The organism is Pseudomonadota bacterium (genome assembly GCA_039028155.1).
In the GTDB taxonomy this organism is placed as follows: domain Bacteria; phylum Pseudomonadota; class Alphaproteobacteria; order SP197; family SP197; genus JANQGO01.
The window spans coordinates 1-86,700 of sequence record JBCCIS010000018.1; the positions used below are offsets into that span (position 1 = coordinate 1).

Annotated in this window: 85 protein-coding genes and 1 riboswitch; of the genes, 43 read left to right on the top strand and 42 right to left on the bottom strand. The window is 62.8% G+C overall.

The features are described 5' to 3' along the window. On the bottom strand, positions 1 to 893 hold an 893-nt coding region (locus tag AAF563_11415; GenBank protein MEM7121878.1), incomplete at its 3' end, for a GMC family oxidoreductase N-terminal domain-containing protein. A gap of 134 nt (positions 894 to 1,027) precedes the next feature. Between AAF563_11415 and AAF563_11420 the strand changes: the two genes are divergently transcribed. From AAF563_11420 to AAF563_11435, 4 genes are all read left to right on the top strand, one after another. Then, positions 1,028 to 1,366 carry a cupin domain-containing protein gene (locus AAF563_11420; GenBank protein MEM7121879.1) on the top strand — a complete coding sequence of 113 codons (339 nt, stop codon included), beginning with the start codon at positions 1,028 to 1,030 and terminating at the stop codon, positions 1,364 to 1,366. Between the two features lie 3 nt (positions 1,367 to 1,369). Further along, positions 1,370 to 2,197, top strand: a complete 828-nt coding sequence (locus AAF563_11425; GenBank protein ID MEM7121880.1) for a phytanoyl-CoA dioxygenase family protein — start codon at positions 1,370 to 1,372, stop codon at positions 2,195 to 2,197. A gap of 85 nt (positions 2,198 to 2,282) precedes the next feature. Further along, positions 2,283 to 4,520, top strand: a complete 2,238-nt coding sequence (locus AAF563_11430; GenBank protein ID MEM7121881.1) for a cation:dicarboxylase symporter family transporter — start codon at positions 2,283 to 2,285, stop codon at positions 4,518 to 4,520. 26 nt (positions 4,521 to 4,546) lie between these two features. Next, the gene (locus AAF563_11435; protein MEM7121882.1) at positions 4,547 to 5,617 is read left to right on the top strand and encodes an alcohol dehydrogenase family protein; all 1,071 of its coding nucleotides are present in this window, start codon (positions 4,547 to 4,549) and stop codon (positions 5,615 to 5,617) included. 10 nt (positions 5,618 to 5,627) lie between these two features. On the opposite strand, the gene AAF563_11440 is transcribed toward AAF563_11435, so the two are convergent. From AAF563_11440 to AAF563_11450, 3 genes are all read right to left on the bottom strand, one after another. Next, complete coding sequence (locus tag AAF563_11440; GenBank protein MEM7121883.1) at positions 5,628 to 6,224, bottom strand: hypothetical protein; 597 nt, start codon at positions 6,222 to 6,224, stop codon at positions 5,628 to 5,630. Positions 6,225 to 6,292: 68 nt separating this feature from the next. Next, positions 6,293 to 6,868 (bottom strand): hypothetical protein, encoded by a 576-nt coding sequence (locus AAF563_11445; GenBank protein MEM7121884.1) that lies wholly within the window; start codon positions 6,866 to 6,868, stop codon positions 6,293 to 6,295. Positions 6,869 to 7,029: 161 nt separating this feature from the next. Continuing rightward, positions 7,030 to 8,283, bottom strand: a complete 1,254-nt coding sequence (locus tag AAF563_11450) for a sodium:proton antiporter (GenBank protein ID MEM7121885.1) — start codon at positions 8,281 to 8,283, stop codon at positions 7,030 to 7,032. A 225-nt stretch (positions 8,284 to 8,508) separates the two neighbouring features. On the opposite strand from AAF563_11450, the gene AAF563_11455 reads away from it, so the two are divergent. Beyond that, positions 8,509 to 9,630, top strand: a complete 1,122-nt coding sequence (locus tag AAF563_11455) for an aromatic ring-hydroxylating dioxygenase subunit alpha (protein ID MEM7121886.1) — start codon at positions 8,509 to 8,511, stop codon at positions 9,628 to 9,630. An 83-nt stretch (positions 9,631 to 9,713) separates the two neighbouring features. Here AAF563_11455 and AAF563_11460 read toward each other — a convergent pair whose 3' ends face one another. Then, a complete protein-coding gene (locus AAF563_11460; GenBank protein MEM7121887.1) occupies positions 9,714 to 10,580 on the bottom strand; it encodes a LysR family transcriptional regulator in 867 nt (288 codons plus the stop codon). 77 nt (positions 10,581 to 10,657) lie between these two features. Here AAF563_11460 and AAF563_11465 point away from each other — a divergent pair, with 77 nt between their 5' ends. Continuing rightward, on the top strand, positions 10,658 to 11,419 hold the full coding sequence (locus AAF563_11465) for a sulfite exporter TauE/SafE family protein (GenBank protein MEM7121888.1): 762 nt from the start codon (positions 10,658 to 10,660) through the stop codon (positions 11,417 to 11,419). Between the two features lie 18 nt (positions 11,420 to 11,437). Here AAF563_11465 and AAF563_11470 read toward each other — a convergent pair whose 3' ends face one another. Further along, positions 11,438 to 12,655, bottom strand: coding sequence for a Xaa-Pro peptidase family protein (locus tag AAF563_11470; GenBank protein ID MEM7121889.1), 1,218 nt, complete (start codon positions 12,653 to 12,655; stop codon positions 11,438 to 11,440). Positions 12,656 to 12,802: 147 nt separating this feature from the next. Here AAF563_11470 and AAF563_11475 point away from each other — a divergent pair, with 147 nt between their 5' ends. Together AAF563_11475 and AAF563_11480 are read left to right on the top strand one after the other, a co-directional pair. Further along, positions 12,803 to 13,180, top strand: a complete 378-nt coding sequence (locus tag AAF563_11475; protein ID MEM7121890.1) for a hypothetical protein — start codon at positions 12,803 to 12,805, stop codon at positions 13,178 to 13,180. A gap of 27 nt (positions 13,181 to 13,207) precedes the next feature. Next, positions 13,208 to 13,438, top strand: a complete 231-nt coding sequence (locus tag AAF563_11480; protein ID MEM7121891.1) for a YMGG-like glycine zipper-containing protein — start codon at positions 13,208 to 13,210, stop codon at positions 13,436 to 13,438. A gap of 107 nt (positions 13,439 to 13,545) precedes the next feature. On the opposite strand, the gene AAF563_11485 is transcribed toward AAF563_11480, so the two are convergent. Both AAF563_11485 and AAF563_11490 read right to left on the bottom strand, forming a co-directional pair. Beyond that, positions 13,546 to 14,688 carry an extracellular solute-binding protein gene (locus AAF563_11485; GenBank protein ID MEM7121892.1) on the bottom strand — a complete coding sequence of 381 codons (1,143 nt, stop codon included), beginning with the start codon at positions 14,686 to 14,688 and terminating at the stop codon, positions 13,546 to 13,548. Between the two features lie 155 nt (positions 14,689 to 14,843). Further along, positions 14,844 to 16,052 carry an amidohydrolase family protein gene (locus AAF563_11490; GenBank protein MEM7121893.1) on the bottom strand — a complete coding sequence of 403 codons (1,209 nt, stop codon included), beginning with the start codon at positions 16,050 to 16,052 and terminating at the stop codon, positions 14,844 to 14,846. Between the two features lie 259 nt (positions 16,053 to 16,311). Here AAF563_11490 and AAF563_11495 point away from each other — a divergent pair, with 259 nt between their 5' ends. After that, the gene (locus tag AAF563_11495; protein ID MEM7121894.1) at positions 16,312 to 17,094 is read left to right on the top strand and encodes a methyltransferase domain-containing protein; all 783 of its coding nucleotides are present in this window, start codon (positions 16,312 to 16,314) and stop codon (positions 17,092 to 17,094) included. Positions 17,095 to 17,116: 22 nt separating this feature from the next. Next, positions 17,117 to 17,458, top strand: coding sequence for a hypothetical protein (locus AAF563_11500; protein MEM7121895.1), 342 nt, complete (start codon positions 17,117 to 17,119; stop codon positions 17,456 to 17,458). A 39-nt stretch (positions 17,459 to 17,497) separates the two neighbouring features. Here the strand turns inward: AAF563_11500 and AAF563_11505 are convergent, their stop codons facing one another. The 4 genes from AAF563_11505 to AAF563_11520 all read right to left on the bottom strand — a co-directional run bounded on the left by AAF563_11505 (position 17,498) and on the right by AAF563_11520 (position 21,616). Further along, positions 17,498 to 17,881, bottom strand: coding sequence for a Rid family hydrolase (locus AAF563_11505; GenBank protein ID MEM7121896.1), 384 nt, complete (start codon positions 17,879 to 17,881; stop codon positions 17,498 to 17,500). A gap of 33 nt (positions 17,882 to 17,914) precedes the next feature. Beyond that, positions 17,915 to 18,922, bottom strand: a complete 1,008-nt coding sequence (locus AAF563_11510; protein MEM7121897.1) for a 2OG-Fe(II) oxygenase family protein — start codon at positions 18,920 to 18,922, stop codon at positions 17,915 to 17,917. A 160-nt stretch (positions 18,923 to 19,082) separates the two neighbouring features. Continuing rightward, positions 19,083 to 20,852 (bottom strand): hydantoinase B/oxoprolinase family protein, encoded by a 1,770-nt coding sequence (locus tag AAF563_11515; protein ID MEM7121898.1) that lies wholly within the window; start codon positions 20,850 to 20,852, stop codon positions 19,083 to 19,085. 41 nt (positions 20,853 to 20,893) lie between these two features. Continuing rightward, complete coding sequence (locus AAF563_11520) at positions 20,894 to 21,616, bottom strand: YafY family protein (GenBank protein MEM7121899.1); 723 nt, start codon at positions 21,614 to 21,616, stop codon at positions 20,894 to 20,896. A 97-nt stretch (positions 21,617 to 21,713) separates the two neighbouring features. Here AAF563_11520 and AAF563_11525 point away from each other — a divergent pair, with 97 nt between their 5' ends. Then, positions 21,714 to 22,535, top strand: coding sequence for a phytanoyl-CoA dioxygenase family protein (locus AAF563_11525; GenBank protein ID MEM7121900.1), 822 nt, complete (start codon positions 21,714 to 21,716; stop codon positions 22,533 to 22,535). Positions 22,536 to 22,580: 45 nt separating this feature from the next. On the opposite strand, the gene AAF563_11530 is transcribed toward AAF563_11525, so the two are convergent. The 5 genes from AAF563_11530 to AAF563_11550 all read right to left on the bottom strand — a co-directional run bounded on the left by AAF563_11530 (position 22,581) and on the right by AAF563_11550 (position 27,731). Further along, on the bottom strand, positions 22,581 to 23,189 hold the full coding sequence (locus AAF563_11530) for a glutathione S-transferase family protein (GenBank protein ID MEM7121901.1): 609 nt from the start codon (positions 23,187 to 23,189) through the stop codon (positions 22,581 to 22,583). Between the two features lie 160 nt (positions 23,190 to 23,349). Beyond that, complete coding sequence (locus tag AAF563_11535) at positions 23,350 to 23,916, bottom strand: hypothetical protein (protein MEM7121902.1); 567 nt, start codon at positions 23,914 to 23,916, stop codon at positions 23,350 to 23,352. A gap of 12 nt (positions 23,917 to 23,928) precedes the next feature. Next, on the bottom strand, positions 23,929 to 24,693 hold the full coding sequence (locus AAF563_11540) for a hypothetical protein (GenBank protein MEM7121903.1): 765 nt from the start codon (positions 24,691 to 24,693) through the stop codon (positions 23,929 to 23,931). A gap of 202 nt (positions 24,694 to 24,895) precedes the next feature. After that, positions 24,896 to 25,597, bottom strand: coding sequence for an alpha/beta hydrolase (locus tag AAF563_11545; protein ID MEM7121904.1), 702 nt, complete (start codon positions 25,595 to 25,597; stop codon positions 24,896 to 24,898). 64 nt (positions 25,598 to 25,661) lie between these two features. Beyond that, positions 25,662 to 27,731, bottom strand: coding sequence for a hydantoinase/oxoprolinase family protein (locus AAF563_11550; GenBank protein ID MEM7121905.1), 2,070 nt, complete (start codon positions 27,729 to 27,731; stop codon positions 25,662 to 25,664). A gap of 142 nt (positions 27,732 to 27,873) precedes the next feature. On the opposite strand from AAF563_11550, the gene AAF563_11555 reads away from it, so the two are divergent. Beyond that, positions 27,874 to 28,449 carry a DNA polymerase III subunit epsilon gene (locus AAF563_11555; GenBank protein MEM7121906.1) on the top strand — a complete coding sequence of 192 codons (576 nt, stop codon included), beginning with the start codon at positions 27,874 to 27,876 and terminating at the stop codon, positions 28,447 to 28,449. Positions 28,450 to 28,471: 22 nt separating this feature from the next. Here the strand turns inward: AAF563_11555 and AAF563_11560 are convergent, their stop codons facing one another. From AAF563_11560 to AAF563_11575, 4 genes are all read right to left on the bottom strand, one after another. Then, on the bottom strand, positions 28,472 to 28,960 hold the full coding sequence (locus AAF563_11560) for a DUF2569 domain-containing protein (GenBank protein MEM7121907.1): 489 nt from the start codon (positions 28,958 to 28,960) through the stop codon (positions 28,472 to 28,474). A 334-nt stretch (positions 28,961 to 29,294) separates the two neighbouring features. Further along, positions 29,295 to 30,182, bottom strand: coding sequence for a hypothetical protein (locus AAF563_11565; protein MEM7121908.1), 888 nt, complete (start codon positions 30,180 to 30,182; stop codon positions 29,295 to 29,297). 152 nt (positions 30,183 to 30,334) lie between these two features. Then, entirely contained in the window at positions 30,335 to 30,733 is a 399-nt protein-coding gene (locus AAF563_11570) for a DUF6362 family protein (GenBank protein ID MEM7121909.1), read from the bottom strand. Between the two features lie 98 nt (positions 30,734 to 30,831). After that, entirely contained in the window at positions 30,832 to 31,539 is a 708-nt protein-coding gene (locus tag AAF563_11575; protein ID MEM7121910.1) for a S24 family peptidase, read from the bottom strand. Positions 31,540 to 31,623: 84 nt separating this feature from the next. Between AAF563_11575 and AAF563_11580 the strand changes: the two genes are divergently transcribed. From AAF563_11580 to AAF563_11640, 13 genes are all read left to right on the top strand, one after another. Further along, the gene (locus tag AAF563_11580) at positions 31,624 to 32,034 is read left to right on the top strand and encodes a hypothetical protein (GenBank protein MEM7121911.1); all 411 of its coding nucleotides are present in this window, start codon (positions 31,624 to 31,626) and stop codon (positions 32,032 to 32,034) included. Between the two features lie 146 nt (positions 32,035 to 32,180). Then, the gene (locus tag AAF563_11585) at positions 32,181 to 32,486 is read left to right on the top strand and encodes a helix-turn-helix domain-containing protein (protein ID MEM7121912.1); all 306 of its coding nucleotides are present in this window, start codon (positions 32,181 to 32,183) and stop codon (positions 32,484 to 32,486) included. Beyond that, positions 32,483 to 33,433, top strand: coding sequence for a hypothetical protein (locus AAF563_11590; protein ID MEM7121913.1), 951 nt, complete (start codon positions 32,483 to 32,485; stop codon positions 33,431 to 33,433). The genes AAF563_11585 and AAF563_11590 overlap by 4 nt, the downstream gene beginning before the upstream one ends. Further along, on the top strand, positions 33,430 to 33,828 hold the full coding sequence (locus AAF563_11595; GenBank protein MEM7121914.1) for a DUF6362 family protein: 399 nt from the start codon (positions 33,430 to 33,432) through the stop codon (positions 33,826 to 33,828). Before AAF563_11590 ends, AAF563_11595 begins: the two co-directional genes overlap by 4 nt. A gap of 89 nt (positions 33,829 to 33,917) precedes the next feature. Continuing rightward, a complete protein-coding gene (locus AAF563_11600) occupies positions 33,918 to 35,036 on the top strand; it encodes a TQO small subunit DoxD (protein MEM7121915.1) in 1,119 nt (372 codons plus the stop codon). A 24-nt stretch (positions 35,037 to 35,060) separates the two neighbouring features. After that, positions 35,061 to 36,017: a hypothetical protein gene (locus AAF563_11605; protein MEM7121916.1), complete on the top strand. Its 957-nt coding sequence runs from the start codon at positions 35,061 to 35,063 to the stop codon at positions 36,015 to 36,017. Between the two features lie 242 nt (positions 36,018 to 36,259). Continuing rightward, positions 36,260 to 37,996: a hypothetical protein gene (locus AAF563_11610; protein ID MEM7121917.1), complete on the top strand. Its 1,737-nt coding sequence runs from the start codon at positions 36,260 to 36,262 to the stop codon at positions 37,994 to 37,996. 174 nt (positions 37,997 to 38,170) lie between these two features. Next, positions 38,171 to 39,115, top strand: a complete 945-nt coding sequence (locus AAF563_11615; protein ID MEM7121918.1) for a N(4)-(beta-N-acetylglucosaminyl)-L-asparaginase — start codon at positions 38,171 to 38,173, stop codon at positions 39,113 to 39,115. 173 nt (positions 39,116 to 39,288) lie between these two features. Next, a complete protein-coding gene (locus AAF563_11620) occupies positions 39,289 to 41,079 on the top strand; it encodes a hypothetical protein (protein MEM7121919.1) in 1,791 nt (596 codons plus the stop codon). Then, positions 41,076 to 41,864: a dienelactone hydrolase family protein gene (locus AAF563_11625; GenBank protein ID MEM7121920.1), complete on the top strand. Its 789-nt coding sequence runs from the start codon at positions 41,076 to 41,078 to the stop codon at positions 41,862 to 41,864. The genes AAF563_11620 and AAF563_11625 overlap by 4 nt, the downstream gene beginning before the upstream one ends. After that, positions 41,861 to 42,652: a dienelactone hydrolase family protein gene (locus AAF563_11630; protein ID MEM7121921.1), complete on the top strand. Its 792-nt coding sequence runs from the start codon at positions 41,861 to 41,863 to the stop codon at positions 42,650 to 42,652. The genes AAF563_11625 and AAF563_11630 overlap by 4 nt, the downstream gene beginning before the upstream one ends. A 77-nt stretch (positions 42,653 to 42,729) precedes the next feature. Beyond that, positions 42,730 to 43,062 carry a hypothetical protein gene (locus AAF563_11635; GenBank protein MEM7121922.1) on the top strand — a complete coding sequence of 111 codons (333 nt, stop codon included), beginning with the start codon at positions 42,730 to 42,732 and terminating at the stop codon, positions 43,060 to 43,062. A 119-nt stretch (positions 43,063 to 43,181) separates the two neighbouring features. Further along, complete coding sequence (locus AAF563_11640) at positions 43,182 to 43,556, top strand: hypothetical protein (GenBank protein MEM7121923.1); 375 nt, start codon at positions 43,182 to 43,184, stop codon at positions 43,554 to 43,556. Between the two features lie 39 nt (positions 43,557 to 43,595). On the opposite strand, the gene AAF563_11645 is transcribed toward AAF563_11640, so the two are convergent. After that, complete coding sequence (locus AAF563_11645; protein MEM7121924.1) at positions 43,596 to 44,153, bottom strand: cysteine hydrolase family protein; 558 nt, start codon at positions 44,151 to 44,153, stop codon at positions 43,596 to 43,598. Positions 44,154 to 44,268: 115 nt separating this feature from the next. Here AAF563_11645 and AAF563_11650 point away from each other — a divergent pair, with 115 nt between their 5' ends. Both AAF563_11650 and AAF563_11655 read left to right on the top strand, forming a co-directional pair. Further along, a complete protein-coding gene (locus AAF563_11650) occupies positions 44,269 to 45,249 on the top strand; it encodes a GlxA family transcriptional regulator (GenBank protein ID MEM7121925.1) in 981 nt (326 codons plus the stop codon). A gap of 227 nt (positions 45,250 to 45,476) precedes the next feature. Beyond that, entirely contained in the window at positions 45,477 to 47,237 is a 1,761-nt protein-coding gene (locus tag AAF563_11655) for a serine hydrolase domain-containing protein (protein MEM7121926.1), read from the top strand. A gap of 30 nt (positions 47,238 to 47,267) precedes the next feature. Here the strand turns inward: AAF563_11655 and AAF563_11660 are convergent, their stop codons facing one another. Next, positions 47,268 to 49,013: an adenylate/guanylate cyclase domain-containing protein gene (locus AAF563_11660; GenBank protein MEM7121927.1), complete on the bottom strand. Its 1,746-nt coding sequence runs from the start codon at positions 49,011 to 49,013 to the stop codon at positions 47,268 to 47,270. Between the two features lie 233 nt (positions 49,014 to 49,246). Here AAF563_11660 and AAF563_11665 point away from each other — a divergent pair, with 233 nt between their 5' ends. Further along, positions 49,247 to 49,930, top strand: a complete 684-nt coding sequence (locus AAF563_11665) for a tetratricopeptide repeat protein (protein ID MEM7121928.1) — start codon at positions 49,247 to 49,249, stop codon at positions 49,928 to 49,930. Between the two features lie 172 nt (positions 49,931 to 50,102). Continuing rightward, on the top strand, positions 50,103 to 51,350 hold the full coding sequence (locus AAF563_11670) for a multidrug effflux MFS transporter (protein ID MEM7121929.1): 1,248 nt from the start codon (positions 50,103 to 50,105) through the stop codon (positions 51,348 to 51,350). Positions 51,351 to 51,370: 20 nt separating this feature from the next. On the opposite strand, the gene AAF563_11675 is transcribed toward AAF563_11670, so the two are convergent. Continuing rightward, a complete protein-coding gene (locus tag AAF563_11675; protein MEM7121930.1) occupies positions 51,371 to 52,543 on the bottom strand; it encodes an aromatic ring-hydroxylating dioxygenase subunit alpha in 1,173 nt (390 codons plus the stop codon). 131 nt (positions 52,544 to 52,674) lie between these two features. On the opposite strand from AAF563_11675, the gene AAF563_11680 reads away from it, so the two are divergent. Both AAF563_11680 and AAF563_11685 read left to right on the top strand, forming a co-directional pair. Continuing rightward, positions 52,675 to 53,304 carry a TetR family transcriptional regulator C-terminal domain-containing protein gene (locus AAF563_11680; protein MEM7121931.1) on the top strand — a complete coding sequence of 210 codons (630 nt, stop codon included), beginning with the start codon at positions 52,675 to 52,677 and terminating at the stop codon, positions 53,302 to 53,304. 231 nt (positions 53,305 to 53,535) lie between these two features. Next, positions 53,536 to 54,726, top strand: coding sequence for a multidrug effflux MFS transporter (locus AAF563_11685; protein MEM7121932.1), 1,191 nt, complete (start codon positions 53,536 to 53,538; stop codon positions 54,724 to 54,726). On the opposite strand, the gene AAF563_11690 is transcribed toward AAF563_11685, so the two are convergent. The 5 genes from AAF563_11690 to AAF563_11710 form a co-directional block, all read right to left on the bottom strand. Then, on the bottom strand, positions 54,723 to 55,547 hold the full coding sequence (locus AAF563_11690; protein MEM7121933.1) for a ParA family protein: 825 nt from the start codon (positions 55,545 to 55,547) through the stop codon (positions 54,723 to 54,725). The two genes, AAF563_11685 and AAF563_11690, sit on opposite strands and share 4 nt — an antisense overlap. Before the next feature lie 125 nt (positions 55,548 to 55,672). Beyond that, positions 55,673 to 55,765, bottom strand: a riboswitch (cyclic di-GMP riboswitch). Between the two features lie 169 nt (positions 55,766 to 55,934). Beyond that, positions 55,935 to 56,822, bottom strand: a complete 888-nt coding sequence (locus AAF563_11695) for an AEC family transporter (protein MEM7121934.1) — start codon at positions 56,820 to 56,822, stop codon at positions 55,935 to 55,937. Positions 56,823 to 56,897: 75 nt separating this feature from the next. Beyond that, positions 56,898 to 57,167, bottom strand: coding sequence for a hypothetical protein (locus AAF563_11700; protein MEM7121935.1), 270 nt, complete (start codon positions 57,165 to 57,167; stop codon positions 56,898 to 56,900). Between the two features lie 132 nt (positions 57,168 to 57,299). Continuing rightward, positions 57,300 to 57,455, bottom strand: a complete 156-nt coding sequence (locus AAF563_11705; protein ID MEM7121936.1) for a hypothetical protein — start codon at positions 57,453 to 57,455, stop codon at positions 57,300 to 57,302. A gap of 184 nt (positions 57,456 to 57,639) precedes the next feature. Continuing rightward, positions 57,640 to 57,810, bottom strand: coding sequence for a hypothetical protein (locus tag AAF563_11710; protein MEM7121937.1), 171 nt, complete (start codon positions 57,808 to 57,810; stop codon positions 57,640 to 57,642). A 226-nt stretch (positions 57,811 to 58,036) separates the two neighbouring features. On the opposite strand from AAF563_11710, the gene AAF563_11715 reads away from it, so the two are divergent. Continuing rightward, a complete protein-coding gene (locus tag AAF563_11715) occupies positions 58,037 to 58,675 on the top strand; it encodes a LysE family translocator (GenBank protein ID MEM7121938.1) in 639 nt (212 codons plus the stop codon). Between the two features lie 7 nt (positions 58,676 to 58,682). Here AAF563_11715 and AAF563_11720 read toward each other — a convergent pair whose 3' ends face one another. After that, positions 58,683 to 59,438, bottom strand: coding sequence for a class I SAM-dependent methyltransferase (locus tag AAF563_11720; GenBank protein ID MEM7121939.1), 756 nt, complete (start codon positions 59,436 to 59,438; stop codon positions 58,683 to 58,685). 644 nt (positions 59,439 to 60,082) lie between these two features. Here AAF563_11720 and AAF563_11725 point away from each other — a divergent pair. The 3 genes from AAF563_11725 to AAF563_11735 all read left to right on the top strand — a co-directional run bounded on the left by AAF563_11725 (position 60,083) and on the right by AAF563_11735 (position 64,395). Continuing rightward, positions 60,083 to 60,625, top strand: a complete 543-nt coding sequence (locus AAF563_11725) for a hypothetical protein (GenBank protein ID MEM7121940.1) — start codon at positions 60,083 to 60,085, stop codon at positions 60,623 to 60,625. Positions 60,626 to 60,768: 143 nt separating this feature from the next. Further along, a complete protein-coding gene (locus AAF563_11730) occupies positions 60,769 to 61,734 on the top strand; it encodes a hypothetical protein (GenBank protein MEM7121941.1) in 966 nt (321 codons plus the stop codon). A 69-nt stretch (positions 61,735 to 61,803) separates the two neighbouring features. Further along, entirely contained in the window at positions 61,804 to 64,395 is a 2,592-nt protein-coding gene (locus AAF563_11735) for a TcfC E-set like domain-containing protein (GenBank protein ID MEM7121942.1), read from the top strand. Positions 64,396 to 64,428: 33 nt separating this feature from the next. Here AAF563_11735 and AAF563_11740 read toward each other — a convergent pair whose 3' ends face one another. Genes AAF563_11740 through AAF563_11755 form a run of 4 tightly spaced genes read right to left on the bottom strand, consistent with a single transcriptional unit; the run spans position 64,429 to position 69,289 of the window. After that, entirely contained in the window at positions 64,429 to 64,905 is a 477-nt protein-coding gene (locus AAF563_11740) for a GFA family protein (GenBank protein ID MEM7121943.1), read from the bottom strand. Positions 64,906 to 64,951: 46 nt separating this feature from the next. Continuing rightward, complete coding sequence (locus AAF563_11745; GenBank protein MEM7121944.1) at positions 64,952 to 66,037, bottom strand: hypothetical protein; 1,086 nt, start codon at positions 66,035 to 66,037, stop codon at positions 64,952 to 64,954. 19 nt (positions 66,038 to 66,056) lie between these two features. Further along, the gene (locus AAF563_11750) at positions 66,057 to 66,578 is read right to left on the bottom strand and encodes a 2Fe-2S iron-sulfur cluster-binding protein (GenBank protein ID MEM7121945.1); all 522 of its coding nucleotides are present in this window, start codon (positions 66,576 to 66,578) and stop codon (positions 66,057 to 66,059) included. Then, positions 66,578 to 69,289: a molybdopterin cofactor-binding domain-containing protein gene (locus tag AAF563_11755; protein MEM7121946.1), complete on the bottom strand. Its 2,712-nt coding sequence runs from the start codon at positions 69,287 to 69,289 to the stop codon at positions 66,578 to 66,580. Before AAF563_11755 ends, AAF563_11750 begins: the two co-directional genes overlap by 1 nt. 179 nt (positions 69,290 to 69,468) lie before the next feature. Between AAF563_11755 and AAF563_11760 the strand changes: the two genes are divergently transcribed. Beyond that, positions 69,469 to 70,923, top strand: a complete 1,455-nt coding sequence (locus tag AAF563_11760; GenBank protein ID MEM7121947.1) for a carbohydrate porin — start codon at positions 69,469 to 69,471, stop codon at positions 70,921 to 70,923. A gap of 121 nt (positions 70,924 to 71,044) precedes the next feature. Here the strand turns inward: AAF563_11760 and AAF563_11765 are convergent, their stop codons facing one another. From AAF563_11765 to AAF563_11775, 3 genes are all read right to left on the bottom strand, one after another. Then, positions 71,045 to 71,263, bottom strand: a complete 219-nt coding sequence (locus AAF563_11765) for a DUF6434 domain-containing protein (protein ID MEM7121948.1) — start codon at positions 71,261 to 71,263, stop codon at positions 71,045 to 71,047. Beyond that, positions 71,260 to 71,973 carry a fimbria/pilus periplasmic chaperone gene (locus AAF563_11770; GenBank protein ID MEM7121949.1) on the bottom strand — a complete coding sequence of 238 codons (714 nt, stop codon included), beginning with the start codon at positions 71,971 to 71,973 and terminating at the stop codon, positions 71,260 to 71,262. Before AAF563_11770 ends, AAF563_11765 begins: the two co-directional genes overlap by 4 nt. A gap of 249 nt (positions 71,974 to 72,222) precedes the next feature. Then, positions 72,223 to 73,239, bottom strand: a complete 1,017-nt coding sequence (locus tag AAF563_11775; protein ID MEM7121950.1) for a patatin-like phospholipase family protein — start codon at positions 73,237 to 73,239, stop codon at positions 72,223 to 72,225. A 200-nt stretch (positions 73,240 to 73,439) separates the two neighbouring features. On the opposite strand from AAF563_11775, the gene AAF563_11780 reads away from it, so the two are divergent. Genes AAF563_11780 through AAF563_11790 form a run of 3 tightly spaced genes read left to right on the top strand, consistent with a single transcriptional unit; the run spans position 73,440 to position 76,484 of the window. Then, complete coding sequence (locus AAF563_11780; GenBank protein MEM7121951.1) at positions 73,440 to 74,213, top strand: hypothetical protein; 774 nt, start codon at positions 73,440 to 73,442, stop codon at positions 74,211 to 74,213. Positions 74,214 to 74,237: 24 nt separating this feature from the next. Further along, positions 74,238 to 75,347: a hypothetical protein gene (locus tag AAF563_11785; GenBank protein MEM7121952.1), complete on the top strand. Its 1,110-nt coding sequence runs from the start codon at positions 74,238 to 74,240 to the stop codon at positions 75,345 to 75,347. Positions 75,348 to 75,380: 33 nt separating this feature from the next. Beyond that, the gene (locus AAF563_11790; GenBank protein ID MEM7121953.1) at positions 75,381 to 76,484 is read left to right on the top strand and encodes a hypothetical protein; all 1,104 of its coding nucleotides are present in this window, start codon (positions 75,381 to 75,383) and stop codon (positions 76,482 to 76,484) included. Between the two features lie 35 nt (positions 76,485 to 76,519). Here AAF563_11790 and AAF563_11795 read toward each other — a convergent pair whose 3' ends face one another. Further along, a complete protein-coding gene (locus AAF563_11795) occupies positions 76,520 to 77,068 on the bottom strand; it encodes a hypothetical protein (GenBank protein MEM7121954.1) in 549 nt (182 codons plus the stop codon). Positions 77,069 to 77,657: 589 nt separating this feature from the next. On the opposite strand from AAF563_11795, the gene AAF563_11800 reads away from it, so the two are divergent. The 3 genes from AAF563_11800 to AAF563_11810 all read left to right on the top strand — a co-directional run bounded on the left by AAF563_11800 (position 77,658) and on the right by AAF563_11810 (position 79,736). Beyond that, positions 77,658 to 78,254, top strand: a complete 597-nt coding sequence (locus AAF563_11800) for a hypothetical protein (protein MEM7121955.1) — start codon at positions 77,658 to 77,660, stop codon at positions 78,252 to 78,254. A 73-nt stretch (positions 78,255 to 78,327) separates the two neighbouring features. Further along, positions 78,328 to 79,251 carry a phage tail protein gene (locus AAF563_11805; protein MEM7121956.1) on the top strand — a complete coding sequence of 308 codons (924 nt, stop codon included), beginning with the start codon at positions 78,328 to 78,330 and terminating at the stop codon, positions 79,249 to 79,251. 32 nt (positions 79,252 to 79,283) lie between these two features. Continuing rightward, entirely contained in the window at positions 79,284 to 79,736 is a 453-nt protein-coding gene (locus AAF563_11810) for a phage tail protein (protein ID MEM7121957.1), read from the top strand. A gap of 23 nt (positions 79,737 to 79,759) precedes the next feature. On the opposite strand, the gene AAF563_11815 is transcribed toward AAF563_11810, so the two are convergent. The 4 genes from AAF563_11815 to AAF563_11830 all read right to left on the bottom strand — a co-directional run bounded on the left by AAF563_11815 (position 79,760) and on the right by AAF563_11830 (position 85,917). Continuing rightward, a complete protein-coding gene (locus AAF563_11815) occupies positions 79,760 to 82,693 on the bottom strand; it encodes an adenylate/guanylate cyclase domain-containing protein (protein ID MEM7121958.1) in 2,934 nt (977 codons plus the stop codon). Continuing rightward, a complete protein-coding gene (locus AAF563_11820) occupies positions 82,686 to 83,846 on the bottom strand; it encodes an ABC transporter substrate-binding protein (protein ID MEM7121959.1) in 1,161 nt (386 codons plus the stop codon). The genes AAF563_11815 and AAF563_11820 overlap by 8 nt, the downstream gene beginning before the upstream one ends. Positions 83,847 to 83,985: 139 nt before the next feature. Further along, entirely contained in the window at positions 83,986 to 84,969 is a 984-nt protein-coding gene (locus tag AAF563_11825; protein MEM7121960.1) for an LLM class flavin-dependent oxidoreductase, read from the bottom strand. A 126-nt stretch (positions 84,970 to 85,095) separates the two neighbouring features. Then, on the bottom strand, positions 85,096 to 85,917 hold the full coding sequence (locus tag AAF563_11830) for a TIGR00730 family Rossman fold protein (GenBank protein ID MEM7121961.1): 822 nt from the start codon (positions 85,915 to 85,917) through the stop codon (positions 85,096 to 85,098). Positions 85,918 to 86,046: 129 nt separating this feature from the next. On the opposite strand from AAF563_11830, the gene AAF563_11835 reads away from it, so the two are divergent. Then, the coding region (locus AAF563_11835) for an FAD-dependent oxidoreductase (GenBank protein ID MEM7121962.1) at positions 86,047 to 86,700 on the top strand (654 nt) is incomplete at its 3' end.

Sequence of the window (86,700 nt, forward strand, 5' to 3'; positions counted from 1 at the left end):
ATCAGGTGGTCTTCCAGATGGCGGCCGACCGCTGGCACCGCGGCGTTGACGGCGATGCCGTGCTCGGACAGATGGGCGGGATCGCCGACGCCCGACAGCAGAAGAAGCTGGGGCGAGTTGATGGCGCCACCGGCCAGGATGACCTCGCGTTCGGCATCATAGCGTTCGACGTTGCCACCACGCTCGACGTCGACACCGACGGCGCGTTTGCCGTCGAAGACGACGCGGTGGGCGAGCGCCTGGGACAGCAGCGTCAGGTTGGCGCGCTGCAAGGCCGGGCGCAGGTAACCGTCGGCGGTGCTCCAGCGCTTGCCGTTGCGCGTGAAGCTCTGGGCGACGTGGAACCCTTCGTGGTGTTCGCCGTTCTGATCCTCGGTATAGGCGTAGCCGGCCTCGCGTCCGGCGGCGAGAAACGCCTGGTCCAGCGGGTGTTGGGCCGGACAGGACTCGATGTGTTGGGGACCGTCGCCGCCGCGCCAGTCGTCGGCGCCACGATCGAAGGTCTCCATCTTCTTGAAGTAGGGCAGGCAGTGGGCATAGGACCACGCATTCAGGCCGCCGGCGGCCCAGCCATCGTAGTCGCGGGGGTTGCCCCGGTTGGCGACCATGCCGTTGATCGACGACGAACCGCCCAGCACGCGACCGCGCGCTTCAAGAATGCCGCGTCCATTCAGGTGCGGCTCCGGCTCGCCAACGTAGTCCCAACCAAACCGTGTATCGCGTGCGGCCATGGCGGCGGCGGCCGGCATCTGGATCAGCAGGTTCTTGTCGCTGCCGCCAGCTTCGACCAGCAGCACGCTGGCGCCGGCGTCCTCGCTCAACCGGTTGGCCAGCACGCAACCGGCGGAGCCTGCGCCGACGATGATGTAGTCGTAGCGTTTCGTCTGAGCCATGCGTGCAATCTGGAAGATTGGGCGTCGCAGTGCAACCAAGGACTCCGGAGGCACGGCGGGGGTGAGGGAAAACTATCCGACGGCCCACGCATCGCTCTATGATGTCTTGAGCCGGCGCCGCGCGACAGGAGGTCATGATGGAAGCCCTGAAGGACGCCAGTCATCTTTTCGAAGTCGATCGCTATGACGTGCACGCCGAACGCCCGGGGTTTCGTATCGCCGAATACGATATCTCCGCGACGCAGCGGGTGCCTTGGCATTACCACAACCACATCGCCGATACGTTCTATGTGCTGGAGGGCCGGTTGCGGATTTATCTGCAGAACCCGAAGGAATCGGTTGATCTGGCGCCGGGCGAAACCTTCACTGTCGTGCCGAAGCGCCCGCACATGACGGCCAACGCGCTAGAGACAACAACGACCTTTCTGGTGCTCCAGGGTATCGGCGACTACGATTACGTGCCCTTGGTCTAGGCGATGGTTCACCGTATTCGCTCGCAGGATATCCTGAGAGACGGTTTTACGGTCATCCCCGATGTTGTTCCACGATCCCTGATCGAGCCTGCCATCGATGCCATATGCGCGTGGGGTAACTTCGACCTCGACGATCCGAATACATGGTACAGCAACGCGCCAGAGAACACCGGCATTGTACCGTTGCATCATGGGCAGGCGCTCTGGGATATCCGCCAGTGCCCATCGCTATATGAGGCGTTTGTCGAGATCTGGGGCGATCGCAGCCTTCGCGTCAGCATGGACCGTTGTTGTTTTCGCCCGCCCTGGCGCTCCGGTGAGGCAGGCGTCGGTCAAGGCAACATTCACTGGGACGCCGATCCCTTGGGCGGTGACCCGGGATGGGTACAGGGCACCGTCTATCTGACCGATGTCGGCCCGGACGCCGGCGGGTTTCAGTGTGCGCCGCCGGTGTTCCGCGACCTCGACGCCTGGCTGAACGACCACGGCGATACGCTCGACCGCGATCAGCCGCCGATCGGTAACGAGGACATCGTGCAGGTCGAAGGCAAGGCCGGAGACGTTGTCGTCTGGCATCCCCTGTTGCCGCACGGTCCGGCGCCCAACCATACAGCGCGACCACGGCTGTCGTTCTTCGTGAAGATGGACCCGATGCCGAGTGATCGGACTGAGGTCGAGGACCGATACGAGGACGCGGTGTCATGGTGGCGAGAGAAACGGGCGCCGCCCTGGTGGCGTGACCTGCCAGGGCAACAGGACCCTGAACCGGGCCCGGTGGCCGATCTGAGCCCCCTGGGACGCAAGCTGATCGGACTGGATGACTGGGGTTGAGCCATCGTTCGGGCGCCGCCCTATGCAAGCGCTCGACGTAACCGGGGTCGCTGGTTAGTCTCTGCCGGCATAGCAAGGGGCGGGTGTGACGACGGATTCATCAGGTTACGCGAAGCGGCTGCCGCTGTGGGTGGTGATTGGCGCGGTGGCCGGTATCGCGGTCGGCGTTTTCTTTGGCGATCGCGTCGAGATGCTGAACCCCATCGGCGAGACCTATGTCCGGCTGATGGAGATTGTCGTCTTTCCCTACATCATCTGCTCGCTGCTGCACGGTTTGGGCAGACTGGCGCCGGATACCGCGTGGCGGCTGTTCCGCTGTGGTTGGCATGTCTTTGTCCTGGTGTGGGGCAGCACCTTCTTGTTGATCTTCGTGCTGTCCTTCGCGATTCCCGAGGTGCCGCCGGCCAACTTCATCGATGCCAGCCAGCCGCAGCAAAGCCTGGGCCTGCTGGAGCAACTGATCCCGGCCAATCCGTTCCTGGCCCTGGTGCGCAACTACGTGCCGGCGATTGTCGTGTTCTCTGTCATCTACGGCATCGCCATCCAGCGCGTCGACAACAAGGACTCGTTCCTGCAGATCCTGGATCTGATCCGCAACGCCAGCGTAACGATCTGGGGTTGGGTGGTGTTGCTGGCGCCGTTCGGTGTGTTCGCGCTGTTCGCCAAGGCGGCGGGCACGCTGGATACGACCTCGCTCAGCGACTTGTCGCTCTATCTGATCATCATGATCGCCGGCACCGTGCTGCTGGCCTTTTGGGTGCTGCCGTCGCTGATGGTGGCGCTGTGTCCTATAAGGTCACGCTCGGTCATTCGCGATCTGCAGAACGGCCTGCTGATCGCGGTGGTCACCAGTCTGTCGGTGGCGGCGCTGCCATTTATCCAGCAGGCGGCGGAGAAGATGTGCGACCGCCACGAGATCAAGGACAAGAACCGCGGCGAAATCATCAAGACAACGCTGGCCATCAGCTACCCGCTGGCACAACTGGGTAACTTCTTCATCTGGCTGTTCATTCTGTTCAGCGCCTACTATTACCGCATACCGCTGACCGAGGGTAAGGAGATCGCCTTACCCTTCATCACCTTCCTGTCGGGCTTCGGCTCACCGACGACCTCTGTTGATTCGGTCGACTTCCTGGCCAGTTGGGTGCGGTTCCCGACCGAGGCGACGGAACTCTATGTCAGCATGATGACGATCACGCGCTACGGACAGGTCGTCGCGTCGGTCATGGGCTTCGCCTTCGTCACCTTCCTGGTGACGTTGAGCTATTACGGCATGCTGAAGCTTAGGCTGAGCCGCCTGATCTGGTCGCTCACCATCACAGTCGGCGTGCTTGCCGTCATCGTCGCGGGCGGGCGCTATATCCAAGACAACCTGGTTGGTCAGGAGACGCCATCCTATCTGGGCTACACGCTTGATTCATCGTTGACCGCCGGCGTAACGGTGCTCAACGAGTCGGAGAGTGCATCAAGCGATGAGCCCGGGGACAGCGATCAGGCGGACAGTGACCAGGCGGACAGCGACCAGGCGGACAGTGACCAGGCGGACGGCACGACCGCTCTGAGCCGTATTCAGAAGAGCGGCGTCATGACGGTCGGTTACAATTCCAACATCATCCCATTCAGCTACCGCAACAGCAGCGGCGATCTGGTTGGCTTTGATATCGCCTATGTCTACCGGCTGGCCCAGGACCTGAACGTCAAGCTGAAGCTGGTACCGTTCGAATGGCAGAAGCTGGCCGATGATCTGGAAAACAACAGGTTCGATCTTGCGGTATCCGGTATCTACGTCAACGACGACCGCCTGCAGCGTTTTTCGGTGACCGAGCCCTATATGCAGAGCCCCGTCGCCTTGATCGTGAAATCCGATCAGGTCGACAACTTCCTGACGCGCGATTCCATACGCGCGCAGGATAATCTGGTGATAGGCGTGTTTGACGATCCGATCCTGATCCCACTCGCCAGGCGCTTGTTCCCCAATGCGCAGGTCAAGGTCGTCAGCGATTATGACGAGCTGCCCAAACATCCGGAGATCGGCGCGGCGATCTGGACGTTGGAACAGGCCAAGGCCTGGACGGCGCACCGGAACGATTACACCGCCGTCGTACCGGACAACGTCGGCAGTCCGTTCCTGATCGCCTATCTATTGCCGGCAAACTCCTCGGAGCTGACCCAGTTCTTGAACTATTGGATGCGCCTGCAGCGCGCCAGCGGCTTCCACGACCGCATGGTCCATCACTGGATCGAAGGCAAGCCCGATGTTTCCCAGGAATCGCGTTGGAACATCCTGGACGACGTGCTGGGCTGGGGCGATGAGAGGCGGTGACAGACAAACCTGACATACCTGAGACCATGGCTGCCGTCTTGCTGATGGGTCACGGCGGTTTTGACATGCTGGACTATCGCACGGACGTGCCGGTGCCGAAGCCCGGCGACGGCGAGGTGCTGATCCGGGTTCGCGCCGCCGGCATCAACAACACCGACATCAACACGCGAACCGCCTGGTACTCGAAGGCCGTCACGACCGACACCAATGCCGGCGGCGCGGCCGGTTTCTCGGCGGCGTCGGACGATGACGGCAGTTGGGCCGGTGTGCCCCTGACGTTCCCGCGCATCCAGGGCGCCGATTGCTGTGGCACCATCGCCGCGGTCGGCACGGGTGTCGACGCCGCGCGGCTTGGCGAACGGGTCATCGTGCGCAACATGCTGCGCACGCCGGTCGAATACCGCCCGTTCGAATGCTGGACCTTCGGCTCGGAGTGCGACGGTGGCTTTGCGCAATTCGCGGTGGCGCCGTCGGGCGAGAGCCATCGGGTCGACTGCGATTGGTCGGACGCGGAGCTGGCTTCGATTCCATGCGCCTATTCAACCGCCGAAGGCATGTTGCACCGCACAGGGGTCAAGGACGAACAGGTGTTGATCACCGGCGCGTCCGGCGGCGTCGGCTCGGCGGCGGTGCAGCTTTGCAAGCGCCGTGGCGCGGAGGTCTGGGCTGTCTGCGGCGGCGCCAAGGCGGACGAGGTGAGGGCCCTGGGCGCCGACCACATCGTCGAGCGCGGATCGGATCTGGTCGCGGCGCTGGGCCGGGAGTCCGTCGACGTGGTGGTCGACCTGGTCGCCGGCGGCGACTGGCCGAGCCTGCTGGACGTGTTGCGGCGCGGCGGACGTTACACGACGGCGGGCGCCATCGCGGGCCCGATTGTCGAACTGGACGTGCGCACGCTCTATCTGAAGGACCTCAGCTTCTTCGGCTGCACCTTTCAGGACGATGTCGTGTTCGAGAACCTCGTCGGCTACATCGAACGCGGTGAGATTCGGCCGGTGGTCGCCAAGACATATCCGCTTGAAGACATCGTCGAGGCGCAACGCGACTTCCTGGATAAGAGACACACGGGCAAGCTGGTCCTGATCCCGCCCGCGTAGCGGTCTGTCGCTATTGGTTATAGAGGCCGCCGCAGGCCACCTTGTTGCCGGCGCCGTTGCCGGTGGAGATACAGGTCGTCGCCTGACCGCCGCACGCAGCATCGTTGCCCGGCCCATTGCCGGTGATGACGCATTGGGTCGACATGCCACCGCAGGCCGCCGCGTTGCCAGCGCCATTGCCGGTGGTCACGCATTGTGTCGCCTTGCCGCCACATGCCGCCGCGTTGCCGGATCCTGTTCCCGTCGTTTCGCAGCGTGTCGCCTCGCCACCGCAGGCCGCCGCATTCCCGGGGCCGATGCCGGTGGTCTCGCAGCGCGATGCCTTACCGCCGCACGCCGCGTCGTTGCCCGGGCCAATCCCCGTGGTGATGCAGCTCGTCGCATCGTCGCCGCACGAGGCAACGTTGCCCGGTCCCATGCCCGTGGTGATGCAACTGCTGGAAACTGCCTGTAGACTTTGCAGCGGTGCGTCATGCGACAGCGCCGTCGACGGTTCCTGCCAGGGCGTGGCGAGGGTCGACGATGCAGAGGCGAAGACCAGGAAGTAGGCGGTGCCGGCGCAGCGTACGGCACACCGCCGCCAGGTCTTCCACGTGCTTGCGATCATTCCCGCGAATCTCCGATCCGTATTGTGCGCGCGAGGCGCGATGGTCTTCGACTAACGACGGGCGACGCTTATGCCTCACCACGCTGGATCTTGGTCATGAGGTCGTAAACCTTCTCGCCGTCTGTGAGGTAACGAAAGCCGACACCAACATAGCCGCGTCCCTGCGTCGTGCCGCTGGTTTCCGTGATGCTCTCGCGGCGCTGGGCAAAGTTGATGGTGGCGAGCTCGCCGCGCCGGTAGTCGATCTCCGTCTGGCTGTTGATCGCGTAACTCTTGACGCGGTGGCCCGAACCGCCACGGGCGATCAGCGCGCGTTCGTTGGTGAGCGCGTAGCGTGTGCGCGATCGCGTGACGGAATCGGAGATGATCGGCACGGCAAGCCACAGGACGCCAAGCACGATGACGGCAACGCCGGCGCCTTGGGGAAAGCCGCTGGTTGAGGGCGTGCCGGTGATATGCTCACCGAAGATCAGGTAGACAAAGATGGCGATGAACAGGATGCCAAACGCCAGTCGGCGCCGAAGACGACCGTCCAGGCGAATGCCGGATGCGGGCCGACCTTGCCATAGGAGGCGCTCGCCATCGTTGAGATAGGGTTGCCACAAAGCGGCATCCGCTGAATCGCCGGCCGTGTCCTTTGCCATACCGTGCCTCTACCAAACGCCAAGCCGAGCGGAGTCATACACGACTATAGGGCGATGGGGCTATGGCCTTGTGTCGTGCGGCGTGTGCGCCGTGATCGGCATGGGTTCGAGCGAAGCGTCGACGACATTCGTAATCTGTGAGGCCGACTTCTGGACATGGATCAGGGGTCTCGGGGGGCAAGAGGACTGTCGGATTTGTCCATAGCCTGCGTTTCAGCGCAGGGGCCCATGGCTGCAATGACCTTGGCGTAGCGTTTTGCCGCGGGCATGGCGGAAAGACCGTGCAGCAGTGCGCTGATCCACACAGCGTTGATCGCAAGCGCCAAGACGGGTGCGGAGAGCGCATCGGTAATCTGCTCCAGGATGAGGAGCGCGAAAAGTGCCGTCGCCAAGCCGCGCGGACCGAACCAGCCGAAGAAGAGACGGGTGACGGGTGCGGCATCGGTGCCGATCAGCGAGAGCCAGATCGCCAGGGGTCGCACGATGAATAGGCTGATCAGGATGATCGCGAGGCTCGACCAGGTGAGCTGCTGGATCGCGTCGGGCACCAGCGCCAAGCCGAGCAGGAAGAACGCGGCCCAGGCCAGCATCTGGCCTTCGCTCTCGGTGAACTCGTAGACGAACTTGCAACGGCCCTGGACGATCGCGCCGAAGGTCAGGCCGCCGGTAAAGGCGGCGATGAACCCGTTGCCGCCAATCGCATTGGCGGCGAGGTAGCAGGCGAAGGCGAGCGCCAGTGCGGCGATGCCTTCGTAGATGGTCGAGGTCAGATTGCGGTCCTTCGCCAAAAGCAGCAGCTTGGCGCCCGTAAGGCCGATAACCAGACCGGCGACGGGGCCGAGGATCAGTTGTTTGGCGGCGAAGACCAGCCAGCTTGTTTGTTCGCTGTCCATGGCTTCGGCAGCGAGGCTCGCGAACAGAAGGACGGCGGGCAGCGCGAGGCCGTCGTTGAGGCCGCTCTCGACGGTCAGCGCGCGCCGAACCCGTTCGGGCACCAGGGGATTGGTGACGACGGCCTGGCCGAGCGCTGCATCGGTCGGCGCCAGGATCGCGGCGACCAGCGCCACGCCGACCAGAGGCCAGCCGTCGAGGAAGGGAAATGCCGCGAGCGTACCCAGCGCGATGGTGAGCGGCAGGCCGATCGCCAGCATGCGCACGGGCCAGACGTGTCGCTTGCGAAACGCCATGACGTCCATCTGGGCGGCGTCCAGGAACAGCAGCACGACAAGGGCGATCTCGGCCACCAGATGCAGGGCATGCACGATTTCCTCGTGCGGCAGTAGACCCGTCAGCGAGGCCAGATAGCCCAGCGCCAGAAACACCATGGGCGCGGTAATCACCGTCGTCGACAGCCGCTTGGCCACCAGGGCGAAGACAGCGGTCACCAGCATTACCACAAGCAGACCGACCGTCATGCGATCACATGTCCCCCAAAGCACGGCCAGCCGGCCAGATCTCAACTGGTGACGCCGATGGCCAGCCGACGGCGGTCAACGGCAATGCACCGAGGTTTGATTAAGCCATTGTGCGCGAAATCTCACCAACTGTCTGTCGAAGCACCTTGCCCCGTTTGCCGTGACGCAGGCAGCAAGGCGTTGAAGACCGTGATTGCGGCGCGCAATGCGTGGTAGGTTTGCTCCATGGCAATCGATGACACGTTGAGCGCATGGGCCACGGCGCGCCGCGAGAAAGGCGACCGGGTTGCCCTGCCGCCGGAAGCCTACACCACCGAGGCGATGGCCATGCGGGAACGCGAGACAGTGTTCGCCAGCGGCTGGGTCGTTGTCGGCCATGTATCGCAACTGGAGAAACCCGGCGACTATCTGACCTTCGATCTGGCCGGACATCCGGTGCTGGTCGCGCGCGGCCGCGACGATGAGATGCGGGCCTTCTCGAATGTCTGTGCCCACCGCTCGGCGGTCATCGCGTCGGGCTCCGGCAACACGACGGTGTTCTCGTGCCCCTATCACGCCTGGACTTATGATTTGTCCGGCAAGCTGATGGGCGCGCCGCACATGGACCGCGCCGCGTTGGGCAATCTTGGCCTGAAGGGCTTACGTCTGGAGATCTGGCAGGGCCTGATCTTCGTCAATCTGGACGACAACGCCGAACCACTGGCGCCGGCGCTGGCCAGTCTCAACGATCGGATCGCGCCGCTCGCGCTCGACAAGCACGTTGTCGTGCTGTGCGAGGACATGACGTTCGACTGCAATTGGAAGGTCCTGGTCGAGAACTTCTGCGAAAGCTACCACGTCTTTTGCGTGCACAAGGCGACGCTGGAGGACACGACCCCGACGGTGACGATCGAGAACCTGAAGGGCGGTCCCGGTTTCAACCACCACCTGATGCGCACCAACGCCGACTATGCGATCGAACCGGCGCGTCGGCGCGGCGTTCCCGAGGCCGACGTGACGGCGGGCCACTTGGTTTGCATTTATCCGGCACTGGCCCTGGCCATCGACGGCGGTTCGGCGCTGTGGCTTTCGGTCATGCCGGATGGACCTGAGAGCTTGCGCGTGCGCATGTGGCAGGCGCTCTATCCGGAAGGCAACGAGCCGATCGATGCCCGCCACATTGCCGAAGCCAACGACGCCGTGCATGCCTTCATGGCCGAGGACAAGGACGTTATCGAAGGCGTCCAGCGTGGCCTGGCGGCCGGCACCGGCAATCGCGCGCCACTGCACCCGTGGGAGGCGACCAACTGGGAGTTCGCCTGCCACCTGTTGGAACGCATGGGAATCGAGGCGCCTGACGTCCGCTAGAGCTGATCGTGGTTTGACGGGACCGCGTCGGGACTCCTTAGTCGCGATTTAGTCGCGATTCCGTCAAGGCAGGTAAGACCGCTCTAGGTGCCGTGGCTTTGCGCCTTGCGAATGGCATTCGACATGGCCGCGACAAGCCTCTCCGGCGCAGCGCGGCTGACGAGAAACGCGCGATGGATCATCGGCAACGTCGGGAAACCGTCTGACTGGGACAGCACCTTCATCGCATCGTCGACCGCGCTTAGCGGTGTGACGCCAACCGCCAGGCCCGCGCGCATGGCGGCCTGGGCGCTTGCGAAGTTCTCCGAGACATAGGCGCGGCGCCACGGTCGTTTGATCGCGTCCAACGCGTTGGCCGGCAGATCACGCCACCAGCAGTTCCGGTCCAAGATGACCAGCGGCACCACGTCGTCGGCCGCGCCATCAAAGTCCAGACCGGCGGCCCACACGACGGGTTCGCTGTGAAACGCGTCCTTCGCTGACGCGCTGTTGTCGGAGCTGACCGCGAGATCGAGGTCGTTGCGCGCGATCGCCTCGGGGAAACCGGCGGTGCAGCCGGATCGGGCGAAGACTTCGACACCAGGATGCTGTCGCCCGAAATCGGCCAGGGCGCGTTCAAGAATCATGTCGTTGTAATCGTCGGGTATGCCGACACGAATACGGCCGCTTAGGGGTTCGGCGAACAGAGCGCCGACCTTGCCAAGTTCCGACACGGCCCGGCTCGCGGCCGGCAGCAGGGTGCGGCCATGTTCGGTCAACGTCATGCCGCGTGCCTGGCGATCGAACAAACGCACGGCAAGCGCCTCCTCGAGCTTGCGCATCTGGACGCTGACCGCCGACTGTGTGCGGCCCAGCCGATCGGCCGCGTGTGTGATGTTCTGCACCTCCGCCACAACGAGAAAGCTGTGCAGGAGGTCGCTGTTGACGCGATTGCGTTCAATTTCGTTCATGATAGATATCATAACGTTTCGTTTCTCTAATGCCAAAGCGATTCCTACCTTGGCCGCCCAACCCAGAAAGGCCAGGCATGGGCATCGATACGGTAGCCTTCTTGATCGCAATTGGATTGTTCGGCGGCATATGGAACGCGGTTGCCGGCGGCGCGACGCTGTTCACGTTTCCCGCCTTGATGGCGGCAGGACTGCCCCCGGTCGTCGCCAACGCGACGAACTATTTGGCGCTTCTGCCATCCAATGCCGCGGCATTGCCGGCTTACCGCAAAGAGCTGAAGACCGTCGGCGCCGCGCTGTGGCCGCTTGTGATCGTGTCCGGCGCCGGTGCGATGGTGGGCGCTGGTTTGCTTGTGGTATCGGACGAAGCGTTCTTCGTCTTCGTCGTGCCCTATCTCATCTTGGCGGCGACGTTTTTCTTCGCGTTCGGCGAACGGATCCGGCATGTCATCGTCGAGCGCGGCGGTGAACGCAAGGCAAGCGTGGGTCTTTATGGCGCGCTCTTCGTGTTCTCAATCTACGGTGGTTACTTTGGCGCGGGCCTCGGCATTATCTTGCTGGCCATCGCGCAGGTGATGGGATTCAGATCGTTCCACGTGGCCAATGCGATCAAGAACCTGTTGGCGACAAGCTTTACCGTTCTGAGCATCGCCATATTCGGCGTGGGCGGTCTGATCGCCTGGCACGAAGCCATCCTGGTGATGATCGGAAGCACCGCCGGTGGCTATCTCGGCGGTCGCTACGCGCGCCTCGTCAACGAACGTTATCTTCGTTTCGCCGTGATCGCCTTCGGCCTTGTTCTGGCGGGCGTCTATTTCGTCAGGAGCCTGGGGGCGTAGAGCACGCCGGCCCTACCGCTAAGCCTCGTAACCGAAGGGATCGTCGACCGAGTGGCTGGGCTGGGTGAACCAGCGGGGGCCGTCGGTAGTCATGTGGAAGTGGTCTTCGAGCCGGATGCCGAACTCGCCATAGAGGCAGATCATCGGTTCGTTGGAAAAGCACATGCCCGGTTCCAGCGGCGTTTGGTTGTCCTTGACGAGGTAGGTCCATTCGTGGACGTCGAGCCCGATGCCGTGGCCGGTGCGGTGGGGTAGGCCGGGGAGCGCATAGCCGGGGCCGAAGCCGGCCGCCTCGATGACGCGGCGCGCGGCATCGTCGACCGAGCCGCAGGGCGCGCCGATTTGGGCGGCGTCGAAGGCGGCGGCCTGGGCGGCCTTCTCGATTTCCCAGACCTCGCGCTGGCGCGGTGAGGGTTCGCCGTAGACATAGGAGCGCGTGATGTCGGAGTTGTAGCCTTCGACCGTGGCGCCGATATCGATCAGCACCATGTCGCCTTCCTTCAAGGTCTGCGGGTAAGGGACGCCGTGGGGATAGGCGGTGGCTTCGCCGAACAGGACGATGTTGAACGTGGTCGGCCCGTCGACGCCAACCTTGCGGTGCGCGTCCTCGATAAATCCTTGGACCTCGGTGGTGGTGATGCCCTCGCGCAGGAACCGCGCGGCGGCCTTGTGGACCTCAAGCGTCATATCCTTGGCGCGCTGCATCAACGCGATCTCGGCCTCGGACTTGATCATGCGGCAGGCCGCGGTGATCGAACCGGCGTTGACGAAGTCGAACGCATTGCCGGCGCGGCGCAGGCCGTCAAAGGTGAAGAATGGCGTCGTCTCGTCGACGGCGAGCGTGCCATTCGCCGCGCCCATGGAACGCACGGTGTCGATGACCAGCGCGGTCGGATCCTCGTGTTCCTGCCAGCCGCGGATGTCGCCGGCCGAAGGCAGCATCGCCAGGATCGCCGCCTCCTCGAACGCGGGCACGACGAAGGCGATGTCGCCGGTGGCCGGCAGCACGGCGCCGGTAAGCCGTTCGCTGCCATGAACGTGCAAGCCGGTGAAGTAGAAGAGGCTGGTCGAGGCGTCGAGGTAGAGCGCGTCAATGCCAGCTTCGCTCATCAGTCTTTGAGCCTTGGCGATCCGCGCGGCGCGTTCCGCGTCCGTGATCGGGGCGATCCCGTCGCGCATCGAGGTGAGGTTGGCGAGTTCGGTTTCCGCCGCCGATCCGCCGACGCCTATGGTCATGCTGCAGCCTCCGTCTTGCCGAGGCACTGTGTCATGCCGGTATCTTCTTTCCAACACGCAGTGGATACCGTCTTGTGGCGCGTGTTAGAGTTCGCATCAACCGGGCGTTGTGGGCCCAGGAAAGATGATCAGATTGGGGGACATTTGATGAGAGTGCTGAAACGACTTGGCCTTGCTGCGGCTTTCGTGGCGGGACTGGCCCTGGCGGGCATGCCGTCGTATGAGACGCGCGCCCAGGAGTTCATGGTGCTGGATGGCACGCACTGGCAAGAGATGGATGAGGGTCAGCGCATCGCCTTCGTATCCGGTGTCATGCACGTCCTGGAGTTCGAGCGCCAACTGAAAGGCGACACCATGATGGCGGAGGAGCGCAGCTTCGTGCCGCACATGATCGCCGCCGTGAAGGGCAGGACGATCGGCGAGGTCTCGGTTGACGTCACTGACTATTACATTGGCAACCCGGACGATCTGGGCCGCCCGGTCATCTCGACCATCGTGCGTGTCTATACCGTTCAGCCGCTTTAAACCGGCGCCAGACAAGAGGATCGAAACATGAAGAAGCTCTGTGTTGCCGCGGTCGCGGTGGTTTTCCTCGGATCGGCCGGCTGCTCGGATCTGACGCAGCAGGAGAAGCAGGCGCTGACCGGCGGCGCTGTCGGCGCGGTCGGCGGTACCATCGTCGGCGCCATGGCCGGCAGCCCGGCGGTCGGTGCCGCGATCGGCGGCGCGGCAGGTGCCGCGACCGGCGCGCTGTGGGACGACATTTCGAAGCGTCTGGAGTAGCCGACGTTCCAAACGGCGCTCGCGGCTCTCGCCAAGCGCACTGCGCAAAACAAAACCGCCGGCGCCTTTTTGGGCGCCGGCGGTTGTCGTTGTAAGGGGAAGCGGGTTTAGAAGCCGGCCTTTACCTCGTCGAACTTGATGATCATCTTCTCGCGGATGTCGGGCGGGATTTCGTCATAGAAATTGCCCTGGGCCATCAGCGCGACCGGATCGACGATGCCCAGGCTCTCCAGGATCTCCTCGTCGACCAGCTCATAGGTCTTCTCGTTGGAATGACCGTAGCCATAGGCCTCGATCAGGTACTGACCGGCGCGCGGCTCCATGGTCGCGTTCAGGTAGTCATAGATCAGATCGTCGGCCGAGTCGCCGGAAGTCATCACGGTGAAGCCGCAGATCCAGGTCATGATGCCCTCTTTGGGGTTCATGAACTTGACGTCGATGCCCTGGTTCTTCAGTTCGATGATCGAGCTGTTCCACGACCACGCGGCGACAACCTCGCCGGCCGCCATGGACTGCTCGAACTCCGTCGGCGAGGCCCAGTAGTAGCGGACGTTGCCATGGAGCTGACGCACGATCTGGGTCGCGGCCTCGATCTCCTCGTCGGTCATCGCGAAGATGTCGTCAGCGCCTGCCAGCAGACCGCCGACGGCGAAGGTGGAGTCGACCGAATCGAACATCGCGATTTTACCCTGCAGCTCGGGCCGCAGGAGGACGTCATAGGACTCTTCTTCCGGCGTCAGCGGCAGCAGGTCAGGGCGGTAGAGGATCGAGCTGTTCCCCCAGTCCCACGGCATGAAGTAGTACTCGCCGTCGATCTGGACGCCACGGATCTCCTTGGTGGTCGGGAAGATATCGTCCCAGGCGTCGATCTTGGAGATATCAATCGGACGGATGGCGCCGGAGTCATTCCAGCGCGCGACCGAGCCGCTGCACGGATGCGAGATGTCGGTCGGGAAGCCGGAGCGCAACTTCTGCAGCGCTTCTTCTTCCTCGGCGAACAGCGAGAAGGTGGGCTCGGTGCCGAACTTCTCGACATAGGCCGGGAAGAACTCAGGCAGTTCATAACCCGCCCATTCGAAGACGACGAGGTCGGCGGGGTTGGTGTTCTGGGCGAACGCGGAACCGGCCATGGTCGTGGTGCCGGCGAGCGCCAGGCCAGCGGCGCCCAGTGTCTTGTGGAAATCACGGCGCGAGATATCGCCGCTGATAAGGTCGTCTACCAGACGTGTTGCTTTTGACTTTCTGTACATACGAAACCTCCTGAGCCGGCCGTAGCCGGGGGTGTTGTTATGGCGCCGCGGACGGCGCTGTTTGGGTTGTCTTCTGTTAGACGTTACGGGTTTGTGTCGTTCTCCTTCGGGATAAAGTGTGTCGAAACGAGGGCCGCCGCGATCGCACAGCGATGTCAGTGAAGGTGCCGGGTGACGTCGTCGCGCGTCGCCGCGAGTTTCTTCAGGTTAAAGCCATAGAGGCGCGCGGCATTGCCGCACAGCACGTCATGCGCCTGTTTTTTGGTCAGTTTGGCGCGGATCTCCGAGATCGGACGTTTCCCGTGCGGGAAGATCCCTTCGTCGTGGGGATAATCGTTGCCCCAGAGCAGGCAGTCGGTGCCGGTGAACGAGATATTGTTCAGGGCGACCGGATCGTCGGTGATGGAGACGGCGCCTTGACGGAAAAAGTACTCGCTGGGCCGCAACTTCAGTTTGAGCATGCCGAGATAGCGGCGCTCCTGCATCTGGTCGAGCGCGTGCAACACCCAGGCCAGCCAACCGCATTCCGATTCGGTGATGACGAACTTCAGATCGGGATGGCGTTCCAGCACGCCGGAGCCGCATAGCTCAGCGATCGGCGACATGCCCGCCGCCATGCCGACGACCGAGATGCCGACGATCTCCGGCGCGTCCGCTTTCTCCTCTTTTTCGCTCAGCTCGCGCGCCTTGCGGTAACGGCTGGGGCTGAGGTCCGAGACACTGGCGAAATCGCCTTGCAGCGCCAGGTTACCTGAGAAGATGTGGAAGTTGACGGGAACCTTCGCCTCTGACGCCAGGCGCCAAAGGGGGTCATAGACCTTCAGGCGATAGGGTTGCCACGGCACGACCGCCGGCAGAAACAGCGACGCAAAGCCTAGTTTCAGGCAACGCCTGGCTTCCGCCAGCATGCGCTTGGGATCGTCGACCGCGAGCATGGCCGCCGGCTTGAAGCGGTCATGATGGGGACCGAAGACATCCCAGACGAAGTCGTTATAGGCGCGCGCCCAGGCGTGATAGTAGCCGGGCGTGTCGTTGCCCATGGAACAGGCCAGCCCGATGTTGGGAAAGATGACCTGGCCGTCGACGCCTTCCAGCGCCATGTCGTGCAGGCGCCGGTCGAGATCGGTGCCCTGCGAGGGGTCGGTACGAAACTCGCGCAGCAAATCCTCAGGCGTCGGCTTGCGCCGCCGGCGCCGGACCAGCGGTTTCTCGCCCTTCATGCGAATGTCCAGATTGCCGTTCTTGTCGACGTCGAAAATGGGCAGCCGGTCGCGATAATGCCTGGGCAGGCGCCGCCGCAATGCCTCGGGTTCGCCGACATGGGCATCGGCGGTAATCACAACATCAGACGTCGTCGAACCCATGCACCTGCCTTGCGTGGTGTTCGGAAGATCTCCGATTTTACACCGTAGAGGGCATCGCAAAAGAACGAATTGATGCTTTTGTCGAACAAGTGCGTGAGCAGTGAGGCCGACCATCGCGCGTACAATCGAAGCGAACATTGCACGCACGTTCAATGTCGCGTTGAATTACGACCAACAAGAAGCGCGGTGCCCTCGACTGGGGGTTGAGAGAGAAGCGATACCGCCGCCGCGTGCGGCTCGCACCTTCAGAGAGGCAATCATGAGCAGTGAACACGAGATCGAGTACACCGAAGGCTTCATGGATGTGATGGAGATGGTGTGGGGCGACGGTTTTCTGTCACCTGGTGGCAAAGAAGAAATCGCCCTCTTTCTGGACGGCCTCGATATCAACGGCAAGGACGTCCTGGACATCGGCTCCGGCTGTGGCGGCTGCGATGTCGTTCTGGTGAAGGACTACGGCGCCGGCAGTGTGCTGGGCATCGATATCGAGCAACCGCTGATGAACCGCAGCATTGCGCGCGCGGAACGCGAGGGGCTTTCGGACAGGATCAGCTACAAGCTCGTCGAGCCCGGACCGTTCCCGCTGGCCGACGAGAGCTTTGACGTCGTGTTCAGCAAGGACGCGATGATCCATATCGAGGACAAGCACGCCTTGTTCGCCGATGTCTACCGCGTGCTGCGCCCGGGCGGCGTTTTTGTCGCCAGCGACTGGACGCGCCGCGACGAAAATGATCCGGGACCGGAAATGCAAGGGTGGCTGGACGCCGTCGGCCTGACGTTCGGCATGCATTCGATGCCGTTCTACATCGATGCTCTAGAGAAGGCGGGTTTCCAAGATGTCTCAACGCGCGACCGCAACGATTTCCTGGTCGATGTCTTGACGGCCGACTACCAGATTTTCACAGACAGCGGTCGCAGCGAACTGGAAAAGCGCGCCGGGGGCGACGCCGAGTACTATATCACCATGTGGGGCGCTGCGAAGGCCGCCGCAGAGGTTGGTGAGCTTCGGCCCGCCCATATGCGTGGCTTCAAGCCGTCGTAACGTTTGGGATGTGGAGGCAGGAATGATCTACGAAGTCCGCGACTATCACATCCGGCCGGATATCTACGTGGCCTACAAGAAGTGGGGCGAGGAGGCGGTGCCAGTCTTGCGCGAGATGTTCGATGTCGTCGGTTTTTGGATCGAGGCGGGCCACGCCGAACCGGAGATCGACGGCACCCATCCCATCGGCGCGCCAATCGGCGAGGCGAATGTCACCTGGATTATCCGCTGGCCGGACAAGGCAACGCGCGACAGGGAAATCGAAAGCGCGTTCGCCAGCGATGTTTGGAAGGACGTCTGGTCGCGCCATCCCGATCCCGACGGCTATCTGCAGGCAAGCTCGCGGTTCATGACCGAGATCTAGCGCTGTGCCGCCAAGCGGTTCCACGAACCATGATCCGCTCTAGGGTCCGAGATAGGCGACGGACGCGACTTCGACCAGGAACTCGTCGCGCACGAGATCGGCAATGATGCAGTAACGCGCCGGCGGGTTGTCGCCGAAGAACTCGGAGTAGACCGCGTTGAACGCGGCGTAGTCCGCCTTGTTCTTCAGGAAGATCATGTTGTAGGCGATGTCGGCGCGGGTGCCGCCGGCGGCCTCGACGACGGCGATGATCTGTTCGATGACATGGCGGGTCTGCGCTTCGATATCGTCGCCGTGCAGACTGTTGCCATAGGCGTCGATCGGCAGCGTGCCGGAGACATAGAGGGTGTCGCCAGTCTTCGCGCCATGCACATAGGGCGCAATGGGTTTGGATGCGCCGTCGGGAATGATCGGCAAAAACATGGGCTGTCCTTTCCGTCGCCTGCGGGATCTCCCTTAGGACGGCCAGGGTACCAGATGTTTATAGGGCGGGTAGTTGTGCAGGCGCCGCAAGAGGTGCCAGCCATAGGTGCCGCGCCCCAGAAGGGGATCGCCGGCGGCTTCGTCAGACTCGATCGGTGAGAGCGGGGCCGACAGCGCGGGTTCCAGGAAGTAGCCGACGGACTGGCGCGCGGTGCCCAGGTTGACGACCCGGTGCGGCGTCGCGGGCACCTCGCCATCGGTCATAGTCTCCAGCACATCGCCCAAGTGAACGGAGATGCAGTTTTCGATACGCGGCACGTCGCGCCATCGGCCGTCCGGCGCCTGGGCCTGGAGGCCCGGCTGGCGCTGCCATAGAAGCGAAACGCCGGCGCCGTCCGTATGCCGGCCCGAGGCCAGCGGTGTGCCGTCGCCATCAGGATGGCGATCGTCGGGCATCTCATCGACGACCACGGTGTCGATCGGCAGTTCGGGATAATTCAGAAGCCTGAGCGTCGAGTTGCCGCCGTCAAAACGCGACAAGAGGTCATCGTCGCTGAAGCCGGCAGCCCGGCCGACCGATAGCATGACCTCCATGGCGATGTCGTCCATGTGTTGGTAGTAGGCCCGCATGGTCGCTGACCAGCCGGAGACAGGCTCGACGGCGGGCCAGATGTTCTGTTCGGCCAGGATCGCCATGCCCGGTATCGGCGGACCGTCGACGGGGTCGTCCGGTCCGATGTCGTAGATCTCGTGCTGGGTCTCGTTGACGGCGCCGAGTGTTGCCATATAGCCGCGATAGATCCACGCGTTGTCGGGCGCCATGACACGCGAGGCGACCGAGCGCTTGTGGTCGTCGGCGAGATCGAAGAACGACAGCATGGTCTCCGCGCGCGCATCGACCTTGTCGGCGTCGGGGTAGTTGGCGATGACAAAGCCGCCTGTATCGAAGACGGCGTCGCGGATGCGCCGGTCCGTCTCCTGGCGTTTGGCATCGTCGTTCCCGAACAACGGTTCGATATCGATCAGCGAAAGCTCAGCCATGGCACCTATCCGGTCGTCATTAACAAACACGGCGCGATAGACGTCGCGCTCACGTTGGCCCTGATAGGAATGCCAAGTGCCAGTTGGCTTGAGAAAACCGTGCACCCGTCTGCGCGCGCCTGTCAACGCCGTGACCACCGCGTGGCGGCTCGGCGTTCGGTCAGGTGTCGCGCAGCTTCTGGGTCGCCTTGGCGTAGAGACGGCCGGTTTCGTCGGTGGCGACCTTGTAGATTTCCTGGGCGCGGTCGCGGCTGATGAGGCCCGCCATGACATCGTCGGCGACCGCCTCCGCGTCGCGTTTCTCGGGCGGGCCGTAACCGCCGCCGCCGCAGGAGATGCCGGTGACGGTGTCGCCGGGTTCGAGCACGACCTGGGCCCAGCCGTCGGCTTCCTCGTGACTGCCGTCGGCGCGGGTGATGTAGTTGCGCGCCGCGCCGCCGGGCCCACCGCCACGCGCGCCTTGGGGCGGATGGCGCGTTCCGTCGCTTTGATAGAGCACCTCCATCGGCGCCAGGCGCGGACCGAGCTCGACCAGGGAGGCGGGCGCGCCGCGATGGCGGCCGGGGCCTTCGGTGTCGGGCACCAGGCGGCGCTGATGCACCAGGATCGGATGGCGCAGCTCGTCGACCTCGATGCTGTCATAGAACGACATGCCGGCGGTGCCGGTGGTGATCATGGCGAGCCAGCCGTCGGCCTCGGGCCCGGCGGCGCCCAGCGTGTCGCCCAGAATGAGCTGGTCGACATAGGGCCGGTTGCGGTGCGCGGGGTCGAGGCCGGAGACGACCGCCTGGGAGGCGGTCTGCACCGCGCCGGTCTCGGCCAGGCCGAAACCCTCGCCCAGCTTGGCGAAGGCAAGCTGCACGGCGCTGGTCAGACGGTCGGCGACGTTCTGGGTCGCGACCGAGCAGCTTGTCGGGTGGCGCGGGATGCCGACCACGCAATTCTCACGCAGGTGGACACGCAACCGCCGGAAGCTGCCGGCATTGGTCGGTACGTCGAGGCCAAGGCTGTTAAAGGTGCCGACCATGGCGGCGGTACGGGCGCACGCTTCGCTCAAGTTGAGACCATTGGGCAGGCAGTCGATGTTGTCGGTCAGGTCGATCTCGATCAGCTCGTTGGCCGGGTCGACGGCAATCTCCGCCTTGATCGGGATGCCGTTGGGACCGGTGCCGGGAAACGCATCGTGGCTGGTGGTGCCGGTAGCGGTGCCCGCGGGCAGGCGCGCGATCGCCTGGCCCATGACCTGTTCGCTATAGGTGAACCATCCGGTGATCAGCGCTTCGAAACGTTCCCATCCGAGCTCGTCGACGAGCGCTTGAAGCTCGCGTTCGCCGACCCGCGCCGCGCCGAGGCTGGCCAGATAATCGCCGCGCCATTGTTCGGGCACGCGGATGCGCATCTCGCACAGGCGGATGATGTCGGGGATGTCGCGGAAGTCCGATTGCACCTGGGTGGCGGGGAAGATCAGCGCGCCTTCCTCGTACACGTCGCGCGCGGCGGCGTGATAGGTGGTCGGGATCGCGTTGCCGATATCGGCCTGATGCGCCTTGGCCAGCACCGTGAAGCGGTGGGTGCCGTCGCGGTCGAACACGGGCACGAGGACGGAGAGATCGGCGGCGTGGGAACAGCCGTGATAGGGCGAGTTGTGCAGGAAGGCATCGCCCGGGCGGATGCCGGGATGTAGGTCCAGCATGGACTGCGCCATCTGATCCGGCCCCGCCATGACATGGATCGGCAGGCTTTCGGCGACGGAGAGCAGCTCGCAGCCAGCGGTCAAGATGCAGCAGGAAAAGTCGCGGCCGGTGTTGATGACGCCGGACCGCGCGGTCCTGAGCAGCGTGTTCTGCATCTTGCGCGTGATGCCCTCGATGCGCCGGTGAAACAGCGCCAAGTCGACGCCGGTGATGGTCGTGCTGTCGTCTGAAGTCATGGATCGGAGGGTACGCGACGCGTCGGTTCACAGCAACGCGCTCACGGGGATGGATCGTCGTCGGCGGCCGCCTTCTTGGCTTGCCGCTCCATCTCATGCTTCATGCAGGCCGCGCGCAGGTCTTCAATACGGCCGGGATAGGTCTCGTCCAGGAACTCAGCCGCGGTGATACGGTCGGTGCGGAAGTTGCGGAAGTCCTCGCGCAGTTCGCACCAGGAGGCGATCAGGCGCACGGTTTCGAAATAGACCAGGCCGACCGGCCAGATCACGCGTTCGGTTTCGTCGCCACTGCCGTTGCGGTAGCGGATCCGGATCTTGCCCTTGGTGCGCATGTAGGTGCGCAGGCGGTCCATATCGAGCGCGTCGGGCTCGGGCGATCGGGTTGCCGGCGCAGTCACGATCGAATCGACCAGCATGGGGCGCAGGTGATCGGGCACGACATCGCTGATCTTTGCGATCAGATCGCGCGCGGCCCGCGCAAGCGTGGGGTCGCCATGCTCCTCGACCCACTGGGCGCCGAGCACGGCGGCTTCGATCTCGTCGGGCCTCAGCATCAAAGGCGGCATGTCGTACCCTGGCTCCAGCACATAGCCGACACCAGCTTCGCCCCGGATCGGCACGCGCTGGGCGAGCAGGTCGGCGACGTCGCGGTAGACCGTGCGCAGCGACGTCTCCAGCTCCTCGGCAAGCTCGCGTCCGGTCAGCGGCCCGCTGGCGCTTCTCAGGATCTGGATAAGCTGAAACAGCCGGTCAGCGCGGCGCACGGTGTTTTCTCCTTTTCATGGGTGTGCGGCCTCGGTTGCGCGGCTCCATGGCCTTCATCATACTTCAAGCCCGTCAGCGTAATCGGAGGAAAGCGCCATGACGAAAGGCCTGGAACGGGTCGAGGGTTCGATCGAGGCCGCCGACCTCGCCAAGATCCTGTTGCGCGACGGCGCGGTGATCGTGAAGGACGCGCTTACGCCTAAGCAGCTCGCCGGGCTGAACGGCGATCTGGACGACGCGATCGCGGCGACGGCGCCCGGTCTGCGCAACCCGACCGAAGATTTCTATGTGGAGTTTTACGGCAGCCAGACAATCCGGCTGGACGGTCTGCCCGCGCGTTCGACGACGTTTGTCGAGTTGATGGAGTCGCGGTTGATGACGGGCGTCGCCGACATCCTTCTGCTGCCGAATTGCCAGGACTATGTGCTGAACACCGCGCAGCTCATCCAGATCGGCCCGGGTCAAACCGCGCAGATGCTGCATCGCGACGAGGACGCCTGGAAGGAACTCACCGGCCCGAAACCGCTGCTGCAGGTCGAGGCGATGTTCGCGCTGACCGACTTCACGATCGAAAACGGCGCGACCCAGGTGGTGCCCGGCAGCCATTTATGGCCGCCTGAGCGCGAGGCCGAGCCGCATGAGATCCAACGCGCGGAAATGGATGCGGGCTCGGCGCTGTTCTATCTGGGCAGCGCGGTGCATGGCGGCGGCGCGAATACGACAAGTGACAAATGGCGGCGTGGCATGTTCTTCGGCTATGTCGTCGGCTGGCTGCGCACCGAGGAAAACACGTTCCTGACCGTGCCGATCGAGAGGGTGCGCGACATGCCGGAACGGGTCCAGGAACTGCTGGGTTACAAGGCGCATGGCGGTATCGGCGTCGTCGATGTCGGTAGCCCCATGGCGCTGTTGCAGTAGAGGGCAGGCAGACCGGACGGGATTGCCGCCCGGTCCTGCCATCCATCATCCCCGCGGCATAGATTTCTGGAAGCCCGGCAACGCGCTGACACGGTCGTACCACGGCCCCAGTTGCGGTTCGTCCGGCACCGCCTCGGCGAAGCCGAGCTGGGTGACGTTGGAGGCGACGGACAGGTCGGCGATGGTCGGCCGGTCGCCGGCCAGAAAGTCGTGGCCTTTCAAGCCGGCGTTCAGAATCGCGCCCAGTTCCGGCAACGCTTTTTCGCCGCGCGCAATCGCCGCCTTGTCACCCTGATCGCCCATGAAAACCTTGTTCAACACGACATCGATCACCCGTGGCGACAGGCGGCTCTGATTCCAGTCGAGCCACTGGTCGATCGAGGCACGGGTCGCCGGGTCATCCGGGTACCACTCGGCGAGGCCGTGTTTGGCGCAGAGGTATCGAAGGATCGCGTTGGATTCGAAGAGCGTGACGTCGCCGTCGATCAGCGCGGGCACCTGGTGATTGGGATTGATGGCGGTGAAGGCGTCGCCAAAGTGCTCGCCTTTGTCGAGGGCGACGTGGACAAGGTCATAGTCGATGCCGGCTTCTTCCATCAGCGCGACCACGCGGCGGCAATGCTGGGAATAGGGATTGTGATAAAGCGTCACCATGGCTGCTTCCTCTGTCTGGTGTGGTGGGGAGCGCCGGGATAACAGCACCCTGCTGCCACCTTGCTGGCAGCAACCTGCAAGTCATTGACATAAATAAGGGAAACAGGATCACAACACGCCGCCGCCATGATCTGACTTTCGTTCATGAGGGGCTATGTCGTCAGAAGACGTTCACGATCGGGTAGACGTAGACGAGATAGAGATAGAAGAACGCCAGCGAGATGGTCAGCACGATGACGCCCAGCACGGGCGACTTGACCTTGAACTCGCTCAGCGAAAAGACGAACTCCGTCGCCTCCTGCTCCTCCTTCGCGCCGGTCTTTTCCTGGCGTCTCAGGCCGACGTGGAACTGAATGGCGGCGAAATAAATGCCGGCGAAAACCAGGATGATCACGACAACGAAGATGATCTTCGACGAGATGTCCTGCCACGTGAAGACACCGAGCCGGTGCGTGTAACCGGCTTCGCGATAGGCGTAATAGGCCTGCAGCGCGCTTTGATAGGCAGCGTCCGTTTCCGGGGACGCGAAACCGGCCGCCGGCGGGTCGGGCAGCGCGAGGTCTTCGCTCGTATCGCCCTGGCCACCGACCTGGCCCAGCCGTTCCATACGCTCTTCGAGAGACGGAAGGCTGCTGTCCTCCGTCTCTGGTTCTTGGGCCGGTGCCGACCCGGCGACGCCGATGACGATCAGCGCCGCGGCGATGGTGGAGATAGTTCGTCTCAACATCTGCGGCCCGGCCTAGGGACTGACGAGCAGGTTGATCGTGTCGATGTGCCTGTCGATTTTTTCATAAGCCGACGACCCGGCGCTTTCGTTGGCCAGGTAGTTGTTCACCGAAGCTTCATCATCGCCGACCAGGGTCGAGATGATGATCAACAGGCTCTCGTTTTGCTGAGACAGCCAATCCGCATGGGCGGTGTCGGGTGGCGTGCTTGGCGGCGTCGCTCCCTGGACATCCTGGAACAGCATGATCTGTTCCTGGCCGTCGGGGGTTATGATGGTGAATCCACCCGCATAGTCCAGGCGAATGGTGCCGTCGGGAAAGCGCGACTCGACCTTGCCGTCGGGCAGGACCCGCCGCACGATGACGGCGCCGCCTGTTTCGTCGTCACCGCCGAGCGTTTCAAACACGACGGCACGTTCGTCACACGCGGGAAGTGCATTCTGCCAGGATTGGCCATGCTGGATCTGCCGCTGAAAGCAGGCAACGGTCCATGTCGCATCGGTGGATTGTTCGCACAGATCGATAGCGTTTTGCCACATCCACCTGACGCCGCCGCCATGGTTCACGCCGCCATGCATGACGCGCAGGAAACACATGGCGGGTTCGATGGATTCGGCCCCGTGACAAAGCCGCCGAACATTGTCCGGCGCCCATGACGTTCGGCCGTCATAGTCCCAGGCGATCCGGCCCTGGACCGCTTCGGCACACTCTTCTGCCGCGCTCGAGGTAGCAAACATCACCAACATCGCAAGAGCCAAGCTTGCGCGGATTGCCCACATGGCCAATCTCCCCGTTCGATCAGTTGCGCTCGGCTTTCTCCATTAAGGTGTTCGGACTTCAGGTTACGGCAACTTCGTTCGCTTGACCAATGTCTATGAACTCTGCCGCTACGAGGCCTAATCGAATACGACGATCAGGCAACTGGACTGAGCGCGTTGGGAGCAGGCTTATGCGTTAGCTCTTGCGCCTTGCTTGCAGACGTCATGTGTGCGCTTCAATTACGTTGCGCAGGATTGCTCTTAGCGCATCCGGCCGCTCAAGGGGCACGTAGTGTCCGCATGAGGGAATGACATGCAGGCGGCCGCGCTTAGCAGAGGCAGCGAGTTCTGCACTTGCTTTTGGGCCGGGGGCAACATCGTCTTCGCCGGATATGAACGTTATGTCGCTCATGCACTCTGATACAAACCGACCGCGGCTTGGTCGACTATGAAAAGCCGTAACACCGCTCGCGATGTCGCTGGGCGACTGGCTAAGCGCGGAGGCCCGTGCGGCCTCAATGATCGTCGAGTCCGCAGAGCTTGAGAACAAGGGCCTCCAATAGAGCTCCCAAGCGCGGCCAACGCCGTCTTTCTCGATCAGATCGAGCGCTGAAGCGTGTAGATCTGGATCGGGGTTGTGCATCGCCTTGGTGCCAATAAGGACCAGTGCAGCTATTCGTTCGGGAGCAGCGGCTGCCACTTCAAGGGCGCACGATCCTCCGACCGAGCATCCAACGACAATCAACCGATCGCTCATAGGCTGACGGAGAACCGCGGTCGTCCATTCTTCGACGGTGTTGCCCAAACTGTACAGCGTCGGTGCGTAGGATGAATCGGGAAGCAGATCCAGTTGATGTGACCACATGGAGCCGTCAAGCGGCAGAGCGTGGAGGAAGAGCATTCCGAGGTTGGTGGAATGGGACATAAGGCCGTGTCGAGCAACCTTTGGGCAACGGGCGGTTTATGCGTGCGCGCCGGGTTCGACGCGCCTAATCGATCACGACGACCAGGCTGCCGGACTGGGCGCGCTGGAAGCGGGTGCCGGGGTCGATGACGATGGTGGTGTAGGGTGTCTCGACGATGGCGGGACCGTCGTGGATGGCATCGACCACCAGGCCCTCGAAGCGGTGGATCGGCACGGTCAGCACGTCGGGGCCGGGAAAGACGACCGTCCGTTCGTGGATGGCGCTCTGGCCGCTCGCCGTGTCGTTGAGTTGGCCGATGGGGTTTTCTCTGAGGTCGCAGGAGACGGTGGCGCGCCAGTTGATGAATTCGATTTCGCCCAGCGGATCGTCGAACGCGAAGATCTCGCGATGCAGCCGGTGGAAGGCGCGGCACAGGTCGTCGACGTCTTCGTCGGACGAGAAGGTCGCTGAAGGCAGCGGCAGCTTGATCTCCCAGATCTGCTGGGCGTAGCGCGCTTCGACGCTGTAGTCGATTTGCGGGTTGGCGTTGGCGCCGGCCTTCGCCGCAAAACCCTCCGCCAGGGTGGTGAGACGTTTGAGGCCGGCGTTGACGCTCGTCCTGTCGAAGGTCGACGAGCGCGCCGGAAAGAAGGTCGAGAAGTCGTCGCTGAGCGGCGACAGAAGACCGCCGGTGGCGCTGAGCGCCGCACCCGTATCGGGAAAGATGACGCAGCGGCAGCCGAGCCGGCGCGCGATGGCGACGCTGTTGAGGCCGGCCGCGCCGCCGCCGCCGATCAAGACGGCGTCGCGCGGGTCGACGCCCTGGTTGACGGTGATGTCCTCGATGGCGCCGGCCATGGTTTCGTTGACCAGCGCGAAGATGGCGAGCGCCGCCTCGTCGACCGGCATACCGAGCGGCCCGGCGACGCGGTGCTTGACCGCGTGGCGCGCCTGGGCGGTGTCGAGCGTGATGCTGCCACCTAAGAAAAACTCGGGATCGATCAGGCCCAGCACGACGGCGGCGTCGGTCACCGTCGCTTCCTTGCCGCCGAGGTCATAACAGGCGGGGCCGGGGTCGGCGCCGGCGCTCAGCGGGCCGACGTGGAGCAGGCCGCCGCCGTCGACCCAGGCGATCGAACCGCCGCCGGCGCCGACACTGCGGATATCGATGGAGGGAAAGCCCGTCATGTGGCCGAGATAGGGCTGGCCGATCCAGGTCTCGCGGGTCTCCGGGATCAGACCGTCGCGCACCAGGGCGACGTCATAGGTGGTGCCGCCGGTATCGGCGACGATGGCCATCGGCGCGTTGCCGTCGAGCGTCGCGTAGTGGCGGCCCGATACAGGCGCCATGGCGGGCCCGGACTTTACCGTGTGGATCGGGTTCGCCGCGACGTCGGCGAGGTCGCGGGTCATGCCCTGGGAGGTGATGAAGAGCGCGCGCCCGGCAAACTGCGCGCCGTTCAGGCGGCCGGCGAGTTCGCGCGCGTAAGCCGCCATGAGTGGCTTCAGCGAGGCGTCGATGGCGGTCGCCGAGGCGCGCCGGTATTCGCGCAAGGAAGGGTTCACCCGGTGCGACAGGCTGACCGCGGGGCCCGGCAGGTGTTTGGCGAGCAGGGTCTCGATCCGGTGTTCGTGGATCGGATTAACGATCGACCACAGAAGACAGACCGCGATCGCCTCGACGTCGGCCTCGCGGATCTGTTCGATGATCGCCTCGCAGGCCTCGTCGTCGAGCGGGGTCAGGACCGCGCCGTCGGGCCCTACGCGCTCGGGGATCTCGAAGGTCAGCGCGCGCGGCACGTAAGGTTCGGGGTAGGGGATCGAATAGTCGAACAGCGGCAGGCCGATGCGCCCGCCCTCGCGCAAGGTCAGGATATCGGGGTGGCCGGCGGTGGTCAGAAATGCGGTGCGCGCGGTGCGTCCGGTGACCACCGCGTTGGTCGCGACCGTGGTGCCGTGCACGAAAAGATCCGTCGCGCTGAGCAGGCCTTCGAGGCCGGTGCCGCGATCGTCGCCCGCCAGGGCCAGCACATGCATCACCCCGTCGACCGGATTGTCCGGCGTGGTCGGAGACTTGTAGAGGCTGAGCCTCCCGTCATCGTCCTCGATCACAAGATCGGTGAAGGTGCCGCCCGTATCGACCGCCAGCCGCATAAAGAAACCCCGGTGTGTGCGCTATGAGGCGAACCTAGCAACCAGAGTAGCGCACCGTCCACGCCGTGAAGAGAATTGACATCTCAAAAGTCTGCCAGACATTGAAAGGAGACAGCCAACAGCTTGCTCCAAGAGAGTGCTCATGACGCAACCGACTTACTTCGTGACGGATGTGGAGACTAACGGGCCGACGCCTGGCGTTCACTCCATGATCAGTTTTGCATGCATCGCTTGTCGCGAGTCGGTCGGTATCGTTGATGGGTTCGAGGTAAACCTGTTGCCGCTACCCGAAATGAGCGAACACCCCGAGGTGATGGCTTGGTGGCGTACGGAGCCCGAGGCCTATGCATACGTCAACGAAGACCAGATCGATGCAAGCGATGCGATGGACCAGTGGGTTGCATGGATTGAGCAATTCCCAGTCGAAAGGGTGTTTGTCGCGCATCCCCTGTCATTCGATGGCGCTTGGATGGACTGGTACCTCAGGCGCTTCAGTGGACGCCCTTTGTTTCGTGGACCATTGAAGGGCGCCAGCCTGTTTTCGGACGCTGGTTTGGATTTGCCGTCATATGCGGCGGGTAAACTGGGCATCAGTCCGGAACTGATGGATCAACACGCCTACCCCGACGATTGGATGGGCGGCGTTCCGCATAGCCACCGCGCCATTGATGATGCGACGGGCTATGCCCACCTCCTTCTCCGGCTCTTGACCACCTAGACCGAGGCGTATGCCGAGCGCGTCAGAAAACGAACGTCGCCTTCACGCGTTTGGAGACGAGCATATAGGGCACCAGGACGAGGGCGCAGAGCGCGGCGCGGGCGAGTTCGCGCCCGTTCTGGGCGTCGATCATCGGATCGGCCGGCACGATCGAGCGGTAAAGCAGGGCATCGGCGATAACCCAGGCGACCGAGAACAGCGCGACCATGATGAAGGCAGCCGGAAACTGGCGGTGCCGGGTGAAGAAAATGCCGATCAGGACGAGGTTGGCGAGGATCAGGCAGCCGCTGACGAAGATCTCCAGCATGGAGAGCTGATAGAGCGCGGGCTCGGCGGTCGCCAGGAACGTCTCGGCCTCGGCGCCTGTGAACAACGCTGTGGTTTCCTTGAGGACAAACAGGTGCCAGGCGAGCCCGGCGAGGACCGCGGCAAAGACCAGCCAAAGCCATCCGTTGAGGCCGCAAGGATCCGGTTCGCGCCGCGTCGCCGCGGCGAGCTCTGTCATCGCCATGGTGTCACTCCTCCCAGGCCACCACGTCTTGCGCACGGTGTTTCCTGGCTACCGCACCAGCCCTCCGGTTATCGGCAGGCGACCTGGTAACGGCAGTTCAACGACAGAAAGGATAGCGACCTCAGCCCTGAGGTCGCGCACTACGAAGGGTTACACCTTATTGCGGATAGGTGAGTCTCACGGGCAGATGCCTATTCAACTCCGCAGGACCCAAGGATCTGGTTCTGGCTGTCGTGGAGCCTGAGGACTCCACTTAGTGTGTTGCTAGTGCGGTCAAGAAGACTAGTGCTCTTTTTCGCCGCACTCGAAAGCGCGGGCCGCTGAAGGTGGTCGGTCAACTGCCCTGTGGTTTGCTCGGGATGAGAGCAAGCGCACTCTGTGATCCACCAGCCAATTTCATGAGCCCCTGTGCCATACCAATCAATGCACTCTCGCCGTTGTTGAACAGCATTCGAGCGTCTGCCTCGGTCAAAACAACGCGGGGATGGACAACCGGATTTCGATAGTCATCTTTCATCTGCCGAATAACTGCGAGAACTTTCGGATTTGGTTCTGGCGATGTCCCCTGTGGGAGCCCCTCTAAGTCCTTCAGATAGTCGTGCCAGCCTACCCTCGTCGCTCCGGGTTGATTGGTAAATGCTTGGTAATAGGATTCCAGTGTCGCCTCCACCGCACGAACGACGTGAAAGCCTGAGGCGGTGCATAGATTTAGTGCGAGGCAACGGCCTGCTGCACGCCAGTCCTCTTTGGATTTCTCGGAAATGAACTGCTGCAACTTACTCGGAAAACTATCATCCGCCCGGTCTATCAATGCTGCTGTGTCGTATATTCCTCGTTGAGGTATGTAGTAAGTAGTGGCTTCTGCCATCTCGGCACTGAAGACCGTCTCAAATGTGTCTACAGCGGAGCGCCACGCGCTAAAACGCCACTTTTCTACTGGCTTGGCATCTTCGCCAGGAATGTAAAACTCTCTTTCGCCGTCCGTGTTCTCGGTAGAAAAGTGTTCGGCCTTTATCCCGTCAATCTGTCTCTTGAGATCCTCGACAGCTGCTCGAGACACGCCAACTGGTATTGGTCGCCCGTCCAATAGTTGCCCAACAGCCTGTTCTGCAGTCCATAGTTCAAAGAAGATAATGTTTGGCGGAGTATCTACTTTGAAGCTGCTAAGCTCAGCGAGTTGTTTTGCTAGCTGGTAAAAGGCGTATTGATTAATCCGCTCCACGTCGTCCGCACCACATTCTTGTTCAGGGAAGGCTGAACATATTACCACACTCTTACCTGTGTTCGTGGATGCGTCACAATCAGGTCTAGAGAATCCCATTGCCACTTCAATCCGACATCTTTTAGTTGTAGAGCTGGGCGAAGATTCAGCCTCTATGCGGCAAGTCCTGGCGAAGGCATTTCTTGCTCCAGCGCGTCGAGGCGCCGGTCGAGGCGGGCGCCGGCGCATGCGAGCGCCTGGGTGCAGTCGGCGACGACCTGGTCGAAGGTGTCGAGGGTCGCGGCCGTCTTGAGGTGTTCGAGCGCCGGCAGGTAGAGGCGGTGGGCGATGGTGCGGTCGTTGACGCCGTCGCGTTCGGCCGCCAGCGCGGTCCAGGAGAGACCGACGGCGCGGCCCCACAGGATATCGGCTTCGTCAGGCTCCAGCTCGGCCAGCCAGCGCAGCACACGCATGCGGGCAAGCGACAGCGGCGGGCTGGCGGCCGCGTCCCTCAACGCGCGCTCCAGCAAGGTCAGGGTCCAGGTTCTGGGCTGGCTCAACTGTTCGGGCATGGCGATCTCCCTTAACGTCCTTCTTGGCGGGAGATCGTAGATAGGTTTTACCCTATTTGTCAAGAGGCACACGCCTACTGTTGACGAAGAGCTGTGGGCTAATCGGCGTCGGTCGCGCCGACGATCAGGAAGCAGCCCTGGACCTCGGTGGCAGGGACCTCGATGTCGCGCTTGGGATTGAGTTGGCGCAGCTTATAGAGGCTGTCGTTCCTGGCGACGAACTGCTTGACGAGCGCGGTGTTGTCGTGGCGCACGATGACCACGAAACGGCCGGCGCGGACGGGTTTGTGGGGGTTCACGTGGACACGGTCACCGTGGAAATAGCGGGGCTCCATACTGTCGCCGACCACATACATGCCCCATGCGCCGTTCACGCCGATAAGCTCCGGCGGCCTGTGGCGATATTCGACGACATGGTCATAGTCGACAACTTGCCCTTCATTGCCGGCCTGGGAAGACCCGTATATCGGGAAATCACGAGAGCCATACTCTATTGAGACTGCGCCCGCGGGTGGGCCACTTCTTGTTGATTGTGTGACCGCCGACACTGTTCGCGCAGCCTGATCGTCCTGGGCCAGGCCGACCGGCAGTCGCTGGGTCTCGCGCAGCCGGTCGGGATCGATGCCCAGCAGGTGGGCCGCGCCCTCCCGGATCTCCTCGGGCAGGCCCTTCTTCGGCGAACGCCCGGAGACATACTGCTGGAAGTAGGCGTGGTTCAGGCCGAGCGCGCGCGACAGGTCGGCAAGCGTGAGGTTGTCGCGTGCCTCGACCAGCCGCTTGATCAGCTCCCGTGGGGTTTCGGCCATGATTCAGTGTCGCTCTGGTGAATAGGAATTGCGACTAGGTTTTGACCTTGACGCAATAGGGTAATTCCTATCACATGGCGAATCATGACGCAACACACCAGCTCAGCCTTAACCCCCGGGTTCACCCCCGACCCCATCCCTGACTCCACGGAATCCAGCGAAGCCGCGACAGAGCGGGCCAACCCACCGATCGGTTCCGAAGCGGGTATCGCGACCATCAGGGAGCAGGTGTTCGACTGCCTGTGGTTCTCCGACGGTTTGACGCCCGACGAGGTGGCGTCGCGGCTGGGTCTCTCCGTCCTGACGGTGAGGCCACGGTGTTCAGAGCTGATGCGCCACGGGCGCATCGTCGACAGCGGCACCCGGCGGGTCAACGCGTCGGGCCGCAAGGCCAAGGTTCTCGTGGTGCCGCGCGCCGGTTTCTTCCGCAGGCGCGGCGCGAAGGCGTCGGCGGGCGCAACGCGGTGCCGGGCGGGTGGCCCCGCGCCCCGTTAAAGCCGCGACGCCATAGGGGCGGCTGCCGGTTGCCTCCTCAACCCCTACCGGCCGGCAGCCGTCTCTTCATCACCAAAAAACGAACCGGGCAGGGGACCCTTGCGACCGCAGCTGGCGGGGGGCGACTTCATGGGAACCACAGCACCATGCGACACTGGGACGATCAGGAAGTTCAACAGCTCGAGCAATTTCTGGCGCGCGGCACGCCGGTCAGGGTTATCGCGAGAGAATTGAAGCGCAGCACCGGGTCGGTCACGCGCAAGATCCAACGGTTCAAGAAAAACCAGCTGGCGCCACGGCCGGCACGGCGGCGTGCCTTGACCGCGACGTCGAAACGCAAGTGCCTGTCATGCGGGCGCTTGTTCCGCAGCGAGGGCATCGGCAACCGGGTGTGCGGTCACTGCAAGGACAATCTGCGCGACATGGCTCACCTGGAAGGGGTGACCAAATGACGGCGGCGCAACCGTGGATGAAGTTCTTCCCGACCGACTGGCGCGGCGACCAGGCCTTGCGCATCTGCTCACTGGAAGCGCGCGGGCTTTGGATCGAGTGCCTGTGTTTGATGCACGAGGCCGAACCTTACGGCTACCTCACCATCAACGGTCGCGCGCTTGACGCGGGCCATCTCGCCAAGCTGACCGGCATGGCCGAGGCACGCATCGGCGAGTTGATGGTCGAGCTGGAGGCAGCGGGCGTCTTTTCGCGCAACCGCCAGGGCACCGTCTATTCGCGGCGCATGATCCGCGATGCCCGGCGACTGCGCGCCGCGCGCGCCAACGGCAGAAAGGGCGGCAACCCGAACCTGAAGGCGGCTAAGCCGGTGGCGGGTGGGGGCGATCGGACGGCGCTTAAGACCCAGAGGCCAGAAGCCGAGATCCCAGACACCCAGATCCCACAAACCGAGAGTCCAAAAGAGGAAGGCCAGCCCCCTTTTTCGCATGACGGTTTGGCGGGGCTCGGCGCGCTCGCCGAGGACGCGGCGTTTCGCGATTGGGCGAAGGCGGCCGCACCCAACGCGGACCTGGCGCTGGAGATCGAAAAGTTCTGCGATCACAGCCGCGCCAACGGCCGGCGCTGGGCCGATCCGCGCGCCGGGTTGAAGGCATGGCTGCGCCGTGCCCAAGGCTTCGCCGAACAGGACGGCCGCGTCGAGCAGGACGCACCGCCGCCACTGTCGCCCGCCGAACGTTGGTCGGCGGTGAAGGCGCTGATGAGGAAGGACGTGCGCAACATCAAGACCTTCCGCGAGGTGATCGCGCCGCTGGAAGCCGTCGGCTTCGACCCGCTGACGCTGACCGGCCCGCCGCCGGATCCAGCGATTGCCGACAAGCTGCGCGCGCGCTGGGGCGCCGACGTGGTGTTCACCGGTCCAGACGACAACCCCGTGGAGAACGGATGAGCCATCCCGACGACATCACCGCCGCCGAGATCATGGAACGCCTGACCGAGGCCGCGCGCACCCTGCGCCGCCTTCCCGCGGTCAAGGGTCCGCACGAACACCGCAGCCATTGGCCCGACTACGTGCATGCCGCCCAGGAGGCGTACGGCTATTCGGGTGTCGGGCGCATCCGCATCACGCCCTCGCCGCGCGACATCGACGCCATGGACGAGGCGATCCCGTGGCTGCAGCTGATGGCGGACGACGACGCGCGCATCGCCTGGGCACGCGCCAACCGGACGCCGTGGTGGAAGATCGGCGCCATCGCCGGCTGCGACCCCCGCACCGCGCAGCGGCGTTTGATGGAAGCGCTGTTGAAGACGGCCGCGACGCTGAACGAGCGGAAGGCGGGGTAGGGCGCAACCGTGACCACCTATCCGTGTCCCCGGCGCGTGCGCTGGGGCATACTGTGCCGCGCATAGCCACACCGAGGGGGGATCAGGCGATGGCAACGCAGCAATGGGCGATCCATGACGAAGGCGACCGGTCGCGGCTGATCTGGTTGAGCGCGTTTCCGCTGATCGCGTTGACGGTCTTGGGCGTGCGCCTGGTCCAGGGGTTCATCTTCTGGGGCGGGGCGAGCCGGCGGCTGTTCTATGACTTTCATGAGATCCACGGCGTCGATTTCGCGGTCAAACTGGATTTCGAGTCCGCCGGTTTTGTCGCCAACAAGATGGTGCACGCGCTGCCCGGCGCGCTTTGGATCCAGGAGCCGTTGGAGTGGACGCTCGCCAACCCCGCGCTGATCGACCTCTCCGTTTGGTTCTGGACGTTCGCCGAGTTGATCGTCGGGGTGGGCCTGATCTTCGGGCTCCTGACACGCGGCCTGGCGCTGGTCAGTGTCGTCCTCAACATCGCGTTGATGATGATCTTCGGCTGGATGGGGTCGACCTGTCTGGACGAGTGGACGATGGCGGTCTCTGGCGTTGCCATGAGCGGCGCGATCGTGATTGCTGGTGGCGGGCGCCTGTCGCTCGATCACCTGTTTTTTGCGCGCGCGGTCGACAAGGGCCGGCGGCTGTGGCTGGTGTGGCTGACAAGTGGCGCGTTGACGCCGGTGGCGACGCGGCGCGCCGGCATCGCGCTGGCGCTGGTGTGCGCCATCTTCACCGTCGGCACCTATCACATCCTGTTCGGCGCGGTCGTCTCGCCGCTGGATCCGCGGGTGAGTTTTCACCGCCACCACATTGCGCTGAGTGATGCGGCGCTCGCCGACAACGGCAGCGTGACCTTCGACGCCTATGTCGATGCCGGGCCGGATACCGGTGCCGCCTATGTCGTCGCGGTGACGTTGACGGATCAAAGCGGCGCGATGCTGGCGACCTGGGACGGCGCGGCGCTGGCGGCGCTGCCGGAAAGCGCGATCGACAACGTCTATCCCTATGTCTGGGCGGCGCACTTCAAGACCGAGGTCGTCGGCTTCAGCGGATCGACCGGCGCGCGCGCGACGATCACGTTGCCCGCGCCCGCGAGCGGACTTGCGTTGCAGGCCGGCACCTACGACATACGGTTCGAAGCGATCGACGGCGCGACGTGGAGCGCCGAGGCCGCGCTTGCCGAATAGGCATCGAGAGGGAGGGGAGACGCGATGAAGGTCGATGCCTCGCCACAGGCGATGGCGGCGGTTCTGGGCGCGATGAAGACGGTCGCGTCCGCCGGCGATAGCGGCGCGCCGAGTGACGACGACCGCGCGGCGATCGCGGCGGCGGGTCACTTCTTCTTCGACCTGAAGAAACCGCTTGATGTGGCCGGCGCGGTCACGCCCGGCGAACTGGCGGGCGCGCTCACGGGCGATGACCTGCGCGGCCGTACAATCGGCTTCCTCGCCGTCATGGCGTTTGTCGACGGCGTGGTCGACAAGAAGAAGATCGCGCTGGTCGAAGACTATGCCGACGCGCTCGGGTTCGATGCGCCTTACCTGAAGGAGATGAACGAGGCTGTGCTCGGCCATCTGCGTTGGGCGGGCATGGACATGGTGCGTCACAACATGCTGTCGATCACGCACAGGATGTGGGCGGACGGCGACGTCATGCCGTGGCTTCTGCCCTATCAGGACGCCAACAACGACCCGGCGCTCGCGAAACGGTTCCACGATCTCGAGCACCTGCCGGAGGGTTCGCTGGGGCACAGCTTCTGGGATCACTACACCCACCACAAGTTCGCGTTTCCCGGCGAGCAGAACGCGCTGAACGCGATCTTCGCCGTGCCACACGACACCACGCACCTGTTGAGCGGCTATGCCACCACCTATGCCGGCGAGATCCTGGTCTCGACCTTCACCGCCGGCATGCATCCCGACCAGCCGGTCGCCGGCCACATCCTGCCGGTGCTGTTCAGCTGGCACCTGGGTATCGAGCTGATCGAGCACGCGGGCGCCCATAAAGGCGCGCTCGACCCCGTCCACTTCTGGGAGGCCTGGTCGCGCGGCCAGCAACTGACGACCGATGTGTTCGCGCCGGACTGGGATTTCTGGGCGCATGCCGAGGAACCTCTGGTGGACCTGAAGGCCGCCTATGGCGTGCCGGCGAAAGAGGCGCAAGTTTAGGAAGCCAAGGCGTTTATTGGTTCTCGCAGGGTTCAAATGCGCATTTGCGCGCCGGTTTGCGTTGACTCGTCACCGTTTGCATACATACAATGACAATGTATGCAGTTTGTTGACGGTGATGTCGCCGATGCGGTTCGTGCATTACTTCGGCTAGATTATCCACCGGCGTGCGCAACGCCCGCGATCAGACAGACACAACGGTTACGGAGTACGTTCGACAACAACACAGAGGGGTAGGAGCGATGACACCGCGTGCATCAAGACGTCTGGCAATTGCCGTTCTGACGGCAGTCCTGATCGCGGCCGCACCACCCCTTGTCCGGGCCGATGTCGCACCCCCTGGCGACACCCGCGACCGCTTGACCTTCGACGAGTTGATGACGGGCGCACCGAACCGGGACGGTCCTGTCCACAACGATTACTTCATGCCCATCGGTCACGCGGACCCGGCGCACCATGCGTTTGAAGGCGTGCTTGGTTTCATTGGCGCACCCTTCTTCGTCGGACAAGGGCGCTTTCCAAGTTTCCAGGTGTCCTTCGTCACGACAGATGGATACCTGGTGCCTGTTGAGCACGACATCGTGCAGCCGCTTTCCGGCGGCTGGGATCTAATCCTGTCGCCGGGACGGGTCTGGTCGGAGCCCGGCGACAACGGCTGGTCGCGTGCCTCATTCCCGTTCGTTCTGACGGGAAGGACGTGGAACGACAGCCACAACGGTCTCGCCACCTTTCTCTACAACGATACCGACGTGTCGGATGCAACGTTCCAGATCGTTCAGGAAGCAGCGTCCTGGTCGCGCTTCGATGCGTGGTCGCAGTTGCAATTGCTCTATCAGCCTGGTCCCGTCGATGGGAAGGCCGACCTTGTCGCGACATTCAACGATATGTTGGCGCAGCGTATACCAACCGCGCCTCTCGATACGCTTAGCGCGGACAGCCACCTAATCGACGGCATGGAGCGTGGCCTGGGGCATATCACGGTCACCGGACTGCTGGATGACGGCGTGCTTTACCGCACGCCTTGTTACACCCGTTACGGCGACTATCCCTATTGCGACGACATGCGTCATGGCGTCTATGCGGTGACGATGTCGGCGGGCGCCGCGCTGAGTCTCTTGTGGCTGGCCGAGCGCTACGGACCGGAGGTGTTCGACGCGAAGATCGCCGACAATGTCGACGTTACCGCCGATCACGACGGCTGGAACAATGTGACGTTCCGCGACGCCATCGACATGGCGACCGGCATCGGCGAAATGGCGCCCAACCAGACATCGGCTATCGATGATATCTATGCCGACGGGGAACGCTTCATCTATCGTTTCGCCAACGCGCTTGGTGTTGAGACCAAACTCGATGTCGCCTTCGAGGACGGCCGTTACGAATGGGGACCCGGTGAGGTCGTCCGCTACAACGACCTGCACACCTTTACGCTCGCCGTCGCCATGGATGCCTATCTCAAGGACAGGGAAGGCCCGGATGCCCACTTGTGGGAAATGGTGAGCGAAGAGGTGCTGCGGCCGATAGGTGTCGCGGTGGCACCCATGATGCATACGCGCGAAGCGGACCGCTCCCGCGGCATTCCGATCATGGGCTGGGGTTTCTTCCCGACCCTCGACGACCTCGCCAAAATCGCCCAGCTCTATCAGGATCGCGGCGCGCACAATGGCCGACAGCTTCTCTATGCCGATGAAATCGACGTGTTGCTGGACGGCTCCGGCAGCGACCTGACGATCCCATGGAGAACCGCCTATGGCACCTACCGCTATGACTTTTCCTTCTGGTACATGCCCTATCGAGGCCAGGCGTCGTGCGGCGTTGCGATCCCTGAGATGATTGGCATTGGCGGCAACATCGTGACCCTGATGCCTAACGGTATGACCGGCATCCGGCTGGCAGATGCCGACGACGATTCCGATGCCATGTGGAGCGGCGAAAACATGGCGGCGTTGGCGGACAACGTGCGGTCGTTCTGTGAGTAGGCGACGATCATCAGGCATCCTCGCGGAGGCCAAGCCAAAACGACCGAAGGGTGTTTTCCTCCGTCACCTAGCTCACGACAACTGTTACCTATTGAAGGAGACATTTCGGTGACATCTTCCAGGAACGGCGTAACCAGGCGGAACGTCTTGGGGGCGGCAGCAGGTTCGGTTGTGATGTCGGCTGCGGCGACCGCGGGCGCGCAGGAGATGGCGACAACACCGCTGGCCGCCGGAGAACCCATCATCTTGACGATTTGGCAATTCGGCCGTGACGCAAACGCCGTAGGTTTCCCCGTGTTGCAGGCAGGAGGCTCAGCGGCCAATGCCGTCGAGGCCGCCATCAATCATGTGGAATTGCGACCCGATGCGTATTGGGTGGGCTATGGCGGTGTTCCCAATGAGGTGGGCGAAACGACGTTGGACGCGATGATTCTATGGGGACCGACACACGACGTCGGTGCGGTCGGGTGCTTGAAGCGGGTCAAGCGCGCCATCTCTGTCGCGCGAACGGTCATGGAGGAGACGCAACACTCGTTGATTGTCGGCGATGATGCGACGCGCTTTGCCGTGCGGATGGGCTTTCACGAGACCTCCCTCTCGACGCCGGGTTCCCAAGCTGTTTGGGAAGAATGGGCGGCGACCAATGAGTCCTCCGATGCCTTCGGGCCTGAGCCATATCAAAAGGACGATCTGGCCGGGCATGACACGGTCGGGTCTATCGCTCTCGATGCCGATGGCAATCTCTGCGTTGGGTGTTCCACCAACGGCCGTGAGTTCAAGATACCGGGTCGTGTCGGCGACTCACCCATTGTGGGCGCAGGCGCTTTTGCCGATCAGGACGTTGGCGCTGCCGTTGCGACCGGGAATGGTGATGTGATGATGCGATTTTTGCCGACCTATCACACGGTTGAACTTATGCGAAGCGGCATGCCGCCAGGCGATGCGGCGGCAGCGGCCATCAAGCGCATTACCGACAAGGGCTACACGTTCCGGGGCGGCATCGTTGCCATGGCCATTGATGGCCGGCATGGCGGTGCGCATTCAGGATGGGAACAAGCTGGATTCGGCTATGCCGTTCAGACCGAGCAGGGCGCGATGACCTTTCCCATTCCAGGCTGACAGGAGTGATGGGTTTTGCGAGGACGGGCCAATTGGGACGCGTGCCAGGACGGTGCCCACCTTGTCACTCACGATGCTGGTGGATCATGCGAGGGTGACGTGGTTGTAGGGTTCCTGCCACACAGCTTTGACACCACGTCAGCGCCACTGGGCTGCTGCCCACCGAGGCAGCCATGAAGTCTCTGCCTGCCTTTGTCATTGTACTGCTGTTCACGGTAACGCCCATGGTGAGTCTCGCCGACGTTGCGCCGCCCGGCGATGTGCGCGACCGCCTGACCCATGAGGAGTTGATGGCGGACACACCAAACGAGGATGGGCCAATCCACAACGACTACTTCATGCCGGTCGGGTTGCATGAACCGGCGCTTCACGAGCTGTCCGGTGTGCTCGTGTTCTCGGCGACGGAGTTCTTGGAAGACACAGGGCAGACAGCCGACATGTATGGGCTGATGCTCAACGAAAGCGGCCATCTGATTCCGGCGGAAGAGTTCCCCGAGTTTGCGGCATCGTTCATGACCGTGCAAGGTCATCTGGTGCCCGTTGAGCGGGATGTCATTCGCACGCAGTCTCCCGACTGGGATGTTGTTCTTTCACCGGGCAGGGTCTGGACAGAACCCGGTGACGACGGGTGGTCACGCGCGTCGTTTCCGTTCGTTCTGGTCGGGCAAAAATGGAATGATACGCACAATGGGATTGCGACGTTTCTCTATAACGAAACCGAGACGTCCGACCTTCAGTTTCAAATCGTTCAGGAATCCGCTGAGTGGTGGCGCTTCTACACGTGGGCGCGCGTGCCGCTGGCTTATCAACCGGGGCCGGTTGCGCAAAGACAGGAATTTGAGGCAGCGTTCGCCGACGAACTTGCACGGCGACTGCCGACCGCACCCCTTGCATCCCTGGATGCCTCTTCTGGCGCGATCGACGGCATGACGCACAACCTCAAGCATTTGACGCTGACCGGGCTGGTCAGCGATGGGACGTTCTATCGCACACCCTGTTACACGCGGTTTGGGGACTATCCGTATTGTGATGCGATGCGGCACAGCGTGTACAACGTGTCGGTCTCGGCCGGCGCGGCCCTAAGCCTCTTGTGGCTTGCAGAGAAGTACGGCCCGCATGTCCTGGATCTGAAGATCGTCGATTATGTCGATGTCGTGACACATCACGACGGCTGGCAGGATGTGACGTTTCTGGACGCGATCGACATGGCGACCGGCATTGGCAGCCTTGCCGGGCTGGAGGGCTCTCGCCGTTATGACTTCGAAGACGACTTGGAAGCGCTCTACTACGCGCAGTTTCATGACGCCGCGGACGCGCAAGGGCGGCTGGATGCCGCGTTCCTGGCCGGTAACTACAGCTGGGGACCAGGCGAGATCGCCCGATACAGCACCGCACAGACCTTTGTGCTGACTGCCGCCATGGACGCTTATCTGAAGCAGGAGGAAGGGCCGGACGCACACCTGTGGGAGCGGGTATCCAATGAGGTGCTGTTGCCGATCGGCGTGCATCATCTCCCGATGGCCCACACACGCGAGTCCGACGGCGAACCGGGCTTGCCACTGCTTCACTCCGGCCTGCTTCCAACAGGTGAGGATCTGGCAAAAATCGCCATGCTGATTCACGACCGCGGTGCCGTCGACGGGCGTCAGGTGCTTTATGCCGATGAAATCGATCGGCTCCTCGAAGGCGACCTAAAGAGAGGGTTGCCCATCAACTGGCGCACGCGCGATGGGCAGTACGGTTATGACTTCTCTTTCTGGTTCATGCCTTTTACCTCAGCGGATGGTTGTTGGGTCCGGATCCCAAAGATGATGGGTAACGGCAACATTGTCGCGCTCATGCCCAACGGTACCACGGCGATCCGTCTGGCGGATGCGACGCCTGGGACACCCGGCATGTATGAAGCAGAGAACATGGCGGCGTTGGCGGATAACTTGCGGTCGTTCTGTGAGGTGTCGCCATGATCCGCGCAGTGTGCGTCATACTTCTTGGCTGCCTGCTGACGACAACCGCACACGCCGAAAGTGAGATCGTCACGTTCCCGGTGACCGAGTTCTCGGGCGAAACGACCATGCTGCGGGCGAAGCTCAACAGGCCCGAAGGCGACGGCCCATTCCCGGCGGTCGCGCTGCTGCACGGATGCAACGGTCCAAACTTTGTGAGCACTTTGGACGAACAGATCTTTGAGCCGATGGGTTATGTCACGTTGGTCATCGACAGTTTCGGTCCGCGTGGTCTCGCGCACGCATGCGACAGCACGAACGCGTATGTCGCGCCTCCTTCGATACGCGCCCTCGATTCCCATGCTGGAAAGGCGTTTCTGGCGCGTTTGTCCTATGTCAATGATGAACAGATTGGTGTTGTCGGATGGTCCCATGGCGCGATGAGCATCTTGAGGGCCATCAGCAATGATGTCTTGAACCAGCCGGATCGACAGGCCCCCTTCAAGGCGGCCGTCGCGTTTTACCCACTCTGTCCAACGAGACTAACCGGCACCGATGCTCCGCTGCTTATCTTGATCGGCAGTGCCGATACGTCGACACCGCTCGCGCGATGTGAGTCCTTGTCGCTAGCCGGTGACAGCGAGGTCTACGAGATCATCGTCTACCCCGGGGCCACCCATGCCTTCGATTGGGTGGACTCTCCCGGAGAGTTCTATGGTCACAGGATGATCTACGACGCCGAGGTGACGGAAGACGCCTACCGCCGCATGTTCGACTTCCTGGCGTTGCACGTGCAAGCGCCATGATCCGCGCACTTGTCACCACTCTTCTTGGATGTCTGCTGGCGACGACCGGTCGCGCCGAAAGCGAGATCGTCACGTTCCCCGTGACCGAGTTCTCCGGCGAGACCACGATGCTGGAGGCCAAGCTCACCGTGCCTCAAGGAGAGGGACCGTTTCCGGCGGTCGTGCTGCTGCATAGCTGCGGTGGAACTGACCAGGAGGGGACGTGGGCTAATTACACCCGGATAGCGTCGTGGGGCTATGTCACGCTGCGCATCGACAGCTTTGGGCCGCGCGGCATCGATCATTTGTGTGCGCCGTCACCGGACATAGACCGTGCAAGCTACGCCACGCGGGCGCGCGACGCCCACGCGGGACGAGAGTTTCTGGCGAGCTTGCCCTATGTCGACGGCGACAGGATCGCCGTTGTCGGCTGGTCCCACGGCGGCAACAGCGTCATGAAGGCCATCAGCAACATATCGAGGTATGAGCCGCGCACGACGACACCATTCAACGCGGCCGTCGCGTTCTATCCCTTGTGTGATTTGACCCGCGGTCTGGATGCGCCACTCCTGATCCTGACCGGCGATGCGGACAACCTGACGCGGGCTTGGAACTGCGAGACGATGGAACTTCCCGATGCAACGCAAAGCTTCGAGCTCGTCGTCTACCCCGGCGCGACCCATGCGTTCGATTGGGAGGGTGAGGATGTTGTCTATCGCGGACATAAAATGTCCTATGACCCGGAAGCGACGGCAGATGCCTATCGCCGCGTGGAGGCGTTCTTGGCGCAGCACCTGCAGGCGCCGTGACGCGTGCGACATGCATTGCGTTCGCCGCGTGCCTCATAGCCGTAGTTGCCGGCGCGCTATCTTTGTCGACGCCCGTTTTGGCAACCGAGCCAATCGTCGGTACCTGGCAGGGCATCATCATTGAAAGGGGTCTAGATCCCTATAACGCCACGCTGGTCATCGAGAGTACCGACGAGGGAACGAGTTCCTATCCCGAGTACGACTGTGACGCCCGGCTCACCCTGATATCCGTCGATGGTGCGATCCATGAATACAGCGAGATCATTACGCGTGGGCGGTTTCGTTGTACAGACGGTTATCTCCAGCTGACCGTTGACGGCGACGAGCTGATCTACAGTTGGACCGAGGAGCGGCAGGGCGACGACGTCATCTACACAGGTAGACTGCAGCGACTGGATGAAGTGCCGTGACCCGCGGTATCGTCGAGCGCTTCGACTTCCTGTCTGCGCGGGGAAACGAGGTCGCCATTTTCGCGGTTCACGCGCGTTCTGCCAGAATGGAGACGCTATCGCTGACGTGAGAGTCCGTCATGGATGGTAACGACAGAGCGAGAAAACGACATGAGGAGGCCGCCAAGCTGCGGCAAGTGGCTAACTCCGCGGCGCCGCGCGCCTACCAGGATCCGAAGAAAGAGGCGCTTAAACTCGAAGACCTCGATCCCAACGACAACAACAACAAAGGCATGGACAACACCACCTTCGGTAATGTCGTCGATCTGTATGGCGCGTTTACCCAGGACGATTCGTGGCGCACCAGGCCCATCTCCACGGCGGTCTCGATGAGTTCCTATGCGCTCGCGTACATTCTTCTGCTGATCGTGCTGAGCGTCGCCCAGTGTTCCTGGTGGTATGAGCCCGGCATGTACTCCGATAACGACGCGCGGACCGTGGCGCACGGCCGCTGATGCGCGTCGGCCGCGCGCCTCAGATCAGCGAGCGGCAGGTCAGTCCCCGTCGCCGCTGAGGTATTCGTCGGTCGACTTCAGCGTCGCATAGGCGAAGCCGAGCGCGCTCATATAGGCGGCGTGGGCTTGGCGGGCGGGGATGGTCTCGCCCTCGAACTCCAGGTCGCGGGACGCGCAGGCGTCGTGGATGACGGTGCAGGTGTAGCCGAGATCGCTTGCCGCGCGGGTCGCGGCGTCGACGCACATGTGGCTCATGGCGCCGCAGATGACGAGGTTCTCGACGCCGTTATTGCCGAGCACGTCCTGCAGGTCGGTCTCGTGGAAGGCGTTGACCTGGTGTTTGAGGACCTGCGGCTCGCCATCCTTGGGCGCGACGTCGCGATGGATCTCCGCGCCCGGCGATCCCGCGACAAAGAACGGCGCGTCGTCTTCGACAAAGTTGTGGTGGACGTGAACGATCAGGTCATCGGACTGGCGAAACTTCTCGACCATCTTGGAGGCATTGGCCGACGCGGCCTCGATGCCGTCAAGGGTCCACTTGCCGTCGGGGTAATAGTCGTTCTGCAGGTCGATGATCACGAGCGCGGTCTTGGTCATGGCGGTGTCCTCCGGCGGTTGCGTGTCGTGGGTGTTCCTGGGCTGGACAACGTAGTCATGAGGGCGCAGGGTCGGAATTGGCACAAATGACATAAAACACGGTGAAACTGACAGGATGACGGAAGAGAGCGGCGCCGCGACGGCGATTGGCGTGCTGGCCTATCCGGGATCGCAGGCCTGTGCGGTGCACGGCCTGAGCGATCTGTTCGCCGTCGCGAACGGCATCGCGGAAGAGAGCGGGGCATCGTCGGGACCGGCCTTTTCCGTCAGCCACTGGGCGGTGTCGGGCGATGGCGGCGATGTCGTCATGACCGATGGTCCCGGTGAGGGCGGTCACCAGCAACTGGGCGCGTTGATCGCTCCGCCATGTCTTGGCGAGCAGGGGCCGGAGGCATTCGCGCCGCCCGTCCTGGCCTGGATCCAACGGCAGCACGGCGGTGGCGCGGTGATCTGTTCGATCTGCGCCGGCGCGTTCCTGCTGGGCGAGGCGGGGTTGCTCAACGGACGCGCGGCGACGACGCACTGGGCCCTGGCAGAGCAGTTCGCCGATCGGTTCAAGGGCGTGCGGCTTGAGACCGACAAGCTGATCGTGGACGACGGCGACATCATCACCGCCGGCGGCGTGATGGCGTGGGTCGATCTGGGGCTTCGTCTGGTCGACCGCTTCGTCGGTCCGACGGTGATGCTGGATGTCGCGCGATTTTTCCTTGTCGACCCCAGCGGCAGGGAGCAGCGATTCTATAGCGCCTTCGCACCAAGTCTCGGCCATGGCGACGAACCAATTCTGGCGGTCCAGCATTGGCTGCAGACCAACAGCGAGAGCGCCGTGACGATCGCGTCGATGTCGTCGGTCGCCGGATTGAGCGAGCGGACATTCCTGCGGCGCTTTCAGAAAGCCACCGGCCTTAAGCCCACCGCCTATGTGCAGTCGCTGCGTGTCGGACGGGCGCGCGAACTGTTGGAACAGTCGTCGCTGCCGTTCAATCAGATCGCCTGGAAGGTCGGCTACGAAGACCCTGCGGCCTTCAGCAAGGTGTTCCAGCGGATCATGGGTCTTGCACCCGGCGAATACCGCCGGCGTTTCTCCGTGGGTTGAACCAGGTGCGATCTGAAGGAGACCTGTAGCGGACGGCCATCCTGTGCCAACGCGTTTTTCGGTCAAGCGGGCCGGCACGGTTTCCGTAAAGACGGAAAATGCGCTAACGTCGGCGCCGCGTGAACACATGTGTGACGTATCTCGGCAACAAGACCGGGGAGCGCCAACAGATGAGCGACTATCTTTCGAGGGGGAAGGGGAGAAAAGGTCGGCGCGGGCGGCATGTGATGCCGTTCGGCGACGCCTTTGGCGTGCGCGCCGTCGTGCGGGCATGTATCGGGCTCGCGGTGTTGACTGCCATAGCGATCGGCGGGGCGCGGGCCGAGGTCGAGGCGCCGGGCGGGGTGCGCGACGTGTTGACGGCCGAGGTGCTGCGTCATGGCCGGCAAATGGGCGACGAGGCCGTGCACAACGGCTGGTTCATGCCGGTCGGCGCGTCGGCGCCGGCGCTGCATGCGTTTACCGGCACGCTTCATCTGCCGGAGACGCGGATGGCGGGCTTCGACGGTGGCGACAGGGGTGATGCATGGTTCCCCGCGGTCGCGCTGACGTTCATCAGCCATGACGGTTATCTGATCCCCGTCGAGCCGGGCATCGTAGGCGGGACGGGTTCGCGCAGTCCGTGGGATATCATCGTGTCGCCAGGACGCATTTGGTCAGAGGCCGATGACGGCGGGCGCTCGCGCGCGTCCTTCCCGTTCGTCTTGGCCGGCGGCGCGTGGTGGAACGAGGCGCATAACGGCTTGGCGACGTTCGTCTTCGATGACGACGGCGTTTCCGACGTGCGGTTCCAGATTGTGCAGGAGACCGCGCCCTACAACACCTTCGACGGATTTGGCCGGCTCGAAGCGACTTATGATCCCCATGATGTCGCGCAGGCGGCGGCCGTGCTCGCGGCGTTCAAGATGGACCGCGCGGCGCGTCTGCCGGTGCGCCCGTTCGCCGACCTGGAAAGCGGTTTCTCACTGGCGGCGATGCGCACCTTCGCCGGGCGCTATCGCGACGAGCCGGTCAGCGCCAGCGGGCTGGTGGTCGACGGCGTCATCTATCTGCGCCCGTGCGAAACGCGCTACGGCGACTTCCCCTATTGCGAGGAGATGCGCCATGGCGTCTTCTCGGTGACCAAGTCGCTGGGCGCGATGGTCGCCATGCTCTACCTTGCCGAAAAGCACGGTGACCATGTTTTCGATCTAAGGATCAGAGATTACCTGGAGGTCACCGCGCACCATGACGGCTGGCAGGACGTGACCTTTGCCGACGCGCTGAACATGGCGACCGGTATTGGCGAGGGATCGCCGAACGCGGGCAGCGCGCATTACTATGCCGAAGTCTTCCCGGGCTGGAAGACGACACTGTTCCTGGATTCCCCATCAACTTCCGGCAAGCTGCGCGCCGCGTTTGCCGGTCTTGACTATGACTGGGGCCCCGGCGAGATCTTTCGCTACCGCAACATGGATACGTTTGTTCTGGCGGCCGCCATGGACAGCCTCGTGAAGAGGTTGGAAGGGCCGGAAGCCAACATGTGGGACAACGTCATGGCCGAGGTGTTGCAGCCGATCGGGATTCCCTCGATCCCGATCTCGCGTACGGTCGAGCCGGATGGCGGGACGGGCATTCCGATGATGGCCGCCGGCCTCTATCCCAACGTCCACGACATCGCCAAGATCACGTCGCTGCTGCACACCAAGGGCCGCCATGACGGCCAACAGCTGTTAAGCGAAGCGAAGCTGGACGAGGCGTTCTACCGCACGCCGATACGCGGGTTGGACGTGCCGGGGTTCGACGAGACCTATCACATGTCGCTTTGGTACTTCTGGGTGCGCCAGGGCCCGTGCCGGGTGACGGTGCCGCACATGTCAGGCTGGGGCGGCAACATCATCGAGGTGCTGCCCAATGGGCTGACCGCGTTTTTCCTAAGCGACGACTTCGTCAACGAATACCGCGCGGTCGCCGAGGCGGCGGGCGAGGTACGTCCACTTTGTTCGTGAGTCATCGGACTTCTTAGCGGGCCTCTATTGTCAGGCCGGCAGTCCGGCCGAGGTCAGGTCGCGCAGGATACGATCGGTGATGACGCGATCGGCAAACTTAGGTTCGCTCTTCACGAAAGCGGACGCGCGAAAGTCCGGGTCGACGCGCAAGAGAGCGGCGACGGCGTCCTGCCGCTCGCCGGGGTCCTCTAGACACGCCTGATTGCCGACCCGATAGGCGAGCGCGCGCAGGCTCGGGCGACCAAGCCCATTGAAGGCGTCGCGCGCTTCTTCGTGCTGGCCGTTCAGATAAAGGGCGACGAACTCTTCCTCCCGGCACCAATCAGGCAGGAACGGGTCCTGTCGCATCGCCTGATGAACGAGTTCCAAGGCACGATCGAAGTTGCCGACGGCGATGTAGTGAACCGCTGAACGCGCCTTGACGTAGGCGTCGTTCGGATTGAGCTCTATCGCCTTTTCGTGATGAACCTCGGACCGGCGAAAGTCGCCTTCATAAAGAGCAATGGCGCCGACGATGCGATGGGCCTCCGATTCATTGGGATCGAGGTCCAGGGCGCGGTTCGATTCGTCGACGCTGCGCTTGTACCATTCGCCCCGATCGTCCATCAGCCAGTTCCACGAGCCCGCACAGGCCCGCCACGCGTGAGCGCGCGCGAAGTTGGGCGACAGTTCGATCGCCTTCTCGATCCATGTCACCGCCTGTTCGGCGTTCTCCCGCGACAAGCCGCCGACATGGTGAAAGGACAAACCGCGCAACAGGCAGTCATAGGCTTCAATGTTGTCGGGCGGCTGCCGCTTGGCGGCATCCATGCTGGAGGACTGCACACGATTGGCGATCGTCGCGACGATCTTGCCAATCAGTTCGTCCTGGACATCGAACAACTCCTCGCCCTTGGCATCATAACGTTCCGCCCAGACGTGGTTGTTGGTCTGGGCCTCGATCAACTGGGCTGTGATGCGCACACGCGGGCCCAGCCGCCGAACGCTGCCCTCAAGCACATAACGCACCCCCAGTTCCCGTCCGACCTGGGTCAGGTCGACCGCCTCGTCCTTGTAGGCAAAGCTTGCGTGCCTAGAGATGACGAAGATGGACTTGAAGCGTGAGAGTTCGGTGATGACGTCTTCGGTGAAGCCGTCGGAGAAGTACGCCTGTTCGGCGTCGTCGCTCATGTTCGTGAACGGCAGCACCACGATCGACGGTTTGTCGGGCAGCGGCGGCGCCAGGCCTTCCTGGCGCTGGCTGTTCTGCAGGCGGTTGACTTCGATGTCGCCGGCGACGGCATAGACCGTGGTCGGACCCTCGATGTTCTTGAATGCCTTTGGACCCAGGCATGTGAAGCCGAAGCCGGCCGATTTCGCCACCTGATCATAGATTGGCGCGCTGATATGAACCTCGCCGGGGGCACAACCGGCTTCGATGCGTGATGCGATATTCACACCGTCGCCAAGAAGCGTTCCATTTTCGACGATCACATCGGCCAGATGGACGCCGATCCTGAGCATCATCTTGCTGTCGGCCTCCAGCTCGCGGTTCTCGAGCACCAGGTCCCGCTGCGTCTCGACCGCGCATCGCACGGCTTTGACGGGACTGGCAAACTCGGCCACGAAACCGTCGCCGGCTTCGCCGAAGATCCGGCCGCCGGCCTCGGCGACGCGGTCGGCGAGAATGCCGCGCAGCTTGGCCAAACGTTTTATGGCCGCTTCCTCATCAGCCCCGACAAGACGCGAGTAGCCGGCGACATCAGCGGCAAGGATGGCGGCAAGATGCCGTTCCATAGGCGACCTCCTAGACCTCCCCAGACTAGCGATCGAGGGGCCAAAAATCCATTTGCCGGCTACAACAACGCCGCGTCCGTGCTGTGTCCGGCCGGCAAGAGCGGTTTCGCCTGCCTTGACGGAACCGCCAAGTGATCCCATCAAGGCCGGGTCCGCACTAGCCGATTGATCGGTTTTCTATTTCGACGAAATGGGATCATATGGCTCCAGCATGCCGAACAGGAGGCCTAGTTATGCGTTGGATTGCTGCATTTGCGCTCATACTGGCTTTGATGCCGGTTGGCCACGCGGCTGCCGACGAGGCGCTGCTTGCCGAGGGCGAGGCGGCCTTTAACCGGGGCGACAACGAAACGGCGCTTTCGATCTTTCGCCCGCTTGCCGAAGAGGGCAACGCCACGGCGCAAGGTTGGCTTGGCACCATGTATCTGTGGTCGTTCGGCGTGAAGGAGAACTTCGGCCAGGCGCTCAAGTGGTCGCGTCTGGGCGCCGAGCAGGACGAGGTCTATTCGCTCTATCAGATGGGGCTCATGTACAAGTACGGCTTCGGTGTCAAACCTGACGACACGCAAGCCCAGCCCTATTTTGATCGGCTCCTGGCGAAGGCGCAGCAAGACGATCTGCACGCCCAGAACTTGGTCGGCCAGATGTACCACGATGGTGACGGTGTGGTGCGGGACTTTGACGAGGCGCGACGCTGGTACCTGCTGGCATCCGAACAGGGCAACCCCTATGCATCGCTGAACCTGGGCTACATGTACGAGTGGGGCGACGGCGTGCCCGCCGACTTCAATGACGCCGCCAACTGGTTCGCGCTCTCGATCGAGCAGGGCTACGTGCTCGCCGAACATGACCTGGACCGCGTCGGCGGTGTCGGCGCCGGCTACAAGAGCGGCAAGGACGCCAAGCAGGAGAAGTAGGGTGATAGGTGCGTTGCTGGAAGTGAGCGCGCTGGTTGTCCTGGCGCGCTAACGCGCGCGATCCCGTCACCCCGGGCCTCTCCCTCAAGGGGAGAGGGCGAGCAGGGGCGCCGGCCCCGCTGCCGCCTTTCTTCTAGCCTTCGCGCGGCCATCGGGTCATGGTCGCCGCGCCATGAGAGACAGCAACGACACAACACGAAGCGGCGAGTCCGTGCCGAAGCAGCCGGGGCGGGGCGAGTTCATCGTCTTGATCGCGCTGATGATCTCGATCGTCGCGATGGCGATTGACGCCATGCTGCCGGCGTTGGGCCAGATCGGCGAGGACATGGGTGTGGCGGGCGGCAACCGCCAGCAGCTCGTCGTCACCTTCCTGTTCCTGGGCCTGGCGTTCAGCCAGATCGTTTTCGGACCCTTGTCCGACAGCTTCGGCCGCAAGCCGGTGATCTATGCCGGCTTTATCATCTTCATGATCGGCTGCGTCATGTCGATCGTGGCGACGTCGTTCTGGGTCATGTTAGCCGGGCGCCTGTTGCAGGGTATCGGCGCGGCGGGACCGCGCATCGTGACGCTCGCTCTGGTGCGCGACCGTTTCGGCGGGCGCGAGATGGCGCAGTTGATGTCGCTCGTCATGACCGTCTTCATCCTGATTCCGGTGTTCGCGCCCATTGTCGGCCAGGGCATCATGATGGTGACCCATTGGCGTGGTATCTTTGTCATGTTCCTGGTCCTGGCGGCGATCGCGTTCGTCTGGTTCTGGGTGCGTCAGCCGGAAACCCTGGCGCCGGAGAAGCGTAGCAAGCTGTCGGCCGGACGCATCGCCCGGGCGTTTCGAGAAACGCTGACCAACCGCACGGCGCTGGGCTATACAGTGACCGCCGGCCTGATCTTTGGCGCCTTTATCGGCTACCTGGTGAGCGCGCAGCAGATCTTTCAGGTCACGTTCGGCGTCGGCGAGGCCTTCCCGCTCTATTTCGCCGTGTCGGCGGGTGCATTGGGTTTCGCGTCGATCACCAACGCGCGGCTGGTCATGCGGTTCGGCATGCGTCCATTAACCGGCGTCGCGCTGGCGGCGGCAAGTCTGCTGTCGATCGTCTTTCTGGTGGTCGTCGTACTGGCCGGTAACCATCCGTCCCTATGGGCGACGATGGTCTATATCGTCGTGACGTTCTTCTTCGTCGGTTTCGTCTTCGGCAACTTCAACGCGCTCGCCATGGAGCCCTTGGGTCATATCGCGGGATCGGCGTCATCAGTGATCGGCTCGGTCACCTTGCTGATCTCGCTGGCGCTGGGCACGCTGATTGGCCAACTCTATGACGGCACTGTGCTGCCGCTGGTCGCGGGCTTCGCAGTTTTGGCCACGGTGTCGTTCGCCGTCATGATGTGGGTCGAACGCACCTTGCCGTGGAACGCGCAGGATTGACGGGGTTGTCGCCGGTTCTCTCAGCCGGCCTCGCCGGCCCGATTCAAGGCTTCCAGGTTAAGCGTGTTGAAGTGGTGAATGAAGTGTTCGCCCCAGCCTTCCTTTTGTTCCGGGTCGACCATAAGCCTGCCGGGTTTGTAGCCGCGTGAGCTGACGCCACGCTGCACCGCCTCGACGAGGTCGACATCCTCGGTGTTGAGCTGATTGCTGATATAGGCCTCGGCCGTCTCAGTGGGTTCGGACATCGTTCCGTCAAGGGTGAAGTATGTGATCCTCTCTGCGACGCGGTCCGGTCCCGCCGGCTTCATGTTGAAGATGAACAGCATGTTCGTTCCCGGGAAGACCGAGAAGGTCATGTTGGGCCACAAGAAAACCTGGTGGAACGGTGCGCCGCGTGTGTTGGTGAACGCGTCCGTCTCGTTCACGTCATAGGGGATGACCTCGGCTTTGCCGCCGCGCGCGGTGTACTCGATCGTTCGTCCGTTGATGTTGAACCCGTAAGTCGACGTATCAATAATGTGGCCCAGTGCGACGTGCGCTTTTCCGCAGCGCCCGACGTGATAGGCCTCCAGAAAGTTCTCGGTCACGATCTTCCAGTTCGCCTTGATGTCGTAGTCCTTGTGCGTCGCGTACCGCAGGTCGGGCGCCTCGGCGACCATGGCCATGACGATGCTCTCAAACGCCGGCGCCATCTCGCGCAAGGGTGTCGCGTCCGGGTCGAGATTGACGAAGACGAAGCCGCCGATGATCTCAACGTTGATTGGTGTAAGCCGGACATCCGTGCGATCGAAGCCTTTGACTTCGTCACACATCGGCGCGTTGCGCAGCTTGCCCTCCAAGTCGTAACACCAGGCGTGGTAGGGGCACGTCACCACCATCTTGACATTGCCTCGTCCGGTCAGGAGTTCATGACCACGGTGTTGGCAGACATTGTAGAAGGCACGGATCTGGTCGTCCCTGCCGCGTATGACGTAGAGCGATTCACCACCAATCTCGTCGACCAGATAGTCGCCGGATTTGGGCAGCTCCGTCTGGTGGCAGACATACTGCCACTCGTGCTGGAAGACCGCGCGCTGTTCAGCCTCGAAGAGTTCGGGGTCCGTGTAGTACCGGCCATGAGGCGCATGGGTTTGCGTCGCGTCTTCGGTGAAACCGTTTCCGGCGAAGTTGACCGATTCGACCTTCTCAAGCATGACGGACCCCTTTGTTTTCATTGCGAAAAGTCTTGCCAACCAGATGTAATACGATCATATTAATACGAGCGTATTGTGTCGGAGTCAAGCTGGTACCCAAGACATCCTGTGATCAGGCGGAGATTGGATCGATGAAGACGCAGCCAAGCCCATCCCACCGGCGTCTTGAAGATGCCAGGGGCATGCTGATCGATGCGACGATGGAATCGATCTTTCGGCACGGCATCGCCGAGACCAGCATCTCGACGATCACCGAGATCGCCGGTCTGTCCCGCGGCATGGTGCGGCACTATTTCGCATCGAAGGACGCGATGATGGTTGCCGCCTATGAGGCGCTGTTGGCGAAGTGGAAGGAGAACTTCTATCGAGCGCGCGAGGGTGGTCCGCTTCAGCGTATCGTTCGGCTGATCGAAACGATGTACACGCCGCCCAACTTCGACCCCAGAGATTTGTCGGTCTGGATCTCGCTCAACGCCGGTGCCCTGCACGACCCAAAGCTTGCGGCCATGTGCAGCAAGGAGACGGCAACCTGGTTGGATGTGTTCAAGGAGGAGATCGCCGCGTATGGCGAGCAGGTGGGACGGTCTTACGACACTGATCGCATTGCCGAGACTCTTCTCGCGGTATCCGATGGTTTATGGATCAAGCACATGATCGAGCCGAACAGGGTCGATCAGCAAAAGGCTTTGGGCATAAACACGAAGCTTCTTTTTGACATGTTGGGCATTGCGGGCGCTTGGCAAGACGACAAAGCCAAGTGAACCTCGCTGCCGATCCACGTTGACGGCGCGCCAGTGTGTTCGTAGGGTGCCGTCGCGAAAACCAAGGGAACGATTCAAGATGACGACCTCCATCGTCGTAGTAGGCACGTGGCGCATGGTCCGGTAGCGGAAACCATAACGCTGCCCTGTGCGCCCCCGATTCCGGTCGGGGGCTTTTTTTGTGCCCTAGCTTTGACGATGCCGCCGGTTCGACCCGGCCGAGAGGTTCCGATGTTTCATCCCGCCGCGACGCCGCCACGCCTGGTCACGCTGATCCTGCTGACCGCGCTTGCGACCCTGTCGCTGAACTTGTTCCTGCCCTCGCTCGCGGCGATGGCGGCGGATTTCGACGTAAGCTATGCGCTCATTAGTCTGACTGTCGCCGGCTACGTCGCGGTGACGGCGGCGCTGCAGCTGGTCATCGGGCCGCTCTCAGACCGCTTTGGACGCCGGCCGGTGCTGCTTGCTGCGATGGCGGTCTATGTAATCGCCTCGGCGGCCTGCGTCATGACCACCGATATCGGTGTGTTTCTGGTCTGCCGTATTCTGCAGGGCGTCATCATCGCCGGCTGGACGGTGTCGCTGGCGATCGTGCGTGACATGAAGCCGGCCAACGAAGCTGCCAGCACGATCGGCTACATCAGCATGGTGATGGCGGTCGCGCCGATGATCGGCCCGCTTGCCGGTGGCTTGTTGGATGCGTTCTTTGGTTGGCGTGCGAGTTTCGTGGCGTTCACGCTGATGGGTCTTGGCCTCCTCATCCTCTGCTGGGCGGATCTGGGCGAAACCAATGCCGCACGCACAGGCGGCTTCGCGGCACAAGTGCGGGCCTATCCCGATCTTCTGCGTTCGCGTCACTTCTGGGGTTACGCGTTATGCATGGCGTTCTCGGTCGGCGCGTTCTATGCCTTCCTGGCCGGCACGCCGCTGGTCGCGACCGCGGTCTTCGGCATGTCGACGGCGACGTTGGGCGCGGCCATGGGCAGCATCACGGCGGGTTTCGTCTTCGGCAGTTTCCTCTCGGGCCGGCTGGCCAGGCGCCATGCGCTCGCGACTATGATCATCGCCGGCCGGCTGGTCGCCTGCATCGGTCTTGCCGCCGGGCTCGTCTTGGTGATGGCAGGGTACCTGAATGTCGTCCTGCTGTTCGGCGCGACGATTTTCGTCGGTATCGGCAACGGTCTGACGACGCCGAGCGCCAGCGCCGGGGCGATGTCGGTGCGTCCGCACCTGGCGGGCAGCGCGTCCGGTCTGTTCGGCGCGCTGACGGCGGTTGTCGGCGCCCTGCTGACGGTGATCACCGGCGCGCTGGTGACGGTGGAGACGGGCGCGTTCATGTTGCTCGCCATCATGCTGGCGGCATCGTTTCTGGCGCTGCTCGCCGCGCTTCTTGTGCGCGGGCCTGGGCCTGAAGAAATCTAAGCGGACTTCGCGCTGTCGCGGTCGCCGGTGCGCCGGCCGAAGGGCTGGTTGGGCTTGAGCGCGTTGCCGCCGACGGGGCTGGGGAACTTGACGGCCTGGCGCGGTGGTTCGGCTGTCTCGCCAGTGTCGCCCTCGGCCCGGTCGAGACCGTTGTCCAGCGCGACGACCAAGGGCCGGCGCAGGCGCTCGTTGATATGCGGCCACAGTTCGATGACTTCCTTGGCCGAGCTCGACTTGGGCGCGGTCTCCATCACCGTGCGCCCGTCGATCATGGCCGACGCATAATGCACGCGGCTGTGCAGGATGACCGGCGCCACGGGGCCGTGCTGGGTAAGCGCGATCGCGGCGTCCTGATTGATGCGCGCGCGTGGCGTGCCGCCGTTCAACACGAACATCAGCGGTTTGCCCTGCGCCTCGACAATGTCGACGGTCGCGCCGACAGCGCGCAGATCGTGCGGGCTGGGCCGGACCGGCAGCACGACGAGATCGGCGAGCGACACGACGTTGCGGATACGCCGGGTGACGGCCGGCGGTGTGTCGATGATGACCAGGCGTATGCCGTCATCGCGCAAGTCGGCGAGGTCGCGGGCCAGCGTCCACTGATCATCCTCGCGGCGGCGCGGCACGCCAGTGAGCTTGACGACATCGTCGGGCGCTTCGTCATCGCGCGCCAGCCACCAGTGGTAAAGGCTGCCTTGCGGATCCGTGTCGATCATCGCGACGGGACCGTGGCCGGTGCGCGCGGCTTCAACCGCCAGATGGCCGGCCAGGGTCGTCTTGCCGGCGCCGCCCTTTTGTGAGGCGAGCGCCAAAACGCGCATGGAACTCAGCATCGCCGGCTTCCAGGCAGTTGGGTGTCGCGCGGCTCGAGCGGAACACAGACGATCTCGCCGCCGCGGCGGATCGCGCGTTTGCGGTTTGTGGTGACGGCCATGGCCGGTCTCCCTTTGGCAGCCCCGCTGTCTTCGCCCGGCACGGTATCCGGCGAAGACCGGTGGCTTTGCGCCCCGCCGTCGCCGGCGGTTTGCCCTTATCGAGGTGTCCAATAGGGACAGCCCGGCGGCGCGGTCGCGCGCGCGATGAAAGAGTCGGCAAATCAACCGCACATTTCCACGGCAATCGGAACCGGGAGTGACGGCGGGCACACTTATCGGGGCGATTGGGACGGCGTTGGGTGTCCAGGCGATCCAGATGGAATGCGATCTGCTCTAGATCCAATAGGTCAACGCCAGTGTCATGACGACGATGGTGAGCAGGGTCGACACCATGATCAGGCCGGCCACCTCGTGCGCCAGCTCGGGCACGTGCTGGTCGACGAACAGGTAGGTGGCGACCGAGACGGGCATCAGGCACATCAGGATAAAGACGCCGCGCTCGGTGCCGGTGAAACCGAAAACCTGAAGCAGGCCCAAGGCGATGGCGACACCCATGGCGATGTGGAACAGACTGAGATAGGTGGCACGCCAGAGCGCGCTGATCTTCAAGGTGGCGAGCGTATAGCCCAGCGTCAGCAGCATGAGCGGGATGGCGAGGCCGCCGAGGATATCGAACGCCGCGTCGATTGGTTTCGGCAAGGCCGTGTCGGTCGCCATCAAGACAAGCGTGACGAGCACCGCGTAGATGATTGGCGAGGTTACAAGGCTGCGTATCGAGAAGCTGCCCATGGTCACCGCCATGCCGACGGTGAAGATGCTGACCACGATGACAACGACAAACGCCATGGCATAGGCCATGCCGGCCTCGCCAAACGCGAGCAGCGCGATGGGCAGGCCGACGTTGCCGACATTGGCGTGCATCATCGGCGACAGGAAAGCGCGGGTATTGAGGCCCATGATCTTCAAGAAGACGAAGGCCGCAACACAGAAGCACGCCAGCACCGCGACGGCCGCCAGCATCATATCGAGGAACGCGCCGATCGGCACATGAGCATCGGAGAGGTGGGAGATGATCAACGTCGGGTAACCGACATTGGCGACCACGCCATTGACCATCTTGTTGTCGAACGGAACCTTGAACCGCGCAAGGCCGAAACCGATGGCGGCGCAGATCAGCACCGGCAGGACCACGTTGGTGACGTGTAAGAAAAGCTCTGCCATGAACGACGGCGCCCCCGTAGGCGAAGAGTCTACAGGAGGGCGCGCGCGTGATCCATCGCGCGGGCAGGATCTGCTCTAAAGCGCGGAGAGGGTCTTCAGGGTGCTTTTCGTGATGACTTTGGTTTCGGCCATCATCAAGGCGAGCAGGTCATCGCCGGCGGGCGCACCCTGAAGGTCTTCCAAGGTCCGTCGTCTGGCAGTGAAGTCTGCGTAGGTCAGCTTTGGATCGGCCGTCTTCCCGAAGGCTTCGTGAAACACGATCTCGGCAATGTCGCGCGGCATGGCGAGCACCGTGTCGTCGTCGGGGCCGTCGGCAAAGATGACGTGGTTGTCCAGATCCAGCATGCCACACCCTGGGGGTCGCGGATGCCGATCGTACACTACGTGGCGGCGAGCCCGCAGTGCCTTGTGGCGTGTCGAATGGAGGCATGTCGCCGAGCACATTGTCTCATTTTGGCAATGTGCTCGGTTTTGCGATCAGCGCGGCCGCGGAAAGATCTCCTGCTGCGGCTGGCGGATCGTCACGCGCAGGGACAAGCCGTCGATGATCTTCTCCATCGAGACATCGCGCCGCGACATCGGCTCCTTGATGTCGAAGATGCGCTTATCGGTGTTGTTCAGCTTGTGCGTCATGGCCGGGTCTCCCCAAGTGCGGATGGTTGAACCTCTGCCCTACACATGGGGAGGATGGCGTGGAAGACTGGTCAGCATGACAACATGCGTGATCAGTCGCCGCGATTTGGGAAGTGAATTATGGCGGCTTTAGAGCACGACAGGATCTGCTCTAAAGCCGCGAGTGGTGATCGATAAGCCGGCGTTATTCGTCGGCGAAATAGTACCCGGCCGGCGTGGCGCCGGCCGCGCCGTTGGCTTGTGCATTGCTGACGGCAGCCGCCAGCTTTTCCAGTTGCTCGTGGGAAAGGATGCCCCCGAGTTCGTTGTTCTGCGTGGTATGCTTGTCGGACTTGGAGCTCTTTTTGTCGGCCATTGGTGTCGCCTCAATGCCTATGTTGTCTGCGCCTTGGCAGGTAGGTGGTAATGATCAACGTTAATGCTTGCCCGTGGCGTGGGGTTGGTGACCGTGATCACCGGGTGTCGTGCATGTCCTGTGCCAGCCGACACACCTCGGCCGTTCGCGTTGCCGAAGCGCAACACCTTGTCCGCTGTCGTGTGGTGCGCGACACCGCGGGCCTAGCGTCGATTGGTCAGGGCCGGTGACGATTGAGACGTACCTGGCCTATGTGCTGGCCGCCTTTGTTGTGTTGATGATACCGGGCCCCAGCACGATCCTGGTCTTAAGCTACACGCTGTCGGAGGGTCGCCGCGCGATCCTGGCGATCGTGGGTGGCGTGGTGGCCGGCGACCTGGTCTCTATCACCGCATCGCTGGCCGGCATCGAAATCCTGATCGAGGCGTTTCCGCCGCTGTTCGACGTGCTGAAGTGGTTCGGCGTCGTCTATCTGCTCTATCTGGGCTACCGCTGCATTCGCCCGGCACACGCCGATCCTTCGATCACGGTCGAGCACGCGGGCATCCCGAAGAGAACGCTGTTCATACGCGGTTTCGTGATTACGGCTATCAATCCCGAAGGCCTGGGTTTCTTTATCAACTTCCTGCCGGAGTTCATGGATACGTCGCGTCCCCACGTGCCGCAGATGGTGATCCTGATCGCGACCTATGTCGGTCTTGCGGTGATCGGCCGGCTTATCTATGCCTTCGGCGCCCAAGGCGCGCGGGGACTGTTGTCGAGCGACCGGGCGCAGCTGTGGGTGCGCTGGGGTTCCGGCGCTGTCATGGTCGCGATTGCCGTGTGGTCGATTTTCGCGTTGGGCACTGGCACAAGCGTCACGTGATCGGCCGTCAGTCCGCGCGACCGGCATAGATGAGCGAGCCGCCGAGGACCCCTGCCCGCAGGCGATCCAACAGGCCGCTATACAGACCGAGCACGTGATTGAAACCGTCGGTGCCGACGTGCGCCACGATTGCTTCTTTCTTCGCTTCGATCTTGGCGACCAGGGCGATGTACCAGCCGATGTAGGCATCATCGATCGGCGTGCTGTCGTGCAGCCGCCAGCCGGCTTCATCAAGCAGACCCTCAACCCCTTCGCGCTTGACCGGCTGAGGAAGAAACGGACCGCCGGCATCGATCAAGGGATCGCGCTGGTAGGCGCCGGTGTCGACATAGTCAAAGATCGCGAGCGTAGCGCCGGGTGCGGCGACGTCGGCCAGGGCGCGCAACCCGGCCGGCTGATCGGGCAGGGCGTAGAGCACGTTGAACATGGTGATGACGTCGAAGCGGCGGTCGAGTTGGCCCGGCGCGGCGACGATGTCTGAGGCCAGGAATGTCGGGCCGGGATGGGTCTGGCGCGCGCCCTCGATCGCGCGCGGCTCGATGTCGAATCCGGTGACCCGGCCCCAGCCGTGGTCTTGCAGATAGGCGGCCGTGCCGCCGAGCCCGCAACCGGCGTCGAGCAGATCGCGGTCGGGATCCCTGGCGATCGGCGCCATGGTCAACTCGATCGCCTCCTCCTCGCCGGCATGGGCGTAGTCGCCGTCGCGCACCAGTGCCAGCACCTGCTTGCCCTTGAAGGAGTTCATGGCGAAAGGAGCGGTCATCGGAGCCTCAATTCGGTTATCTGGACCTTGCGCGCGGCAGCCTAGAGCAGATCGCACTCAATCTGCACCGCCTGCGATCCGTTCTAGTCACGCCGCCGGCCGCGACCAAGCCCCGCATCCCGGAACCCGCCTTTGGGATCAGCACCGGTAATCCCGGCGGCCGCCGCACGCGTGTTCGAGGGCCCTGATTCAGGCGGTCCAAACGACGCTGTCACATTCGAGGTACTCATAAAGGGTAGGCAATTTGCATCGCATCACAGAAACGTTACCTGTTACATCACATAACATATGGCAGGACCAATGCCCTAGCGTCGCAAATAGCAAGCATTTCTGCCGTTTATCGTCCACCATGCCCGATCGTGTGTCGAAGTGTGACAAACGCCACACTCTCATTCTATACAACTTATAGTTTGTAGAGACTAACCCTTTGGAAATACTACATACTCCCAACGGAGGGGGCGGTCCCTGACAAAACGCGTCGCAGAATAAGGCGCGGAGGAGACCGCAAAACCTCATCGGTGAACAGGGTGGAAGCTGCAAGAAGGGCCACTGATTGGGCGATTTAGCCCCGTGCAACGCGATGGATCAACGCGGGGTCGGTCAGTCAGCCTAAAAACAACGGCCTTATGGAGTCATGGCAAATCATGAACCGTCTTACCCAAAAGTATAGCTCTAAACTCGTCGCCGGCGTCGCCGGTGCTTCCTTCGCGTTGTTGTCGGCGACCGCGTTGGCGACCGGCCCGTCCGGCCAGACCGATTCCGCTCTGGTCGAGATCGGCATCAACAACCTCTACAACATCGAGGGCATGAACGACATTCTGTTCGGCGTCTGGAATGGTCTGGGCGACGAGAGCCGCCAGGATGACGTGTGCGTGTGGACCAACGTGCCCAGTGGTTCTTACAACGTCACGGTGACCTCGAGCACCGGCGGCTACACGCTGGACAGCGGCGCCAACCAACTTCCGGTCAGCATTTCATGGGCTGGTGCGCCCGGTCAGACCACCGGCACCGTGCTGACCTATGCCACGCCGTCTTCGTTCACGACCACGGCCACTGCGCCTGACTGTCCCGGTGCCGACACCGCGACGTTCATCGTCGATATCCTCGCGACTGACCTTGCCGCCCAGCCGGCCAGCGCGACGGCGTACTCGGCGACCATGACGGCCACGATTACGACTGGCCCGTAACCAGGTAGGCCCCGGCCGCAGGCCGGAGAAACGTGAGCGCTGTTTCGGACATAGCGGCTTCGTTGCCGCGACGGATTTTACCCGAGGCAGCGCTCATCGGCCTGCGGTTGGGCGCCCTTGCGCTTGTCGTGATGGTGGGGATCATGACATCAACCGAAACATTCGCGGCGAACTCGCAGTGCGCCGGACGGTTTCGTTCGTGCGCCGATCTTGAAGGGTTCACCGGCGACACGTTCACGATAACCTGGAACGGCGGTAACAACCGCAGCGCCGTGAGACGGCATTGCGCGCTGTCGAACCGGCCTTTCTTTTTCCGCCAGATCGAGGTTGTGGCTGTCGGCCAGGGTGCCGGCGGGGCATTCGAATTGAGCGGACCGGGCGGCACGGTTCCCATCATCGTCCAGTACCGCAACCCGACCGGTGGAAGCTGGGTAACGCTGACGCCCAACACGCCGCGAAACTTCCAAAGCTTGACCGAAGCGCAGTTCGACATTTGCACCAGTTCTGGCACCAACGCCGGCGGGCAACGCCTGCGCATCCGCATCATTGACGACGATCTGGAGAGTGTGCCCGCCGGTACCTATACCGGACGCATTCGTCTGACCATCAACGCGCCGTTCGGCGCCGGCACAGACACCGAATCGTCGGGGCTGATTACGGTGGTCAGTCCGCCGCTGATGAACTTCATCCGCTTGAAGAACAACTTCAACTTCGGCGTCTGGGACGGTTTCGGCAGCGAGACCAATGCCGATACCAGCGTTTGTGTGTGGACGAACAACCGCCCGAGTGTCGGCGCGCCAGCGACCTATCAGGTGACGGCGATGACGGCAGAAGGCGCGTTCGAAGTCCTGTCCGGCGGCAGCCCGCCGATCCCATACTCGGTCTATTGGGCCGGCAGCGGCGGCGTCAGTTCGATCGGTAGCGCGACACAACTGTTCTATGGCGCGCCGCAACAGTTCACGACGACGAACGATTCCGAGAACTGCGCCGGCAACTCCAACAACGCAAGCATGCTCGTGCACTTCGATGAAAGCGACCTGGGCGCTGCCCAAGCGGCTGCCGGCACCTACCAAAGCACCGTGCTGATCGAAGTCGCGATTCCACCGTGATCAGCCATGACGGAGCGCGGGGTAACATACAAAGGACGACGCAGCCGCTACCTTAGGGTGGCTGCGCCCTTGGTTGCGGCGGTAATGCTGGCGGCCGCCGGCTTGGGCGTCGTGCGCAGCGGCCTGGCGGAAGAGATATCGATTGCCGCCGACCTCGACTATATGCCGTCACTGGAGACGTTTATCGCCCTGATGCCGATCCCCGAACCGATCACACCTGATCAGTCGACAGGTGCGGTACCGGCCGGCTTCGAGAACCTTATCGAACCGCAGACCAACGTCATCGACGTCTATTACAACGGTCGGATTTTGACATCCGCTGTGGCGACCTATGCGCCCGGCTCGATTACGTTCGATGATCCCGACGCGATCGTGGACTTGATGGAAGATGTCGACAAGCGCGCCGCCGTCACGGCCGCCCTGACCGGACCGTTGAAAACCCACGGCGATCTGGTCTGTCTTCCCGGCGAGACATTGGAAGACGAAGGCTGCGGCGTGTTGCAGCCCACCGTCGCCGGCGTCGTTTTCGACCGCAACGCATTTCGCGCTGACGTCTTTGTCAACGGCACCTATCGCGCCGTACAGGGCAGCATCGGCGCGCGATACCTTGAACCAAGCGATGGCGACCCTGCGGTCCTGAGCTATCTGAGCGGCATTATTTCGGGCGGTGATCAGCAGACAAACGATTATGACATTCTGAACCACACTATTCTGGGATTTGAAGACAACCGTGTCGTCAGCGACCTGCTCTATGACAACCGCGACGGCTTTTTCCTGGATCAAGGGCAGTTCATCTCGGACCAGGAAGCGTGGCGTCTTCAGGGCGGCCTGTTCCGCACCGCGCCCTTGGAAGCGGTCGCTCAGGAAAAGATGATCGGCGTAGGCATTGGCACGCAGCTGGATTCCCGGATGGACCTGGACCTGGTCACCGGCACGCCGCTGGTTCTGTTCCTGCCCGTACGCTCCAAGGTCGACATCTTTGGCAATGGGCGTCTGCTCGCCAGTCAAACCTATGATGCCGGCAATCAGGTGCTGAACACTGCGACGCTGCCACCGGGCTCCTACGAGGTCACGTTGCGCATTCAGGAGATCGGCGGCGGCACGCGGGAGGAAACGCGGTTCTTCGCCAAGACGCCGGAGCTGCCGCCATCGGACGCGCCGACCTATGTGTTTCAGATAGGCCAGTTGATCGATGACGACGTGCAAGGGCGCGACGGTGACTTGATTGGCGATGTCACTTCGACGCATCTGTTCCGCGCCGGAACGGTGCATCGCGTTGACGATCAGACCGGATGGTTTGCCGACCTGATGGGCAGCACCGATCAGGTCTTGTTGCAAACAGGCGGCGTTTTTCTGGACGAGTCGACGCGATTGCAGGGCGGTGTCATCGCGACGACCGAACAGGACTACGGATACTTCCTGCGCTACACTGACCGGTTCGACAATCTGGGCATGAATTTGTCGCTGCGCCAGATCTTTGCCGGCAAAACCAGAGAGTTCCGCGACCCCGACATCTTCGATCCCTTCATCAACGATTCCCAACAGTTCAACGGCGCTCTCAGCTATCGTTTCCCGGACTGGAGCACGACAGTCAGCATGGTCGGCAGCTACAGTGTCGAGGACGATCTGAAGGCCTGGTCGTTCGGCCCGCAATTCACATCGCAAGTGTTCTACGAAGATGGTCTGGACATCCAGTGGACGGGCAGCGTCACGCAATCCGACCGCGAGTTCCTGGCGTTGACGCAATTACGCTTCTCCTATGTCGTCGACAACTGGACCTATCAGGCTGCGCTTGGCTACCGCCATTCCGACCCGCGTCCGAACGACACATCGGACAACGGGTCCGGACCCGAGGGCGACGTTCTGGTTGTGTGGGACGATCAGGATCTGGTCGAGGGCGACCTGTCTCTGCGCGCAGGCGCGGTGAAGAACGTGTTCGAGGACTCGATCTATGCCGGCGGCGACTATGCCAACGACATCGGCCGTGTCGGCTTCGACTACGAGACGGCATTCCACAGTGGCGGTTCGTTCACGACCTACGCCGGCAGTTTCGACGTCAATCTAATCGGCAACCCCGACGGATTCGCGTTCGGTGGACCGGCATTGACCGAAAGCGGCGTCATGGTTCTGCTTGACGGCAACACCGATCCGGATCGGACGTTCCTGATCAATGTCGATGGCGATCCGCAGGACAAGATCCGTTTAGGGGAGAGTGTCTTCTTGCCGCTGCCGCCCTACGCGACCTATGAAATCTCCCTGACCGACGATACTGAGGGGTTTGTTCATCTCGATCGCGATAGCCAGCTGCTGACGCTGTTCCCCGGAAACGCTGTTTCCGTCCACTTCAGGGCCGACGAGCTGGTGGCCATATTCGGCCGCATAGTCAACGAGTTCGGCGACCCGGTCGCCGATGGACGCATCGATGGCGCCATTGGCATTGCGTCGACGGATAGCTCTGGCTTCTTCCAGACCGAAGTGACGACGGCGCGCCGGCTGGCCGTTACACCGCCCGGCGAGGCGCCGTGCGCGGTGGACTTGCCTGAATTGCCGGGTGAACTCTATGCCGATTTGGGTGTGCTGACCTGTGAGCCGATCGATGAGAGCACGTTCGCTGCCATCGTCGAGATCGCCCAGGACATTGAGGGCAACACCGACGACTGATGTATTCCACCGCATAGAGGTGGCGCGATGACCTCAACTACCGCCTAATCGAAGCGCGCTACGCAGGCGGTAGGCCCTCTTTCGCCAGGCCGTGGCGCAGCACTGGACTGCATTCGGCGAAACCTTCATAGCGGGGCAGGCCGTCTGCGATGTCGAACCAGGGAAGCGTTCGGGATCGAACGAATGGCCGGTCGGCAACAGGACGTCCGGGTTGTCGAAGGTTGAGATGTAGAACTCGACGATCGGGCCCAGTTCGCCGCCGTCGCCCTCCCAGGTTAGCGGCGTGTCGCACGTGCCGCAGAACGCGCGTCCGACGCCCGGCGAGGACGCATAGATTTTGTGGGCATCGCCGCTGAACGTGACCTGGTCGGCATTGTAGCCGGCCAGCGTTACGACGGGGCCGCCATTGTCTATGCGGCAGCTATGGCAGTGGCAGTGCTGGACGCCGAATGTCTTGCCGGTGGTCTCGTAGCGCACGGCGCCGCATATGCAGCCGCCGGTCATCGTCATGTCCGAACCTGTGATCACCTCAAGTCGAACTTGGTCTTGCCGCAACTCAGCCGGTCTCGCCACTTTCCATCAGTTCCAACCAGCGCTCCTTGCTGGTAATCGGCTCGACAAAGCAGCCGGGCGCGTCGTGATCGGCGCAGCAGCGTTGCAGCTCGGCAATGTCGTGCTCGTAGATCTTGTTCCATTCGGTTAGCGGCAGCACGTTGCCCGGCGGCATCCAATAGGCATGCGGGTAACTTTGCGCCCAGTCGCTGTAGACGTCGGGCGGGTACTCCTCGATGGTGCCAGGCCGCGCACCCAGGCGTCCGTGCGGCGCTTGGCCGACCGATTGCATCATCTTGGCAGGCTGATCGCCGAAGGTCGGGATCTCCATTTCCTGGCAGGTGTTGAGCGAGCCGATGCGATGACAGCCGACGCATGTGTTGCCGCGCGTGGCGATGCTCTCCGGCTTCGGCCAATCCACAAACGGGCCGCCGGCATCAACCGAATGAAAGCCCCAGGGGTCGGCGGGCAGTTCGCCGTTCTGGGCGATCCACGGCGTGCGCATCCAAGGATCGCTGTCGTGGCAGTAGATGCAGCCGTGATCGGCGACTTGTTGCGGCGTCGCCCATAGATCGGCCGCCGCAAGCTCGCCCTCCGGCGGTTCCAGTTCGGTCGGCGGCGGCACGCGCGTGCCGAGCTCGCCGTCCGGGTTTTCGCCGAAGTTTTTCGAGATGAAGAAACAGGTGCTGCCCGTCTTCACGTTGTGCATGATCATTTCGATTGAGTCGAAGCGCGGGTCGTTCTCGTCGCGGATGTACATGCGCCGGCAGAATTGAACGAGCTGCACGTCGCCGTCTTCGAACGCGGAGAAGCGCGTGTAGGGCGCGCACTGGCCATCGGTGTAATCGGGGTAGGGCAGCATGGCCGGGCGGTCGCAGCTCATCTGGCTGGTGTACTCCTCCGGCACCTCACCATTGACGGTGATTGGCACGATGTCGAGGTCCAGACAGTTGAAGACCGGCGCGTCCATGATCAGTTCGGCGCACTCGTTGGCGTAGTCGTGCAGGGTGTAGTCATCTTGCGCCGCGGCCGTGACAGAGAAGCACAGACCGACGAGAGCAGGCAGGACCAGGAGACGTGCGGGGTTCATGGCTGATTGCTCCTTCGCCTCACGTCGCCAGGCCGGGCGTATCCAGAATCACTTGCCTGATCGCCCGGTGATAGCGCACATAGCCGGTGCACCGGCATATGTGCTGTCCGACCGCCGCGTCGATGGCGTCGTCGACCCGCTCGCGCGGTATCGGGCTTCTCGTGAGTTGATCCATCAGCGCGTAGGACGCCATCAAGAACCCCGGACAGCAGTAGCCGCACTGGAACGAGAAATTCTCCAGGAACGCATGCTGCAGGGGATGCAGGTCGTTCCCGTCAGCCAGACCTTCCACAGTCGTGATGACCCGGCCGTTAACCTCACTGAGCGGCGTGGTGCAGGCGCGCATGGCGACCTCGTGAGCACTGGCCCTGTGCGCCACCGATACCGTGCAGACCCGGCAAACGGCAATGCCGCAGCAGAACTTCGTGCCGGTCAGACCCAGCTCCTCGCGCAGGAACTCGACCAGCATCATGTTGGCGTCGATAGAGGGCCGCGTGACCTGTTCACCGTTGAGCGTGATATCAAGATTGATTGTCTCCATCATCCTCTCCACGCCTCGCGAACCTTGTCGGCGGCAATTGGCAGGTCATAAAAGCGAACGCCGGTCGCATGGGCCACGGCGTTGGCAATCGCCGGGGCAACGGCGACCATGGCGACCTCGGCAATGCCGCGTGCCGGCGCGTCGTCGGATTCCGGCGGCAGAATGACCTTCTCGACGTTGTGCAGCGCGACGTCGCCGGCCAGCGGCACGTGATAGCGGTTGAGGTTCCAGCGCCCGTTGCCGGCGCCCTCCTCATAGGTTGGCAGGTATTCCAGGAGCGCTTGACCGACACCCATGGCGAAACAGCCGTCCAGTTGGCCCTCCATCAGGTCTTCCTGCAACACCGTGCCTGGTCCGATGTAGTGGACCGCGTCAAGCAGGGTGACGGTGCCGTTCTTGCGGTCGACCTTGACCGCGGCCAGACAGGCGGAGGCGCCGAAGTTCTGGCCGTTGCCTTCCCAGATGCTCTCGACCGTGAAGAGCTTCGGGTTCTGGCGGTCGATCAGTTCGCGATCCGTCTGACCGCCACGCAGAACAGACAGCGCATCAATCTGCCAGCGGAACGTCTCGTCGCCGACCGTGTAATCGGCTTCGATCCAGCGCCCGCTATAGAACGCGTGGATCATGGCGGAGACGACGTGGCCGTTGTCATGGGCATGCTTGGCGAGCGTCGCAAGCGGAATGGGATCGAGCCCGGTTGCCGAGAGCTCGCCGCCCTGCCAGCTGACATCGGTAATGCCGACACCGGCCGATGTCGCGCCCCACATGTCACGCGCGGCCGGCAGCAGGCCTGTTTCCAGCAGCACCTGGCAGGCCATGTGCACACCGTGGACCCATTTCGACGACGTTGACGCCGCCTTGGTCGACTCATGAACCAGCGGTGTCCAGCGTGGGTTTTCCGGGTGTTTTTCGAAACTGCCTTCCAGTTCCAGCGCGTCGAACGGCGCCAATATGCCGGTCTTCACCTCGGTCGCGTTTGCGCCCAGGAACTTCGCCGTCGAAATGGCGAGCGTCGTCGCGGTGCCGGTGCCCATGTCGATCACGTTGGTCGTGACGGTGATCGCACCGTCGGCGTCGAAGGCAACCTCATCCAACGCGGCATCGGCGCCGGTGCCGTAGTTTTTCATGCCCAGCGCAAAGCCAACGCCATAGGCGGCGTCCGCATTCGCGGATGCCTGTTTCTTTTGATCGCGATCAAGCCACAGACTGTGCTGCGAGGCATGCACGCACATGTCCCTGAGGCCGGGCGGTGCGTGCGGCGCGCCGGTGACGATTTCCTGGTCGGGGGCGAGCACGTTGCGCAGTCTGAGATCGATGGGGTCCAGCCCGTTTTTCAGGGCCAGCTCATCGATCATCGACTCCATTGCGAAGAGACTCTGCACCGTGCCGAAGCCGCGCATGGAACCGGCGATGGGCGCGCGGGTGCGCCGCGCGCGCGACCAGATGTCGGCGAGCGGAATGTCATAGGCCCCGGCACCGTCCAATGCTGAAACCTGCGCCACATAGGTGCTGACATTCCGCCGGCCGCCGCCGTTGAGATAGATGTGATTGCGCACCGCCTGCAACAGGCCGTCGTCGTCGACGGCCAGCGTCAGGTCGATGCGCGCGGCATGCCGTTTGACGCCGGACTGGAACTGCTCGAACCGGTCATAGGCGATGCGGATCGGCCGGTCGCCGTAAGCCGCGGCGAGCGCCAGGAACAGGCACAATGTGGAGGTGTCGCGTCCACCGAAACCACCGCCGGGATAAGCGGCGAACAGGTTGACCGCCTTGACGTCCAAAGGACAGTCGGGATCGGAGAAGATCTCACCGGCGGAATTGACATCGTAGCTCGGCGATTGTGTGCCGATCATCATGTGCAGGGTGCCGCTGTCGCGGTCGAGCCAGCCAAGGCCGGATTCCGGTTCCATGAACATGGGGTCGACCGTCTGGGTCGTGTAAACGTTGCGCAGCACGCTCCAGCCGACGGATGTAGGGTTCTCCAGCCGCTCGCGGATGTAGTCGACCCTGGCCATCGCTTCCTTGTCGCGGTCGGATTCCAGCTTCTGGGGTCTGACCGGGCCGCCATCGACCTGGGAAAAGATCTGCTGGCCGCGCGAGACCGCATGGATGACGCTGGTCTCCGGTTCATAGAACGTGTCTTCGCGGTTCGGTTCCTCCGGACCGGCAACGATGCCTTTGTTGTGCAGTGACCGGATCGCGCGGCGCGCGCGGTCCATGGTGTGATAGTCGTTGTAGTAGAGCAGCGCGACGGCCTGACCCAGATAGTTAGGCACCTTGCCGGGCTCGACCAGATAATTGCCGGCCGGGAAGTCGACCTCAGCGATCGCGATCTTGTCGCGCACGAGATCGGCGCCGGTGACAACGCGCGTGGGTTTCAGATCGTCGGGCAGAGGATCGAGATCGAGGCCGATCAGCTCGCGATTGGCAAACGGTGTTCTGATGACCAGAACCACGTCTTCTTCCTGCGGCCATCCATCCATGTCCCAGGCGCGGAAGTCGCGGGCGTAAATCTTCTGGCCCGTGACCTTGCGCAGACCATCGATGCGAAAGCGCGCCTTGCCGGGACCGGCCTGCCAATCAGGTGGCGGCACCATATCGGCGGCTTGTGCGTCTGATCCGAAGTTAAGATGTGGCAAAACGCTGATGCTGAGCGCAATGCCGCTGGAAGTTGCCGCTAAGAATTGGCGACGTGTCGCGTTGATGCCCATGCCCCCCGTATCCCGATGTTTGGGCGCTTCAGCACATCGGTGAGTACGGGGTACAAGATCGGACGACCCCGACTCTTGATTGATTAAGACTAGCATTCGCATCGCTGATGGATCAACGTTATGCGCGGCGGCATGACAGAGATGACATCTGGCCGAAAACCGACACAGGGGGCTGATCGGTGAGGGTGCCGAGTCTTTCGATCTACAAGGTACTATCGAAAGGTGTGGCCAAGGCAGGAGCGGCGTTTGGGCGCTTTAGCCGACTGGTCATCGGTGCAGCCGTTCTTGCTGTCGTTCCAGAGATCTCCGGCGTTCAGGCCGACATCAACCCGTGGATCAAATCGACCGTCTATGATCCTCAGAAATGGGATACCGCAGGCCCGGACACCGCGACGCCGTGGCTGCATCCCCCGCCGTGGACGGCGGATCAGGGATGGGGCGTTCTGGGCGGCGATTTCGATGCGTCGAACGTCACCGGAAGTTGGGGCGGTCTGCGTGACCGGCTTGTACTGGATGGCATTTCGATCGGCGCGGCCTATTTTGCCCAGCCGGCGGCCAATGTCGCGGGCGGTCTTGACGAAGGCACGTCATGGCGCGGCGATCTGGGTGTCGCCACCTATCTCGATCTGGAACGCCTGATCAATTGGAGGGGCGGATTTTTCACCGCGTCGTTTTCGTACAAGGACGGCAGCGACAGCCTGACGCCGCGCTATGTCGGCAACCAGTTTCCGGTGCAGCTGCCGTCGTTCGACGATGATGGTGCGACGCGGCTGGTCCATCTGGCCTTCGGCCAGCAGTTGTTCGACAACAACGCGGAGCTGGTCGGCGGACGCATCATCGCCGGCGAGGACTTCGCGACATTGCGTCTGGCCTGCACGTCGGCCAATCAGGCGATATGCGGCAACCCGATCGCCGGCGCGCAGAGCATCTCTTTCCCGTCTTATCCGAGCGCGACCTGGGGTGCGCGGCTGAAGGTGAAGCCCGGCGACGACTGGTATGCGCAGGCAGGCGCCTATCTGGTCTATCCGAACTTCCGCGACTCCGACGATCACGGTCTTGAGTTCGGCGCGCCGGCCGGCCACGGTGTTCTGGCGCTGGGCGAGTTCGGCTATCTGGCCGGGGGCCACAGCGGCGGCGATGGCCTGCCCGGCAAGTACAAGGTCGGCGGCTATTACGACGGCGAAGACCTGACCGACTTCTCGACTGGCATGACGGAGGACGGCACCTGGGGCGTCTACGTCATGGGCGAGCAGATGCTCTATGCCGAGGACGGCAGCTTTAGCGAGGGACTGTCGGCCTTTCTGGCCTTGAGCTATGCCCCGCCCGACGTCAACCGGATCACGTTCATGGCGGCCGGCGGTCTAAGCTACAAGGGACCGTTCGAGAGCCGGCCCGATGACGCGCTGTCCCTGATCGGCGCTTATGGCGACTTCAGCAGCGATCTCTCAAACAGTCAGGTCGCCGCGGGCCTGTTCAGCCAAAGCGGTGAAGGGTTGCTGGAAATCAACTATCGCGCCCAGCTCGCGCCGTGGATCTTTGTCGAGCCGGACGCGCAGTGGATCATCAACCCGAATGGTCAATCGAACATTGATGACGCGCTGGTGCTGGGGGTTGCGTTCGGCGTCGTCTTCTGACCCGCTTGCAGTTGGTCAGACCCGTCCTGGATCTTGCGCCAGCAATCAGCGTGGAACCGCTATTGGGCAGCTTATCTAAGCCATCCACGTCGACGGATTGCCAACGCGGCGGTGAACACGGTCAATCCGCGTCGGCCTGGCGCCGCTGCCATTCGTCGGCGACATCGCCCATGGTCTTGGGCTTGCCGTCTTTGATCCATTGCATGAACAGGCGATCGAAGCGGAACGCGGGGCCGCACTGGTCAGTCAGGAAGCGGCGGACGTTCTGGGTGTTCTTGTAGTTCGCGGTGACCGGCGTGTCGCGCGTTATGGTGTCGCTATGCCAGTCGAACCGGCTCAATAGGTGCGTACCTCGGTCTCGCCACCGCTGGTGACGCGATACTCGGCGGGCGTGTCGTACGCCAAATCGACCTGCCAGGTGCCGCCGGGATAGACGCGTTTGCTGGGCAGTTCGACGCAGCCATTGCCGGCGGTGTCGCATTGCTGACCATAAGCGAACTCGACCATGGTGTTGCCGCTGTTCTCGATCAACAGCATCTGGCCGCTGCGCTGCACGTTGAACTCCGGCATCAACTCCTCAGGGCGTACGATCACCAGAACGCCATAAGCAATCAACATACGGATCATGGTGGTTTGTGTATCCTCTTCGCCCAGCACCGGTTTGACCGTTACCTGAAACACGCGGTCTCCGGCATCTGGACGCTCGATTACCGCCATGCGCACGACAGCACGTTCGCCCGCGCCAAGTACCATCTTGCTCGGCGAAACAAGGAGCCCAGTATCTTCCGGCGATCGGTGTTCGATCTCCGTTTGATCTGGCATGCCCGGGTTGATGAACTCCTTAATTTCGACCGCGACATACATCGTCTCGTCGCCGTTGTTGGTGACTGTGAGATCTCTGCGATTGTCCGGTGCGCTCATGTCGACGATCATCTCTGACACGGACAGCTGAGCTTGCGCCGACCCCATCGGCATCGCGGCGAGCGCCATGGCCGCGAATGCCAGGGCCGCCAGGGCGATCTTCCAGTCTCCGAGAACACGCGATTTCATCGGTACTTATCCACCGGTCAGTTGTAACTGTATTTAGAGAGATTAAGGTCGCCCGGACTCGGTATCAATCAACGACTGACGCTGGCGGTGTGACAGTAGTCATAGATTAACGATTGTTCCGTGACTGTGCGACGTAGAGGTCGTGTCCGGGCCCGGAACAGCAACCTGAGGTCGTGTCGCCGCGGATCGTGACCTTCCCCCAGGCGACAAGGCTGCGCGCCCTGTCGACGACGATCTCTGGCGCAGGTGCTAAGGTTTATGCTCGGTCAGCAGGCGGGCCAATCTTCTCAGGCGATCCATTTGAGACTCAATGTACATTTGCGCCAACGCATCGAGTTTTCCGAGAATTGTCGATGAAGCGTCATCCAGTGCGACCAATCCAGGCTCTAGTGCCGGATCGAACCGAAAGTATGTCTCATCCGGCTTCAGAACCTGGTTCAGGTGATGGTGCGTGGCATCAGTTTGGCCATCCATCATGACGTCGATCAGCGGCATCCTCATGCGTGGGTCGAGCCATTTGAACGCGCCCCACGATTCCAATCGGTGTAGGGGGTACCGTTGGTTGGCTTGGCCCGTGCCCATGGATACGACGATGAGCTGGCGGTTGAATCCAAACTGTCGCAACGCTTCGGTCGAGGCGCACAGCGACGGGTTGTTGGCGAACAGGCCGCCGTCAACGAAGACCTCTTCTGTCTTACCGCCGATCGCGGAGATGCGCGCTGGGGGGAAATAGACCGGCGCCGCGGTGGTCGCACGAAGCACGTCGCGCAGATAGTAATCCTCGCCATCGCTTGTCGACGCCGCGTCGCTGTTGAAATACCGAACGTAGCGATTGTGCACGTCGTAGGCGGGAAGCACGACGGGTGTCGTCGTTTCGGATAGCCGGCGCTCACCGACAATATCCTCAAGCACCGACGCGAAGGGCTCGTAGTTGTATTCGCTGCGCCAAAGACGCCGCAGTTTCTGGAACCGAATGCGACGAAACGCGTGCGCCGACCGCTCCCGGTAGAACGCGACCAGTTCTTCCGGCGTCGCCAAGGGCACGTTCGAACCCCGGCTCTTGGCAAAACTCAGGCCCACCGCGATCAACGCGCCGGTCGAGGTTCCCGCGATGAGGTCGAAGTAGCGCCCGAGAGGCTTTGCAGCGCCACGCGCCGAACCGCCATGCGTCGCGATTTGATCACTCAGGGCCTTAAGCAATAGCGCAGGGATGAGGCCTCTGACGCCGCCTCCATCAATCGCCAGGATGACTATCGGCTTGGACATGGCCGCGCTCGCTTGCGATGACCTCCGATCATGCAGAAAACACTATCGAACGAATGATTGTTCGTCGCCGGAAATTCGCAAGCCCGGGTCGGCGCGATGGTCAAGGCATCGCGAATCCTGCCAACGCTCCGGTTTTGGTCTTCTCCACGTGTTGCGCTAGCATTCCCGTTAGCCAAGGGATGCCTGGAGGAGGATCTGTCATGCGACAAAGGGTGGTATCTTTCGCATTGGCTGCCGTGGCGTTCGGCGCTCTGGCCACTGTCGCCGCGCCCGCGGTGACTCTGGCCGACGACAACGAACCCCAGCTCGTCAGCAACGATGACCTCATGCTCGGCCACTTTAGCCTGGACGAGGACTTCGAACCGGTCTGGCCGGTAGCCGGTGAGGTCGTTGTCGGCGTGATGGCAAGGTGGTCGCAATCGGCCCAGGATGACATGCTTCTGACGATCCTGGCGGGATCGCGGCCGGAGGCCGCCCAGCTGTGTATCGAGGTGGTGTCGCGAAGCGGCGAGTATGACGCTTCGACGGTCATCCGACTGGGCGCCGATGTCTTGGACCCGGTCCGGCTCAATTGGGCTGGTGCGTCGGAACAATCCGAAGATATACGCGCGCTTGATCCCGTCGACGTTGCCGTCAGCGTTGTCGAGGAAGATTGCGGCAACGACGGCGCGGCGTTTCTTTTGGCATCATGGGGCGGGTTTTCGGAAAACGACCCCGATTCCATCGACGTCCTGGTCAATGCCAAGACAAGCGATGCGTCGATCTCGCTGTCGGCTAACGGCGTCGAGGTTGGGGATGCCGCGTGCGACAAGGTCGAGGATCCCAGAAGGTTGGGCTACGACTTCGTCTGTCACGTGGCGCTGGACGGCCCGCTACCTGACGTAGACCACCTGGAAGGTATTGTCATTCGCAAGCAGTTCGGTAGCGCGAAACTGCCGGACTTCTTCACCATCAGTCTTCGCGGTACCGAGTAGCGCCTAACCATGGTGATACGATGGGTGGATGAGACGGCGGCGCGCATAAGGCGCGAACGTGGTCCTGTTCAGCTGTTCTTGATCGCGTTGCTCATTGCCTGTGTCCTGGTTTCAGGCTTGATCGTGATTTACAGCGCGTTCCCGTTGAGACCCGCGTTCTTTGTCGTCAATGCGCAAACCGAGTACCTGGAGATTGAAGGTTTCGACGCCGACTCGTCGATCGTGCTCGACGGGTTCGCGATATGCTACGACGCCGAGAACGCGGTAGGCGGGCCGTTCCAGGCGCCGACACCGGAAGATCCGTGTGGGGCGCAAGAACAGTTGTCGGGTCTTCGTGATGGTGCGGCTCTGGATATCGATCCCGGATCGCTTGCCTTTGTCCGGCGCCTGAACCAGGGCGCACTTGAGATCGTCATCAATGGCGCCATCAGATCCCACGAAGCCGGCGAATCTGGAACCTGGGTGCTCAGGACCTTCGAACCTTTGAAACACACCATCGGGTTTGGCCTGGTCGCTTCCGGCTGGGTTCATCTGGGGCAGATCCCGGACTCCGGTATTGAAGGCGTCCTGCTTGGTGGCGAGATGTCGGCCTATCAAGAAGGCTGGTTTGACCGATTCCTCGTCAACTCAAAGTATCTGATCGCGGGAGACGTGATCGATATCGCGTTGTCGCAGGACAACGTCGACACGTGTCTCCCCAGGGACAAACGGACGGCAAGCGACCACGGTTTGGGCACCAATCCTATCCAAGGCTTCTTCCGCTTTGAAACCCCGGAGCTCGAGGGGTTGCGGGTTGTCGTCTACATCCTCTGCACCGACCAGCTAAACGTCGAACGGATGGGTACGTACTTTCCGTTTAAGGTGTCCTGGACGAAGCGGATGTTGGGTGACCCATTTGCGACCGCCGTACTCGCGTTCATTTCCTGGCTGGGCTGTCTGGCGGCGGTCTTCGCACTGATCATCGGTCCCATCGAAAACAGGAACAGAAAGCAAGAGCCGCTGGAAGGTCCGCCGCCCGATCGTTCGTCGAGCGCGGAAGACGACCGCGCGGATGGCGCGGCCGCGGAAAATGAGTCGACACCGCCTTCTGGGACGTTGCCCAATGACGCCGGTTCTGATCCGGCGAAGGAGTGAACACATGGTTGTCGTGCGCAGGGAATCGAGATAGTGCATCCGGCCGCGAAACGGATCGCACGCTTCGGTATGGCGTTGATGGCGGCGGCATGCGCGGCGGGACTGCCGGCGCCTATCTGGGCGTCCCAAGCCTATATGAGCGCCGGTTCAAAGGAGGGGCAGGCCATTCTGTTCGAGCGGGGCGGTGCCTGCTTTGCGCTGGCCCCTACCCACTTGATCGAGGGCTCCGACGGTTTCGCTACGCTTGTCGGCGACGGTGGCGAGCTGACAACCGGGCGGGCCTGGCAGATAAGGGACCTTGGGTTCGATCTATCGCTGTTCGGCGTGCGTGGTTCGATAGAGAGCGCATGCGGTGGCGATCTTCCCAATGATGCCGAACTGTCCAGCGTGCTGGCGCAGGGCAGCGGCGAGGTGCAGCTGCGCTATCTGTTCGAAGACGGAAGTGTGGCGCGCCGGGCGGCGCAGATCACCGATACCGACGGCTCCTTCATCTACCTCAGCGAAACCGGCGATTGGGTGATCAGCCAAGGTCACAGCGGATCGGCGATTGTCCAGGGTGACACGACCATCGGCATCATGATGCAGTTGGGCGCGGAGGGTGAAGCGCCCAGGGCGCTGCGGTTCGACAAAGCCGTCTATCTGGTCCGTTGGGAGTGGGAAGGCAGCGGCGAGGCACCGCAAGCACCCAGCCCGCCCGCCGTGGGCGTCGACGGCATCGTGGTCGAGCGAACGTCGGCATTACCCCTAGGCCCCGATGACACCGTGGAACATCTTGTCGCGCCATTGGACGAGGCGGGGCACTGGCGCGCCAAAGCCATCAGCTGGCCGGTTGACTTGGTGCTTCAGATGCCAGGCAATGAAGTTGCGAACGTAGCCGGTCTTGTCTTCCATACACTGCATGGTGAAGCGGTTGCCCATCCGCGAACGATCGAGGTCCTTCGTACGGTCTCCGCAGAAGGTGAGCGGTCGTGGTCGCCGGTGACGAGTCTGACGTTACAACCGGTCGGTGGCATCCGCGAGATCACCTTTGAGCCAGCCATTCGCACACGACGACTGAAGATCGTTATCTATGATACCTGGCTGGACGATGGTGAAACTGTCGAGCTGAACAGAATCGAAGTGCTGATAGCTCCCTGATACTCGTTCACCAGAGCAGCGGAGAGCGACTTGTCCTAGCCGCGAATGTCGACCTCGACATCGCGCCGCGTTTCGCCGCAGATCTCCGTGCCGACGAGCATATCTTCGTCGTTGAGTTCTAGCAGGACCGTACATCCGGTTTCGAACTCGACGGATAAACCTTGAACCTTGCCTGGTCTGTTGCCGCCTCTGTAGGCGGTGAAGTCGCCATTTGTCCAGTTAGGGTCCTTAATTGTCACCATCAGGGGCTGTGAGTTGCCGTCGAGATAGCGGATCCTGAATGTTTCCCGATCAAACAAGCTGTAGCGCAAAGCCATCGCTCGGAGCTGCATGTCGCTGCTTGCAAAACCTTCTTCATAGGCAATCTGCCTGACAATGGGGTGGTCGGTACCGGCCATCGCAATGAACGCAGCAAGACGAGCGTTGGCATCGGGGTCACGCATTGCCTGACGGTATTGTTCGATCTTGGCCGCGTCGCCTCCGACATCGGCGAGAAGCTCTTCGGGATCGGGAAGAGACTCAGCCCGGGCAAATGCGGAGACACCAAGCATCAGCAAAGCAATCATAAACGCAGACTTCACCATCAAATCTCCTCCCCGCAATGTCTCTCCATGCGCTTGGGTCGTCGTCCGACTCTGCCTCACGGTAGCAAACTCTCTGCTCATGTCACGTTTGCTTGCAGCCGACGAGACGGGACGGGCAGATAGCAGAAAGGCTCGTTTCGTTAACCGGCTCTACAGGCATCGCGCGCACGCTCATTTGCGAACCCGCGTGGTGAGGCCCCTATCTGGCGAGTTTTCCCGAGATTTTTCGCCAGCACTGGCCGAAATGGTTAACGCCGCAGTGTGACAACGCGATTTATCACCAGGCTAGCTCACGCCTGATCGACAGGCCTTTGTAACGCAAGGGATTCCGCCAGATTGGGAATCTGGAATTACCACTTGTGTGCCGTGGCGACGCTCAGTTCAAATCGATAGTCTAAATGAGTCCACCGTGTTGGTGGGTGCCGCGGGAGGCGAGTGCGTCATCCCGTGGTTTGTGTTGTCCGGTGACATGGTTCCCGAAGATGTCCAAGTTTAACAATGCCTTAATTGGCGACGACCGTCACAGCCAGTGCGAACGCGATCTCCCTAGGATGCGTCATGCGATCGCAGCCGGCGGGTTGTTGACCCGATGAACGAGGAAACCGACCTGCCGTTATGGCGTACCAGTGAGACATGGCCCTATACGGACCTGGATCTCACACGCATCGGACGCACTCTCGGTAGACCCTACCTTTCGGAAAGCTCCGTCGATCTGTTGACGGACGCGGCGATGGCTTACTGCCTGACGATCATCGCCGACCGGAATCATGGCGAGAAGCAGCGCCAGGAACAGTTCACCCGTATCGCGACATTGGCCAGCAAGCTGGCCAAGCAGTTGCGTCGTCTGAACGCCATGAGCTCACAGCAACTGCGCATGGTCGGACCCGACGACTTGGATCTCCTGGCGTTGTCGGCCGACGGCGCGGTCGATTATCTGCCCAGCCGCGGCAGCAACCCGGCCCAGGCGCGGCGTGACTTTGTCGGCGATCTCTATGACATCTTCGCCTCGGAAACCGGCGAGGCGCCGACGCGCAGCAAGAAGGGCAACGACGGCCGCGAGGCCGGCATGAAGACCCAGTTCGAACGCTTCGTCGAAGCGGCGCTGAGGCCGATCAATCCCTCGGCCCTGCAAGGTCTGCGCCGCGACATCAAAACGGTCATCCAAGCCCGCCACGACATCGAATAGTCCTCCACGCGTTGCTTTCGTGCAGCCGGCATGATCCAATGCGCCCGAGCGCTGGACACGGGTGCGGGGCCGGATGCCTTCACGGCGCGAGACAATCCCCATCGATTTCGACCGGCGGCGTCTGCGTGACATCGCCGCCAAGGTCTTGAGCCTTTACGGCCCACGCAAGGGGTTGCGCGTGCTGCTGGCCGGTGGCGCGCCGGGAGACCGGCAGCTCACGGCAACGCAACTTGCCAAAAAGCATGGCAAAAGACTGGAACGGATCGACCTGGCGGTCATCACGGCCGAAGGCGCCGCGCATACGGAGAAATCCCTTAAACGTCTGATCGAGACAGCGGCCGCCGCCGACAGTATCCTCTTCTTCGACGAGGCCGACGCGCTGTTCGGCCGCCGGAGCGGCGTCGCCGACAGCCACGGCCGGTACGAACGCATTGCCCAACGTTTCCTGGCCGATATCGCCGCGAATAGCCGCATCGTCATCATCGCGACCGCTGACCCGCCAGGCAGTCATGTGACGTTGGAGGCAGCAAGCGATGTCGTCGTGCGATTCGAGCCGGGGCGCACGAAGCCGCCGGAAGGCGGGACCGACGATACGGTCTTTAGTCGCCCGCTTAGCAACAGGCACTTTCTGGTCGAGATCGGCAATCAGGAGATCGGATTCTGTCAGGTCTCCGCCATGGGCAGCGAACATGCGGTGGGTGAGGGCGACAGCGGCAAGCCGGGCGCGTTGACCTATCACAGTCTTGTCTTGCGGCGCGCGGTCAGCCGGTCGAAGGACCTTTATCTCTGGCGCCAGAAGATCGTCGAGGGAACCTGGGACCGGCGCCAGGTCGACCTCTACCAGTTGCCACGCGCCGGTGCCAAACCGGTCAACCACTGGACCTTCATCAATTGCTGGCCACGGCGATGGCAGGGGCCGGCCTTTGATGCCCTGGAGGGCGATGGTCTGGCGGTCGAGGAAATCGAGCTTTGTTATGAGCGATTTGTCTGGCTCTAGACAGCGGAGAACTTCGTAAGAGGAGAAGAACCATGGCGGTACTGCGTGAGCGGCCCTATAGCCGCTTCAACTTCGAGGTTGATATCGGCGGCGGCGACACCGCGGCCATCGAAGCAGGTTTCTCCGAGGTCGAGGGGCTGGGCCTGGAGGTCGAGGTCATCGAGTATCGCGCCGGCAACGCGCCCACGAATATGCCGGTGAAGATCAGCGGCCTTGCCAAAGTGCCGGATATCACGCTGAAGCGCGGCGTCATCGGTTCGCTCGGGCTCTACGAATGGATCGATCAGGCTCGCGCCGGTGTTCCCGATGCGGCCCGTAATGTCACGATCAAGCTGAAGAGCGAGGACCGCCAGACGATCGCCATGACGTGGAAGCTGGTGCGCGCGCGCCCGATGAAGTACAGCGGCCCCCAGCTGAGCGCCTCGACCAACGACGTGGCGATCGAAGAATTGGTGCTTTCCTGCGAAGACCTGGTGGTGGAGTAGGGGTGCGTCGCGCGTGCGCGCCGTCAGCCATCGCCGCGTCTGTCATCACCGCCATCAAGGCGCGCCAGCGCCTGGCGCAGGGCGTCTTCGGCGGCGGTGCGTTCGGCCTCTGACATCGCGGTGACGTTCATGTCGAGGCGCAGGTTGGGTTGTTCTTCGCGCACCACGCCACCGACCTCCTCTAAACGATCAATCATGTCGACCACACGGTAGGTCGCGACCGGGCCGCTGATGCCTTTGACCCTTATCGGTTCGCGCGCCTCGCAGTGAATGCGGTCCTTGATCCAGGCATGGGTCTCATAGGAGACGACGATCTCGCCAGGGGCGGCGGCGGACTCCAGCCGCGATGCGAGGTTCACGCCGGCACCGATGATGGTGTAGTCCATTCGCGCCTCGCTGCCGAAGTTGCCGACCGTGCAGTAGCCGGTGTTGATGCCGAAGCGGCATGCCAGCGGCTTCTCGACACCGGATGAGCGCCAGTGCGCCTGCAGTTCGGTCATGCGCTGGCGCATCTCTATCGCCATCTCGACGCAGGCGAGCGCGTCTTCTTGGACACCGCGCGTTTCGGGATCGCCGAAGAAGATGACGATGGCATCGCCGACATACTTATCGATGGTCGCGCCGTGGTGAAGCGCGATGCGCGACATCTCCGTCAGGTACTCGTTCAGCAGCAAAGTCAGGTCTTCGGACTCAAGCTTTTCGGTCGTCTCGGTGAAGTCGGCGATATCGGAGAAGAAGACGGTAAGCTTCTTGCGCTGGCTCGCGACCTTGACCTCCTGGCGCCCGGTGAAGATGGACTCGTAGACCTGGGGCGACAGGTACTTGGCGAGTTGACCGGCGAGCTGCTCCAGCTCGCTGGACTTCTGGGCAAGCTGGGTTTCTCGTTCCTTAAGCTCGGTGATGTCGGAATAGACGGCAACGGTCCCGCCTTCTTCCGTGCGGCGTTCGCTTACCATGATGTAGCGGCCGTCGTGGCGCTGCTGCACGTGGGGCGGGCCGGGGTTCTTGTGGCGGGCCAGGCGTTCAACGATCCACGCTTCCTCGCGCCCCTCCGCATCCCTGACAAAACCTTGGCTGATGGCGCGGCGCAGGATCGCCTCGAACGACATGCCGGGTTCGAACCGCTCGGTCATGCCGGGATAGAGGAGCTGCTGGTACTGTTGGTTGGAGACGACCAGGCAGTCGTTGTCGTCATAAAGGGTAAAGCCTTCGGAGATGCTCTCGATGGCATCGGCGAGGCGCCGGCGCGCCGTCTCGATCTCGCGCAGGTTGGCCCTTTGGACGGCGATGGCGGTATCGCGGAAAACGCCGAGCGCCTGGGCCATGCGGCCGAGTTCGTCGTCGCGTTCGCGCCCGGGAATGTCGACGCTGGTGTCGCCACCGGCGAGATCCGTCATGGCCGAGGTAATGTCCTCCACCGGCCGAATGACGCGCGGGTTGACGTAGCGGTACATGACGAGCGCGGCGCCCGCAACGCTGACAATGATTATGACCAGCATGGCGAGCTGGCTTCTGTCGATCGCCTGGCCGGATGAGAGCGCAGCCTCGTCGCTCTCGGCTTGCGCTGCCGCGACCAGCACAGCGATTTGATCGCCCAGGGCAAGCGACAGTGTCCGGCTGGTATCGAGCGCTTCGAACCCGGCATCGATGCGCGCCAGCTCGTCACGGCGCAGCGCGAACATCGAGCTCTGACCGGTGCCGAAGCCGAGGAGCCGCTGCGTGACGTCACGCAGATCGTCCGCCGCGATGTCATCGGGTACCGCCTCGACGAGATCGGTCACACTGGCCTGAGCAGCGGTGAAACGCTCGTCGAGAGGGCGCAGCAGACTGGCGGACGGCGCGGCCGCGGCTTCGCTCAACAGGCTCGCCGCCAGGTTGCCTTCCGCGCGCAGGGTCAGAAGCACGGTCAGCGTGTTGACGCCGCCTTCGATCAGGCCGGTGATCGAGCGCTGGCTTCCCGCCGTCACCGCTTCGGCGCTCAACACGAGATCGAAGGCCGCGTCGTCGATCATCGGCGTCAGGATCAGCAGCAGTTCGTCGTGGCTGCGTTGCAGGCCGGCGCTGGAAAGGGCGTAGGTGTTGGCGGCCATGAAGATGTTGTCGCCGCCGAGGCCAGGCTCAAGCAGCGCCGACACCGCCAGTCGCAGTTGGCTGTTCGCTGCGTCATCGCGCAGTCCGTCGAGATTGCGCTCGATTGTGAGCACCGCCGAGACGAACCGTTCTTCCAGCGGCTGCAGCAGCACCGGATTGTCGACATTGATCGCCTCGGCCATCAGACCGGCGGCGAGGTTGGCGGTCGCGTTGATGGTCAACAGCCGGTCGATGCGGCTGACGCCGTCGTCGACCAGACCTGTGATAGCTGACGAGTTCTCGGCCATTACCGCTTCACCCGAGACGACAAGCGCATAAACGGCATCGTCGACGAGCGGTTCCAGGGTCTGGAGAAACTCGTCGTGAGTGGCGAGCATGGCGGCGTTGGTCGTTTCGAGCCGGCGTTCCAGGTCCAGCCGCTGATCGACGGCCTGACGCAGCGTCGCCAACGAGACCACGAGATCGGCTGTCATGGTGTCGAACTGGAGCCGTTGCTCGGCATCGGCGACGTGTTCGTCGAGCAAGGTCGATTGGTGAACAAAGCGGTCGAGGTTCTGTTCGACGGCGGTTTCCTGGGCGGCCAGTTCGTCGTGATTCTCCGCCGCCAGGATCGAAGGCGCCGCCGAGGCAATCTCGCTGGCCGACTTGGCGAGCGCAAGGGCCGCGACCATGCCGGGCACGCTGTCATTGGTGACCCGGGTGACCGACCGGTCGATGGTGACAAAGGCGTACCAGGCTACCGCGCAGGCGATGACCGTCAGGCCGGCGAGCGCGAAGAACGCCAGAAACAGTTTGACGCGAATGCCGAAGACCCGCGAGCCGTTCCCCGCGGTGACAGGTGTCGCGTCGGTTGGGGCGTCACTCATCGGTATCGGCGACGGCATTGAACGTGCCGTTGTCGTCAAGCACCGTGAAGAACACGGTGTCCATGCCCTGGTTGTCGCCCGGTCCGAACTCCATGGCCAGACCGCCGAGTTCGAAGGTCCCGAGGTCGCGGATTGCCGTCAAAAGGTCTTGGCGGGTGACGTCGGGGCCGGCCGCTTCCAGGGCGGCAATCACCAGGCGCCCGGCGATGTAACCTTCCAGCGAGACAAAGCCCGGCTCAAGCTGTGGGTCGAGCGCGGCGAGCGCGGCGTTGTAATCGGCGACCAGCGGGATCGCGATGTCGTCGGGGAGCGGCACGACCTGGGTGACGATGACGCCCGCGCCGTCGTCGCCGAGCGCTTCGGCAAGCGCCTTGCTGCCGACGAAGGAGATCGCGACGAAGACGGGATCCAGGCCGATCTCTCGCGCCAGGGTGATGAAGGCGGCGGCCGGCTCATAGGCGCCGACGATGACGATGGCTTCCGGCGTTTCCTTGCGGATCGCGAGCAGGGCGCGTTTGACCGCCGTCGTGTTGCGCATATAGGTGCCTTCGGCGACCAGCGTCATGTCGCGCGCGGCGAGCGCCTGGCGCACGCCATCGAGGCCGGCGCGGCCGAAGGAGTCGTCCTGGTAAAGGATCGCGATGCGCGTCAGGCCCAGGTCTTCGGTCAGATAGGTGACCCAGGCCTCGGCCTCCTGGTCATAGGAGGCGCGGACATTGACGACATTGTCGAGGGCGGAGTCGCGCAGGAAGGCAGCACCGGTGAAGGGTGCCAGAAACGGCACGCCGCGCTGGGTCGCGATCGGCTGGACGGCGCTTGAGGTTGGGGTGCCGACCTCGCCGATCAGGGCGAACACATCGTCCTGATCGATCAGCCGATTGACGTTGATGATCGCCTGTTCGGGCTCGTAACCGTCGTCATAGGTGACGAGTTCCAGACGTCGGCCGTAGACGCCACCGTGCAGATTGACCTGGTTGAAGGCGGCCAGAATGCCGGTCTGCATACCCCGGCCAAGCGCGGCCGCCGGTCCCTCGAGCGCGGCCGACTGGCCGAACAGGATGCGTTCGTCGTCGACACCGCTTTCAGCGCGCAGTCCCGCTGGTACGACGACAAGAGCCAGGACAAACGCGACGAGGAAACGGCCGATCGGCATGTTGGTGAAGGCGCCCGGTGCAGGATGGCGAGATCATCCATCAAAGCGCGAGGGGCGTCAAAAGGGCAATGCTGATGAGAAGGGCGCCGAGGCGGTCCCGCCCGCGCCTTCACGCGATGCCATCAAGTCATGCGCTGCTCTAGGCCGAGATGGCGAGCTCAAAGGATCGTCGGCGTTTGGCGTGATCGAAGATGTGGGATGTCACCATGATCTCGTCGGCGTCGGTCTTATGGATGAAGTCCTCGATGCCCTGTCGGACGGTGGCCGCGGAGCCAGCGGCGGAACAGGCGAGGGCATCGGCCAGCATGGCGCGCTCGGCGACCTCGAGGCGGCTGTCGAAATCGGGGTCGGGTGGCAGCAGGCGGCCCGGTGTTCCCAGCCGCAGGTTGAGAAACGATTGCTGGACCGAGGTCATCAACAGCGCGCCCTCCTCGTCGCTCTCGGCGGCGAAGACGTTGAAGCCCAGCATGGCATAGGGCTTGTCGAGCTGCGCCGACGGCTCGAACTGACTGCGATAGACGTTGAGCGCCTGCATCATGGCGGCCGGCGCGAAGTGAGAGGCGAAGGCATAGGGCAGGCCCATCATCGCGGCGAGCTGCGCGCCATAGAGGCTGGAGCCGAGGATCCACAGCGGCACCTTGAGGCCGGCGCCCGGAACGGCGCGCACGCGCTGGCCGATTTCCGGTTCGCCGAAGTAGTGCTGGAGTTCGGCGACATCGCGGGGAAAGCCGTCGCCCGCACCATCGCCCTGAAGCGTACGGCGCAGCGCGTAGGCCGTCGTGCGGTCGGTGCCGGGCGCCCGGCCGAGGCCAAGATCGATCCGGCCGGGATAGAGGCTGGCCAGCGTGCCGAACTGCTCGGCGATGACCAGCGGCGCGTGGTTGGGCAGCATGATGCCACCGGCGCCGACCCGAATGGTCGAGGTGCCGCCGGCGACATGACCAATGACAACGGCCGTCGCCGCGCTCGCGATGCCCGGCATGTTGTGGTGCTCGGCAAGCCAATAGCGTTTGTAGCCGAGCGCCTCGGCATGGCGCGCCAGGTCGAGCGTGTTGGCGAACGATTGCGCGGCGTCGCCGCCCTCGGTGATTGGCGAGAGGTCGAGGACGGAGAGGGGGATCATCTTATCGTGCTCCTAAGCGTCGCGGCACCGGCAGCCGACTCCCCCGCCCGATCACCCCAAGGATGCTGCCATGGGTGGCCGGGTGGGGGAGTGGGCTGGCAAGGCAATGCATCGAAGATTGCTCTATCAAAGCACCGGACCGGGCTGGTCGAGGTTGAAGGCGAGGAGGTCGCGGGTGAGGTAGTCGAACGCCTCGTCGACGGAGTCGGTGCGCACCATCAAGTCGAGATCGCTTTCGTTGATCGTGCCGTAGCGCACGAGGGTGTCGAGATTGACGACCTGGTCCCAGTAGTCCTGGCCGAACAGGACGATGGGTAGGCGCTTTCTGACCTTGCCCGTCTGCACCATGGTCAGGATCTCGAACAGCTCGTCCAGCGTGCCGAAGCCGCCGGGAAAGATCACGACCGCTTTCGCCAGATAGAGGAACCAGAACTTTCGCATGAAGAAGTAGTGGAAGTTCAGGTGCAGCTCGCGGGTGATGTAGGGGTTGTTGAACTCCTCGACCGGGATCGAGATGGTGAGGCCGACATTGAGGCCGTCGGCTTCCGATGCGCCCCGGTTGGCGGCCTCCATGATGCCCGGCCCGCCGCCGGTGCAGACGACGAAACGGCGCGCGTCCTCGCCCAGGCTCTTTGACCAGACGGTCAGACGGTGGGCCAGTTCGCGGGCGGCTTCGTAATAGACGGAAAGCTCGAGCTGGCGTTCGGCGTAGGCGATGTCGCCGCCGTCGCGCTTGGCGGCATCCAGTTCCTCAAGCGCCGTTTCGCGCGAGCGTGTGCGCGCCGACCCCATGAAGACGATGGTGTCGTCGATCTTGTGGCGAGTGAAGCGCGAAAGCGGCTCCATGTACTCCGACATGATGCGCAACGACCGACCATCGCGACCCTCCAGAAAATCCGGGTTCTGATAGGCGTGGGGCGGAACGATGGGCTGGTCGTTGTCCGACATCGGAAGTCTCCGGTTGTGTGTCCGATCAAGCTGGCCGCGCCGAGGGTGAACTGCAAGCCCTAGCTTCCCGGCTCTTGCGGTGGGGTGAGGACCTGGCCGAGTATGGCGCCGGTTGTTGGGGGAGGATACATGCGCGATTCGGCGGAAATTGTGGTTGTCGGCGGCGGGGTGATTGGTTGCAGCATCGCCTATCACCTGACGCGCATGGGCAAGCAGGACGTGCTGTTGCTGGAACAGTTCCAGTTGACCCACGGTGCGACCTGGCATGCCGCCGGCGTCGTTGGGCAGCTGAGGCCGTCGCGCAATGTCACGCGCATGCTGCAAAAGAGCATCGCGCTCTATGACGTGCTGGAGGAAGACACCGGTCAGGCAATCGACTGGAAGAAGGTCGGCAGCCTGCGTATCGCCTCGTCCAAGGACCGCATGAAGGAGTTCCGCCGGGCGGCGACGACGGCGAAGTCGTTTGGGTTGGAGATGCAGATCCTGACGCCCCAGGAAACCCAGGACATGTTTCCAATTATGACGCTCGACGGCGTCGAAGGGTCCGCGTTCATCGATTCCGACGGCTATATCGATCCGGCGAGCCTGTGCCAGGCATTCGCGGCGGGCGCGCGCAGACGCGGCGCGGAGATCGTGCAGAACTGCCGGGTCGAAGGGTTCAAACGAAACGGCCGACGCATCACCGAGGTCGAGACGAGCCAAGGCAACGTGAAGGCCGAGATCGTGGTCAACGCGACCGGCATGTGGGGCCACGAACTGGGCGGTCTGATGGGTTCGCGTGCG

Coding starts and splice junctions, on each gene's coding strand:
- AAF563_11605 (MEM7121916.1), top strand. CDS start 35,061: ATGAAGGTCGATGCCTCGCCACAGGCGATGGCGGCGGTTCTGGGCGCG.
- AAF563_11700 (MEM7121935.1), bottom strand. CDS start 57,167: ATGCTGGATCTGGACAACCACGTCATCTTTGCCGACGGCCCCGACGAC.
- AAF563_11580 (MEM7121911.1), top strand. CDS start 31,624: ATGACGCAACACACCAGCTCAGCCTTAACCCCCGGGTTCACCCCCGAC.
- AAF563_11670 (MEM7121929.1), top strand. CDS start 50,103: ATGAGAGACAGCAACGACACAACACGAAGCGGCGAGTCCGTGCCGAAG.
- AAF563_11435 (MEM7121882.1), top strand. CDS start 4,547: ATGGCTGCCGTCTTGCTGATGGGTCACGGCGGTTTTGACATGCTGGAC.
- AAF563_11550 (MEM7121905.1), bottom strand. CDS start 27,731: ATGCGGCTGGCGGTCGATACGGGCGGCACCTTCACCGATCTTGTGATC.
- AAF563_11590 (MEM7121913.1), top strand. CDS start 32,483: ATGACGGCGGCGCAACCGTGGATGAAGTTCTTCCCGACCGACTGGCGC.
- AAF563_11780 (MEM7121951.1), top strand. CDS start 73,440: ATGCGACAAAGGGTGGTATCTTTCGCATTGGCTGCCGTGGCGTTCGGC.
- AAF563_11740 (MEM7121943.1), bottom strand. CDS start 64,905: ATGACGATGACCGGCGGCTGCATATGCGGCGCCGTGCGCTACGAGACC.
- AAF563_11645 (MEM7121924.1), bottom strand. CDS start 44,153: ATGACCAAGACCGCGCTCGTGATCATCGACCTGCAGAACGACTATTAC.
- AAF563_11655 (MEM7121926.1), top strand. CDS start 45,477: ATGCCGTTCGGCGACGCCTTTGGCGTGCGCGCCGTCGTGCGGGCATGT.
- AAF563_11485 (MEM7121892.1), bottom strand. CDS start 14,688: ATGTACAGAAAGTCAAAAGCAACACGTCTGGTAGACGACCTTATCAGC.
- AAF563_11515 (MEM7121898.1), bottom strand. CDS start 20,852: ATGACTTCAGACGACAGCACGACCATCACCGGCGTCGACTTGGCGCTG.
- AAF563_11770 (MEM7121949.1), bottom strand. CDS start 71,973: ATGAAATCGCGTGTTCTCGGAGACTGGAAGATCGCCCTGGCGGCCCTG.
- AAF563_11690 (MEM7121933.1), bottom strand. CDS start 55,547: ATGCGCGTTTTGGCGCTCGCCTCACAAAAGGGCGGCGCCGGCAAGACG.
- AAF563_11510 (MEM7121897.1), bottom strand. CDS start 18,922: ATGGCTGAGCTTTCGCTGATCGATATCGAACCGTTGTTCGGGAACGAC.
- AAF563_11420 (MEM7121879.1), top strand. CDS start 1,028: ATGATGGAAGCCCTGAAGGACGCCAGTCATCTTTTCGAAGTCGATCGC.
- AAF563_11575 (MEM7121910.1), bottom strand. CDS start 31,539: ATGGCCGAAACCCCACGGGAGCTGATCAAGCGGCTGGTCGAGGCACGC.
- AAF563_11470 (MEM7121889.1), bottom strand. CDS start 12,655: ATGACCATAGGCGTCGGCGGATCGGCGGCGGAAACCGAACTCGCCAAC.
- AAF563_11530 (MEM7121901.1), bottom strand. CDS start 23,189: ATGGTGACGCTTTATCACAATCCCTATTCCCAGCATTGCCGCCGCGTG.
- AAF563_11525 (MEM7121900.1), top strand. CDS start 21,714: ATGACGAAAGGCCTGGAACGGGTCGAGGGTTCGATCGAGGCCGCCGAC.
- AAF563_11805 (MEM7121956.1), top strand. CDS start 78,328: ATGCCTTCACGGCGCGAGACAATCCCCATCGATTTCGACCGGCGGCGT.
- AAF563_11460 (MEM7121887.1), bottom strand. CDS start 10,580: ATGAACGAAATTGAACGCAATCGCGTCAACAGCGACCTCCTGCACAGC.
- AAF563_11545 (MEM7121904.1), bottom strand. CDS start 25,597: ATGTCCCATTCCACCAACCTCGGAATGCTCTTCCTCCACGCTCTGCCG.
- AAF563_11465 (MEM7121888.1), top strand. CDS start 10,658: ATGGGCATCGATACGGTAGCCTTCTTGATCGCAATTGGATTGTTCGGC.
- AAF563_11450 (MEM7121885.1), bottom strand. CDS start 8,283: ATGACGGTCGGTCTGCTTGTGGTAATGCTGGTGACCGCTGTCTTCGCC.
- AAF563_11570 (MEM7121909.1), bottom strand. CDS start 30,733: ATGCCCGAACAGTTGAGCCAGCCCAGAACCTGGACCCTGACCTTGCTG.
- AAF563_11815 (MEM7121958.1), bottom strand. CDS start 82,693: ATGAGTGACGCCCCAACCGACGCGACACCTGTCACCGCGGGGAACGGC.
- AAF563_11440 (MEM7121883.1), bottom strand. CDS start 6,224: ATGATCGCAAGCACGTGGAAGACCTGGCGGCGGTGTGCCGTACGCTGC.
- AAF563_11620 (MEM7121919.1), top strand. CDS start 39,289: ATGAAGTCTCTGCCTGCCTTTGTCATTGTACTGCTGTTCACGGTAACG.
- AAF563_11775 (MEM7121950.1), bottom strand. CDS start 73,239: ATGTCCAAGCCGATAGTCATCCTGGCGATTGATGGAGGCGGCGTCAGA.
- AAF563_11555 (MEM7121906.1), top strand. CDS start 27,874: ATGACGCAACCGACTTACTTCGTGACGGATGTGGAGACTAACGGGCCG.
- AAF563_11455 (MEM7121886.1), top strand. CDS start 8,509: ATGGCAATCGATGACACGTTGAGCGCATGGGCCACGGCGCGCCGCGAG.
- AAF563_11810 (MEM7121957.1), top strand. CDS start 79,284: ATGGCGGTACTGCGTGAGCGGCCCTATAGCCGCTTCAACTTCGAGGTT.
- AAF563_11800 (MEM7121955.1), top strand. CDS start 77,658: ATGAACGAGGAAACCGACCTGCCGTTATGGCGTACCAGTGAGACATGG.
- AAF563_11720 (MEM7121939.1), bottom strand. CDS start 59,438: ATGACCGCTCCTTTCGCCATGAACTCCTTCAAGGGCAAGCAGGTGCTG.
- AAF563_11445 (MEM7121884.1), bottom strand. CDS start 6,868: ATGGCAAAGGACACGGCCGGCGATTCAGCGGATGCCGCTTTGTGGCAA.
- AAF563_11595 (MEM7121914.1), top strand. CDS start 33,430: ATGAGCCATCCCGACGACATCACCGCCGCCGAGATCATGGAACGCCTG.
- AAF563_11495 (MEM7121894.1), top strand. CDS start 16,312: ATGAGCAGTGAACACGAGATCGAGTACACCGAAGGCTTCATGGATGTG.
- AAF563_11490 (MEM7121893.1), bottom strand. CDS start 16,052: ATGGGTTCGACGACGTCTGATGTTGTGATTACCGCCGATGCCCATGTC.
- AAF563_11710 (MEM7121937.1), bottom strand. CDS start 57,810: ATGGCCGACAAAAAGAGCTCCAAGTCCGACAAGCATACCACGCAGAAC.
- AAF563_11475 (MEM7121890.1), top strand. CDS start 12,803: ATGAGAGTGCTGAAACGACTTGGCCTTGCTGCGGCTTTCGTGGCGGGA.
- AAF563_11540 (MEM7121903.1), bottom strand. CDS start 24,693: ATGTGGGCAATCCGCGCAAGCTTGGCTCTTGCGATGTTGGTGATGTTT.
- AAF563_11615 (MEM7121918.1), top strand. CDS start 38,171: ATGTCGGCTGCGGCGACCGCGGGCGCGCAGGAGATGGCGACAACACCG.
- AAF563_11480 (MEM7121891.1), top strand. CDS start 13,208: ATGAAGAAGCTCTGTGTTGCCGCGGTCGCGGTGGTTTTCCTCGGATCG.
- AAF563_11665 (MEM7121928.1), top strand. CDS start 49,247: ATGCGTTGGATTGCTGCATTTGCGCTCATACTGGCTTTGATGCCGGTT.
- AAF563_11725 (MEM7121940.1), top strand. CDS start 60,083: ATGAACCGTCTTACCCAAAAGTATAGCTCTAAACTCGTCGCCGGCGTC.
- AAF563_11705 (MEM7121936.1), bottom strand. CDS start 57,455: ATGACGCACAAGCTGAACAACACCGATAAGCGCATCTTCGACATCAAG.
- AAF563_11650 (MEM7121925.1), top strand. CDS start 44,269: ATGACGGAAGAGAGCGGCGCCGCGACGGCGATTGGCGTGCTGGCCTAT.
- AAF563_11730 (MEM7121941.1), top strand. CDS start 60,769: ATGACATCAACCGAAACATTCGCGGCGAACTCGCAGTGCGCCGGACGG.
- AAF563_11560 (MEM7121907.1), bottom strand. CDS start 28,960: ATGGCGATGACAGAGCTCGCCGCGGCGACGCGGCGCGAACCGGATCCT.
- AAF563_11825 (MEM7121960.1), bottom strand. CDS start 84,969: ATGATCCCCCTCTCCGTCCTCGACCTCTCGCCAATCACCGAGGGCGGC.
- AAF563_11680 (MEM7121931.1), top strand. CDS start 52,675: ATGAAGACGCAGCCAAGCCCATCCCACCGGCGTCTTGAAGATGCCAGG.
- AAF563_11640 (MEM7121923.1), top strand. CDS start 43,182: ATGGATGGTAACGACAGAGCGAGAAAACGACATGAGGAGGCCGCCAAG.
- AAF563_11425 (MEM7121880.1), top strand. CDS start 1,370: ATGGTTCACCGTATTCGCTCGCAGGATATCCTGAGAGACGGTTTTACG.
- AAF563_11675 (MEM7121930.1), bottom strand. CDS start 52,543: ATGCTTGAGAAGGTCGAATCGGTCAACTTCGCCGGAAACGGTTTCACC.
- AAF563_11500 (MEM7121895.1), top strand. CDS start 17,117: ATGATCTACGAAGTCCGCGACTATCACATCCGGCCGGATATCTACGTG.
- AAF563_11750 (MEM7121945.1), bottom strand. CDS start 66,578: ATGGAGACAATCAATCTTGATATCACGCTCAACGGTGAACAGGTCACG.
- AAF563_11535 (MEM7121902.1), bottom strand. CDS start 23,916: ATGTTGAGACGAACTATCTCCACCATCGCCGCGGCGCTGATCGTCATC.
- AAF563_11820 (MEM7121959.1), bottom strand. CDS start 83,846: ATGCCGATCGGCCGTTTCCTCGTCGCGTTTGTCCTGGCTCTTGTCGTC.
- AAF563_11505 (MEM7121896.1), bottom strand. CDS start 17,881: ATGTTTTTGCCGATCATTCCCGACGGCGCATCCAAACCCATTGCGCCC.
- AAF563_11830 (MEM7121961.1), bottom strand. CDS start 85,917: ATGTCGGACAACGACCAGCCCATCGTTCCGCCCCACGCCTATCAGAAC.
- AAF563_11685 (MEM7121932.1), top strand. CDS start 53,536: ATGTTTCATCCCGCCGCGACGCCGCCACGCCTGGTCACGCTGATCCTG.
- AAF563_11630 (MEM7121921.1), top strand. CDS start 41,861: ATGATCCGCGCACTTGTCACCACTCTTCTTGGATGTCTGCTGGCGACG.
- AAF563_11745 (MEM7121944.1), bottom strand. CDS start 66,037: ATGAACCCCGCACGTCTCCTGGTCCTGCCTGCTCTCGTCGGTCTGTGC.
- AAF563_11625 (MEM7121920.1), top strand. CDS start 41,076: ATGATCCGCGCAGTGTGCGTCATACTTCTTGGCTGCCTGCTGACGACA.
- AAF563_11585 (MEM7121912.1), top strand. CDS start 32,181: ATGCGACACTGGGACGATCAGGAAGTTCAACAGCTCGAGCAATTTCTG.
- AAF563_11695 (MEM7121934.1), bottom strand. CDS start 56,822: ATGGCAGAGCTTTTCTTACACGTCACCAACGTGGTCCTGCCGGTGCTG.
- AAF563_11795 (MEM7121954.1), bottom strand. CDS start 77,068: ATGGTGAAGTCTGCGTTTATGATTGCTTTGCTGATGCTTGGTGTCTCC.
- AAF563_11660 (MEM7121927.1), bottom strand. CDS start 49,013: ATGGAACGGCATCTTGCCGCCATCCTTGCCGCTGATGTCGCCGGCTAC.
- AAF563_11610 (MEM7121917.1), top strand. CDS start 36,260: ATGACACCGCGTGCATCAAGACGTCTGGCAATTGCCGTTCTGACGGCA.
- AAF563_11755 (MEM7121946.1), bottom strand. CDS start 69,289: ATGGGCATCAACGCGACACGTCGCCAATTCTTAGCGGCAACTTCCAGC.
- AAF563_11600 (MEM7121915.1), top strand. CDS start 33,918: ATGGCAACGCAGCAATGGGCGATCCATGACGAAGGCGACCGGTCGCGG.